Origin of the sequence: Streptomyces piniterrae (assembly GCF_005048155.1) — a bacterium.
Lineage (GTDB): Bacteria > Actinomycetota > Actinomycetes > Streptomycetales > Streptomycetaceae > Streptomyces > Streptomyces piniterrae.
This window is the reverse complement of sequence record NZ_SUMB01000011.1, coordinates 112741-228083: the sequence shown is the minus strand read 5'-3', so window position 1 is coordinate 228083 and position 115343 is coordinate 112741. Positions and strand designations below refer to the sequence as shown.

Here is a 115343-nt window from a genome sequence, read left to right as displayed (position 1 = left end):
GCGGCCGCCACCACGAACACCGCCAGCACCGCGATCTCCATCGCCAGCACCGCGAACCCCACCACCGCCGCGGTCCGCACGCCCCACAGGTTCAGCAGCGTCGTCACGATCACCGCGATCGCCGTCCACACCCACTGGTGCACCGACGGCACCAGGGCGTGCATGGCGATCCCGGAGAACAGATACGCCACCGCCGGGATCAGCAGATAGTCCAGCATCGCCAGCCATCCGGCGAGGAACCCCGCGCCGTCGCCCAGACCCACCCGGGCGTAGGTGTAGACCGAACCGGCCTGCGGCGCGACCCGCACCATCTGGGCGTACGAGCAGGCGGTGAAGCCCATCGCGAGGGTCGCGACCACGTAGACGGCGGTGATCGCGCCGTCCGACTTGGCCAGCAGTGTGCCGAAAATGCCGACCGGCGCCATCGGGGCGATGAACAGCAGCCCGTAGACGATCAGATCCCGCAGGGTCAGCGTCCGCCGCAGCGTCCCGGCACCCGTGCCCTGGTCGTCCCTCGCGCCGATCGTCTCCGGCATCCCGCCTCCCTCGTCCGCTCCTGCACAGTCTGGGCCCTGGGCGATCTTCGGGCGCGGGGGCGCGGCCTTACGATGGGACGCATGACTGCACTGCCCAGCCAGCAGCCCACCCGCAAGGTCCTGCTCGCCGCCCCCCGTGGCTACTGCGCGGGCGTGGACCGCGCCGTGATCGCCGTCGAGAAGGCCCTCGAGCAGTACGGCGCCCCCGTCTACGTGCGACACGAGATCGTCCACAACAAGTACGTCGTGAAAACCCTGGAGAAGAAGGGCGCGATCTTCGTCGACGAGACGGAAGAGGTGCCCGAGGGCAACATCGTCATCTTCTCGGCGCACGGCGTCGCCCCCGTGGTCCACGAAGAGGCAAAGCGCGGCAAGCTCGCCACCATCGACGCCACCTGCCCGCTGGTCACCAAGGTCCACAAGGAAGCGATCCGCTACGCCAAGGAGGACTACGACATCCTCCTGATCGGCCACGACGGCCACGAAGAGGTCATCGGCACCAGCGGCGAGGCGCCGGAGCACATCACCCTCGTCGACGGCCCCGAGGACGTCGCCAACGTCGAGGTCCGCGACCCCGACAAGGTCGTCTGGCTGTCCCAGACCACGCTGTCCGTCGACGAGACCATGGAGACCGTCGACGCGCTCAAGGGCCGCTACCCCAACCTCCTCTCGCCGCCGAGCGACGACATCTGCTACGCCACCCAGAACCGCCAGACCGCGGTGAAGCAGATGGGCGCCGAGGCCGACCTCGTCATCGTCGTCGGCTCCAAGAACTCCTCCAACTCGGTCCGTCTCGTCGAGGTCGCCCTGGGCGCCGGCGCGCGCGACGCCCACCTGGTCGACTACGCCGAGGAGATCGACGAGGCCTGGCTGGAGGGCGTCGGCACGGTCGGCGTCACCTCCGGAGCCTCCGTCCCCGAGGTCCTCGTCCACGGCGTCCTGGACTGGCTCGCCCAGCGCGGCTACGAGGACGTCGAGACCATCACGGCCGCCGAGGAGTCCATCCACTTCTCGCTGCCGAAGGAACTCCGCCGCGACCTGCGCGCCGAGGCGAAGTCGGCCGTCGAGGACTGAGACGGGCCACACCGGGGACCCGGACGGGCAGCGGCCAACGTGGGCATCCCGGGGGCGATCGGCCGGGTCCGCGCCTAGCCTTTTCCCCATGAGGGTCTTCGGTGTGGACATCGGCGGATCGGGCATCAAGGGTGCCCCGGTGGATCTGGAGCGCGGCGACCTCGCCGACGAGCGCTACAAGGTGCTGACCCCGAGACCGGCCACCCCGGACGCGGTCGCGGACTGCGTCAAAGAGGTCGTGGAACACTTCGGCTGGTCGGGCCCGGTCGGCGCGACCTTCCCCGGCGTGGTCACCGGCGGTACCACCCGCACCGCCGCCAATGTCGACAAGCGCTGGATCGGCACGGACGCCGGCGCGCTGCTCACCGGCCGGCTCGGCGGCGGCCCGTACGGCGGCCCGGTGACGGTGCTCAACGACGCGGACGCGGCCGGGCTGGCCGAGATGCGGTTCGGCGCGGGCCGCGGCCGCACCGGCACCGTCATCGTGCTCACCTTCGGCACCGGCATCGGCAGCGCCGTCTTCACCGGCGGCCGGCTGGTCCCCAACACCGAGCTCGGCCACCTGGAGCTGCACGGCCACGACGCCGAGAAACGCGCCTCCACCAAGGCCAAGGAGGACGGGGAACTGAGCTGGCAGCAGTGGGCGCACCGGGTCCGCAAATACCTCGCCCATGTGGAGATGCTGTTCTCGCCCGAGCTGTTCGTGATCGGCGGCGGGGTGAGCCGCAAGGCGGAGAAGTTCCTGCCGCTCATCGAGAACATCAGGGCCGAGATCGTGCCGGCGCAGCTTCAGAACAATGCGGGGATCGTGGGTGCCGCCATGGCTGCCCAGGCCGCTCGGGCAGGTGGTCCGCCGGGCGCCGACGGCTCCCCGCCGGCCGCCGCGACCGCCCGGGGCGCCCGCTCGGTGGTGGAGTCACCGGTTGGATGGCCCGACGCCGCGAGATGAGGACCGCTTTGCGGAACAGCGCGATCAGCGCGCAGGACAGGGTGCCGGCGTAGATCCACCCCGCGTTCAGCGCGAGGACCGTGAACACCCCCATCAGCACCCCGCTGAACCCGTCGGTGCCGCGCTGGATCGGCAGCGCCCCGATGGTGAACGCGATCGGCAGCGCGATCGGCGCGGTGATCAGGTCGTACGGCCGTACCCATGTCGCCGCGCACACGCTGACCAGCAGGAAGAACACGCCGTAGGGGGTCGGTGCGCGGCCGAGCAGCAGCCGGTCCAGGAACCCGAAGGCGAGCAGCGCGAGGGTGCCGAGCAGCCAGCAGCCGAGGCCGGTGAGCTTGGCCGCCGGCATCCGGCGCAGCAGCCGGGTCAGGCCGGCCGGCGCGGGCGGCAGCGGGCGCGGCCGTCTCCGTGCCCGGTACACGGTCGAGGTCTCCCGGCCGCCGGTGACCGGATACGGCCCGGACTGCCCCGACTGCTCGGACTGCCCTGACTGCCCGGTCCAGGAGGTCTGCTCGGCGCTGTACGGGCCGGCGGCCTCCGCGGGGCGGGGGAACCGTGCGTCCGGGCCCGCCGCCGGACCGCCGGACGGTTGCGGACTGTACTGAGGCGTGCGCGCTTCGTGTTGCTCCACTCGGCAACGGTAGGCCGCCAAGTGGGATTAACAGGTCACAGGACACGCGCTTTGGGTGAGCTTGCGGCTCCGTTCAGCCGAGGGGGTGGCGTGTCGCGCGCCGCGGCCCGGGGCGGCCGCCGTGTCCCGTCCCCGTAGACTGGTGGATCGGCCCCGCGGTCCTCTCCTGTTTCTGTTTCCTCCCGACAGGACGGACCGGAGGGAGCCACCCTCCGCCGTCCGCTATCTCGCTCCGGGAAGTCGCCACCGTGTCGCTCACGATCGGAATCGTCGGTCTGCCGAATGTCGGCAAGTCGACCCTGTTCAATGCCCTGACCAAGAACGACGTGCTGGCGGCCAACTACCCGTTCGCCACCATCGAGCCGAACGTCGGCGTCGTCGGCGTCCCCGACCCGCGGCTGGCCACCCTCGCCGGGATCTTCGACTCGCAGAAGATCCTCCCGGCGACCGTCGACTTCGTGGACATCGCGGGCATCGTCCGCGGCGCGTCCGAGGGCGAGGGCCTGGGCAACAAGTTCCTCGCGAACATCCGCGAGTCCGATGCGATCTGCCAGGTCATCCGCGCCTTCAAGGACGAGAACGTCGTCCACGTCGACGGCAAGGTCTCGCCCAAGGACGACATCGAGACCATCAACACCGAGCTGATCCTCGCCGACCTCCAGACCATCGAGAAGGTCCTGCCGCGCCTCCAGAAGGAGTCGCGCATCAAGAAGGACATCGCCCCGAAGGTGGCGGCGGTCGAGGCGGCCAAGGAGATCCTGGAGTCGGGCCAGACCCTGTTCGCGGCCGGCATCAAGCAGGACTCGGCGCAGGAGGACCTCCTCCACGACCTGCACCTGCTCACCGTCAAGCCGTTCCTCTACGTCTTCAACGTCGACGAGGACGAGCTGACCGACGAGGAGTTCAAGAACGAGCAGCGTGCCCTGGTCGCCCCCGCCGAGGCGATCTTCCTCAACGCCAAGCTGGAGGCGGACCTCGCCGAGCTCGACGACGACGAGGCCCTGGAACTGCTCCAGTCCGTCGGCCAGGAGGAGCCGGGCCTGGCGACCCTCGCCCACGTCGGCTTCAACACCCTCGGCCTGCAGACCTACCTGACGGCCGGCCCCAAGGAAACCCGCGCCTGGACCATCAAGAAGGGCGCCACCGCCCCCGAGGCCGCCGGCGTCATCCACACCGACTTCCAGAAGGGCTTCATCAAGGCCGAGGTCATCTCCTTCGCCGACCTCGTCGACACCGGCTCGGTGGCCGACGCGCGCGCCGCGGGCAAGGCGCGCATGGAGGGCAAGGAGTATGTGATGCAGGACGGGGATGTCGTGGAGTTCCGCTTCAACGTCTAGCAGTCGCTCGGGCGTCGGCACGCCGATCCGGTAAACGCCCAGGTCGAACGGGGCCGGCTCCTTCGGGGCCGGCCCCGTCGTCATGCCCGTCACCGGATCCGTGCCGGTAGTTCTGACGCCTCGTCACCTGTGGTCGTCCGGCCGGTGGTCAGGCGGGTCGGGCGGCGCGATCCAGCCGAGTGAGCGCTCGACCGCCCGCTTCCAGTTCTCGTACTCCGACTGCCGCCGCCGGGGGTCCATGTCCGGCAGCCACTGGGCGGCCCGGTGCCAGTTGCGGCGCAGCACCTCCAGATCGGGCCAGTAGCCGGCGGCGAGCCCGGCGGCGTAGGCGGCGCCCAGGGAGACCGTCTCGACGGCCATGGGGCGGACCACGGGCACGTCGAGGACGTCGGCCAGGATCTGCATGAGCAGGTTGTCGGACGTCATGCCGCCGTCCACCTTGAGCATCTTCAGGACGAGCGAGGAGTCGGCGTTCATGGCGTCGACCACCTCCCGGGTCTGCCAGCCGGTGGCCTCCAGCACCGCTCGGGCCAGGTGCCCCTTGGTGATGTAGGAGGTGAGGCCGACGATGACACCGCGGGCATCGCTGCGCCAGTGCGGCGCGTACAGGCCGGAGAACGCCGGGACGATGTAGCAGCCGCCGTTGTCCTCGACGCTGCGCGCGAGCGTCTCGATCTCGGGGGCGCTGCCGATCAGCCCCAGCCGGTCGCGGAACCACTGGACCAGCGCGCCGGTGACGGCGATCGGGCCTTCGAGGGCGTAGACCGCGGGCTGGCCCTCGATCTTGTAGGCGACGGTGGTGAGCAGCCCGTGCCGGGACCGTACGAGGTCGGTGCCGGTGTTGAGCAGCAGGAAGCTGCCGGTTCCGTAGGTGCACTTCGCCTCGCCGCGGGCGAAGCAGGTCTGTCCGAACAGCGCCGCCTGCTGGTCGCCGAGTGCCGCGGAGATACGGACGCCCGGGAGGACGGAACGGGCGGCTCCGTAGGTCTCGGCCGAGGAGTGGATCTCCGGGAGCATCGGGCGGGGGACCCCGAAGAACTCCAGCAGCTCCTCGTCCCAGTCGAGGGTGCTGATGTTCATGAGCATGGTGCGGCTGGCGTTGGTGACGTCGGTGATGTGCATGCCGCCGGTTCGCCCGCCGGTGAGGTTCCAGATCAGCCAGCTCTCCATCGTGCCGAACAGCACCTCGCCGTCCTCGGCGCGCTGCCGCAGCCCGTCGACGTGGTCGAACAGCCAGCTGATCCGGGGGGCGGAGAAGTACGTGGAAGGCGGCAGGCAGCAGCGCCGGAGGAAGAACTCGTCCCCGGGCCGGCGTCTGAGGTCCTCGACCAGCGGAGCCGTACGGGTGTCCTGCCAGACGATCGCCCTGCCCAGCGGGGTGCCCGTACGCCGGTCCCACAGCACGGTGGTCTCGCGCTGGTTGGCGATCCCGACGGCGGCGACCTCGTCGGGGCCGATGTCGGCGTCGGAGAGCGCCTGCGGCACCACCCGCTGCAGGGTGTGCCAGATCTCGACGGCGTCGTGCTCGACCCAGCCGGGCCGGGGGAAGTGCTGCTGATGCTCCCGCTGGGCGACCGACACCAGCCGCCCCTGGTGGTCGAACAGGATGCACCGGGTGGAGGTGGTGCCCTGGTCGATGGACATCACATACCGCTCAACCATGATCAGCCTTCCGTTGCGGCGCATGAGGGCCCGCGGGCGTGGGGTCTACCAGCGGGCGGCTCCCAGATCTCTGGAGATCGCACGGGCGGCGTGGCGGACCTGGGTCACCAGGGACGGCTGCGGGACCCCCTGGGAGTCGCAGATCCGCTCGACCGTGCCGGAGGCGCCGATGGCGCCCACCACGAGGCCGCCGTGGCCCCGGATCGGCGCGGCGATGCCGGCCTCGCCCATGATCATCTCCTGTACTTCGGCGGCCCACCCGAGCTCCCGGACCTCGGTGAGCGCCTGGGCGAGGTGCTCCGGGGCGACCAGGGTGTGCCGGGTGTACGACTCCAGCCCGGCCTCCACGGCCGAATCCAGGGGCACGCTCCCGAAGGCCATCAGCACCTTGCCGAGCGAGGAGGCGTGCAGCGGCAGCAGTGCGCCCACGTCCAGGGTCTGGAGGGTGTCGTCGGGGCGGAAGACGTGGTGGACGATCAGCACCTTGCCCTCCAGGGGTGCGCCCAGGCGGACTGCCTCCCCGCTGCGGGCGGCCAGGGCGTCGGCCCAGTTGATGGAGCGGGACCGCAGCTCGTTCACGTCGAGGTAGCTGGTGCCCAGGTGCAGCAGCGCGGCCCCGAGCTGGTACTTGCCGGTCGCCGGGTCCTGCTCGACGAAGTCGATGTTCTGCAGGGTGCGCAGAATGCCGTGGGTGGTGCCCTTCGCCAGCCCGAGCGACGCGGCCACCTCGCCCAGCCCGAGCCGACGGGGGCCGCTGGCGAGCAGACGCAGGATTGCCGCCGCCCGTTCGATCGACTGGACCGGGCCGGCCATGAGGCAATCGTAGTCCCGTGGTCGGCATAAGCCGGAAAATACTGACAATTCAAACCGAGCGTTCGACAATGCCGACCGCTGTTCATTGACCGCCTCCTCCGTTCGCCATAGCGTCCCCCTCAAGACCGGCGTCCAGCCGGTACGGGCCTCGAAGGAGGCGGCGGCATGACGGCACAACTCGACACGGTGGTTCGGGAGGATGCGGTGGCTCGGGAGGCGGTCGAACATGTCTGCCCGCTGCCGCACATCCCCGAGGCCGTCTCCGTCGTACGCCGACGGGCGCGTACGGTCCTGGCCGACTGGAATCTGGCCCCCGACCTCGCCGAGGACGCGCTCCTCGTGATCTCGGAGCTGATCACCAACGCGGTCGTCCACGCCGTGCCGCCGGCGGTGCTGCGGCTGTCGCGGGGCGTCGACGGACGCGACGCCCTGCGCGTAGAGGTCACCGACGCGGGAGCCGCGGCGGTGGACGGGCGGCCGTTCGTCGAGCCCCGCGCGGGCGAGCACGGCCGCGGGCTCGACATCGTCGACGCCCTGGCGGCCGAGTGCGGCACACGGGTCTGCCCGAGCGGTACCACCTGGTGGGCGGAGCTCCTCGCGGCGTGAGCCGGCGGGAGCCGGCCAGTGAGCCCGGCCCCTTCCGGATCCACGTGCCGCCTTGGTGCTGATCTTTCAGCCGCTCCGGGGCGGCGTGAGCTTGTCCAGGTCGAGATGGATCTCGAACGGCACCGGGCGGCGGAGCGATCCGCGAAAGATGCCCGCTGGCGCGTAGGCACGGGTCGGCTCGTCGAGTTCATAGACGTGCACGACAGGGGAGCCGGACTCGTCCTCGATGCACCAGTAGTGCGGGATGCCTGCCTCCGCGTATTTCCGGAGCTTCACTGTGCGGTCCCGGTGGGCGGACTCCGGGGACACGACCTCGACGACGAGGCGTACGGCGTCGGGTGGGTAGAACGTGCGGTCGGGATCGTAAGGGAGGGTTGTCAGGAGGAGACCCGGCTCGGGGCGGTTGCGGTCATCGAGACGGATGGTCATCTCGCGCTCGACCTCGAAGCCTTCGGGGGCCTGGGTCATGAGTGTGGTGGTCAGGGCGGTGACGACGCGGCCGTTCCAGGACCGCTGCGGCGACATCACGAAGACGAGCGCTCCATCGATCAACTCGGTGTGGCGAGGGGCCTCGGGAAGGCGGTCCAGGTCCTCCGCGAACCAGCCTTCCGCGCGTGGTGGGCGCGTCCAGTCGGGCAGTGCGGTCATGGCACCACCGTAGCGAGTAGCAGAAACCCGGACCATGAGATCGCCGACGCCGGCGGTCGCCGGGGGAGACCGCGGACGGACGGCGGTTTCTGCGGCCGGGGCGGCCGTATGCGCACGAGATGCAGGACGCCATGGCGGGCCTCGACCTCTTCGCGCTCTACCGGCGGATCTCCCGCCCGCTGCTGATCGCGCGGGCGCTGCGCCCCAATCCGCCGGTGCCCGGCATGCCGGACTGGTTCGACGAGCTGATGGCGGCGTATGTGGCGGGGCTCAGCCGGGATCTCGGGGAACTGGCGCGGACGCACCCGCAGGTGACCGTCGAGGGCGTGGACGGGACACACGCGATGGTGCTGGAGCGGCCGGCGGAGATCGCCGGGCTGGTGGGGGAGTTCGTGGCGGCGAGCGTGCCCGCCTGACGACTTCCCGTACCGGGCGGGGGGACCAACTTCCCCCTGCCCCAGACCAACGCCCCCCGTCAGGCTAACACCCCCTACCGCGGGAAGAGTTGGAAGAGCGTGGCCGGCTTCCCCCGGAAGCGTTCGCCGCCCGCCCGCAGCATCGGCTCGATGAAGGCGCGGGCGTAGGCGTGCGGGTCCTTCTCCGCGGCGCCCAGGCCCTTGATGTACGTCTTATGCGCGGCAAGGGAGGCGACCGCGCGCTCGATCCCCGGGCCGACCTCGGCGGCGTGCGTCGGGTACGGGGAGCCGGCCACGGCCACCCAGCGGACGCCGCCCCAGGGCTCCAGCCCCTGCTCGTCGGTGAGTTCGGGGAAGATCCAGCGGTTGCCCGCGTCGTCGGCCGCGTCCAGGACGGTGCGGCCGACCGCCCGGTGGTCGGGGCTGTTCCAGCGGACGCCGCCCCAGGTGTCGTGGTGGTTGAGGGTGATCAGCAGCTCGGGGCGGTGGCGGCGGATGGCCGCGGAAAGGTCGCGGCGCAGCGCCGGACCGGCCTCGATGACGCCGTCGTGGTGGTCGAGGAACTCGACGGTGCGGACGCCGACCAGCGCCGCGCCGGCGACCTGCTCGGCCTCGCGGATCGCGGCGCACTCGGCGGGCGCGAGCCCGTCGATACCGGCTTCGCCGCGGGTGACCAGCAGATAGCCGACCTCCCGCCCGGCCGCGGTCCATTCGGCGATGGCCGCCGCGGCGCCGTATTCGAGGTCGTCGGGGTGGGCGACGATGGCCAGGGCGCGCTGCCAGTCCTCGGGCATGGGGGCGAGCGGCGCCTCGGCGGCCGGCGTGCTGGATGCTTCGGGCATGTCTCGATCTTGGCATGCCGACGGACTGCGCACCGGGTGTGCCGCGAAGGCTGCGCACACGGGGGCGCACAAGGGCGTGCACAGGGCGCGTGGGGCGGCCGGAACGCGGATCGCGGGGCGTGCGAGGACGGGGCGGGTGGCGGTTCGCCCGTTCGGGCCTTGATCTGTATATCGGTTGAGCTGGGATTCGTAACTTCGGGTGAATCGCTGGCCGAAGGTTGCGGGCGACAACGGGCGGTTGCCACGCTGTTGCTGACTGTCAAGCTGTTGGGAGGGGCACGTGCCTTTCGGTGAGCAGCCCGCGTACCTCCGCGTCGCCGGTGACCTGCGCCAGAAGATCGTCGACGGGGTGCTCCAGCCGCATACCCGCCTACCCTCCCAGGCCCGCATCCGTGAGCAGTACGGCGTTTCGGACACCGTCGCCCTGGAAGCGCGCAAGGTCCTGATGGCCGAGGGCCTGGTCGAGGGCCGCTCGGGGTCCGGCACCTATGTACGGGCCCAGCCCGTGCCGCGCCGGATCGCCCGCGCCGGCTACCACTCGGGCGTCGCCTCCACCCCGTTCCGGCAGGAGCAGACGGACGAGCGGGTGAAGGGCACCTGGGAGTCCAGCAGCGGTCAGGAGGCGGCCAGTTCGGTGGTCGCGGCCCGGCTGCGGCTCACGGCCGGGGCCCGGGTGATGCGGACCCGCTACCTCTTCCGGGCCGAGGGCGAGCCGTCGATGCTCTCCACGTCCTGGGAGCCGCTGGAGGTGACCGGCCGGACGCCCGTGATGCTCCCCGAGGAGGGCCCGCTGGCCGGGCGCGGGGTGGTCGAGCGGATGGCGGCCATCGATGTCGTGGTGGACAACGTCATGGAGGAGGTCGGGGCGCGGCCCGGCCTCGCCGAGGAGGCCATGGCGCTGGGCGGGGTGCCGGGACACGCGGTGCTGGTCATCTCGCGTACGTACTTCGCGGGCGGCCGGCCGGTCGAGACGGCCGATGTCGTCACGCTCGCGGACCGCCACCGGGTGACGTACCACCTGCCGGTGAAGTAGCGGGGAACCCGGGTCCCGTCGGCGGGGAGGCCGCCCCCCGGCACCTTCCCTCCGACAGGACCCGGGTCCCCCTCTCCTCAACTCCCGCTCCCGGTAACCCCACCGCTGCCTACGGATCCCGTGGGCACCCCCACAACCTCACCCGTCTGTCCCATTTGCTCGCATTTATTGGCAAATGGCATGCGGATCTTGGTGTTGGAAACCTCACAGACCCTCAGCTGGGCGGGACTTTTGGCCACGTCTGGGAAAGCGATCTTCGGATTCGCTCTTACGATGGCGAAGTTTGTGCACGGCACGGGGATAACCAGGAGACCAGCACGTGAGCACGACGAAAACCCAGGGTGCGGAGCACGGTTCGCATTCGAATTACCGGCGGTCCCTCGGGACCATTGCCCTGACGGCCACGGGTCTCGGGTCCATCATCGGCTCGGGCTGGCTCTTCGGAGCCGAGCGGGCCGCCGCCATCGCCGGACCGGCCGCGATCCTCGCCTGGGTCATCGGCGCAGCGGTCGCCCTCACCATCGCGCTCACCTACACCGAGCTCGGCTCGATGTTCCCGAAGGCCGGCGGCATGGTCCGCTACGGCCAGTACTCGCACGGCTCGCTCGCCGGCTACCTCGCGGCCTGGGCCAACTGGATCGCGATCGTCTCCGTCATCCCGGGTGAGGCCACCGCCTCCGTCCAGTACATGAGCTCCTGGAAGTTCGGCTGGGCGCAGGCGCTGTACGACGGCAAGGAGCTGACCGGCACCGGTGTCGCGCTCGCCAGCGTCCTGCTGGTCTTCTACTTCTTCCTGAACTGGTTCGCGATCTCGCTGTTCGCGAAGACCAACACCGCGATCACGGTCTTCAAGGTCGTCGTCCCGGTGCTGACCGCCAGCGCGCTGATGCTGGCGCACTTCGACACCGACAACATCACCAGCCACGGCGGCTTCACCCCCAACGGCTGGAGCTCGGTCTTCACCGCCGTCGCCGTCTCCGGCATCGTCTGGGCCTACAACGGCTTCCAGTCCCCGCTGAACCTCGCCGCCGAGGCCCGCAACCCCGGCAAGTCGCTGCCCAAGGCCGTCATCTGGTCCATCGTGATCGCGCTGGTCATCTACGTCGGCCTCCAGGTCGCGTTCCTGATGGCGGTCCCCGGCGACAAGCTCGGCGGCGCCGGCTGGGCCGGGCTCGGCTACACCTCCCCGCTGGCCGACCTCGCGGTGGCCTGGGGCCTGAACTGGCTGGCCCTGCTGCTCTACGCGGACGCGTTCGTGTCCCCGTCCGGCACCGGCATGATCTACGCCGCCACCACCTCGCGCATGATCCACGGCGTGCAGGAGAACGGCCATCTGCCCGGCGTCTTCGGCCGCGTCGACAAGAAGACCGGTGTGCCCCGTCCGGCGCTGCTGCTCAACCTGGCGATCGCCTTCCTCTTCCTGGCGGTGTTCCGCGGCTGGGGCTCGCTCGCCGAGATCGTCTCCGTCGCCACGGTGATCTCCTACATCACAGGGCCGGTCGCCGTGATGTCGCTGCGGCGTATCTCGCCGGGCCTCAAGCGGCCGGTCAAGCTGCGCTCGATGCCGTTCGTCGCGCCGGTCGCGATGGTCTTCGGCTCGCTGGTCCTGTACTGGGGCCGCTGGCCGCTGACCGGCAAGGTCATCCTGATCATGGCCGTGGGGCTGCCGGTCTGGGCCTGGTACGAGATCGGCAAGCCGCTCACCCAGGGCCGCAAGCCGTGGGCCGAGCTGGCCCCGCACGTCAAGGCCGGCGCCTGGATGGTGGCGTATCTGCTGGTCATGGCCGCTGTCTCCTGGGCGGGCGGCAAGGAGTTCGGCGGCAAGGGCTATCTGCCGGAGGGCTGGGACATCCTCCTGGTCGCGGTGATCGGCCTGGCCTTCTACTACTGGGGCGTCCGCAGTTCCTGGCGCAACCCGTCGCTGGTCGCGGTCGAGGCCGAGATCGCCGCCGCCGAGGCGGCCGAGACGGCCGAGCGGACGGCGGAGGACCGCCGTACCGACGACGACAAGGCGCCCGTCGGCGCCTGACCCGTCGACAGCCGATCACTGGACTCGGCATGCGCTCAGAACCGGCCACTCGCGGGCCTCTCCCGGTATTTCGGGCCCGCGAGTGGCCGGTTCGGTACCTCTTTGTGTAAATCCATATCCGGTGCGTGAAGGTCGGGCGTACGCTCGGGCATATGCGGATTGCGATTTCGGCATCAGCACAGGAGGGGCGCGTAACGGCGCGCTGCGCAGCGGAGGGAGGGGCGCGATGACCGACAGTGGAGCCGTCCTGCCCTGGTTGGTCATCCGCCAGGATGAAGGCGGCAACCGCTATCGCGTCGGCCGTTATGCCACCCGGGCGGAGGCGGAACGGGTGGCCGACCGGCTCGATTCCCATAGCCACCAGCAGCTTTACGTGGTCGAGAAAGTCGGGCGGGCGGTGGGTTGAGGCAGCCGGGCGGTGGGTTGAGGCAGCCGGGCGGTGGGTTGAGCCTCCGGTCGGTGAGGCTGCCGGTCGGCGGGCTCGGGGCCGTCCGGGATACGGGCTGAGCGGCCCGGGGCGGGAAGCGGAAGGCCGTCGGGGGACGTAGGCTGCCGCGCATGACGACCCTGCGCGTAGTGGTGGGTGGAGCGGTGCTCGACCGGGGGCGGCTGCTGGCCGCACGGCGCAGCGCACCGCCTGCCCTGTCCGGCCGCTGGGAGCTGCCCGGCGGCAAGGTGGAGGACGGTGAGACGCCCGAGCAGGCGCTGGTGCGCGAGCTGCGTGAGGAACTGGGCGTGGAGACGGGGGCCCTGGAGCGGATTCCGGGGGAGTGGGTGCTGCGGCCCGGCTATGTGCTGCGGGTGTGGACGGCGCGGCTGGTGTCGGGTGTGCCGCGGCCCCTGCAGGATCATGACGAGCTGCGCTGGCTGCTGCCCGAGGAGGAGCAGCAGGTCGACTGGCTCGATCAGGACCGCCCGGCGGTCGCCGAGGTGATGCGGCGCCTGGTGGCGACGGCGGGGGCGGAGCGCGCGCGGTACTGACCCGCGTCCGCGGGTACCGCTCGTCGCGCGCGAATGCTCCATTTGTGTCACAGTGCTCGCTTGAGGGCGATACTCCGGCGTTGATATCGGGTATGTCCTGATTAGCCCCTTTCGAAGCGGTCCTGCGGCGCGGCCCTGCGGTGCGGTCGCTCGACGGGGGATCCCCTCGGGCTGGGAAGTGATCGGCGTGAGCGACAGCGCAGCGGCAGGGGTCCCGGAGCCTGCGGCAAAGTCCGCCTCCAGCGCAGTCCGCCGGCGCGGCAGGATCCCCGGGTCCCCCATCGCCGAATGGAGCTTTCCGGCCGATCCGGGCGCCGTACGCACCGCCCGCACCCGCGTGCGCCAGGTGCTGGACGACTGGGGCCTGGACGGCGCCGTCGATGTGGCGGTCCTGCTCGTCAGCGAACTCGTCACCAACTCCCTGCGCTACGCCAGCGGTCCGATCGGCGTCCGGATGGTGCTGCTCAGCACCGGCGGGCTGCTCGTCGAAGTGTCCGATCCACTGCCCGATCCGCCGCAGGAACGCAGCGCCACCCCCGACGACGAGGGCGGCCGCGGATTGCAGCTGGTGGCGTGCAGCGCGCGACGCTGGGGCACTCGTCGGGGAAAGACTGGCAAGACAGTGTGGTTCGAGCTGTCGGTGGCTGGTTAGGAGACAGGTGGAGTCCTGATCGTTGCCATTTCATCGACATTTCGTCGATGGACTGCGATCGAGACTGTGCTGTGATCGTGAAGACCGTGTTCCGGATAGCCGAGGTGCTGGATACTCGGCGTGTCCGGTCCGGGCACGATGAGCTGGAGGGGACGGGGCTCGTGAGCGAGATGTCATCTGGCGGGGCAGGACCCGCGCAGTCCGATGGTCAAGGTGGTGCCGACGGCCCTGGTGACCCAGGGCATGCCCACGGGCCGCACGCCCTGCCCCTCTGGCAGAGCAGCCGGCCCGGATCGATCTACGACTACATCCGCGTCGCCTCCTTCTCCCTCGGCCCCGACGGCCGCATCTGCCAATGGAGCGAACGGGCCGCCGAGATGCTCGGCATCCCGGCCCGGCACGCCATCGGCAAGGACCCCATCGAGGCGTTCGTCCCCCGCGAACTGCGCGAGACCGGCCGCCGCAAGGTGTCCGAGATCCTCGACGGCCGGGAGTGGACCGGCCTGGTCCCCTACCGCAGGGAACCCGGCGGCGCCGCCGACGGACTCGCCGAGATCTATGTGATGCCCTCCGAGACGGAGGACGGCGAACGGGCCGCCGTCTGCCTCGTCGTCGACGTCCGTGCACTGCGCGGTATCGAGACCGACCTCGCCGCCTCCCAGGCCGTCTTCGGCCAATCCCCCATGGGATTCACCCTGTTCGGCACCGACCTGAAACTGCTCCGGGTCAACGAACGGTTCGCCACCACCTTCGGCGGCCCCGCCGCCAAGTACCGCGGCGCCACCCCGCACGACTTCCTGCCCCGCCCCGAGGCCGAGCGGATGACCGCCGCACTCCGCCGGGTCCTGGACACCGGCGAACCGGTCACCGAAATGCAGGTCGTCGGCCTGGTGCCCGGCCAGGAGGAGGACCGCCGCCGCTGGTCCGTGTCGCTCTACCGGCTGCACGGCGCCAGCGGCCGCCCCATCGGCGTCGCCGCCCTCGCCTCCGACGTCACCGGCCGCCGCCGGGCCGAACGCGAAGCCGCCAACGCCCGCCGCAACCTGGCACTCCTCAACGAAGCCGGCGCCCGGATAGGCAACTCCCTCGACCTGGAGACCACCGCCCGCACCCTCCTGGACGTCGCCGTCCCGCAGTTCTGCGACCTGGCCTCCGTCGACCTCTACCAGGGGCTGCTGTCCGGCGACGAAGCCCCGCCCGGCATGACCGACGGCAGCGCGGAGCTGCGCCGGGTGGCCTTCGCCAGCGCCGTCTCCGACGCCCCGCTCGCCACCCCCACCTGCTGCGTCCCCGACGACGGCCCCGGCCCGGTCGCCGTCGGCGCCGTCCACCGCTACCCCTTCAACTCCCCCTGCGCCGGCGCCCTCCGCACCGCCCAGGCGCAGATCATCCCGGGCCGGGAGAGCGACGACGGACCGGAACTCGGCGCCGTCGTGCACTCCACCCTCGCCGTCCCGATGGTCGCCAGGGACACCGTCGTCGGCCTGGTGCAGTTCTCCCGCACCAAGGGCAGCGAACCCTTCGGCGAACGCGACACGGCCCTGGCCGTCGAACTCGCCGCACGCGCCGCGGTCTGCATCGACAACGCCCGCCTCTACCGCCGCGAACACGAACGCGCCCTGATCCTCCAGCGCAGCCTCCTCCCGCCCGGCGACCCGGAAGCCGCCGGCCTCGACATCGCCTGCCGCTACCTGCCCGGCACCACCGCCACCGAGGTCGGCGGCGACTGGTTCGACGTCATCGAGCTGCCCGGCCACCGCACCGCCCTCGTCGTCGGCGACGTCATGGGACGCGGCCTGCGCGCCGCCGTCGCCATGGGCGAACTCCGCACCGCCGTACGGACCCTGGCGCTGCTGGACCTGGAGCCCGCCGAAGTGCTCTCGGCACTGGACGAGATCGCCCGCGGCCTCGGCGGCACCGGCGAAGGCCGCAAGCCCCGAACCCCGCGCAGCCGCCCCGGCACCACCGCCCCCGTCCCCGAGCAGAGCCACCACGGGCGGACCGCCGACCTCTCCGAGGTCTACCTCGCCACCTGCGTCTACGCCGTCTACGACCCGGTCACCCGACGCTGCACGTTCGCCAACGCCGGGCACCTCCCGCCGGTCCTCGTCGAGGACGGCGAGGACGCGCTGCTGCTCGACGTACCGCCGGGAATGCCGCTGGGCGTCGGCGGCGAGCCCTTCGAGGAGATCGAGGTCGACCTGCCCGACGGCTCGCTGCTCGCGCTCTACACCGACGGCCTGGTGGAGTCCCGCGACCATCCCCTCGACGAGGGACTCCAGGCGTTCCGGCTGGCCCTCTCGGACGCCGACCGCCCGCTGGAGGACGCCTGCGACCACGTCCTCAGCGCCCTGGACACCTCGCACGGCGAGGACGACATCGCCCTGCTGATGGCCCGGGTACACGGCCTGCCCAAGGACGCGGTCGGCGACTGGAACCTGGTGTCCGAGCCCCGCTCGGTCTCCCGGGCCCGCGAACTGGCCCGTGAGCAGCTCACCGACTGGGGCCTGGAGGCCCTCGTCGACACCACGGAACTGCTGGTCAGCGAGCTGGTGACCAATGCGCTGCGGCACGGCCACGGAGAGATCCGGCTACGGCTGCTGCTGGACCGGACCCTGGTCTGCGAGGTATGGGACGCCGACCTCGCCCAGCCGCGCCGCCGCCGCGCCCGCGACACCGACGAGGGCGGCCGCGGCCTTCAGCTGGTCGGTCTGCTCAGCGCGGGCTGGGGCAGCCGCCGCACCCCGCGCGGCAAGACCGTATGGTTCGAACTCGCCCTGCCGGACGGCGAGTCGGAGCCGGTGGACCCGACGGAAGCGCTGCTGAGCATGTTCTGAACCGGGCGCCCGCCCGGCGTCCGGTCAGGCGGCGGCGCGCACATGCGCCGCCGCCCGTTCCGCCTCCCGCACCACCCGCCCGGTGTCCACATGCACCAGCTCACCGCGGGCCTTCCGGAGCCACCCGTCGACGAACACGTAACTCACGTTCGACGGCTGCCCGTTGAGCACGATCTGACTGGTCCAGTCGAACCGCGGCGCGAAGTTGAGGGCGCCCGGGTCGACGACGAGGACATCGGCGCGCTTGCCCGGCGTCAGCGAACCGACCCGGTCCGCCATCCCGATGCACTCCGCGCCGCCCAGCGTCGCCATCCGCAGCACCGCCGGGATCGTCGGATGGACCGCGGGGTCCTCGTGCCGGGCCCGCTGGAGCCCCACGGCCGCCTTCATCAGACCGAACATGTCCGAGGTGTCGTTCGTCCCCCCGTCATGGCCGAGCCCGGTCCGCACCCCACGCCGGTGCAGCGCGGGCAGCGGTGCGATGCCGGAGGCCAGCCGCATATTGCTGAGCGGACAGTGCGCCACCCGTACGCCCCGCGCACCGGCCAGCGCGATCTCGTCGTCGGTGAGATGCACCGCATGGTTCATCAGCAGACCGGGACCGAACGCGCCGACGGTGCGCAGCGCCCGGACCGGATCGTCCTTGCGGTCGTCGCGGTGCTCCAGGACATGCGAGTTGAGCATGACGCCGAGGTCGCGGGCGGTCTCGTTCAGCAGCCGCAGATGATCCACCGTGGACATCTCCGCGTGCGCCGCCACCTGGAAAGAGGCCAGCGGCAGCGGGTCGATGAGCTCCTTCTTGGCCAGGGTGAGCAGACCGCGGTCGGCGGAGCTCTGCGCCATCGCGTAGACGAACCGCAGCCCGGCGTCGTCCAGCGCGCGGACATAGCGCTCGGTGGTGTCGTACGGGACCGGGTGCACCCAGTCGACGACGGTGGTGACGCCCGCCTGGAGGGCGTCGAGGGCGGCGAGATGGACGAAGTGGTACATGTCCCGGGCGTCGATCTTCGGCAGCGTCGCCTGACTGCAGGCGGCCAGCCAGTGGTTGACGTCCATGGTCGAGCAGCCACCACGGATGCTCGACTGCCAGAGGTGGTTGTGCACGTCGACGAAGCCCGGCAGGACGAGCTTGCCGGCGACGTCCACCACCCTCGCGCCGGGCGGCGCCGCCAGCCCGCGCCCCACGGCGGCGATGGCGCCGTCCCGCATCAGGACATCGACGCCGCCCTCCAGAGAGCCCAGCTCCCCGGCGCCGACCTCGGGATCCATGGTGAGCACGAGATCCGCACCACGAAGCACCGTGCTGCGCCGCCGGCCCGGCGGCCGCTCCGGTCTCTCGTCCGGCTCATACGGATGGTGCGGCGGCTCGGGCCGTCCGCGCCGGCCGTGCCGGTCGTGCCCCGCGGCGGACGCGCCCGCCGCCAGGGGAACGCTCCCGATCCCCGCGAGCACCCTGCGCCGGCTGATCCTCGGAAAGTCCATTCCCTTTGTATACCGCGCCCCTCGGACAATTCCGGGGCCGTTCGGGGTCACTTCGTATTCCCGCGGGTAGGGAAATGGTTGGGGCGCTGTGGACCCTTAAGGGATATCCCCTAGGGGTCCACAGCGCCCCAACCAATTCCCTACCCATCAAATGACGCCGATGCACTCACCGCGCTCCGGCCACGGCGAAGTCCGCCGGCCGGCGCCACGGCGATCCGGCCACCGCGGGCACGCGCCACAGCGCCCCAGGCGCCGGCCCGGCGCCACAGCACCCAGTCACCGCACGCCGCCCACCGCGTCATCCGTCCCTCACTCGCGCCGCCGGATCTTGTTCCCCAGCCACACCAGCGGGTCGTACTTGCGGTCCGCGGCGCGTTCCTTCAGCGGGATCAGGGCATTGTCGGTGATCTTGATGTTCTCGGGGCAGACCTCGGTACAGCATTTGGTGATGTTGCAGTAGCCGAGACCGTGCTCGTCCTGGGCGGTGGCCTTACGGTCGAGGCCGGACGCCGGGGCCGCGTCCAGCGGATGCATATCGAGTTCGGCGATACGCATCAGAAAACGCGGGCCGGCGAAGGCGCCCTTGTTCTCCTCATGGTCGCGCACCACATGGCAGGTGTTCTGGCAGAGGAAACACTCGATGCACTTACGGAATTCCTGCGACCGGTTCACATCCTCCTGTCGCATCCGGTATTCACCCGGTGCCACCCCCGCGGGCGGCACGAACGACGGGACCTCGCGGGCCTTGGTGTAGTTGAACGACACATCCGTCACCAGGTCCCGTACGACGGGGAAGGCCCGCATCGGGGTGATGGTGATCGTCTCGTCCCGCCCGAAGACCGACATCCGGGTCATGCACATCAGCCGCGGCCGCCCGTTGATCTCCGCACTGCACGAACCGCACTTGCCCGCCTTGCAGTTCCAGCGGACCGCGAGATCGGGCGCCTGCGTCGCCTGGAGGCGGTGGATGATGTCGAGGACCACCTCGCCCTCGTTCACCTCGACCTTGAAATCCTCCAGGCCGCCGCCGTCCGGGTCGCCGCGCCACACCCTGAACTGCGCCAGGTAGGCCGCGGACTGCTTGACTTCCTGCTGCGCGCTCACCGGCTCAGCTCCTCGTCCGTCAGATACTTCAGCAGTTCGTCCTTCTCGAAGAGACCGAGCAGATCGGGGCGGATCGGCGGGGTCTCACGACGCGACAGCCGGATCTGGCCCAGCGCCGGGTCCGCGTCGGTCCGTTCGCCCTGCGGGTCAGCCAGCTCGCAGACCAGATTGATATTGCGCCAGTGCCGGTCCATCACCGGATGGTCGTCGCGGGTGTGCCCGCCCCGGCTCTCCTCCCGCTCCAGGGCCGCGCGCGCCACACACTCGCTGACCAGCAGCATGTTGCGCAGGTCGAGGGAGAGATGCCAGCCGGGGTTGTACTGCCGGTGCCCCTCGACGCCGGCCCGCCGGGCCCGCACCCGCAGCCCGGCCAGCCGATCCAGGGCCTCCCGCATCTCGCCCTCCTTGCGGATGATGCCGACCAGGTCGTTCATCGACTGCTGGAGCTCCTGGTGGAGGGTGTACGGATTCTCGGCCGGGCCGGGATCCCGGCTGGTCTGCCGGTGTTCGCCCTCGGCGCTGAAGGGGCGCAGCGCCTCCGCCTCCGCGGCGTCGATCTGCAGCGGATCGGCGGGTGTCCGGTCGGCGATCGACGCCGCGTACTCGGCCGCGTACAGTCCCGCACGCCGGCCGAAGACCAGCAGGTCGGAGAGGGAGTTGCCGCCCAGCCGGTTGGAGCCGTGCATCCCGCCGGCGACCTCGCCGGCCGCGAACAGGCCGGGTACGCCGGTCGCCGCCGCGGTGTCCGGGTCCACATCCACCCCGCCCATCACGTAATGGCAGGTCGGGCCGACCTCCATCGGCTCGGCGGTGATGTCCACATCCGCCAGCTCCTTGAACTGGTGGTGCATGGACGGCAGCCGCCGTTTGATGACCTCGGCCGGCATCCGCGTCGAGACATCCAGGAACACGCCGCCGTGCGGGGACCCGCGGCCCGCCTTGACCTCGGAGTTGATGGCGCGCGCGACCTCGTCGCGGGGCAGCAGCTCGGGCGGCCGGCGGTTGTTCTCCGGGTCGTCGTACCAGCGGTCGCCCTCCTCCTCGCTCTGTGCGTACTTCTCCTTGAAGACGTCCGGGATGTAGTCGAACATGAAGCGCTTGCCGTCGCTGTTGCGCAGCACCCCGCCGTCGCCGCGTACGGACTCGGTGACGAGGATGCCCTTCACCGACGGCGGCCAGACCATCCCGGTCGGGTGGAACTGGACGAACTCCATGTTGATGAGCGGGGCTCCGGCGAGCAGCGCCAGCGCGTGACCGTCGCCCGTGTACTCCCAGGAGTTCGACGTCACCTTGAAGGACTTGCCGATGCCGCCGGTGGCCAGCACCACCGCGGGGGCCTCCAGCACGAAGAAGCGCCCGGACTCGCGCTCGTAGCAGAAGGTGCCCGAGACCCGGCCGTCGGTCTTCAGCACCCGGGTGACGGTGCACTCCTGGAAGACCTTCAACCGGGCGTCGTACGCGCCGAACTCCCGCTCGTCCTCCTGCTGAAGCGAGACGATCTTCTGCTGGAGGGTGCGGATCAGCTCCAGGCCCGTACGGTCGCCGACGTGCGCGAGGCGCGGGTATTCATGGCCGCCGAAGTTGCGCTGCGAGATCCGGCCGTCCTTCGTACGGTCGAAGAGCGCGCCCCAGGTCTCCAACTCCCATACCCGGTCGGGGGCTTCGCGGGCGTGCAGCTCGGCCATCCGCCACTGGTTGAGGAACTTCCCGCCGCGCATGGTGTCGCGGAAGTGAACCTGCCAGTTGTCGCGTTCGTTGACGTTGCCCATGCTGGCCGCGATACCGCCCTCGGCCATCACCGTATGGGCCTTGCCGAACAGGGACTTGCAGATCACGGCCGTCCGCATCCCCGCCTCGCGGGCCTCGATGGCGGCCCGCAGGCCGGCGCCGCCCGCCCCGACCACGACCACGTCCCATGCCTGCCGGTCCACATGCGCCATCAGGAGGCACACCTTTCCTAGGAGAAGTTGTCGTCAGAAGAAGCGGGGGTCGTCGAAGGCCCCGGTGGCCAGGAGGAAGACATAGAAGTCGGCGAGGGCCACGCTGATCAGTGAGGACCAGGCGAGCAGCATGTGCCGCTCGTTGAGCTTCCCGACCCAGCCCCACAGCCGGTAGCGCACCGGATGCTTGGAGAAGTGCCGCAGCCGGCCGCCGACAACGTGCCGGCAGGAGTGGCAGGAGAGGGTGTACGCCCAGATCAGCGCGATGTTGACCAGGAAGACGACCGTGCCGAGGCCCATATGGCCCCAGTTGTAGTGCTCGTCGCGGAAGGCGAGCGCGGTGTCGTAGGTGAGGACGCCGGCGACCAGGATCGCGAAGTAGAAGAAGTAGCGGTGGATGTTCTGCAGGATCAGCGGGAAGCGGGTCTCGCCGGTGTACTTCTTGTGCGGTTCGGCGACCGCGCAGGCCGGCGGCGAGGCCCAGAAGCCGCGGTAGTAGGCCTTGCGGTAGTAGTAGCAGGTCAGCCGGAATCCCAGCGGGAAGATCAGGATCAGCAGCGCGGGGGACAGGCCCCACCAGCTGCCGAACAGCTCCCAGTTGGGGCCGCCGTGCATGGTCTCGCAGTTCTGCGCCAGACAGGGCGAGTAGAACGGCGAGACGTAGGGCGCGTGGTAGTAGTCGGCGTTCGCGAACGCCCGCCAGGTCGAGTAGACGATGAACGCGAGCAGCCCGGCGGCCGTGACGGCCGGCGCCAGCCACCAGCGGTCGGTCCGCAGATGCCGGGCGGGGATGGCGGCGCGCGAGGCGTCCTGCACGCCGGTCGCGCCCGCTTGCGGTGAGGGTTCGATGCCAGTGGCCAACGTCGGTCTCCGTGAACGGCGCTCCGCCGGGGGCCGGGCTCCGTCGGGGCGGGAACGGGGGGTCGGGGGAGGAGGGGGGATGGCTGTCGTGGGTGGCAGCCGGGGTCGGGTGTCGTGAACGGGGTGTCGTGGACGGGAACGGGGTAGGGGTCGAGTGGGGCGCACACGTCCCCTAGGGGAAATCCCCTAGGGAGCGCGCCGGCCTCTCGCGCCCAGGCCCTCCTCGTCGACGTCCGTCCACAGCTTGGAGTCGTACGGGGTGTCCGGGACCGGCACCATCGCCTCACCCCCGTTTCCGGGGGTCAGACGGCCTGGAGGCGCGGCCGCGACGCTCTCTTTCAGCAGGCCGAGGCTCTCGCGCAGGTGGTCCGTGTCGCTGCGCATCCGGCGGACCTCCAGCCCGGACCCGACCAGGTTCTCCAGTCGGCCCACCGACCGGACGAGATCGTCCAGGCTGCGTTCCACTGCCGTCACTGCGTCGTGCGGGGTCATGACGTGCGCTCACCTCCGGGGTTGGGTGGGCGATCTGATGCGCCCGAGAGTGTCGCGCGTCACAGTAGGGGTTGGGAAGGGGGCAGGCGCGATTACGACTCGAACCGGTGCGTTTCGGTGCGGAGGCGCGACGTCAGGGGGGCGAACGTCGTTGCCGCGCGGCCCTTCACAGGGTGTTGACGGGCCGTCGGACACCCCTGACGGCCGGTCGGGTGACGGGGTGTTGGGCCAGGTGGGTGGTGTTCTGGGCCGGGCGGGTGGCTTCGGCGCGGCAACCGCCGTGTCGGGACGGCTGAAGGCGACCGGTCGCCTTCAGTAGGGGAGCCATAGATGTGATGAGCCGGAAAGTCGGCCGAACGTGGTGCGCCAAGGAGGCCCAGGCAGCGGGTCGGCGCGGCGCGGGCGAGCCCGGAGGTAACCGTCATGACCGACCCCTTCAGCCCCGTCAGCTCCGACCGCCGCGCAGGCCGCACGGCCTGCCGAAGGCGCCGCTGCGCCGCGCTCGTCGCGGCGGGGGTGCTGCTCCCGCTGCCCGTCCTGACCGGATGCGGCGACGACGGCTCGGAGGCGTCCGCCGCCGCGTCCCAGGACATCGGCCCGGCCGCCCGCGACGGGCTGAAGTCCGGCGGCACGCTGCGCTGGGCGGTGGACGCGATGCCGGCCACCCTCAACGCCTTCCAGGCCGACGCCAACGCGACCACCGGGCGGATCACCGGGGCCGTGCTGCCCGCCCTGTTCACCGCCGACGACCGCGGCCGGCCGCAGCGCAACCCCGACTACCTCGACGCGGCCGACATCAGCGCCCGCGAGCCCAGGCAGGTCGTCACGTACAAGATCAACCCCAAGGCGCGGTGGAGCGACGGCCGGGCGGTCGGCGCGGCCGACTTCATCGCGCAGTGGAAGGCGCTGCGCGGCAAGGACAACGCCTACTGGACCGCCCGTAACGCCGGCTACGACCGGATCGCCAAGGTCAGGAAGGGCGCCGACGCGCGCGAGGTCAAGGTCACCTTCGCCAAGCCGTACGCGGACTGGCAGTCCCTGTTCACGCCGCTGTACCCGAAGAGCGTGATGGGCGACGCGAACGCCTTCAACGACGGCACGCGCAAGCAACTCCCGGTCGGCGCGGGCCCGTTCGCGGTCCGGAGGACGGACGCGGCGAGCGGCAGCGTCACCCTCGTACGCAACCCGGCGTGGTGGGGCGAGCGCGCCAGGCTCGACCAGCTGGTGCTGACCGCGCTGCCCCCGGAGAAGCGGGCCGCGGCGCTGGCCGCCGGGACCGTCGATGTCGCCGACGTCGACCGGGCCACCGCCAGGAAGATCGACAGGGCCGGTGCGAAAAAGACGGCGGGGAGCGGCGCGCTGCGTACGTACACGGTCCGCAAGGCGCTGGAGCCCGCCTACACCCAGCTCGCCCTCAACGGCGGCACCGGGCCGCTCGCCGACGAGCGGGTGCGGCGCGCGGTGGCCCGCGCCCTCGACCGGCAGTCGCTCGCCGACACCGTCCTCAAGCCGCTCGGGCTGCCCGCCCGGCCGCTCGGCAGTCATCTGCTGATGGCCGGGCAGCAGGGCTACGAGGACCACAGCGACGCGGTCGGCGGCCAGGACACCGAGGCGGCCAAGGGGCTGCTCGCCGAGGCCGGCTGGAAGCCGTCCGACCACCCCCAGCAGGTCATCCCGCCGCAGCCGGCCGGGCACCGGAGCCAGGCGCCGGCGTCCCGCGCGTCCGGGGCCGCCGGGTCCGCGCAGCCGGGCTCGGTCGCGCCGTCGAAGCCCGGCGCCGCGCCCTCGGGGGGCGTGGAGGCCGACGACGGCCGCAACCCGCAGGGGCCCGGCGGCGGCCGCGTCATCACCGACCGGAAGACCGGCGGGCACGAGTCCGGAGCCCGGCCCGCCGCCGCGGAGGCCCCGCTGTCCTTCGTCGGCGCGGTGGGCTCGGAGGTCCAGCAGGCCGCGCTGCTGCGGCAGAGCGCCTCGTTCTACAAGGAGGAGGCGGCGGCCCGTAAGGAGTCGGCCGGCGGCGACACCGCGTCCTCGGCGTATGCGGACTCCAGGCAGTACACCAAGCGGGCCGCGCAGGCGCTCGGCGCCGCCGAGCTGATCGAGACCGGTCAGGCCCCGGACCTGCCGGGGTCCGGCGGCAACGCGGTCGCCCACCCGGACGACGCCGCCGCGCCGGCCGCCGGCCGGCCCCGCGCCGCCCGGCCGGCCCAGGCGCAGGCCGCCCCCGTCCCCGCCGCCGAGCGGCCGGCCGGCGACAAGGCCGCCGCGGCGGGCCGTGACGGCACCGCCGTCGTCAGGAAGCACGGCAGGCCGCTGGCGCTGCGCTTCGTCCTGCCCGACAGCGCCGGCGCCGAGCAGCTGCGGGCCGTCGGCGGCCGGATCGCCGAGATGCTCGGCAGGATCGGCATCACCACCGCGATCCAGAAGGTCAGCGACGAAAGCTACTTCCGTGACCACATCGCCTCCGGTGACTACGACCTGGCGCTGTACTCCTGGCCCGGCACGCCCTACCCGGCCACCGACGGCCGGCCGATCTACGCCAAGCCGCAGCCCGCGGCGGACGGCTCGCTGACCGTCGAGCAGAACTACACGCGGGTCGGCACCGACCACATCGACCAGCTCTTCGAACAGGCCGCGGCCGAGCTGGACGAGGAGGCCTCGCGTGATCTCGTGGCGCAGGCGGACGCCCGGATCTGGGCCGCCGCGGGATCCATCCCGCTCTTCCAGCGCCCCGAGCTGGTGGCCACGAGGAAGTCGCTCGCCAACGTGGGCGCCTTCGGCTTCACCCCGCCCCGCTTCCAGGACATCGGCTACCGCAAGGACTGAAGGACTGGCGGTGCCGGCGGGGCGCGGACGGTGCGCCGGGCGGGGCTCGGTGAACATGGCCCGACGGGGGTGAACAGCAGCTCGACAGCAATGAACAACTGGTAAGAAACCGCAGGTCAGACGCCATGCGTATGGGCTGAGGCGGTCGTTTCGGCCGCACACCCGTACCATGGGGTGAGGCCGTGGCGTCTTCTGCCCGGCAGGCACGCGTACCGGACCGTACGCGCCGCCCACCACGATTCCGGGAGAAGCGCCGCCAGTATGCCCACGCGCCACGACATTCGTAACGTCGCCATCGTCGCCCACGTCGACCACGGCAAGACGACCATCGTCGACGCCATGCTCAAGCAGGCGGGCGCCTTCGCGGCGCACGCCGCCGAGAACCTTGACGACCGGATGATGGACTCGAACGACCTGGAGCGTGAGAAGGGCATCACGATCCTGGCCAAGAACACGGCGGTGAAGTACCACCCCAAGGACGGTGGGACGCCGATCACCATCAACATCATCGACACCCCCGGCCACGCCGACTTCGGTGGCGAGGTCGAGCGCGGCCTGTCGATGGTGGACGCGGTCGTGCTGCTGGTGGACGCCTCCGAGGGCCCGCTGCCGCAGACCCGCTTCGTGCTCCGCAAGGCCCTCCAGCAGCGCCTGCCGGTCATCCTGTGCATCAACAAGACCGACCGCCCGGACTCGCGCATCGACGAGGTCGTCAACGAGACCTACGACCTCTTCCTGGACCTGGACGCCGACGAGGACCAGATCGAGTTCCCGATCGTCTACGCCTGCGGCCGTGACGGCATCGCGTCGCTGACCAAGCCCGAGGACGGCACGGTCCCGGCCGACTCCACCAACCTGGAGCCGTTCTTCTCCACCATCCTGGAGCACGTCCCGGCCCCGACGTACGAGGAGGACGCGCCGCTTCAGGCCCACGTCACCAACCTCGACGCCGACAACTTCCTCGGCCGTATCGCGCTGCTCCGCGTCGAGCAGGGCGAGCTGGCCAAGGGCCAGACCGTCGCCTGGATCAAGCGTGACGGCTCGATCTCCAACGTCCGCATCACCGAGCTGATGATGACCGAGGCGCTCACCCGCAAGCCCGCCGAGAAGGCCGGCCCCGGCGACATCTGCGCCGTCGCGGGTATCCCCGACATCATGATCGGCGAGACCCTCGCCGACCCCGAGAACCCGGTCGCCCTCCCGCTGATCACGGTCGACGAGCCGGCGATCTCCATGACCATCGGCACGAACACCTCGCCGCTGGTCGGCCGCGGCGGCACCGGCAAGGGCGCGGACGCCAAGTCCGCGGTCAAGGACCGCAAGGTCACCGCCCGCCAGGTCAAGGACCGCCTGGAGCGCGAGCTGATCGGTAACGTCTCGCTGCGCGTCCTGGACACCGAGCGCCCCGACGCCTGGGAGGTGCAGGGCCGCGGTGAGCTGGCGCTGGCCATCCTGGTCGAGCAGATGCGCCGCGAGGGCTTCGAGATGACCATCGGCAAGCCGCAGGTGGTCACCAAGGACGTCGACGGCAAGACCTACGAGCCCGTCGAGCGCATCACCATCGACGTGCCCGAGGAGCACATGGGCGCCGTCACCCAGCTCATGGGCACCCGCAAGGGCCGGATGGACAACATGTCCAACCATGGCTCCGGCTGGGTCCGCATGGAGTTCGTCGTCCCCTCCCGCGGCCTGATCGGCTTCCGTACGGAGTTCCTGACCAACACCCGCGGCACCGGCATCGCGCACTCGATCCACGAGGGCCACGAGCCGTGGTTCGGTGAGCTCAAGACCCGCAACAACGGCTCGCTGGTCGCCGACCGCGCCGGTGCGGTCACCGCGTTCGCGATGACCAACCTCCAGGAGCGCGGTGTGCTCTTCACCGACCCGGGCACCGAGGTGTACGAGGGCATGATCGTCGGCGAGAACTCGCGCGCCGACGACATGGACGTCAACATCACCAAGGAGAAGAAGCTCACCAACATGCGCTCCTCCTCGGCCGACTCCTTCGAGGCGATCGTGCCGCCGCGCAAGCTGTCGCTGGAGCAGTCGCTGGAGTTCTGCCGCGACGACGAGTGCGTCGAGGTGACCCCGGAGGCCGTGCGCATCCGCAAGGTCGTCCTGGACCAGAAGGAGCGCGGCCGCACGGCTTCCCGCGCCAAGCGGTGACGCCCCACCGGGCCTGAACCGATGTGAGCGCCCCGCCGGACCTCGGGTCCGGCGGGGCGCTTTCGCGTACGGACGGTGGCCCCGCCGCCCCCTTCCCGGCCGTAAACCGACGCGTTCGCGCACGGGGGACGGGCATGCTTCGGCCGGCAGAGGCAGGGCACGCCGGCGCAGCGCGCGCCAACGGAAGGGGTTCCATGGAAATCCGTGACCTCACGGCATTCATCGGGTCCGAGATCGCCGGGGTGACGTACGAGGATCTACAGCGGCCGGAGATCTTCGGCCTGGTGCACGATGCCCTGAACCGGCGTGAGTTGATCGTGGTGCGGGGGCTCGACATCACCCCGGAGCAGCAGATCGCCCTCGCGCGCAAGATCGGCGAGCCGGTGCCGTTCCACAACCCCCGGTACCGGCACCCCAGGTACCCCGAGATTCTCGTTTCCTCCAACGTCGTCAAGGCCGACAAGCCCATCGGCCTTGCCCGCGTGGGGAACTACTGGCATCAGGACGGGTCCTTCCTGAAGGACCCCGAGGCCTACACCTTCCTGCACGGCGTCGATGTTCCGCAGACCAGCGGACACACCCTGTTCGCCAACGCCTGCGACGTCTACGACCGGCTGCCGGACAAGTGGAAATCCACCATCGACGGGCGGACCGCAGTACACACCAACGCAAAACGTGTCCGTGTCACGGAGAAACACGTGGGGCTGTCGGTTGCCGAACTGCGCGCCGTGGTCGAGGCCGATGCCCACTTCACCGAGCACCCTCTCGTACGGCGCGACGCTTTCACCGGGCGGTCGTATGTGTACGGCACGCCGGAGCGCCTGCACTCCGTGACCGGTCTCGACGCCCATGGCAAGGAGGCGTATTTCGCGCAGCTCGACGGGCTGATCCAGGACCCGGAGCACATCTACACCCACCGTTGGACGCCCCTGGATCTGGTGGTCTGGAAGTCGGCGACCACCTTTCACGCGGCCACCGCCGTCGAGCCCGGACATCACCGCACCGTGCATCGCGTCAGCATCGCCGCGCGGTAGCGTCGGTTTCCCGGTAATGCGGCGAGAAAATGCGGCCCGTGATGATGTCCGGTAATTCCCGGCGCCGTAATGATGGTCGGCGTTGTTTCGACCTATTCAGTGCCTGCTGCCCCAGTAATGCGCATTGTCGAATACCCGTTGCCCGTCACGCGCCGCCCCGGCCGCCGTCCGCGCCCCGGCTCCGTTGTCAGTGGGTCCTGCCACGATGGCCGTATGACAGAGACCACGCAGATCGAGGCCGGGTGTGACATCGCCACGCTGATCAATGTCTTCACCGTGGCGCCGGAGCGCCAGGCGGAGTTGGTGGCGATGCTGACCAGGGCGACCGAGGAGACGATGAAGGGGCGGCCGGGGTTCATCTCGGCGAATATCCATGCCGGCGCGGATGGCGAGCGGGTCGTCAATTACGCGCAGTGGGAGAGCGAGGAGCACTTCCGGGCGATGCTCGCCGACCCGGTGGCGCGCGAGCATATGACGCAGGCCGCCGGGATCGCGGAGAGCTTTGATCCGCGGCTGTTCTCGGTGGAGTCGGTGCACCACGTGTAGGGAGCCCGTGCGGCACGTCCGGGGCGGTTCGTGTGTCACGTCAGGGGGAGTCCATACGGGGGGTTTCTCGGGTTTACGGAGCAGCGGCGGACGCTGCCGGAGTGCGAGGCGTCCGCGTATGCGCTCTCATGTCGCCTAAGTGTGGCTAAAGACCTGAGGAGGCACCCCATGCGTGGAGCCACGTGCGCGAAGTGGGCCGTAGGCGCCGTCGCCATCGCCCTCGCCGCCACGGCCTGTGGAGGCGGCGGCGATGGTGACAGTGCCGGGGTGGTCAGTGCCTCCTGGGGGGATCCGCAGAATCCGCTGGAACCGGCGAACACCAATGAGGTCCAGGGCGGCAAGGTCCTCGAAATGCTGTTCCGGGGACTCAAGCGGTACAACCCGAAGACCGCCGCCGCGGAGAACGTCATCGCGGACAAGATCGAGACAAAGGACTCGCAGAACTACACCGTCACGCTGAAGGACGGCTGGACCTTCAGCAACGGGGAGAAGGTCACCTCGAAGTCGTTTGTGGACGCCTGGAATTACGGCGCGCTGCTGGACAACAAGCAGAAGAACGCGTCGTTCTTCCAGTACATCGACGGATTCGAAAAGGTGCACCCGGAGCAGGGCACACCGACCGCCAAGGCGATGTCCGGGCTGGTTGTGAAGGACGACAAGACCTTTACCGTCAAGCTGAACCAGAAATTCTCCAGCTGGCCCGACACGCTGGGCTACTCCGCCTTCATGCCGTTGCCGCAGGCGTTCTTCACCGACCATGCCGCATGGGTGGAGAAGCCGGTCGGGAACGGGCCGTACACCGTGGACACCTACGAAAAGGGCAACGTCCTGAAGATGCGGAAGTGGGACAAGTACCCGGGCGACGACGGAGCCAAGAACGGCGGTATCGACCTGCGGGTCTACACCGACAACAACACGGCGTACACCGACCTCCAGGCGGGCAATCTCGATCTCGTCGACGATGTGCCGGCGTCACAGCTGAAGAACGTGAAGGCGGACCTTGGCGACCGGTACATCAACCAGCCGGCCGGCATCATTCAGACCATCACCTTCCCCATGTACAACCCGAGATGGGGCACCGGCAAGGAAAAGGTGCGCCAGGGCATCTCCATGGCGATCAACCGCGACGAGATCACCAAGGAGATCTTCCAGAAGACGCGGACGCCGGCCACGGACTGGACCTCACCCGTCCTCAAGACGGACGGCGGATACAAGGAGGGGCTGTGCGGCGACGCGTGTGAATTCAATCCGGGCAAGGCCAAGCAGCTGATCAAGGAGGGCGGTGGTCTTCCCGGCGGAAAGATGACCATCGCCTACAACGCCGACACCGGCTCGCACAAGGACTGGATCGACGCGATCTGCAACAGCATCAACAACTCGCTCGGCAACGACAACGCGTGCGTCGGCGCCCCGGTCGGCACCTTCGCGGACTTCCGCAACAAGATCACGGCGAAACAGATGACCGGACCGTTCCGCGCCGGCTGGCAGATGGACTACCCGCTCATCCAGAACTTCCTGCAACCCCTCTACTACACCGGCGCCTCCTCCAACGACGGCAAGTTCAGCGACGCAAAATTCGACAAACTCGTCGACGAGGCGAACGCCGAAACGGACATCAGCAAGGCCGTCTCCACCTTCCAGGACGCGGAGAAGATCCTCGCCACCCAGATGCCCGCCATTCCGCTGTGGTACCAGAACGGCAGCGGCGGCTATTCCGACCGGATCAGCAATGTGACGCTGAACCCGTTCAGCGTGCCCGTCTACAACGAGATCACCGTCAGCTGAGCCGTCGTCCCACAGAACCCGGAGCCCCTCATGGGACGCTATGTGATCCGGCGGCTGCTCCAGATGATCCCGGTGTTCATCGGCAGCACGTTCCTGATCTTCTTCATGGTGTACGCACTGGGTGACCCGGTCGCCGCGCTGTTCGGCGACAAGGCACCCGACCCGGCCACCGTCCAGCGGATCCGCCGCGACCTCTATCTCGATCAGCCGCTGTGGAAGCAGTATCTGCACTACATGGGGCAGATCTTCCAGGGGAATTTCGGCACCGCCTTCAACGGCCAGCCGGTCACCGAACTGATGGCATCGGCCTTTCCCATCACGCTGCGGCTCACCCTCGTCGCCATCGTCATCGAAATGATCGTGGGCATCGTGCTCGGGGTGTTCAGCGGACTGCGCCGGGGCCGGAGCGTGGACACCTCGGTGCTCGTCTTCACCCTCGTCGTGGTGTCCATCCCGACGTTCGTCAGCGGCTATCTGCTGCAGTTCCTGTTCGGCGTGCAATGGAACTGGGTCAAGCCGAGCGTCTCCTCGGAGGCACCGCTCGACGAACTCCTGCTGCCGGGCGTCGCGTTGGCGCTGGTCTCCCTCGCCTATGTGACCCGGCTGACCAGGACCTCCATCGCCGAGAACGCCCGAGCCGACTACGTCCGTACGGCCATCGCGAAAGGCCTCCCGAGACATCGCGTCATCACCCGACATCTGCTGCGCAATTCCCTGATCCCCGTCGTCACCTTCATCGGCACCGATATCGGCGCACTGATGGGCGGCGCCATCGTCACCGAACGGATCTTCAATATCCACGGCGTCGGATTCCAGCTCTACCAGGGAATCCTCCGGCAGAACTCACCGACCGTGGTGGGCTTTGTGACGATCCTGGTCCTGATCTTCCTCGTCGCCAATCTCCTCGTCGACCTTCTCTACGCCGTCCTCGACCCGAGGATCCGCTATGCCTGAGTCGTACGTACCCAAAGAAGCCATCACCCACGGCGACGGCGGCACCGCCGCGCTGGCCATCGGCGAGGCCGAGTCGCTGGAACGCCCCCCGGGGGCCGGCCCGCCCAGCGCCCCACCCACCGGCAAACCACGCGGCCTGTGGAGCGACGCCTGGCACGATCTGCGCCGCAACCCGGTCTTCGTGATCTCCGGGCTGGTCATCATCTTCCTGGCCATCATCGCGATCTGGCCGCAGCTGATCGCCACCGGCAACCCCTACCGGGCGGACCTGGCCAAGGCACAGGCCGGCGCCGAGCCCGGCCACCCCTTCGGCTTCGACACCCAGGGCCGCGACGTCTACACCCGGGTCGTCTACGGCGCCCGCGCCTCCATCACCGTCGGCACCTGCGCGACCGCGGGCGCCGCCCTCCTGGGCAGCCTCCTCGGGGCGCTCGCCGGCTTCTACGGCGGCTGGGGGGACAACCTCCTCTCCCGCACCGCCGACATCTTCTTCGGCATCCCGGTGATCCTCGGCGGCCTGGTCTTCCTCTCCGTCATCACCAGCTCCACGGTCTGGCCGGTGGTCGGCTTCATCGTGCTGCTCGGCTGGCCGCAGGTCGCCCGTATCGCACGCGGCTCCGTCGTCACCGCCAAACAGAACGACTACGTACAGGCGGCGCGGGCGCTGGGCGCCGGCAACCGGCGGATGCTGCTGCGGCATATCGCACCGAACGCCATCGCGCCCGTCATCGTCGTCGCCACCATCGCACTGGGCACCTACATCGCGCTGGAGGCGACGCTCTCCTACCTCGGCGCCGGTCTCAAGCCGCCCACCGTCTCCTGGGGCATCGACATCTCCGCGGCGTCCACCTACATCCGCAACGCCCCGCACATGCTGCTGTGGCCCGCGGGAGCGCTGAGCATCACGGTGCTGGCGTTCATCATGCTCGGCGACGCGGTGCGCGACGCCCTCGATCCCAAATTGCGCTGAGGAGCGGGGAGATGACGCAGAACGACCACCAGCCGCGGACCGACGAGGCAGCACCGCCCACCGCCGGCCGGCCCGGTCTCCTCGACGTACGCGACCTACGGGTCGAGTTCCGCACCCGGGACGGCATCGCCCAGGCCGTCAACGGCGTCGACCTCGCCGTGACCGCCGGCCAGACGCTGGCGGTGCTGGGGGAGTCCGGCTCCGGCAAGTCCGTCACCGCCCAGGCCGTCATGGGCATCCTCGACTCGCCGCCGGGCTTCGTCACCGGCGGCGAAATCCTCTTCCAGGGGCGCGATCTGCTCAAACTCGGCAAAGAGGAACGCCGCAAGGTCCGCGGCGCCAAGATGGCGATGATCTTCCAGGACGCGCTGTCCTCGCTGAACCCGGTGCTCAGCGTCGGCGCACAGCTCGGCGAGATGTACACCGTCCACGAGGGCCTGTCACGCAAGGCCGCCCGCGGCAAGGCGGTGGAGCTGATGCAGCGGGTCGGCATCCCCGCCGCCGAAGCGCGGGTGAGCGACTATCCGCACCAGTTCTCCGGCGGCATGCGCCAGCGCATCATGATCGCGATGGCGCTGGCCCTGGAGCCCGACCTGATCATCGCGGACGAGCCGACCACCGCCCTCGACGTCACCGTCCAGGCCCAGGTCATGGACCTCCTCGCGGAACTCCAGCGGGAGTTCACCATGGGACTGATCCTGATCACCCACGACCTGGGGGTGGTCGCCGACGTCGCCGACACCATCGCCGTGATGTACGCCGGCCGGATCGTCGAGACCTCCCCCGTCCACCAGCTCTACAAGGCGCCCGCCCACCCGTACACCCGCGGACTGCTCGACTCCATCCCCCGGGTGGACCTCAAGGGCCAGCAGCTGTACGCGATCAAGGGCCTGCCGCCCAACCTGACCGCCATTCCGCCCGGCTGCCCCTTCAACCCGCGCTGCCCGCTGGCCCGCGACATCTGCCGCACCGACCTCCCACCGCTCTACGAGGTGGCACCCGGCCGGGCCAGCGCATGCCACTTCTGGAAGGAGACGCTCGATGGAGCGCGGTGAGGGCGCAGCACGCAAGGCCGGCGAGCCGATCCTGGAGATCCGTGACCTCGTCAAGCACTACCCGCTCACCCAGGGCATCGTCTTCCGCAAGCAGATCGGCGCGGTCAAGGCCGTCGACGGGGTCTCCTTCGACCTGCACAAGGGCGAAACGCTCGGCATCGTCGGCGAATCGGGCTGCGGGAAGTCGACGGTCGCGAAGATGCTGGTCGGCCTGGAACAGCCGACGTCCGGTCAGATCCTCTACCAGGGCGAGGACATCACCAGGCTGTCAGGCCGCGCCCTGAAAGCCGTACGCCGCAACATCCAGATGGTGTTCCAGGACCCCTACACCTCCCTGAACCCGCGGATGACGGTCGGCGACATCGTCGGCGAGCCGTATGAGATCCACCCCGAGGTGGCCCCCAAGGGAGAGCGCCGGAAGAAGGTGCAGGATCTCCTGGACGTCGTAGGGCTCAACCCCGAGTACATCAACCGCTACCCGCACCAGTTCTCCGGCGGCCAGCGCCAGCGCATCGGCATCGCCCGCGGCCTCGCACTGCGCCCGGAGATCATCGTCGCGGACGAGCCGGTCTCCGCGCTCGACGTCTCCGTCCAGGCGCAGGTCGTCAATCTGCTGGAGCAGCTCCAGGACGAGTTCGACCTGTCGTACGTCTTCATCGCGCACGATCTGTCCGTCGTACGCCATATCTCCGACCGGGTCGCGGTGATGTACCTCGGGCGGCTCGCCGAGATCGGCACCGATGCGCAGATCTACGAGCACCCCACCCACCCGTACACGCAGGCGCTGTTGTCCGCCGTGCCGGTGCCCGATCCGGAGGCCCGTGACCGGCGCGGACGCATCCTGCTGGCCGGTGACGTCCCCTCGCCCGCCGATCCGCCGTCCGGCTGCCGCTTCCGTACGCGCTGCTGGAAGGCGCAGGCGTTGTGCGCGGAGGTGGTCCCGCCGCTGGAGGTGCCGGAGAGGTTCCGCGACAGCGAGGGCCCGGAGAGGCACGATTCGGCCTGCCATTTCGCGGCGGAGCGGGACGCGGTGGGGAGTGAGCAGGATGAGCGAGGGGGGTGTCCGGCCTGACGGGCCGGACACCCCCCTCGCTACCCCTAGGGGTTGTTCGAACAGATCCCCTAGGGGATGCGAGGCCCCCCTGCGGGGCCACAACGCGGGGGCACCGGGCGGTATTCCCGGTGCCCCGGTACTCGCCGTGTCCCGGTGACGGGCACTCACAGCGACTTGCCGCCTACACGCGTCAGAGCTTCTTGCCGTCCTCGGACGCCGCTTCGCCGCCCTCCGCCGCCGCCAGTGCCGGGTCGAGGACGATGTCCTCGCTCCGGGCCGCGGTCGTCGGCTCCTCCGGGAAGTGGCAGGCGGTGAGGTGGCCCGCCCTGTTGCCGGTGACCTGGACGAGCGGCGGCTCCTCCGTCGCGCACTTCTCCTGCGCCTTCCAGCAGCGGGTACGGAACCGGCAGCCGGACGGCGGGTTGACGGGGGAGGGGACGTCACCGGCGAGGCGGATCCGCTCGCGCCCCTCCTCGTCGGACTCCACCAGCCGGGCCTCGGGCACCGCCGACAGCAGCGCGTGGGTGTACGGGTGGCGCGGCCGGCCGTAGATGTCGTCGCGCTCGCCCACCTCGACGATCTTGCCGAGGTACATCACCGCGACGCGCTGGCTGAAGTGCCGCACGATCGCCAGGTCGTGCGCGATGAACAGGAACGCGATGCCCAGCTCCCGCTGGAGCTCCTGGAGCAGATTGACGACCTGGGCCTGGATGGAGACGTCGAGCGCCGAGACCGGCTCGTCCGCGACGATCAGCTTCGGCTCCAGGGCGAGCGCGCGGGCCACCCCGATGCGCTGCCGCTGGCCGCCGGAGAACTCGTGCGGAAAGCGGTTGTAGTGCTCCGGGGTGAGGCCCACCGTCTCCAGCAGCTCGCGGACCCGCTTCTCGCGGCCACCGGGCGGGTTGATCCCGTTGATCTCCATCGGGCCGCCGATGATCGTGCCGACCGTCTGCCGCGGGTTCAGCGACGAGTACGGGTCCTGGAAGATCATCTGGATCTCGGAGCGCACCGGCGCGAGCTGCTTGCGGTTCGCGTGGGTGATGTCCTGGCCCTGGTACGTGATGGTGCCGGAGGTCGGGTCCATCAGCCGGGTCAGCAGCCGTCCGGTCGTGGACTTGCCGCAGCCCGACTCGCCGACCAGACCGAAGGTCTCGCCGGCGTGCACGGTCAGATCGATGCCGTCGACCGCCTGCACCGCGCCGACCTTCCGCTTGATCGGAAAGCCCGCGTGGATGGGGAAGTGCTTGGTCAGCTTCTCGGCGACCAGCAGCGGTTCGCCGGGCGTGGCCCCCTTGCCTGCGGGGGCGGCGTCGCGGGGCTGGGGGAGAGTGACGTTGTCCGTTGCGTTCATGAGGTCTGTCGCTCCCTAGCCCAGCCGCGGCTTGATCTGCTCGGTGAAGAAGGTCTGCTTCTGCTCGGCGCTCAGATGGCAGGCGGAGCCGCGCCCGGCGGGCAGCGGCGGCCGCTCGTCCTGGCAGCGGGTACCGCCGACCTCGCTCACAAAGGCGCAGCGGGCGTGGAACGGGCAGCCGGACGGCGGGTCGAGCAGGCTCGGCGGGGAGCCGGGGATCGGCACCAGCGGCTCGTCGACGCTCGCCGAAAGACGCGGCATCGAGCCCAACAGGCCCCAGGCGTAGGGGTGTTGGGGCTGGGTGAGGATGTCCTTGACGGAGCCGCGCTCGACGGCCCGGCCGGCGTACATCACCAGCAGTTCGTCGGCGGTGTTGGCGACCACACCGAGGTCGTGCGTGATCAGGATGATCGCGGAGCCGAACTCCTGCTGGAGGTCCTTGAGCAGGTCCAGGATCTGCGCCTGGACGGTGACGTCGAGGGCGGTGGTCGGCTCGTCGGCGATCAGCAGCTCGGGGTTGCAGATCAGCGCCATCGCGATCATCGCGCGCTGGCGCATACCGCCGGAGAACTGGTGCGGGTAGTCGTCCACCCGCAGGTTGGGCTGCGGGATGCCGACCTTGGTCAGCATCTCGATCGCGCGCAGCCGGCCCTCGCGCTTGCTGGCGCCGGTGTGCTTGATGAACGGCTCGGCGATCTGGCGGCCCACGGTGTAGTACGGCGACAGGGCCGTCAGCGGGTCCTGGAAGATCATCGCCATCTTGTTGCCGCGGAGCTTCTCCAGGGTCCGCTCCTTGGCCCCGGTCAACTCCTGGCCGTCCAGCTGGATTTCGCCGCTGATGGAGGTGGACTTGGGGTTGTGCAGACCCAGGACGGCGAGGTTGGTCACGGACTTGCCGGAGCCCGACTCGCCGACGATGCCGAGCGTCCGGCCGCGCTCCAGGTCGAAGGAGAGGCCGTCCACCGCCTTGACGATGCCGTCCTCGGTGGAGAACCGCACATGCAGGTCGCGAACGGAGAGAAAGGCGTCCGAGCCGGTCGGGGCCGGCGCACCCTCGGGTTTGGTGAGTGTGGTCACTGGTGGCTCCCTAGGACAGACGCACGCGCGGGTCGATGAACGCGTAGCAGGCGTCCACAAGGATGTTGAAGAGGATGATGAAGGCCGCCGCGAAGAGCATCACGCCCATGACCGTCGGCAGGTCGGTGTTGAGCACCGACTGCATTGACAGGGTGCCCAGGCCCGGTAGCGCGAACGTCACCTCGGTGATCATGGCGCCGCCGAAGAGCGTGCCCAGGTCGATACCGAAGATGGTGACGATGGGAATCAGCGAGCCGCGCCAGGCGTAGCGGAAGAAGACCGTACGGGCCGACATGCCCTTGGCTCGTGCCGTACGGACGTGTTCCTCCTGGAGCTGCTCGATCATCGCGGAGCGCGCCATACGGGTGTACTGCGCGGTGAAGATGATGGACAGCACACACCAGGGGATCAGCAGGCCCATGAACCAGCCCGCCGGATCTTCCGTGATGGGCACGTATTTCGGCTGCCCCAGCAGATTGGTGTTGTAGACGAGCAGCGCCAGAACGATCGGGCCGACGAAATAGATCTGCATGGAACTCAGCACCAGCGAGGCGGAGCTGAAGATCTTGTCGATGAGCGTGCCCTGCTTCCAGGCGGCGACCATTCCGGTGGCCAGACCGACCAGCAGGAACACCGCGGCGCCGCCGATGGTCAGCGACAGGGTGATCGGGAAGCGGTCGACGATGGTGTTCCAGACGGCGTCGCCGGTGGCGAAGGAATAGCCGAAGCAGGGTGCCGGGCAGGGCCCTTGCGCGAAATCACGACCGGTGAGGATGCCGGACATGAAGTTCCAGTACTGGACCGGAACGGGTTCGTCCAGGCCCAGGTTCTTGTGAATGATCGCGAGGGCGTCGGGGCCGCAGTTCCTTCCGCAGGCCAGCAGCGCGGGGTCCCTTGGGGCGGCGAAGAAGAGGAAGAACGTGAATGCGCTGATGAGCAGCAGAATCACGATCGCGCCGAGAGACCGGCGGAAGAGGAATCGAAGCATGGCAGATCGCAGCTCTCGTGGGGCAGCGGAATTGTGGGGGAATTGACCGGCGCCGGTGTGCCCGTCCTATGGGGCGGGCACACCGAGCGCCTGGGTAACCGGTAAGGGTGCGCGGTTACTTCTTGACGTACAGCTTGGTCGGGTCGACGGAGCTGATGATGTCGTTGTTCACGACGCCACCGACCTTCGAACCGTGCAGCTGGATCTGCTTGTAGTAGAAGGTCGGGATCTGCGGCAGGTCCTCCTTGAGGATCTTCTCACCGAGCTTGAACCACTCGTCCGCGGCCTTCTTCTGGTCCGTCAGCTGCTCGATCCGGTCGATTTCCTTGTTGGTCTCCGGGTTGTTGTACAGCGAGTAGTTCGTGCCGCCGTCCTGGATCTGGCGGCCGTCGTACACCGGCGGGAGGACCGTCAGCGAGCTGGGCCAGTCCGCACCCCACGCAGAGGGGTAGATGTCGAACTTGTTGTCCGTCTTGCCGATGATGTCGTAGTAGGTGTCCGGCGGCAGTTCCTTGCTCTGGACGTCGAAGCCGGCCTTCTTGAGGTTGTCCACCACCGCGACCGAGTACTTCGAGGGCTCGGGCGCCGTGTTGTGGGCGTAGGTCAGCTTCATGCCGGTCTTGCCGGCTTCCTTCAGCAGCTTCTTGGCCTTGTCTATGTCGCCCAGCGGCTTCTTGAGCTTGCCGTAGGGGTCGATCTCCTTGAAGCCGGTCAGCGTCGGGCTGATGTAGCTGCCCGCCAGCTCACCGCCGCCCGGGGTGCCGTAGGCGTCGAGCACGGCCTGCGTCGGCAGCGCGTAGGCGATGGCCTCGCGGACCTTCTTGTCCTTCAGGCGGCGCATGTTGAAGTTCATCACGCCGACGTAGGGCTGGTAACCGGACGTCGAACGCTTCTTGACCTTCGGGTCGTTGGCGACCCCCGCCATGCTGGGCGCGTCGACCTGGTTGTTGAAGCTGATCGCCGTCTGGTTGTCCTCGTTGTCGGCCATCAGACGCTGGGTGGAGTCCGGGAACGACACGCTGAACTGGATGTCGAACTTGTCGACGTACTGGTGCCGCGAGATGTCGGTCTTCGGGTCCCAGTTGGTGTTCTTGACCAGCGTGATGCCCTTGCCGTTCTTGAACGAGCCGGGCTGGATCTTGTACGGGCCCGAGGAGACCGGGGCCTTGTCGTACTTCTCCTTGGTGTCCTTGCTCTTCTCGACCGCGCCGTAGCCCGCCATGGCGAGCGCGTACGGCAGGTCGGCGACCGGCTTCTTGAAGTGGAAGACGATGGTCTTGTCGTCCGGCGTGTCCAGGACGTCCTTGGGCAGGTGCTTCCCGCCGTACGGGCCGCCCTTGAGGAGCTTGCGGTAGTCCGTCGAGTCGGCCAGCCAGCGCTGGAGGTACGTCGGGCCGCTGGAGATGAAGTCGGCGAAGGTCCGCTCGACGGTGTGCCGGATGTCGTCCGAGGTGATCGGCTTGCCGTCCTCGAACTTGATGCCGTCCTTGAGCTTGTACGTCCACGTCTTGCCGCCGTCGGACTTCTGGCCGCTGTCCGTGGCGAGGTCACCGACGACGGTGTACTTGCCGTCGTTGTCCAGGTGGTACGAGGTCAGCCGGCGGAACAGCAGCGTCGAGACGGTGCCCTGGTCGGACACGTAGATCTGCGCCGGGTCCAGGTGGGCGTAGGTGTCGCGCTGGTAGACCTTGATGGTGCCGCCGGTGGTGGCACCGGGCACCGCCTCGGCCGGGCCCTTGGAGGCCGCCGCGTCACCGAAGGTGATCTGCGCGCGTTGCTTCTCGGCGTTCTTGCGGGCGTCGTCGTCGGACGCGCCCTGGCTCGCGCCGCTGCTGCACCCGGTGAGGGCGAGCGCCCCCGCCGTGAGGGCCACTATCGCGACATGCGCTCTGCGTTTACGGACATTGCTCATGGTTGTGGAAGCACCTGCCTGTCGTTGATCCGATGCTGCTGCCTGACTGATGCGGTGCTGGGGTGGCAGCACCCCCCGGTGGAACGGCGTCATCGAGCCCGCTTCGGGTCGAAGGCGTCCCGGACCGAATCCCCCAGCAGGTTGAAGGCGACGATGAAGAGCACCATCGCGACGCCGGGGAAGAACAAGTACGTGATGTCGTTCCGGTAGTAGTCGGCCGCGTTGGCGAACATCCGGCCCCAGTCCGGGGTGGGTTCGACCAGGCCGACGCCCAGGAAGGAGAGACCCGCGATGGAGGTCACGAAGTTCGGCAGCATGTAGGTCGTCTGGACCAGGATCGGCGTCATCACGTTCGGCACCAGTTCGCGCCGGATGATCCGCCACGGGGACGCCCCGCTGACCTTCGCCGCCTCGACGAACTCCCGCTCGCGCAGCGACAGCACCTGGCCGCGCAGCAGACGGGCCAGGCTCATCCAGCCCAGGAACCACATCACGAGGATGATGATCACGGCGCGCAGCCAGGGCGGCATCTCGTCCTCGGGCGCGACGAGAATGGCGGCCACGACCGGCACGAACGCCACGTAGAAGAGCTGATTGGGGAAAGCCATCAGCAGGTCGATGAAACGGCCGACGAAGTAGTCGATACGGCCGCCGAAATAGCCCGCAGCTACGCCCAGCACGATCGCGGTGAGTACCGAAACGATGGTGATGGCGACGGCCAGGCCGAGCGTATTGCGGATGCCGTAGAGCAGCTGCATGAACACATCGCGGCCCAGGCCCGGCTCGATTCCGAACCAGAAGTCGCTGGAAATGCCGCCGTTGGGCTGTGCCGGGTACTGGTTGATCAGCAGGCCCGGGGTGTTCTGCCCGTAACGGGTGTAGGGATCCTTGCCGTAGATCTTGGAGATGACCGGCGCGAACAGTCCGATCGCGAAGAAGAACAGCACGACGCAGGCACTGATGACGCCGGTGCGGTCGCGCTTGAAACGCGCCCACATGAGCTGGCCGGGCGAACGGCCGGTAAGAGCGCTGGTCTTGCGCTTTTTCTTCGAGTTCAGACCATCGGGGACAAGACCTGGGGTGTCGGTCTCAGTCACCGCGGCCTGGGATGGACTAGTCATCGCGAAGTGCCCCCGCGCCGAGTTCTCTTGGAACATGAAGCGGCGCCGGTCTGCACCGCTGGATGAGCGGACTTTCGCAAGTGATTTACGGCCGAGTCAAGGGGATCGGGAGAGCCGGTGTGCAGGTCGTCCGCTTCTTGAGCGAAGATTGCGCAGATTGACGCATGGGCGTGCTTGACATGGACGCGAGATGTACGGCATGGGGGACATATCGCTACCAACTTCTTTAACATGAAGGCAACTTCAGTGTCGCAACTCCGATATACGGACGCGCCATGCTTCAGAACGTACGGCCGTGCGGGTGCCGTAGACCGGCCGGGGACGCCTCGCGGCGCCCCGGCCGGTCGCTGTTTTGTCTCGTTTGCCCCGTCCGCTGCGCTTCGCCCGCGCCGGCCTCGCGCCCGACGGCCCCGCGCGACGGCAACATCCGGCAATCGCGACAAACCCCCACGGCGGGACCAGGGCCTGTCCGATGGGTCAGGGTCGGAAAGGCCCTAGTCGCGAACCGTGGGGGCCGAGTCGGCTCAGGTCGAGCGCAGCGCCCGCTTGAGGAAGTCGACCTGGAGCAGCAGCAGGTTCTCGGCCACCTGCTCCTGCGGCGTCATATGGGTCACCCCGGACAGCGGCAGCACCTCGTGCGGACGGCCCGCCGCGAGGAGCGCCGACGACAGCCGCAGCGCATGCGCCACCACCACGTTGTCATCGGCCAGACCGTGCACGATCAGCATCGGACGGTGCTGTTCCGCCGCCCCCGACAGCCCTTCGTCCGTGATCAGCGAGTTGGCGGCGTAGACCTCCGGCTCCTCGTCCGGATGGCCGAGATACCGCTCCTGGTAATGGGTGTCGTACAGCCGCAGATCGGTGACCGGGGCGCCCACCACGGCCGCGTGGAAGACATCCGGCCGGCGCAGCGCCGCCAGCCCCGCGAGGTAGCCGCCGAAGGACCAGCCGCGGATGGCCACCCGCTCCAGGTCCAGCGGGAAGGAACCGGCCAGCGCCTGGAGGGCGTGCACCTGGTCCGCCAGGACGACCTCCGCCAGCTGCCGGGACACCGCCTTCTCCCACCCGGGGGAGCGGCCCGGGGTGCCCCGGCCGTCCGCCACGATCACCGCGAAGCCCTGGTCGGCGAACCACTGCGAGGTGAGGTGGGCGTTGTGCGCGGCGACCACCCGCTGGCCGTGCGGCCCGCCGTACGGATCCATCAGCACCGGCAGCGGACCGTCCCCCTCCGCATAGCCGGCGGGCAGCAGCACCGCACAAGGGATCTCCCGCTCGCCCGCGAGCACCAGCCGCGGCCGGGCCGTGAGCACCGGCTCCTCGGCGTACGAACCGATCGCCGCGAGGGTCTTCTCGCCGCCGTCCGCACCCAGCCGCACCACCTCCACCTGCGCACCGGGCCGCTCCAGCGACGCCTGGGAGAGCACGACCAGATCTCCGCCGCGCACCGCGGAGGACACCGTCGGGTACGGGCGGTCGCCCACCCGCTCCCAGCCGCCCTGGTCGCCGCTGCCGCGGAACCAGGCGCGGTAGACGCCGACGTCGTGCATCTCGGTGCCGCTCGCGGAGAACAGGACATCGTCCTCGCCGATGTCCAGCACCGCCCGTACGTGCAGCGGCGCCGCGGTCAGCGGCCGGTCGCCGACGAACAGCTTGCGCGCCCCGCCCTCGTCCGCGATCCGCACCAGCCGGCCGTCCGGCGTCCAGGCCGGCACCCCGGGGAACGGCTCGACCCAGGCCTCGTCCTCCTCCTCGTGCACCGTACGGGTCGTGCCGGTCCGGACGTCGACCGTCAGATAGCGCTGGTCGCGCTGGTCGCGGGACTGGACGAGAAGCAGCGGCGGACCGGCCGCCGACCAGTGGACACGGGCGAGATAGGGATAGCGCCCGGTGTCCCAGGTGACGTCGGTCCGCGACCCGTCCAGGCCGAACAGGGCAAGCGTGACACCGGCGTTGGGGGTGCCGGCCGCCGGATAGCGGATCTGGGCGGGCTCGCGGTCCGGATGGGCGGGGTCGGAGATCCACCAACGCCGCACCGGCGACTCGTCGACCCGCGCGGCCAGCACCCGGTCACTGTCCGGCGACCACCAGAAGCCCCGGTAACGGCCCATCTCCTCGGCCGCGATGAACTCCGCGAGGCCCCAGGTGACATCGGGGCCCTCGGGCTCCGCGAGCACCCGGTCCGCGCCCCCGCCCGCGGTGCCGTCGCCCGCGGCGTCCGCCGTGTTGGTGCCGTCCACCGGGACCACCCGCAGCCGGCCCTGCGCCACAAAGGCGATATGCCGGCCGTCGGGGGACGGCCGCGGGTCCACCACCGGCCCCTGGACGGGCAGTTCACGTGTGGTGCCGGCCCGCAGCTCGGAGACGAACAGTCGGCCGGAGAGGGTGAAAGCCGCCAACTCGATGGCGGTGTCCACCGCGTAGCCGACGATGCCGGCCGAGCCCTCACGGGTACGCTCGCGGCGGGCCCGCTCCTCGGGCGGAAGCTCTTCGTCCGCGCCCGCGAGCAGGGCCCGCGGATCGGCGGCCGCGAACTCCCGTCCCTCGGCGAGGTCGAGGACCCACAACTGCTGGGTGCGATCGGTCCCCGTGAGGGAGCGGAGGAAGACGACGCGCGCGCCGTCCGGGGAAATGGCGTAGCCGCGCGGAGCGCCCAGCGTGAAGCGCTGTGTACGGGCGTGTTGCCGGGGAAAGGGAAGCTGTCCGGTCATATGGCCGAGACTACGGGTGCAGAGGCTCACGTGGTCGCGCTCGCGAACGGCGCGTGCGCCCCCACTCTGCTCCCGTGCACCGACATATGCGCGCGGACGGAAAGTTATGATCCCTTGCGCGTCGTGAGTACGGGGTAAAGAGCCCTTGGCATACGCCGGTGCGCAGTCCCTCCCGTAGGACGACGCACCGTCAACTCTGTCCGGTCCGTGTGTACTTGGAGGTGAGCCGCCGTGGCACTCTCAATTTCGGCGGTGGTGCTGCTGGCGATCATCGTCTTCTTGCTCGTCAAGAAGTCCGGGCTGAAGGCAGCGCATGCACTTGTCTGCATGCTGCTGGGCTTCTACCTGGCCAGCTCGACCATCGCGCCGACCGTCAAGACACTGACGACGAACGTCGCCAGCATGATCGGGGGCATCAAGTTCTGACCCGCCGGCCCGCCGAGCCGTCCGTTCTCTCGCGTCACTCCCGTCGCGTCCAGGCCGCCGCTCCCCGGTCCCCCGATCGGGCGTGTGCGCGGCCACCGGGATCGCCTGCTGAAGACCGGGCGGGCGGCTCGTAGGCTGTTCGCATGACCCTGCTTCCCGCCCGCCGTCTGCTGCTGGTGCACGCGCACCCGGACGACGAGTCGATCAACAACGGCGTCACCATGGCCAGGTACGCGGCCGAGGGCGCCCTGGTCACCCTGGTGACCTGCACGCTCGGCGAGGAGGGCGAAGTCATCCCGGCCGACCTCGCCCATCTCGCCCCGGACCGCGACGACACCCTGGGCCCGCACCGGGTCGGCGAGCTGGCCGCCGCGATGCGGGCGCTGGGCGTCACCGACCACCGCTTCCTCGGCGGAGCCGGCCGCTACCGGGACTCCGGGATGATGGGCGCCCCCCAGAACGACCGGCCGAACGCCTTCTGGCAGGCCGACCTCGACGAGGCCGCCGCCCATCTCGTGGCCGTCATCAGAGAGGTCAGGCCGCAGGTTCTGGTCACCTATGACCCGAACGGCGGATACGGCCACCCCGATCACATCCAGGCGCACCGCGTCGCCATGCGGGCCGCTGAGCTCGCCGCGCAGGCCGGATTCCGGCCGGATCTGGGCCCCGCGTACGCGATCGGGAAGATCTACTGGAACTGCAACCCCCGCTCCGACGTCGAGGACGGCCTGGCGCGGCTGCACGCGGCCGGCCACGCCTTCCCCGGGATCGCCTCGGCCGACGACGTACCGGGCGTGGTGCCGGACGCCGACGTCACGGCGACGATCACCGGGAGCGAGGCGTACACGGCCGCCAAGACCGAGGCGATGCGCGCCCACTACACCCAGATCGTCGTCGACGGGCCGTTCTTCGCGCTCTCCAACGACTTGGGCCAGCCGCTGTTCCGTACCGAGCACTATCAACTGGTGCACGGCTTCTCGGGCGCCGCGGAAGGGGCCCGGGAGGACGATCTCTTCGCGGGGGTCGACGGAACGGCGACCCGGGAGCACGGCGCCCGGATCGAGGAGGTGGCGGAATGAGTGCGGCAAAGGGCGGCTCCGGCGGCGGCCGGCGGTCGCGGGCGGGCTCCGGCGGGGCGTCCGGCGCGCGGCCGGGAGTCGGCGGCGCGGCCGCGGCGGCCGGCCCCGCCTCGGGCCTGAGCGCGCCGTTGACGCTCGGCCGCATCGGCATGTACGTGCTGCTGCTGGTCGCGGGCGTGCTGGTCGCACTCGCCGGGACGCTCGTCCAAGGGGCCTGGTCCCCGGGCGGGTTGCTGCTCGCACTGGCCGGAACCGGCGGCCTCTTCTACGGCGGAGTCACCGCGACCCGCACCGCGGCCGGCGTCCTGGTACCCGGCGCGGCCTGGCTGGTGACCGTGTTTCTACTGGTCAGCGATGCCCGGCCGGAAGGCGACTTCCTCTTCCCCGCGGCTCTCGGCTCGTACCTCTTCCTGTGCGGCGGCATCGTGGTAGGTGTGATCTGCGCCACCGTCGCCCAGATGCGTGCTACGGGCGCGACGCGCGGCCGAGTTGGCGGATGACATGGTTCATACCAGGACGGATGCCGCACGGAAACCGCAGTCCAGGGGGTTCGCCCGTGCCAGCGGTGTTCGTACGCTCTTCAGGTGCCCGTCGGCGGCGGACAGTATGGTGGTGCGCGCCGCCGCGCCGCCCTGGGGGCACCTCACGGGCTGAGGCCCGGGATCATCTCTGACGAGCGGCGGAGCCAACCGGGAGAACCTGCTTTGAGTCGTGAATCTGACAGTTCGTCCTCCGGCCTTCAGGGCCGTGGCGGTGCCGCGTACCCGTCGGGGACGCAGCCGTACGGCTCGCCCAGGGGAGACGGCGACGAGGCGCTGGCCTCCGGTGCGAAGCCGGAGGAGCAGAAGACCGAGACCACGCTGACCACACGGATCAAGATCAACATTCCGGGGTCGCGACCCATCCCGCCGGTCGTCGTGCGCAAGCCCGTCGGTGAGGAGTCCGGCATGAACGCATCGGCCGCATCCGCCGGTTCCGCCGGTTCCCGGGGCACCCCCCGCACCACCCGGGGAGCCGAGCGGAACGCGGAGCGCACCGGCAACACCCCGCGGCCCGACGCGGCGCCGGACGACGCGACGTCCGGCGGGCCGGGCGAGAAGGCCAGCGACTGGTTCGCACCCCGCAAGCCGCAGGCCGGCCCCGCCGGCCCGTCGTCGTCGACCACCGGCTCCCACGCCGCACCGCCCGCCCCCGGCGGGCCGTCCCCGGCGCCCCGCGGCCCCTCCGGCGCCAAGCCCCCACAGCGCCCCGACCTGCCGTACTTCTCGGACACCCCGGCCCCGCAGAGCGGCGGCTCCCCGTACGACAGCGGCACGCCACAGGACGGCGGCGCCCGCCCGGGCGGCGGCGCAGGCTCGCCCTACGAGGGCGGCGACCCGCTGGGCGACCCCCTGAGCGACCCACTGACCGGCCCGCTGGGCGCCTCCCCCTTCGAGACGTCTCCGGGCGGCTCACCGTTCGACACCCCCCGCGGCGGCTCGCCCTTCGACGGGCCCACCCGTGAGCCCAGCCCCTTCGACGCACCCCGGGCCGGGGGCGGCACGGGCGGCCCCAGCGGCCCCACCACCGGCCCCGCACGCGGCGACAGCGCACTCAACCTCCCGCCCGGCTTCAGCGACCCAGGACCCGGCACCGGCGGCACACCCCAGCTGCCCGACGACACCGCAGAGCTCACCCCGCAGCCGCCCGCGCCCCCGCTGGCGGGCCCGGGCAGCGGCCTCGGCGTCACCGGCGGCATCTCCGGCGGACTGCCCGGCAGCATGGCGAACGGCCCCAAGAGCCCCGCGGCCGGCGCCCCCGGTGAGCGCGGCGGCACACCCGACGGGGTGAGCGGCGCGCCCCGCGGGTCCGGTTCCCGCGGCCGGGTCTCCGGCGACACCCTGGTCAGCGGCATCCCGACGACCCCCGGGGCGGACGGCCCCTCCACCCCCTCCCCGTTCCCGCCCGGCAAGCCCGCCGGCGGCGACAGCGCCACCCCGCCCCGCCCTAAGATCCCCGAGCCGATCAACCCGCCCAAGAAGGGCCGCAACAAGATCGTCCTCGTGGGCGTCGGACTCGTCGCGGTGGCCGGCCTCGCCTACGGCGCCGGCCTGGTGCTCGACCACGCCGACGTGCCCAACGGCACCACCGCACTCGGCGTGGACATCGGCGGCACCAGCAAGGAAGAGGCCGTCGACAAGCTGGAGACGGCCCTCAAGGACCGTCGTACGGCGCCGCTCAAGCTCACCGTCGACGGCAAATCCGTGACCCTCCAGCCCGCCAAGGCCGGCCTGGACGTCGACGTCCAGGCCACCGTCCGCGACGCGGCCGGCCGGGACTACAACCCGGTCTCCGTCATCGGCTCCCTGTTCGGCGGAACCCGCACCGCCGAACCGAAGATGATCACCGACAACGAGAAGCTGGGGGCCGCACTGCAGAACCTGGCGGGACCCGCGGCCGCGGCCAAGGACGGCGGAATCACCTTCGCGAACGGCAAAGCCGTGCCGCACTACGGCACGCCGTACAAGTCGATCGACGTCCAGGCATCCAAGGCCAAGGTCCACCAGGCCTACCTCGACCGGGCCACCACCGGGACCGACAACCCCGTCGTGCTGGCCGCCAGCACCCAGCAGCCGAAGGTCAGCAAGGCCGCGGTGGACAAGGCGCTCAAGCAGTACGCGCGACCCGCGATGTCCGGCCTGGTGACGGTCCGTACGGACGCCGGGCACACGGTCTCCTTCAGCCCGCAGAAGTCCATCCCCAAGTTCCTGTCCTTCACCATCAAGAACGGTGAACTCGTGCCGTTCTACGACCTGCCGGCCCTGGAACAGCTCTACGGCGACACCTTCAACGGCGTCACCCTCACCAAGGGCGACGGCTCCAAGAAGCCGGTCAGCGTCAAGGAGGTGGCGAGCGCGGTGGGCAAGGCACTGCTCGGCCGCTCGCCCGCCGAGCGGATCCAGACCATCGGCGCGGACGGCTGACGGCTGACGGCCGCACAACCGCAACACCGCAGGCACCGGCAAAACCGCAGGTAGAGGCCCCCTGGGCGATTCCTCAGGGAATCCCCCTAGGGGGCCTCACCCATGACATCTGTCACCGCAGGTTGCGTACAGCTGACACTGCCGGGCAGCCCGCGGAACCGTGAAGCTGAACGCATGACGACGACAGCCACCACCACAACCACCGCCGCACACCGCGCCGGCCCGGCACCCGTGGTCAGCTTCCAGCGGGTCAGCAAGAGTTACGGCGCGGTGCGCGCGGTGGCCGAGCTGCACCTGGAGCTGTATCCGGGCGAAACCGTCGCCCTCCTCGGGCCGAACGGCGCCGGCAAGTCCTCCACCCTCGACCTGCTCCTCGGACTGCGCCACCCCGACGCCGGCGCCGTGACCCTCTTCGGCACCACCCCGCAGCGCGCCATAGCGCAGGGCAAGGTCGGCGCGATGCTGCAGAGCGGCGGCCTGATGGAAGGCGTCAAGGTCAGAGAGCTCGTCAAACTCGCCCGCGATCTTCACCCCCGCGGCTACCCCCTCGACCAGATCCTGGCCACCGCCGGCATCACCGACCTCGCCGAGCGCATGGTCGACAAACTCTCCGGCGGCCAGGAACAACGCGTCCGGTTCGCCCTCGCCACCGCCGGCGCCAACGATCTGATCGTCCTCGACGAGCCGACCACCGGCATGGACGTCTCGTCCCGGCAGACCTTCTGGGGCGCGATGCGCAAGCAGGCACAGCAGGGCCGTACCGTCCTGTTCGCCACGCACTACCTCGAAGAGGCCGACGAGATCGCCGACCGCGTGATCGTGCTGCACCGCGGCCGGGTGCTCGCCGACGGCACCGCCGCCGAAATCAAGGCCAGAGCCGGAGCCCGCCGGGTCACCTTCGACCTCGACGAGCCGATGGACCGCACCGCGCTGAGCGGCCTGCCGTTTCTGACCTCCCTGACCGTGTCCGACAACGGCTCCGCCGCGGGCTCCGGCCGCCGTACGGTCCGCATCCAGACCCAGGACGCCGACGCCACGGTGCACGCCCTCTACGGCCTCGGCTGCTACCCGCACAACCTCGAAGTCTCCGGCCTCGGCCTGGAGGCAGCCTTCATCGCCCTCACCACCGCGTCCGACACGACCCCCGCCACCGCCCAGGAGACGGCCCGATGACCACCCTGATCAAGCTGGAGATCATCCGCGCGCTGCGCAACAAGAAGTTCATGTTCTTCTCGGTGATCTATCCGCCGGTCCTCTATCTGCTCATCGCGGGCGGCGCGGACCGCAAGCCCATCCCCGGCATGCGGCTCGACATGGGCCTCTACTTCATGGTCACCATGGCAGCATTCGGTGCCATGACCGCCGTCCTGCTGGGCAACAGCGAGCGCATAGCCAAAGAGCGCGAGAAGGGCTGGGTACGGCAGCTGCGGCTGACCGCCCTGCCCGGCCGGGGCTATGTCGCCGCCAAGATCGCCGCCGCCGCGACCGTCAGCCTCCCGTCGATCCTGCTGGTCATGATCGTCGCCGCGGCCGTCAAGGACGTCCGACTGGAAGCCTGGCAATGGATCGCCATAGCCGCCGGCACCTGGCTCGGCAGCTTCACCTTCGCCGCCCTGGGCGTCGCCATCGGCTACCTGGCCACCGGCGACGCGGTCCGCCCGATCTCCATGCTCGTCTACTTCGGCCTGGCGTTCCTCGGCGGCCTGTGGATGCCCATGACGATCCTGCCCCAGTGGGTGCAGAACATCGCGGAATGGCTGCCGACACACGCCTACGCGGCCCTCGGCACCGCCGTCGAGGCCGGCGGCGCGCCGCACGCCAAGGACATCGCGATCCTGGCCGGCTACCTGCTGCTGTTCGCCGGCGCCGCGGCCTGGCTGTACCGCAAGGACACCCGGAAGGCGTGAGGCCGGTGGGGACGAAGTGCGAGCCGCCGGACATCAACCCGGTGATGATGGGGCAGGCGCCACGCAGCCGCCGCCAGGCCCTCGGCAAGACGACGTGGGTGGCGATCTGGCTGATCTACCTGGCCGGGCCGATCGGGGACATGGCGCAAGCCGGCGTCTCCACCGCCGAACGCCTCTGGGGCGGCCTGGGGCTCTCGCTCTTCGTCCTCGCGTACCTGCTGCTGATCTACCGGCACATGTGGCGGGTGCTGAACCGCACCCTGATGCGCAGCGCCCTGGCCGTGATGCTGACGCTGTCCATCGTTCTCTCCACGACGCTCGGCTTCGAGTGGCTGGTCCTGTTCACCTTCACGTCCGTGGCATCCGCCGTCGTGCTGACGTGGCGGTGGTCCCGCTGGAGCATCCCGCTGATCACCCTGCTGCTGCTCGGCATCGGCGCCCGCTATCCGGAAATCCGGGGCTACTACCTCTTCGCCTACGGTCTGCCGTCCCTGGGCAGCGGCTACATGATGGTCGGCGTCCAGCATCTGATCCATACGACCGCCGAACTGCGCGCCGCCCGCGAGGAGGTCGCCCGCCTCGCCGCCAACGAGGAGCGCCTGCGCCTGGCCCGCGACCTCCACGACCTCCTGGGCCATTCCCTCTCCCTCATCACCCTCAAGAGCGAACTGGCCGGCCGCATGCTGCCAAGCCGGCCGGACGAGGCCGCCAAACAGGTCGCCGACATCGAGCAGGTCAGCCGGCAGGCGCTGGTCGACGTCCGGGAGGCCGTCACCGGCTACCGCCGCCCCCGGCTCGCCGTCGAACTGGCCGGGGTTCGGGCCGCGCTGAGCACCGCCGGCGTCAAAATCACCGTCGACCCGGCACTGGAGGGCGAGCACCCCCCGCTCGCGGCCGACGAGGAGGGCGCACTGGCCTGGGCGCTGCGCGAGGCCACCACCAACGTCATACGGCACAGCGGCGCCCGCCACTGCGAACTCCTCCTCGCCCAGGAATGGGAGCCCGACGAACGCCGCTACCTGTGCCTCACGGTCCTCGACGACGGCGCCGGTCCACCCCGCACCCAGCACGACGGCAACGGCCTCAGCGGCCTCCGCGAACGCCTTGCCCTGACCGACGGCCGCCTGGAAACCGGCCCGGCCCCCCGAGGCCGCGGCTTCGCCCTCCGCGCCTACGTCCCCCTGCCCGCCACCCCACCCACCCCAGCCTCCTCACCCACCCCAATCTCACAGAAAGTAACGATCCCAGGAATTAATCACACTCCGTAATTGTTGCCGGAGTATAAGGAGGCGGCGCAGGCAAAACCGCAAGGCAAGAACCCGCAACCCGCACCGGAACCAGAGAGGGCCCCGCCCCACAAGGACCCCGCCCCGAGCCACAGGTCCACGCCCCGCCCTGAACCCCAGATCCACCGCCTCCCTGAACACAGGCCCGGCCACAGGCCAGCTCCCTGAGCACAGGCCCACGGCCCAGATGCCGCACGTCATAAGCTGGCCCGCATGATCAGAGTGCTGCTGACCGAGGACCAGTCGATGGTCCGTGAAGCGCTGGCCGCCCTGTTGTCGCTGGAGCCGGACCTGGAGGTCGTCGCCCAGGCGGCGCGCGGCGACGAGGTGCTCCCGGCGGCGCGGGCGCACGACGTGGACGTGGCGCTGCTGGACATCGAGATGCCCGGCATCAGCGGGCTGGACGCCGCGGCAGTCCTGCGCGACGAGCTCCCGGGCGTGAAGATCGTCATCCTCACCACCTTCGGCCGCCCCGGCTATCTGCGTCGTGCCATGGAGTCGGGAGCCGACGCCTTCCTGGTCAAGGACGCCCCCGCGGCCCGGCTCGCGGATGCCGTACGCCGGGTGCTGCGCGGCGAGCGGGTCATCGATCCCGTGCTCGCCGCGGCCGCGCTCGCCGACGGGGCCAGCCCGCTCACCGATCGCGAGCGGGATGTGCTGAGGGTGGCCGGCGACGGCGCCACCAACGCCGAGATCGCCCACGCCCTGCGACTGTCCCAAGGGACGGTCCGCAACTACCTCTCCATCGCCATCCAGAAGACGGGCGCCCGCAACCGCACCGAGGCGGCCCGCACCGCCAGGGACAAGGGTTGGCTGTAGCCCCACTGGCCTGGCGCCTCTGGCAGGAGCGGGGGCCCGGCCCCTGTGCGTTGTGGCGCGACGTCCCGCAGGCTTGAAGTGTTATGCCTGCCAACCGCGCTCCGGACAGCGGCCTTCTCCCCGCCGCGGTGCTGATCCTGGCCGTTCTGGTCGTCACGGTGCTGGACGCGACGACCGGCCCTGAGCTGCATATCTCGTCCTTCCTGGGCGTTGCCCCGCTGGTCGCCGCGCTGCGCTGTACGTACCGGCCCACCTTCGTCGTCGCCGTCGTCTACGTCGTCTGCCTCACCTACGTCGACATCCTCACGGTGCCGGACTGGGCTCCGGCCAGCCGGGTCGTCGGCATCTTCGGGGCGTTCCTGGTGGCGTTCTTCTCCCTGGTGCTGTGCCGCACCCGGCTGCAGCGCGAGGCGCTGCACGCCCGTACGAGCCTGGTTGCCGACACCGTGCAGCGGGCCATGCTGCGCGAACTGCCGCTGCGGGCGGGGCCGGTCGAGGCGTTCGGCTTCTATGTCTCCGCGCAGGAGGGCGCCCGGGTCGGCGGTGACATCTACGAGGCCGTCGAGACCCCGCACGGGCTGCGCCTGATGATCGGCGACGTCCAGGGGAAGGGCATGCCGGCGATCGAGGCGGGCCTCGAGGTCCTGGCGTCGTTCCGGGAGGCCGCCTACTACCAGGAGTCGCTGGAGTCGGTGGCCGAACGCATGGAACAGGCGCTGACCCGCTACAACACCCGCTCCGTCGAGCAGGGCACCGACGAGCGCTTCGTGACCGCGCTGCTGATGGAGGTGCGGGGGCTGCACGAGGGGCGGGTGCTGTCCTGCGGACACATCCCGTACTACCTGGTGCGCGGCGGCCGGGTCTACGAGCGCACCGACGGGCAGGGCGGGCTGCCGCTGGGCCTCGGCACGCTGAGTGGTGAACCGCGGCGGAGCGCACGTGTCCGCCCCGCCGCGGAGGACTGGGTCGTGCTGTGTACGGACGGGGTGACCGAGGCGCGTGGCACGGACGGGGAGTTCTACCCGCTGCGCGACCGGCTGGCGGGCTGGACGGACCTGGAGCCCGCCGAACTGGCCCGTACGCTCCGCGCCGACCTGGCACGTTTCACCGGCGGCGACCTCAAGGACGACGCGACCGCACTGATCATCCGCCGCGCTCCCGCCCCCGGGGAGACCCGGCTGGCCGGCGGCGCGGTGGGCAGCGGCGCGAAGTCGTCGACCGATCTGCACGCGGGCCGGTCCGGGACACCGCCCGCAGATAGTTCCCAGGGGGGCGCGCGCAACCCCTAGGGGGCGCTCGAACGGATCCCCTAAGGGTTGCGAGGGCCCCCTGCGGGTCCACAACGCGGGCGCGGCGGGCGGTATTCCAAAGCCCGCGATTCAAAGCTCACGAGCCCGCTTCCAAAGCCCGCGAGCCCGCGCTTCCAAAGCCCGCGAGCCCGCGATTCCAAAGACCGCGCTTCGGTTGAGCAACGCGAGCCCGCGATTCCAAAGACCGCGCTTCGGTTGAGCAGCGCGAGCTCGTGCTTCAGTTGAGCAGCGCGCGTGCCGCTGCCGCCTGGCGGCGGATTGTGGTGGCGGTGGCTGGTTCGACGGCTTCCACCACTCGGGCGTACTCCTCCAGCTCGGCCGCTCCGGTCATGAACTCGCCGCGCTGGACGAGGAGTTGGGCCCGTTCGTGCCGTAGTCGCGCGGGGTGGCTGGGCAGCAGCAGGGACAGTTCCACCGCCCACAGCTGCACCGCGCTCTGTTCCGGGCGTGCCTGCGCCCAGGCCCGGATGTTGTTGAGGATGCGCAGCACGATGTCGAGCGGGTCGGCGGGCGCCAGCATCCGCGCGCTGAGTTCCGCTCCGGTCGCGCCCGCGACGAGCAGCGCCGCGTCGTCGTCGCCGAGCGGCCGGCCGCCGGCGAACGGATCGGCCAGGGTGTGCTCCCCGTAGGGGTCTCCGAAGCCGACGATGAAGTGGCCCGGCAGCGCCACCCCGTACACGGGTGCGCCGGCCCGCCGCGCGACCTCCATCCACAGCACCGACAGCAGGATCGGCAGGCCGCGGCGGCGTCGCAGCACCTCGTGCAGCAGGGACGACTCCAGTCGCCGGTAGGCGGCGGGCGAGCCGGCGAAGCCGTGCCGGGCACCGAGCAGCTCGGCGAGGTTGCGTGCCCAGGCGCCCGGGCCGCCGACCGGGGCGTACGGCAGCAGCCCGGCCAGCCGGTCCAGCTCGATCTGTACGGCGTCGATGCCCGCCTCGTCCAGCGCGGGGTCCGCCTCGGCGGCTATCAGCAGGCACAGCAGCGCCAGGTCGGGCCGCTCGTCGCGCGCGGCCTCGGCGAACTGCCGCCGCCGCTCGGTGCGGGCGCCGTCCGGCTTCGGCTCGGGTTCCTGGTGCATACGACAGGGATACCCGTTCAGCGCACGCCGTCGCCCGGGAGGGCGCGCCGGTAGTGATAGCCGTGGTGTTCGGTGAATCCGAGCCGGTCGTAGAGCTCGCGCGCGCCCCCGTTGTCGTCCTCGACCTGGAGGTACGCGGCCGAGGCGCCCTCCTGGAGGGCCCGCTCGGCGAGTGCCGCCATCACCAGGGTGGCCAGCCCCCGGCGCCGCTGTGCCGGGTCCACCTCGATGGCCGAGAAGCCCGCCCAGCGGCCGTCGACGACCACGCGCCCGATGGCCGCAGGCCGTCCGGTGTGCGGGCCGGTGGACGGGACCGTGGCGAACCACACCGAGGGCCCGCCGGTCAGCACCTTGAGCGCGTCCGGCGTGGGTGCGCCGGTCCGGTTGTACATGCCGAGCCAGTCGGTGTCCGGCGCCCGGGACAGGGTGACCGCCGTGGTGTCCGCCTCGGTGTCGGCGAGCGGTGCCAGTGCCGCGATGCGGACCGAGGTGTGCCGCTCGGCGCTCCACCCGCGTGCGTCGAGTTCCGCCGCCAGCTGTTCGCCGGTGTCGGCGCGCCCGGTGGCGACCGTGATGAGTGCCGGCAGCCCGCGCTCGCCGTACCACCGGGTGATCCGCTCCAGCGCCGCGTCCAGGGGGACGCCGGGGTCGCCGAGCGGCAGTACGGAGTTCGCGCGGCGGGTGAAGCCTCCGGAGGCGCGCAGCGTCCAGTCCCCGAGATGTTCTGTCTCAAGAGCCGGCCAGCCGCGGGCCGCGACCTCCTGGAGCTCGCGTGCGTCGGCCGCCGGTCCCCTCCTGCGGGCCGGTTCGGCCGGCACGGTCTTGGCCGCCACCAGCGACGATTCGTCGATCCGGATGCACTCTCCGTTGCGACGTGTGATGCTCAGCACACCCTCGTTCCAGGATGTGAGAACGCCGACCGCGTCGGTGAAGGCCGCCTCCCCCGGGCCGCCGCCCGTCCGGCGCCGGACCGATACCCTTTTGCCCACGTCAGCAGGGGTGATACGGACTTCCGCGCGACCACCGGTCATGAATTCCATCGCTCTATCCGCCCCTCTTGTTCGTCTCGCGCCCGGGAACGGAGATACTAGGTGGCGGGCATCGACGACGCCGCGCTCCCGCGCGCCCTGCGGCGGTACTGCCAATCGGTCCGCCGGCCCTACCGAGGAGGAACGACAGCGTGACCTACGTCATCGCGCAGCCTTGTGTCGACGTCAAGGACAAGGCCTGCATCGAGGAGTGCCCCGTCGATTGCATCTACGAGGGCTCCCGGTCCTTGTACATCCACCCGGACGAATGTGTCGACTGTGGTGCTTGTGAGCCGGTCTGCCCCGTCGAGGCGATCTTCTACGAGGATGACACTCCGGAAGAGTGGAAGGACTACTACAAGGCGAATGTCGAGTTCTTCGACGAGCTCGGTTCGCCCGGTGGCGCCAGCAAGCTCGGCCTGATCGAGCGCGACCACCCCTTCATCGCAGAGCTGCCGCCACAGAACCAGTAACGATCCGGGGATCGAGAGGGAGCAGGTGCTCCCTCTTCCCCTATGAGATCGCTGGGGGCACCTCCCAGCACCAGCTGAGGGAGGTCGCGCGGCGCCGCCCGGTCCCGTACGGCCTCCGCTGTACGGGGCCGAGGCGTTTGCGCCGACGCCCGGCGCCGCCCCGCACGGGAGGCGTCACCGCCGTCCAAGAAAGAGAGCACCGTGGGTCCAGTCTCATCTCGTCTCCCCGTTTTTCCCTGGGACCGGCTGGAGCCGTACAAGACCACCGCCGCGGCGCACGCCGACGGCATCGTGGACCTGTCCGTCGGCACCCCCGTCGACCCGGTGCCCGCGGTGATCCGGCAGGCCCTGACCGCCGCGGCCGACAGCCACGGCTATCCGACGGTGTGGGGGACGCCCGCTCTGCGTGACGCGCTGACCGGCTGGGCCGCCGACCGCCTGGGCGCCCGCGGTCTTGCGCACACCAACGTGCTGCCGATCGTCGGCTCCAAGGAGCTGGTCGCCTGGCTGCCCACCCAACTGGGCCTCGGCGACGGCGACAAGGTGGCCTATCCGCGGCTGGCCTACCCGACGTACGAGGTCGGCGCCCGGCTGGCCGGCGCCGAGCCGGTCGTCTACGACGATCCGTGGGAGCTCGACCCCAGCGGCGTCAGGCTGCTGTGGCTCAACTCGCCGTCCAACCCCACCGGCCGGGTGCTGAGCGCCGACGAGCTGCGCCGTACGGTCGCCTGGGCCCGCGAGCACGACATCCTGGTCTTCAGCGACGAGTGCTACCTCGAACTGGGCTGGGAGGCCGAACCGGTCTCGGTGCTGCACCCGGACGTCTGCGGCGGTTCCCTGGACGGCATCGTCGCCGTCCACTCGCTCTCCAAGCGCTCCAACCTGGCCGGATACCGCGCCGCTTTCCTGGTGGGCGACGCCGCCGTCCTCGCCGAGCTGCTGCTGATCCGCAAGCACGGCGGAATGATGGTCGCGGCGCCCGTCCAGGCCGCCACGGTCGCCGCGCTCGGCGACTTCGCGCACGTCGCCGAGCAGCGCGAGCGCTATGCCCGCCGCCGCGCCGCCCTGCGTGCCGCCTTCGAGGCCGCCGGCTTCCGCATCGAGCACAGCGAGGCGTCGCTCTACCTCTGGGCGACCCGCGACGAGCCCTGCTGGGACACCGTCGGAGATCTCGCCAAGCGCGGCATCCTTGTCGCGCCCGGCGAGTTCTACGGTGTGGCGGGGGAGCGGTTCGTGCGGATCGCCTTCACCGCCACCGACGAGCGGGTGGACGCGGCGGTGCGCCGGCTGGCGCAGTGAGCCGCTGACCGTGCGCCGCTGAGCACACGCGAACGCACAGGGCCCGGGGAAGGAGGATTCCCCGGGCCCTGTGCGTGGTGCGGCGAGTCGAGCGTCAGCGGACGGGGCCGCCGGCCTGTCCGTTGCCGAGCAGGCCGCCGGCGGTGACCACCTTGCTGAGCAGGCCGGGGGCGGCCGGCGAACCCTTGTGCACGGTGGGCTTGGCGTGCTTGGCGGCCGTCTTGGCCGCGTTCTTGGCGACGTTCTTGGCGAAGGTCCCCGTGTCAGCGCCCTGCTGCGCGGCCGGGTGCAGCTTCTGCACCGTCGGGCCGGCGGTCTTGGCGGCGGTCTTGAGGGTTGCCGGAACGATGTCCTTGACGGTCCCCTTGGCGAGTTCGTTGGTCGCCCCGGCGGTGACCTGGGCGGCGTCGGCGACGGCCTTGTCCTGGTTGCTCAGTCCGGGCGCCTTGGCCGGCAGGGGCAGGGCATTCGCGGAGCCGGCCGCACCGACCACAGGAGCCGTGCCTGCTGCGATGAGCAGAACGGCTCGGGCGATCCGACGCGTAACGGGGAGGGACATGGTGCTCCTTGTACGGAGAAGGACTCATAACTTCTGACAGATGTGCCATGTCCGCCGGGCGGACGCTCTGAATATCGCGCCAACTCCCCGAAAGTTGCGGTGAACTCAGGTAAAGAATTGGTAATGCGGATCACATAATCAGTCCTGGATAAAGAACGGAAATATGTGCATCGGGTGAGGGTGTGCGAGAAATTCGCGGCCCTTCAGCGGCCGGGAAATCGGGGAAAATGCCTGGTCACCGCGGAGTCGCCGCGTCGTGAACTCTCCGGCGGGCAAAGGGAATTGCCGCTGGTTCGCCGGTTGCCTTTTCGAGGGGCGGGGTGGGCTATTGCGCGGCGATGATATGAACTTCGTCCGCGGAACGCCTGCCGGTCGCGTCGGAGCCGGCCGCTTTTTTCTGCCAGCCCTTCCCCGAATCCGCCGCCGTCCACGTCCGGCCGGCGTAGGAGACCTGTTCGATGCGGAGCTCGGCGGAGTGCGCCACCGCCCAGGCCGCCAGCTCCCAGCCGCGCTGCGCGGCGGTCCCGTCGGCGCCCGACGCGGTCGGCCGCACCGGCACCGTCACGTTCCGCTCGTCACCCGCGCCCCGCCCGCCGGCGCCGGCCGCCCCCCGCGGCAGTACCTCGGGCCCGAACTCCCGGACCAGCCTCTCGCGCACCTTCGCGCCGCCGCCCGCCTGCTCGTCCACCGGGCGGCTCTGGGTACAGGTCAGCGCCGCCGGATCACGGCCGGTGAGCGCCCCGGTCAGCCGCGCGGCATTCGCCTCGTGCTTCGCGTACGCCTGCGGATAGCCGCTGCGCTGCACCTTCTGCGCGGCGACGGTCAGCGGCAGCCGGGAATAGCCGGGCACCTTCGCCAGATGCCGGTAGAACTCCCCGGCCGAATAGACCGGATCCATGATCTGCTTCACGGTGCCCCAGTCCTGGGACGGCCGCTGCTGGAAGAGACCGACCGAATCCCGGTCGCCGAAGTCGATGTTGCGCAGCCCCGACTCCTGCATCGCGGTCGCCAGGGCGATCGTCACCGCCCGCTCCGGCAGCCCCCGCGAGGACGCCACGGCCGAGATCGTCGCGGCGTTCGCGGCCTGCTCGGGCGTCAGCTCGTACTCCGCGGTGTCGCCCTCGGCACCCTCGGCGCGCACCGTACAGCGAGGCGCCCCCGGGCCACCGGTGACGTACTGCACGACCAGATAGACCGCCAGCCCGATGAGCACGGCGAAGGCCGCGCTGATACGCCAGAGGCGTCTGCGGCGGGCGGGAGCGGGGGACTGGGCGGACACGGGCCCCACCGTACTGGAGTGCTGCCGATAGGGTCGGATCCATGGAGCGCTCCACACACCACCCCGTCCTCGACCTCTCGCTGGACGCCGCGAAGCTCACCGCGCAGCTCGTCGACATCCCCTCCGTCAGCGGTGAGGAAAAAGACCTGGCCGACGCCGTCGAGCACGCCCTGCGAGCGCTGCCGCACCTGACCGTCGACCGGTACGGCAACAACGTCGTGGCGCGTACGCACCTGGGGCGCGCGGAGCGGGTGGTGCTCGCCGGGCACCTCGACACCGTGCCCATCGCCGACAGCCCCCCTAACGTCCCTTCCCGCCTCGACGACCAGGGCGTCCTGTGGGGCTGCGGCACCTGCGACATGAAGTCCGGGGTGGCCGTCCAGCTGCGGATGGCCGCCACCGTCCCCGCGCCCAACCGCGACCTGACCTTCGTCTTCTACGACCAGGAGGAGGTCGCCGCGCACCTCAACGGGCTCGGCAAGGTCGCCGACGCCCACCCCGACTGGCTCGCCGGCGACTTCGCCGTCCTCCTGGAGCCCTCCGACGGCCAGGTCGAGGGCGGCTGCCAGGGCACCCTGCGGGTGCTGCTGCGCACCAGCGGCGAGCGTGCCCACTCCGCGCGCAGCTGGATGGGCGCCAACGCGATCCACGGCGCCGCCCCGATCCTGGCGAAGCTCGCGGCCTACGAGCCGCGCCGCCCGGTGATCGACGGCCTCGAATACCGCGAGGGCCTCAACGCCGTACGCATCGAGGGCGGCGTCGCCAACAACGTGATCCCGGACGCCTGCACGGTCACCGTCAACTTCCGCTACGCGCCGGACCGCACCCCCGACGAGGCGATCGCGCACGTCCGCAAGGTCTTCGCGGACTGCCCGGTGGACGAGTTCATCGTCGACGACCACTCCCCGGGCGCGCTGCCCGGACTCTCCCACCCGGCGGCCAAGGCGTTCATGGAGTCCGTCGGCGGCATCGCGATGCCCAAGTTCGGCTGGACCGACGTCTCCCGTTTCAGCGCCCTCGGCGTCCCGGCCGTCAACTACGGTCCCGGCTATTCGCTGCTCGCGCACAAGAAGGACGAGCGGGTCGAGGTCGACCGCATCCTGCACTGCGAGGAGCGGCTGCGCGCCTGGCTGACGGCCTGACCTCGCTGGGGACCGGCCGCCGACCGATCGCATACGACGCGAATTCTCCTGCGCGTCACATCCGCCGTCCTACGCTGAACCGGCAAGCGATCTGCCAGCGGAGGGAGCACGTCATGGTCAGTCCCGAGGGTGAGCCGCCCCTGGAGGAGCAGCGGCTGGGTCCCGTGCTGCGCCGTCACGACCAGGTGCAGCCCGGCACCACCGATCAGCGGCTGCTGGACACCGAAGGCCCCTCCGAGTGGGTGCACACCGACCCCTGGCGCGTGATGCGCATCCAGGCGGAGTTCGTCGAGGGCTTCGGCGCGCTCGCCGAGCTGGGCCCGGCCGTCAGCGTCTTCGGGTCGGCCCGTACGCCCCGGGGGTCCAAGGAGTACGACACCGGGGTGCGGCTCGGGCGGGCCCTGGTGGACGCCGGCTTCGCGGTGATCACCGGTGGCGGCCCCGGCGCCATGGAGGCCGCCAACAAGGGCGCGAGCGAGGCCGGCGGGGTCTCCGTCGGACTCGGCATCGAGCTGCCCTTCGAGCAGGGCATCAACGAGTATGTGAACCTCGGCGTCGACTTCCGCTACTTCTTCGTACGCAAGACCTGCTTCGTGAAGTACGCCCGCGGGTTCGTCGTCCTGCCCGGCGGGCTCGGCACCCTCGACGAGCTCTTCGAGGCGCTCACCCTCGTCCAGACCCGCAAGGTCACCCGCTTCCCGATCGTGCTGTTCGGCACGTCCTACTGGGCCGGACTGGTCGACTGGCTGCGCAACACCCTCATCGCCGAGGGCAAGGCGTCGGCGCACGACCTGGAACTCTTCCACCTCAGTGACGACGTCGAGGAGGCGGTCACGTTGGTGACCAAGGAGACCGGGTTGTAGCCGCAGGGGCCCCGGGGGGCGTGTCCCGCGCCGCCTAGGCCAGTCCCCGGCGGGCGACCGCCGGGGGCCGGTGGCCGGCGATGGCGGCGACCATGTCGAGCACCTGGCGGGTCTCGGCGACCTCGTGGACGCGGTAGACCTGGGCGCCCAGCCAGGCCGACACGGCGGTGGTCGCGAGGGTGCCCAGCACCCGCTCCTTGACCGGCTTGTCGAGGGTCTCGCCGACGAAGTCCTTGTTGGACAGCGACACCAGCACCGGCCAGCCGGTCGCCGTCATCTCACCGAGCCGGCGGGTCGCCTCCAGGCTGTGCCGGGTGTTCTTCCCGAAGTCGTGCCCCGGATCGATCAGGATCCCGTCGCGGCGGACGCCCAACTCCACCGCCCGCTCCGCCAGCCCGAGCGTCACCCGCAGGATGTCGGCCATCACGTCCTCGTACGTCACCCGGTGCGGGCGGGTACGCGGCTCGGAGCCGCCCGCGTGGGTGCACACCAGGCCGACGCCGTACCGCGCCGCCACCTCGGCCAGCCGCGGATCGACACCGCCCCAGGCGTCGTTGAGCAGGTCGGCGCCGGCCTCGCAGACGGCCTCGCCGACCTCGTGCCGCCAGGTGTCGACGCTGATCACCACCTCGGGGTGGCGCCGGCGCACCTCGGCCACGAACCCGACCGTGCGGCGCGCCTCCTCCTCCGCGTCGACCTCCTCGCCGGGACCTGCCTTGACCCCGCCGACGTCGATGATCGCGGCGCCCTCGGCCACCGCCTGCTCGACGCGGGCGAGCGCGGGTTCGTCGCGGAACGTGGCGCCCTGGTCGTAGAAGGAGTCCGGGGTCCGGTTGACGATCGCCATGATCACCGGCTCGTGTGGACCGAACTCGCGATTCCCCAGCCGCAGCATTCCTTGACTCCCTCTCCGTGTTCCGCCAGCGACCCTAACTGTCACACCCTCATGGCACGATCAGTGCAGGCGCTGAGTTCGGGGAGTTGGTCGTGTTCTGGTTCTTGCTGATCGCGATGGTCGTGGTGGTGGCCGCGGTCACGCTCGTGGTCGTCGGCGGTGGCGACGTCGACGGCGGCGGGCTGCGGGATTCCCCACCGGACCGGCTGCACGACCCGCTGCCCGGCGACCGCCCGCTGGTCCGCGCCGATGTGGACGCCGTCCGCTTCCCGCTGGGCGTCCGCGGCTATCGGATGGTCGAGGTCGACGACGTGCTGGACCGGCTGGGTGCCGAGCTCGCCGAGCGGGACTCCCGGATCGCGGAGCTGGAAGCCGCGCTGGCCGGGGCGCATGCGGCGGCCATGGGCGCCCCCGGGCTGATCCAGGACACCCGGCCGGGGCCCGCCCCGGTGGCGGACGGCCGGATAGCGACTTCGGGGGAGCCGGAGTCCGGTCCGTCGGGCGGCACCTGGGCCGCGCCCGGTCCCGTGGACGACGTGCGGCCCCACGCCCCGGGAGGCCCGGAGGCCACCGACCGCCCCGAAAGCGAGGGATCGGCATGAGCGGCGTGATCACGGCTCCCGACGGCGTCCCGCGCTGCCCCTGGGGGATGGAGTCGGAGCAGATGGCCGACTACCGGGCGTACCACGACACCGAATGGGGCCTGCCGGTCCACGGCGACGACGCCCTCTTCGAGCGGATGAGCCTGGAGGCGTTCCAGTCCGGGCTGTCCTGGATCACGATCCTGCGCCGCCGCCCCGGCTTCCGCGCCGCGTTCGCCGGGTTCCGCATCCCGGCGGTGGCCCGGTTCACGGACGCGGACGCCGAACGGCTGCTCGCCGACCCCGGCATCATCCGCAACCGCGCCAAGATCGCCGCGACGATCAACAACGCCAGGATCGCCGCCGCGCTGGCCCCCGGCGAGCTCGACGAACTGATCTGGTCCTACGCACCCGACCGGGCCGCCCGTGCGGCGCCGCGCACCCTCGGCGATCTCCAGCCGGTCACCCCGGAGTCGGCGGCGCTCGCCAAGGACCTCAAGAAGCGCGGCTTCCGCTTCGTCGGCCCGACCACGGCGTACGCCATGATGCAGGCATGCGGCCTGGTCAACGACCATCTCGCGGACTGCCATGTGCGCGCCGCGGTGGAGGCCGCGGCGACCGCGGCGACGGAGGCGACAGCACAGGGGTGACGGCGCCGGCGGCCGGGGACGACCCGCCGCACGCCGGGGCTCAGCGCCCGAGGAAGACCGGCTTCTCCTTCTTCACGAACGCCTCGACCGCGATCCGGTGATCCTCCGACGCCCCGGCCCGCACCTGCAGTTCGTCCTCCTTGCCGAGGGTCTCGGCGAGCGAGTGCCCGGCGCCGTAGGACAGCGACTCCTTGATCGCGGCGTAGGCGGCGGTCGGGCCCTGCGCCAGCTTGCGTGCGACGGCCGCCGCGGTCTCCGCCAGCTCGTCCGCCGGGACGACCTTGTTCGCGATGCCGAGGTCGTGCGCCTCCTGCGCGCTGATATTGCGCGGGAAGAGCAGCAGATCGGCGGCCCGGCTCTGGCCGATCAGCCGGGGCAGGGTCCAGGACATCCCGGAGTCGGCGGTCAGCGCGACCCCGGCGAACGAGGTGTTGAAGGACGCGGAGTCGGCGACGACCCGGTAGTCGGCGGCCATGGCGAAGCCCGCGCCGGCGCCCGCGGCGACCCCGTTGACGCCCGCGACCACCGGCTTGGGCATCTCGGTCAGCGCCGTGACGATGGGGTTGTAGTGCTCGCGGACGGTGGTCATCGTGCTGCCCGAGCCGTTCGCCCGGTCCTCCATCAGCAGGCCGATGTGCTCCTTGAGGTCCTGCCCGACGCAGAAGGCGCGCCCCGTGGCGGTCAGCAGTACGGCACGGACGGCAGGGTCGGCGGCCTCCTGCAGGGCGTCCCGCAGCGCCACCTTCGCCTCGATGTTCAACGCGTTCATCGCGTCCGGGCGGTTCAGGGTGATCGTCGCGAGCCCGTCGGTCAGGTCGTAGAGCACGGTGTCGGCCATGGTGAGGGTCCCCTCCGTAGTGGCTCCGACTGCCCGGTAATGGCAGCCAGCGCTCAGGATGCCGGAGATCATCAGCGGTCGGCATGTGACGTACATCAAAGAATGCGGGCGGGGCGGGTGTGTACGAGTGGCGAAGTATCGCAGCCCGCTCCCCGAATTGAGTGGTTTTGGGGGAGCGCGTTGCCGAAGGGATGCTGACCGATGTTGGTCATCGGGTCGTTCGATGCGGGATAATGGCTGGGAAGCAATGTGTTCGATGCCGGTGACACGGTGCCTGTCATGGGGCCGCCGGCTGCGATGAGCTGGTTTCAGGAAGGGGAACGAGCATGGCGGCCATGAAGCCGCGGACGGGCGACGGCCCGCTCGAGGTGACCAAGGAGGGGCGGGGCATCGTCATGCGCGTTCCGCTCGAAGGCGGCGGGCGACTGGTCGTCGAGCTGACGCCCGACGAAGCCAAGGCCCTGGGTGAGGCCCTGGAGAAGGTCACCGTCTGACGAGGGCGGAACAACCGCTGCGGTTTCCCGGGGCTGACCCCGGTACCCCCCAGCCGAGTACCCCCGGCCCCGGCAGGCGGCGCGCAGCACATGCGCGCCGTGTGCCGGGGCCGTTTCGTTTGCGGGCCGCGGGCCCACCGGGCGGTCAGGCGCGTTTGACCGCGCAGAGCAGCCCGTCGCCGACCGGCAGGAGGGCCGGCACCAGTGCGGTGCTCTCCCGTATGGCCCGCAGCAGTTCCCGCAGCCGCAGCACCTCCGCCGGCTGCACCGCCGAGTCGACCGTGCGGCCGTCCGCGAAGACGCCCTCGAAGCACACCAGGCCGCCGGGGCGCAGCAGACGCAACGATTCAGCGAGGTACTCCAGGCACTCCATCAGGTCCCCGTCACAGAAGACGAGGTCATAACCGCCGTCCGCGAGGCGCGGGAGGACGTCCAGCGCGCGGCCGGGGATGAAGCGGGCGCGGTTGCCGGCGAAGCCCGCCGCCCGGAACGCCTGCTTGGCGAACGCCTGCCGCTCCGGTTCGAGATCGACGGTGGTCAGCACTCCGTCCGGCCGCATTCCGTGCAGGAGGTAGATGCCCGACACGCCCGTGCCGGTGCCGATCTCGGCGACCGCCTTGGCGTCGGCGGTGGCGGCGAGCAGGCGCAGTGCCGCGCCGGTGCCGCTCGACACCGCACGGATCCCGGCCTCCCGGGCGCGGTCGCGGGACCAGCGCAGGGCGACGTCGGTGGTGCCGTCGATGGGCCCGGCGCCGTACGCCTCGGCGAATGCCAAGCTCGTCTGCCGGTTGCCGGTAATGGCCCTCTCCTGTCCCCGTAGTTGACGCAACCGTGACTGTATCCGCTGCGTGCGGGAACCCGCAGATGGGACCGGGCGTTAAGAAGGGGTAGGGGGAAGGGCAGGGGGGATGCACCGGTGAAGACCCCGCGAGACGTGCGGCAAGACAAGAAGCAGCACCAAATGCAGGTCAAAACTGCTTATCCGGAGCTAACGGGCGAGGTGGATATGGTAGGGGCTCTACTGGACACCACCAGAGCCACCAGGGGAGGTGCGGCTGCGGCAGGTGACCGAAGAGTGCGCAGGCGCTTGAGAAGGTCGTCCGCCGAGCCGAAATCCGTGACCAACACCGCTGACAGTCTCCGCACCGTCGACTCCGCAACGACCGCGACCTTCGCCTCCGACGCGGACGCGCAGGCGTGGACTCCGCCCAGCTGGGAGGAGATCGTCAGCACCCACAGCGCACGGGTCTACCGCCTCGCCTACCGCCTCGCCGGCAACCAGCACGACGCCGAGGACATCACCCAGGAAGTCTTCGTCCGCGTCTTCCGCTCGCTGTCCAGGTACCAGCCCGGCACCTTCGAGGGCTGGCTGCACCGCATCACGACCAACCTCTTCCTGGACATGGTCCGGCGCCGCAGCCGCATCCGCTTCGACGCGCTCGCCGACGACGCGGCCGAGAAGCTCCCCGGCAACGAACCGGAGCCGCAGGAGCACTTCGACGACGCCCACTTCGACGCCGACGTGCAGCAGGCGCTGGACACCCTCGCGCCCGAATTCCGCGCCGCCGTCGTCCTCTGCGACATCGAGGGCCTGTCCTACGAAGAGATCGCCGCCACTCTCGGCGTCAAGCTCGGCACGGTCCGCAGCCGGATCCACCGCGGCCGCTCCCACCTGCGCAAGGCGCTCCAGCACCGCTCCCCGGCGGCGCGTGCCGAGGAGCGCGAGCAGCAGCGGTCGCTGGCCGTGGTGTCCACCGGGGAGGTCGGGATCGCGTGAGCGGTATGGGCGGTGCGTCCCCCGCCGAGCAGCATCTCGGCGACCGCCTCGCGGCCCTGGTCGACGGCGAGTTGGGACATGACGCGCGCGAGCGGGTGCTCGCGCATCTCGCGACGTGCGGAAAGTGCAAGGCGGAGGCCGACGCTCAGCGCCGGCTGAAGAGCGTGTTCGCCGAAACGGCTCCCCCCGGTCCCTCCGAGGGGCTGCTGGCGCGGCTCCAGGGGCTGCCCGGCGGCGATCCGGACGGACCCGGCAGCCGGCTCGGCAGCGGTGGCTTCGGGCCCGGCGACTACGTCCGGGGCGGCGGCCCGTTCGGCTATGTGCCCCCCGGCGACCAGGGCGGCCATGCCGGCTCCGCTATGGCCGGCGTCCCCGTGCAGCCGCGCCCGCGTGGCTTCCGGGTCCACGAGGCCGAGCGGCCCGGGGCGCAGCGGCGCCGGCTGGCGTTCGCGGCGGCCGGCGCGGTCTCCCTCGCGGCTTTCGCGCTCAGCGGCGCGCTGCCGCTGGAGGCCGTCGTCGATACGCCCGGCGGGCGCGGCGAAGGCACCGGCACCGCCGTCACCCCGCTCACCGCCAGCCCGGCGGCCGGCGACGGCTCGAAGGTCTACGTCAACGACTTCCTGGCGTCCTCGGGCGCTCGGACCGGGCCACTGGCCGGCGGGCCGGCCGCGACCCCGCAGGTGATGGGGCCGTACGCACCCGGAGCGGCGGTGCCGCCGCGCTCCGCGCCCGCGGTGCTGAACCCGCCGGCGGGGCGGTTCGGCCTGTCTCCCCTGATAGCCGCGACCGGTCCGGCGCCGGGGTATCGCTTCGCGCCGGTGGCCGCCGAGGCCGGCCAGAACCCCACCGGCCAGCACCTTCCGGCGCTCCCCCCGCTGGAGCCCAAGCGGCCGCTGGCCGGCTCCGCGGCCCCGTCCGGCCAGGGCGCCGCCCCGGCTCCGCACTGACCGGCCCCTGCGCAGGCCCGCGCCGAACTGATTGAATCGCGGTGGCGGCGCACCCCTGTGCGGGGGCGCCGCGAGGTGGCGGTGCCCGCGCGAGGTGCGGGCGAAATAGGGGAGAGCATGGACGACGGTAAGGCCGGCGGGCCGAAGCTGAAGTGGTGGAGCCGCCCGGGGCGTACGCCGGGCACCGAACTCTCCGCCGAGGCCGGCCCGCATACGCCGGCGCCCTCCGCCGACGCCACGGCAGTCACCCCGGCGCCCGGAACGTCGGGCACGCCCGGTGAGGCCGGGGTGGGCGGTGCGGCCGGCGTGAACGGTTCCTCCGGGACGAGCCTTCCCACTGGGCCGGGCGGGCCGGACAGGCTGGACGGGCCGGATGAATCGGGCGACTGGACGGTTCGCCCGCCGGAGCCGCGGGCGGACACGGGCATGCGCGCGGGGGCGGGGTCCTCCGGCGCGGCCGAGGCGCCCGCACCGACCGATGCCGCCGCCGCGACCGGAACCCGCACAGCCCCCGGCTCGGCCCCCGACGCCACCACCACTCTCCGGTCAACTGCCCCCGCCGACCGCCTCGTTGAGCCGCAGGCCGGCATGCCGGGCGGCGCGCCGGGCGGCTCGTCGGAGGCGGCCGGCCCGGACGGGGCGGCCGAGGTGGGTGCCGGCCGGGCCGCGGCTTCGACCGTGACGCTCGGTCAGGTGGCCGTCGGTCCGCGGGACGAGGCGATGGCCGGTCAGGTGGCCGAAGGGACGGGCGGGGTGCAGCGGCCGCAGCCGCTGCACGCCGAGGACCCGTACGGCACGCCGCCGTACGGCGGCCCCGGCCCCTGGGCGCCCGCGCCCCCCGTACAGCGGCCGGTGCCGACGCCGTCCCCCGAGTTCTCGACTTCGCTCGAACAGGGAGGTGCCCCCATCGGCACCCGGCTTCCCCCGGCGGCCGGGCCGATGCCCGCCTACGGCGTTCCCGCTCAGCCCGCGCCGGGCACGATGGGCCCGCAGACGCCGATGCCGGTCGCAACCCCCGCGCAGCCGCCCGCCGGCCCCGCGCTGCCGGCCGACGAACGCCCCACCGGCCCGCTCGGCAACGAGCAGCACCACCCGTCACATCCGTCACACCCATCGGACCCGACCCCCACATCCGGTACGGCGGTCGAGCCGACCGGCTCCTACCGGCCGGAACTGCGGAAGCCGGGCGACGCACCGGCCACCGCCCAGGACGCGGCGCCCCCGCATGACGGCACGGACGGCGCGTTCGTCCCGCACCCGGGCGACGGCGGCCCCCGAGCCGCCGGCACCCGCACCCAGCCGTTCCCCGCACAGCCACAGCCACAGCCACAGCCACAGCCCCACGGCGCATGGCAGCAGTACGACCCCTGGAGCGCGCCCCAGCACGGCGGCCCGGTGGCGCCGCCGGCCGGCAGGCGGGGTGGCCGGCGCGCTCCGCTGGTGGTCGGCGCGGTGGTGCTCGCGCTGCTCGCGGGCGGCGTCGGCGGCGGGATCGGCGCGTACATCGAGCGCTACGGCGGCCTCAGCGACATCAAGTTGCCGCAGGCCGAGGACGAACAGGGCAGCCGCAACCCCGACAGCGTCGCCGGCATCGCGCAGGCCGCGCTGCCCGGTGTGGTGACCATCCACGTCCGCGGCAGCGCCGAGCAGGGCACCGGCACCGGCTTCGTCCTCGACCGGCAGGGCCACATCCTCACCAACAACCACGTCGTCGAACCGGCCGGCGAAGACGGCGAGATCTCGGTGACCTTCAGCGGCGGCCAGATGGCCAAGGCGAAGGTCGTCGGCCGGGACGGCGGCTACGACCTGGCGGTCATCCAGGTCGAGGGCGTCACGGGCCTGCGGCCGCTGACCCTCGGCAACTCCGACTCGGTACGGGTCGGCGACCCCGTCGTGGCGATCGGCGCGCCGTACGACCTCGCCAACACCGTCACCGCCGGCATCATCAGCGCCAAGCAGCGCCCGATCACCGCGGGCGGTCAGAAGGGCGACGGCAGCGATGTGTCGTACGTGGACGCGCTGCAGACCGACGCGCCCATCAACCCCGGCAACTCCGGCGGTCCCCTGGTGGACGGCAGGGCGCGGGTGATCGGCATCAACAGCGCCATCCGGGCGGCCGACAGCGGCAGCGGACTCGACGAGGGCAGCGGCCAGGGCGGCAGCATAGGGCTGGGCTTCGCCATACCGATCAACCAGGCCAGGCGGGTCGCCGAGGAGCTGATCAACACCGGCCGGGCCACCCACCCGGTGATAGGCGTCAGCCTGGAGATGGAGTACGCCGGTGACGGCGCGCGGGTCAGCGAGCGGAGCAAGGACGGCGCTTCGCCGGTCGCGCCCGGCGGCGCCGCGGCGAAGGCCGGGATCAAGGCCGGCGACGTGATCACCAAGGTGGACGGTGTGCCGGTGCACAGCGGCGAGGAGCTGATAGTGAAGATCCGCAGCCACCGGCCGGGTGACAGCCTTCAGGTGACCCTGCGGCGGGACGGCAAGGAGCGCACCCTCCGGCTCACGCTCGGCTCGTCCAGCACCGGCTGATCGTTTGCACGGTGTTGGCGCGGGTGACTCCCACCCGGCGTATCGGGCCAGGTACCGTGATAGTCGGCCTGGCCCGTTTAGTCACCAGGACCTGACAGGACCTGACCCGGCCGCGGATACCCAAGGAGCTGCAAGGTGTTCTTCGACATAGGACCCCTCGAGCTGGTCGCGCTCGTGATCCTTGCCGTGCTCATCTTCGGTCCGGACAAGCTGCCCAAGGTCATCCAGGACGTCATGGGCTTCGTCCGCAAGGTCCGGGCGTTCTCGGACAGCGCCAAGGAAGACATCCGCAGTGAGCTGGGCCCGGACTTCAAGGACTTCGAGTTCGAGGACCTCAAGCCCAAGAACTTCGTGCGCAAGCACGTCCTGGAGAAGGACGAGTACGGACTCAAGGACCTCCAGGAGATCCGTAACGGCTTCGATCTGAAGAAGGAGATGGCCGAGGTCACGGACGCCGTGCACGGCCGCGACAGCGCCGCGTCCGCCGCGGGCCCCGCGCTGAGCCTCTCCAAGGAAGCCCCCGCCTCCGCCGGCGGCCCCGACCTGGTCAAGAAGACCGGCGACGCGGCGCCCGCCGAGCGTCCGCCCTTCGACGCCGACGCCACCTGATATTCCTATATGCCCGGCTGTATTGACCCCTAGGGCTATGCTCCCGGTGTCCGGGGTGAGGTCGCCCGAGGGGGGCGGGCCGCCCACGACGCAGGGCAACGAGGAGGCTCCGCGCACATGGAGACGACGAGTCCGACAGTGGAACGAGGTGTGTCCGCCGACGTCGGCCGGAAGGTCGACGGCTATCTGCTGGCGGCGTTCCCGTGGTACGGCCTCGATGAGGCGTTCACCGGATCACGCTGGCTGATGCAGGTCGGCACGGCCGCCGATGGCACCGTCGAGCACGGTGCCACGGGGCACGGCGAGGAGCCCACGATAAAGGTCGAGACGGACCGGAGCGCCGACCGCTTCGCGGTCGTGGTGACGGTCGCCAGCCGCCCGGTACGGCGCAGCGCCGACGGCACAGGAGTCCTGGAGGCCACTTCGGTCTCCACGGCCGCCTGGCTGGCCGGGGCCGGGCTGCTCTCGCAGACCTGGCCCTCCCAGATGGACAGGTCGCTCCGTCAGGACTGGCTGGACCAGCAGACCATGCTGGCCTGGGAGCTGGCGGACGATCTCGACGGCGAGAGCTGGAGCGAGCTGACGCTGCCGGTGGACGGCGTCCCGATGCCGTTCCGCTACCGGGAGTCCGAGTACGGCTGGGTGCTGGCGGGCTCGGCGAGCGAGGGCCCCGACGCGGTCCACATCGGCGCGTACGGGCGCGGGATGAGCGCCTACGGCCTGGGCTTCGCTGTCGTCAAGGACATCACGGCGTACGAGACCTGACCGGCGCTGACGGCCGGTGCCGGGGGTCAGGGCGCCGGCAGCGCGCACAGGCCTGGGCTTCGCTGTCGTCAAGGACATCACGGCGTACGGGAACTGACCGGCGCCGGCGGCCGGTGCCGGTGTCGGGGCGCGGGCCCGGCAGTGGTCGAGGACCGCTCGCCGTACGAGGGCCGGGCGGCGCGGAAGCGCAGGTGAGCTGCGCCATTCGCGTACCGGGCGGCACTGCCGTTCGCGTATAAAGCGGCTGGAAAAACGCCGAGGGCGGACCCGGGAAGGGCCCGCCCGTGCGGCGTCGGCGAGGGAGCGCGGCTCCCCGTCCTCAGAACTTGTTGCGCGGGGTGATCCCCAGCGACATCCCCGACAGACCGCGCTGGCGGCCCCCCAGCTTGCCAGCGATGGCGCGGATCGCCGAGCCGGCGGGGGAGTCCGGGTCGGTCAGCACGACCGGCTTGCCCTCGTCGCCGCCCTCGCGCAGGCGGACGTCGATCGGGATGGCGCCGAGCACCGGGACCTGTGTGCCGGTCGTCTTCGTCAGGCCCTCGGCGACCCGCTCGCCGCCGCCGGTGCCGAACACGTCGACCATCTCGTCGCAGTGCGGGCAGGGCAGCCCGGACATGTTCTCCACCACACCGACGATCTTCTGGTGGGTCTGCACGGCGATCGAACCGGCCCGCTCGGCGACCTCGGCCGCGGCCTGCTGCGGGGTGGTCACGACCAGGATCTCGGCGTTCGGCACCAGCTGGGCCACGGAGATCGCGATGTCGCCGGTGCCCGGGGGCAGGTCCATCAGGAGGACGTCCAGGTCGCCCCAGTAGACGTCGGCGAGGAACTGCTGGAGCGCGCGGTGCAGCATCGGGCCGCGCCAGACGACGGGCGCGTTGCCGGGGGTGAACATGCCGATCGAGATGACCTTCACACCGTTCGCCGACGGCGGCATGATCATGTTCTCGACCTGGGTGGGCTTGCCGTAGGCGCCCAGCATCCGGGGCACGGAGTGGCCGTAGATGTCGGCGTCGACGACACCGACCTTCAGGCCGTCCGCCGCCATCGCCGCGGCGAGGTTGACGGTCACCGACGACTTGCCGACGCCGCCCTTGCCGGACGCGACGGCGTAGACCCGGGTCAGCGAGCCGGGCTGGGCGAACGGCACCTCGCGCTCGGCGGTGCCGCCGCGCAGCGACGTCGCCAGCTCCTTGCGCTGTGCGTCGCTCATCACCTCGAGGTCGACCTTGACGGTCGTCACGCCCTCGACCCGCTCGACGGCCTCGCGCACGTTGTTGGTGATCGTCTCGCGCATCGGACAGCCGGAGACGGTGAGGTAGACCACGACCGCCACCGCGCCGTCCGCCGCGATGTCCACCGATTTGACCATGCCCAGGTCGGTGATGGGGCGGTGGATCTCGGGGTCGTTCACCGTCGCGAGCGCGGCGCGGACCGCGTCCTCGCTCGGCGTGGAGCCTGTGGGCGTGTCAGTAGCCATGCCCTGATGGTACGGCGATGGAGCGGGCCTCCGGAAAGGTCGTCAGCGGTCGCGTTCGTCACTCTCCGCGTCGACCATCCGCCGCAGCTCCAGGTCCCGCATCAGGTCCTCCAGCTCGGAGCGGATCCAGTCGCGGGTGGCGACCTCGCCCAGGCCCATCCGCAGCGCCGCGATCTCCCGGGTCAGATACTCGGTGTCCGCGATGGAGCGCTCGTTCTGCTTGCGGTCCTGCTCCTGGGTGACCCGGTCGCGGTCGGCCTGCCGGTTCTGCGCCAGCAGGATCAGCGGCGCCGCGTACGACGCCTGGAGCGACAGGGCCAGCGTCAGGAAGATGAACGGGTACTCGTCGAAGCGCAGCAGGCCGGGCGCGAAGATGTTCCAGCTCAGCCACAGGATGATGGTGAAGGTCATCCAGACGATGAACCGGCCGGTCCCGAGGAAGCGGGCGATCTTCTCCGACAGCCGCCCGAACGCCTCCGGGTCGTACTCCGGCCAGAACGTGCGGCGCGGCGCGCGCGGCTGGTCGAGGCGCACCCGGGGCCGCTCGGCGGCCCCGCGGTGCAGCGCCGTGGAGCCGTGGGCCCGCCCCCGCTCGCGGGCGCTCTCCCGTTCGTCAGGGGCCATCCGCGGCCTCCCCGAAGCGCCCGGCGCCGGGCACGTCGACCGCCGAGCCGTGCATCTCGGTCTCGCGCCAGTCGTCCGGCAGCAGATGGTCCAGCACGTCGTCGACGGTGACCGCGCCGAGCAGCGACCCGCTCTCGTCCACGACGGGCGCGGAGACCATGTTGTACGTCGCCAGATAGCTGGTCAGCTCGGGCAGCGGGGTGTCCGGCGGCAGGGCCGGCAGGTCGGTGTCGGCGATCGAGCTGACGAGGGTGAACGGCGGATCGCGCAGCAGCCGTTGGAAGTGCACCAGGCCGAGGTACTTGCCGGTGGGGGTCTCGTCGGGCGGCCGGCAGACATAGACCTGGGCGGCGAGCGAGGGGGACAGGTCCGGGTCCCGTACCCGGGCCAGCGCGTCCGCGACCGTGGCGTCCGGGCGCAGCACGATCGGCTCGGTGGTCATCAGACCGCCCGCCGTGCGCTCCTCGTAGGCCATCAGCCGCCGGACGTCCGCGGCCTCCTCCGGGCGCATCAGGGCCAGCAGCCGTTCCTTCTCCTCCTCCGGCAGCTCGGAGAGCAGGTCGGCGGCGTCGTCCGGGTCCATCTCCTCCAGGACGTCGGCGGCGCGCTCCTCCTTGAGCTTGCCGATGATCTCGATCTGGTCGTCCTCCGGCAGCTCCTCCAGGACGTCCGCGAGCCGGTCGTCGGTGAGCGCGGCGGCGACCTCGGCGCGCCGCTTGGGGGAGAGGTGGTGCAGTACGCCCGCGAGGTCGGCGGGCCGCAGCTGCTCGAAGGTGGCCAGCAGGCTCTCCGCGCCCTGGCCGTGCTCCTCCAGCGAGAAGCCGGTCACCGCCGACCACTCGACGGTCAGTGCCTCCCCCTTGCGGCGCAGCGCCCCGCCCTTGCCCTTGCGGACGAAGACCTTGTCGATCTCCCAGTCGCGGCGGGCCGGCAGCTGGATGATGCCGATGTCGAGGACGGTGACCTCCTCGCCGGTCTCCACCAGCCGCACTCGCCGGTCCAGCAGCTCACCGAGCACCAGGGTCTCCGACGCCCGCTGCTCGAAGCGCCGCATGTTGATCACGCCGGTGGTGATGACCTGGCCGGACTCCACGCCGGTCACCCGGGTCATGGGCAGGAAGATCCGCCGTCTGCTGACCACCTCGACGACGAGGCCGAGCAGCCGTGGCGGGCGGGCGCCGATCCGGAGCATCGCGACGAGGTCCCGGACGCGGCCGACCTGGTCGCCGTTGGGGTCGAAGACGGCGATGCCGGAGAGGTGGGAGACGAACACCCGGGGGGTCAGCACTGCCATGCGGAGCGCCTCCCTCGGTCCCGTTCCACTCATCCCGTTCCGCCCTGAACAGGGCATTGATCCGGGTTCAGGCTAACGCGCCCGGGTCGGCGCCGCCCCGGGGAGATTCGGCCGTATGGCTGCCGCCACCCGCCCCGCCGGAATCCGCGCACGCGCCCGGGTACGCTGCGGTCTGCTGTCCAGGTCAACCGCATCAGGAGGCAGAGCCGACGTGACTGCAATCCCCTCGGGGACGAGTCCCCGACCCCTGCCCGTACCCCGCCGCACCGGGCGGGCCGCGCTCGCGGGGGCGGTGTGCGCGGGACTGGCCCTGGCTCTGGCGGGCTGCGGTGCCGACGAGGACCCGGACGCCGGCACCAACGGCGTGGGAAAGCTGCCGGCCGCGAAGATCGAGGCCAAGGCGATGGCGGCGGCCAAGAGTGCGGAAACGGTCCGGCTCTCCGGCAACGTCGTCAGCCAGGGCCGCACCTACAAGCTGGACATGCGGCTCGCGAAGGAAGGCGCCAGGGGCGACCTGACCACGAAGGCTGCCGGGTTCCAGCTGCTGCGGGTCGGCGACGAGCTCTATCTGAAGGCGGACGCGGCGTTCTGGGCCGGTGAGAAGGGCGGCAAGTCCGACGCGGCCGCCGCGCAGAAACTCGGCGGCAAGTACGTCAAGGTGCCCTCCGCCGACCCCGTCTACAAGCGCTTCAGCGGCTTCACGGACAAGGACGTGCTGCTCGGCAGCCTGCTGGCGCTGCACGGCAAGCTGACGGCCGGCGACCGTGACGAGATCGACGGGGTCCGCACCATCCGGCTCTCCGCGGGCGCGGGCTCCGGCGGCACCCTGGACGTCTCCCTGGAGGGCACGCCCTATCCGCTGCGGTTGCAGCGAGCGGGCGGCGCCGGTGTGGTCCGGCTCGACGACTGGGGCAAGTCCGTGGACCTCAAGGCCCCGGCCAAGGACCAGGTCGTCGACTACGGCAAGAAGATCTCGGGCGACGGCTGATCGGCGGCCGCGCGAGCGCGCGCTGCACGGCGGTGGCCGGTGTCTGCCGAGGCCGGCCGGTACGCGCCGGCCGGATCAGCCTTTACGGCCCCGGCGCAGCAGCTTCGGCAGCGCGGCCGGGGCGGGCCGCCGGGTGATGGCGGGCGACGGCAGCGGCGGGGCGGCGTGTGAGTCCTCGGGCATGGCACCGGGGCGCTGCTCGGCGGCGCCGGTCGGCTCCAGCCGCAGCACCCGGCACTCGCGGGCCCAGCGCTCGGTGAGGGTGTCCGCGTCCGGCGCGTTCAGCCGCTTGCCCTTCAGCTCCTCGACCGCGGCCCGCCAGGGCTCGCTGTCCGGTGCCAGCTCGGCGACCCGGGCCTGCCAGGCGATCAGCCGGCCGCCCTTGTCCTTGCTGCGCACGGTGACCGTCGCCGGGCCGCCGTCGGTGAGCCCGAGGTCGGCCAGCGGCTGCTCCCCGGCACCGTCCCCGACGACGCAGGCGGCACCGTCATGCCACAGATGCCACAGCGCACGCGCCGGGCCCGAAGCGCCCCGGACCCAGATGAGGCCGGACTTCTTCGTGGCCTCTTCGATGAGCGCCCGATCCTGCAGGGCCTGCGACACGGTCTCCGTCATAAGGCTCAGCCTAATGGGCGCGGCCGGCGCGACCCGGGGCGGTGCGCCGGCCCAGCGGTGGAGGGAACGCGCGAATCCGGCGATGTTCCGCGGACCGGCCCGTGTCTGACGGCGGTACCGGCGGCTGTACCAACCTCCGGATGGAGGGTGGAGGTCCGGGTCGTCGTCCGGGCCGTCACAGCCACCCGTTGCGCTTGAACCCCCGGTGGATCCCGAAGCAGATGGCCGCCGTCACCAGCAGTACCGCCGGATAGCCGAACTTCCACTTGAGCTCCGGCATGTAGTCGAAGTTCATGCCGTAGATCCCGGCGATCATCGTCGGCACGGCGAAGATCGCCGCCCATGCCGTGATCTTGCGCATGTCCTCGTTCTGCGCCACGGTCGCCTGCGCCAGATTGGCCTGGAGGATGGAGTTGAGCAGGTCGTCGAAGGACAGCACCTGCTCGTTGACCCGCGCCAGGTGGTCGGCGACGTCCCGGAAGTACTTCTGGATGTCGGAGTCGACCAGCCGCATCGGGCGCTCGCTGAGCAGCTGCATCGGCCGCAGCAGCGGCGACACCGCGCGCTTGAACTCCAGCACCTCGCGCTTGAGTTGGTAGATCCGGCCGGCGTCGCCGCCCTTCGAGGAGCCCTTGCCGTTGCTGCCCGAGCTGAAGACGTCGATCTCCACCTCGTCGATGTCGTCCTGGACCGCGCCGGCGACCGCGATATAGCCGTCGACGACCTGGTCGGCGATGGCGTGCAGCACCGCGGACGGGCCCTTGGCCAGCAGCTCCGGGTCGTCCTGCAGCCGGTGCCGCAGGGCGCGCAGCGAGCCCTGGCCGCCGTGCCGCACGGTCACGATGAAGTCCCGCCCGGTGAAGCACATCACCTCACCGGTCTCCACGACCTCACTGGTCGCGGTCAGCTCGGCGTGCTCCACGTAGTGGACCGTCTTGAAGACGGTGAAGAGGGTGTCGTCGTAGCGCTCCAGCTTGGGCCGCTGGTGGGCGTGGACGGCGTCCTCGACGGCCAGCGGGTGCAGCCCGAACTCCTGGGCGATGCCGGCGAATTCGGCCTCGGTCGGCTCGTGCAGCCCGATCCAGGCGAAGCCGCCCTCGGCCCGCACGCTGGCCATCGCCTCGGCCGGGCTGAGGTGCTCGCGCACCCGGCGGCCCTCGCGGTAGACCCCGCAGTCGACGATGGCGCTGTTGGGGCAGGCGGTGGCGGGGTTTTCGTAGCGGTACGGGGAGACGTCGCGGCGCCGGGACGGGCGGACGGCGGCGCGCAGGTCGCGGATCATCGACATGGCAGGCTCCTTCACGGGCCGGCCGTCAGCCTACGGGCGCGGGGCGCAGCGCTGCCCGGAACGTGGACGTACGAGGCTTCGTCGGCCGTACGTCCGCAAAGCGGGCGGCGCTCCGTGCGGTGACACTGACGGCAGTTCGCAGAGAACACGGAACAAAGAGTCGAAGGCGCTCTTCCGTCATCTACATCCGGCGCAAAGGAACTTCACGGGTTTCGCCGCTCAGCGGCGGGGTACGGAAGCTCTCGGATCAGGAGATTCGCTGCGCGAGGGGGATGACAGGAGAACTATCGGTACTGCACGGTCGACTCGGATCCACCGCAGCCCCACCTCCTCCGGCCGGTCCCCGTTGGGGGACGACGTCATTCCCTGACCAGACGGCAAGGCTATCAGCCGCTTGACGCCTTACCGCGCCGTTTTGCCGTCTCGATACCCGTCCTATGCTCGCGGCATGTCTGACGTTCTTGAGCTGGTTGAAGCACGGTTGCGCAGCGCGCTGGGCGAGCCGGACGCGCGCGCCGCCGTCACATTCCTCGGGACCGACCGTATCGAGGTGCTCCGCTTCGTGGACAACGGGGTCATCCGCTATGCCACGCTCGGGATGTCCGCCCAGCCGATGGCCGACCCCACCGCCGTACTGGCCGACCCCCTCAAGGGTCCGCGTGCCGAACTCCTGCTGTCGGTGCGCGGTGGCCGCGCGGACACCGACAAGGTGCTGCGGCCGCTCGCCGTGCTCGCCGCGTCCCCGCAGGTCGAAGGGGTGGTCGTGGCGCCCGGTGCCTCGCTGGACGTGGGTGATCCGCTGTGGCCGGGGGCGCCCTTCACCTCGGTGCTGGTCGCCGAGTCCGGTGGTCTCGTCGAGGACCTGGAGCTGGACGAGCCCATGGACCCGGTGCGTTTTCTACCGCTGCTGCCGATGACGCCCAACGAGGCCGCGTGGAAGCGGGTGCACGGGGCGGAGGCGCTGCAGGAGCGCTGGCTCCGGAACGGTACGGATCTCCGTGACCCGCTGCGTTCGGGCGTACCGCTCGATGACTGAGCGGGGTCGGGGTCGTCCCGATGGCTGAGCGCTGTCATTGCTGATGGTGCGTCAGGCCGGGAAGGGGGGGGCGGGCGCCGCTCTGTGCGGCCCGCTGCCGGACGCCCCGGCCGCCTCCAATGGGTGAGTCGGGCCAAATATTGCTGTCGCCACCAGGGGCGGTGGGGGAATAGGGGTGAGAGGTGGCCGAGGGCGCGCGCGGGGGCGTGTTGTGGGGCACACCGGACGGGTGATCGTCCTTGACGCGACGGCAGCCCTGGAGGACCGTTGGTCCTTATGAGGGGCGAACCCAGTTGCCCGAAGTGCGGTGGCCGGGTGCGGGCGCCCGGTCTCTTCTCCGACTCCTGGCAGTGCGCCGTGCATGGGACCGTGCACCCACTCCAGCCAGTCGTCCCGCCGAGCGTCGAGGCGCTCGGCGTCGTCGTGCACCGTGCGCAGGTGCCCGTGTGGATGCCCTGGCCGCTGCCCGTCGGCTGGCTGTTCACGGGTGTGGCCTGCGCCGGTGACGACCGCAGCGGGGGCCGCGCGACCGCGGTGGCCTGCTCGGGCCCCGGGCCGCTCGGCGGCCCCGGCGAGCTGCTGCTGATCGCCGAGGAGCTGGGCGTCGGACTCGGCGCCCGCTATGCCGGTATCGACGGGCCCGACCCCGGCCCGCACCTGTGCATGGAGAAGGCGGCGCACGCCAAGGTGCTGGCCGCGGGGCGTCCGACCCCGATGTGGCATGTCCAGGGCTCGCCGGAGGACCGCGCGGTCTTCGCGGGTGAGGCCCGCGGCCTGTGGCTGTGGGCGATCGCCTGGCCCGAGCAGGCGGGCATGCTGCTGTACGACGAGATGGTGCTGACCGATCTCCGCGAGGCGGGTGCCGAGGTGGATCTGCTGCCGTGCGGCGCGCTCTCGCCGCGCATTCTGAGCGGCGGGGAAGGGCAGCGGCCCGGCTGACGGCGGGGACGGCCGGCGCCCGAGGGCCTGCCGGCCGACCGGCCGACCGGCTGACGGGGGCATGTCCGCCCGGCCGGTATCCTTCTGAGGACCCCCTTACGGCCCCGTGCCCGGCCGTATGCCCCCGTCCCGTCCGTCCCGCCGCAGTCTGGAGTCAGCGTCGTGCGCATCGATCTGCACACCCACTCCACCGCGTCCGACGGCACGGACACCCCCGCCGAGCTGGTGCGGAACGCCGCGGCCGCCGGTCTTGACGTCGTCGCGCTGACCGACCACGACACCGTCGGCGGCCATGCCGAGGCGCGCGCCGCGCTGCCCGAGGGGCTGACGCTGGTCACCGGTACCGAGTTCTCGTGCCGGATCGACGGGGTGAGCCTGCACATGCTCGGCTACCTCTTCGACCCCGAGGAGCCGGCGCTCGCCCGCGAGCGGGAGCTGGTCAGGGACGACCGGGTGCCGCGGGCCCGGGCGATGGTCGGGAAGCTCCGCGAGCTCGGGGTGCCGGTCACCTGGGAGCAGGTGGCGCGGATCGCCGGGGACGGCGCCGTGGGGCGCCCGCATATCGCCACCGCCCTCGTCGACCTGGGCGTGGTCGCGTCCGTCTCCGACGCCTTCACCTCACAGTGGCTGGCCAACGACGGCCGGGCGTACGTGGAGAAGCACGAGCTCGACCCGTTCGACGCGATCCGGCTGATCAAGGCCGCGGGCGGGGTCACCGTCTTCGCGCATCCGCTGGCCGTCAAGCGGGGCAGCTGCGTACCGGAGAGCGCGATAGCCGAGCTGGCCGCGGCCGGCCTCGACGGCATCGAGGTCGACCACATGGAGCACGACGAGCCGACCCGCGCCCGGCTGCGCTCGCTCGCCGCCGACCTCGGGCTGCTGACCACCGGCTCCAGCGACTACCACGGCAGCCGCAAGTCCTGCCGCCTCGGTGACTGCACCACCGACCCCGAGATCTACGGCGAGATCGTGCGCCGCGCGACCGGCGCCTTCCCCGTTCCCGGCACGGGCGGCTGAGCCCGCCCCGTCGGACCGCCGCGGCCGTTTCGCGGCCCCGCCGTGCCCAAGGCGTGCCCAGACCGGGACGCCGTGTCGATTTCCGCACCCCCTGACGGGCCCTCGCTGCCGCGCGCCCGTGTTCCGTTCGTCCGTACCACCTCCTGCAAGGCCATCACCGTGTTCGACATCGCCGTTTTCAGTACTCTCTTCGTCACCCTTTTCGTGATCATGGACCCGCCGGGGATCACGCCGATCTTCCTGGCCCTGACCTCCGGTCGGCCGGCCAAGGTGCAGCGCCGGATGGCCTGGCAGGCCGCCACCGTCGCCTTCTGCGTCATCGCCGTCTTCGGTCTCTTCGGCGAGCAGATCCTGGGGCGGCTGCACATCTCGACGCCGGCCCTGATGATCGCGGGTGGTCTGCTGCTCCTGCTGGTCGCGCTGGATCTGCTGACCGGCAAGTCGGAGGAGCCGACCCAGACCAAGGACGTCAATGTGGCGCTGGTGCCGCTGGGGATGCCGCTGCTGGCCGGGCCCGGCGCGATCGTGTCGGTGATTCTGGCGGTGCAGCACGCGAACGGTCTCAGCGCTCAGGTGTCCGTCTGGGCGGCGATCGTCGCGATCCATGTGGTGCTGTACGTGGTGATGCGGTTCTCGCTGGTGATCATCCGCGTCATCAAGGACGGCGGTGTGGTGCTGGTGACGCGGCTGGCGGGCATGATGCTCTCCGCGCTGGCCGTGCAGCAGATCATCAACGGTGTCACGCAGGTGATCCAGGGATCCTGACGCCCCGGGCCGGCCCCGGATACGCGAAGCGCCCCCGTACACCTCGTGTGTACGGGGGCGCCGGCGCGTCATGTCGCGGCCGGGTCGTCAGGCCGCGGGCGGCCGTTAGCGGGCGATGGTGTCGGCCGGGCGGATGTAGATGCGCTGGCCTATGGCGGCGGCCTGCTGCACGATCCGGTTGACGGAGGCGGCGTCCACGACGGTGGTGTCCACGGCGGCGCCGTCGACGTCGTCCAGGCGCATGATCTCGAAGCGCATAAAGGCTTCTCCCTTCGTCTGATCCTCCTGAGGAGAACTGTTTGGTACGGCTTGCCGGGCTTCGTTGCCGGGCGTTCCGTATGGGCACAACGGCATGCCCAACACAATTATTCCCTACGCTAAAGAAATTTTTCGAGGACCTAAGTACTCGCTGGTAGGAGAGCGGTTGTGCCCAGAGAGTGACCGCCCGGACAATGGACCCGGTATGAGCAACATCCCGCCCACGGGCCCCACCGACCTCGCCGCGCTGGCCGCCGGTATCGAGCGCACCAACGAGCTGCTCACCCGCGTGCTCGCCGAGGTCGCCACCACGCCCTCCACCCACGCGGCGTTCGTCGACGCGGGCTATGTGTACGCCGCGACCGGGCGGCTGGTCGCCGGCACGGAGGACCGCAGGGCGTTCGACCTGGACGCCGAGGGGATCATCGAGGCGTTCATCGACAAGGCCCGGACGATCTTCCCGGACAGCCGGCTGCTGCGCGTCTACTGGTACGACGGCGCCCGCCGCCGTATCCACACCCAGGAGCAGCAGCGCATCGCCGAGCTCCCCGACGTCAAGGTCAGACTCGGCAACCTCAACGCCAACAACCAGCAGAAGGGCGTCGACTCTCTCATCCGGTCGGACCTGGAGTCGCTGGCCCGGCACCGCGCGATCAGCGACGCGGTCCTCATCGGCGGGGACGAGGACCTGGTCTCCGCGGTGGAGGCGGCACAGGGCTACGGCGCGCGCGTCCACCTGTGGGGCATCGAGGCCGCCGGCGGCCGCAACCAGGCCGAGCCGCTGCTGTGGGAGGTCGACAGCCAGCGCACCTTCGACCTGGAATTCTGCAAGCCGTACGTCACCCGGCGGCCGGGCGCCGAGTTCGCCGACCCCATGGCGGGCGAGGGGCCGGCGCCGACCCGCGACGAGGTCCGCTTCGTCGGCGCGCGGGTGGCCGCCCAGTGGCTGGCCGAACGCGGCCGCGAGTGGGTGGCCGAGCTGCTGCCCGGCCACCCGTACCTGCCGGGAACCGTCGACCAGGAGCTGCTGACCACCGCGGAGGCGATGCTCCAGCACTCCCTGCGCAACCATGCCGACCTGCGACGGGTGCTGCGGGACGGCTTCTGGGAGCACGTCCAGGGGCAGTACTAGGCGCGCTTGGTCCGGGTGAGCGGGTTCGGTCGGGCTACCCCTGCCCCGCCGCCTCCCAGAACCCGGCCAGCGCCGCGGCGGTGGTCGCCGGCTGTTCGGCGTTGGGGGAGTGCTCCGCGCCCTCGACGACCGTGCGGCGGGCGGACAGCCGCTCGGCCATCGCGTCCATCAGGGGCACCGGCCAGGCATAGTCGACCACGCCGGAGATCACATGCTTGGGCAGCGGTACGGCCGCCAGCTCCGCGACCCGGTCCGGCTCGGTGAGCATCTGCCGGCCGGTGGCGATCAGCTGCTCGGGAACGGTGTTCATCCACCGGCGGTACAGAAACGCGCCGATCTCCGGCGGCGTCGCCGCGTTCGCCGCCTCCGGCGGATCCAGCTCCCGCATCTTCTGCCAGACCGTCTCCCTGTCCAGCACGCCGAGCGCCTCGATCAGCATCCGCACCCTGGCCTGCTGGGACGCGGCGATGGCCGCCGGGCCGGAGCTGAGCACGGTCAGCGAACGGAACGGGGCCGGATCGCGCAGCACCGCGGCACGGGTGACCAGACCGCCCAGGGAGTGCCCCAGGAGATGCACAGGCCCGCCGTCGGCGTCCCGTACGGCCCTCGCCTGGGCCAGCACATCCAGCGCCAACTCGCCCTGTGCGTAAGCGACTTCGTCGCGCGGGCCGGGGGACTCGTGCTGCCCGCGGCCGTCCACCGCGACCGCCCGGAACCCGGCGGCGGCGAGCGGCGCGAGCAGCGCGATGAAGTCCTCCTTGCTGCCGGTGAATCCGGGCACCAGCAGGGCGGTGCCGATCGGGGCGCCGTCGGGCCGGGCGTCGTGCACGGCGAACGCGCCGCGCTCGGTGCCGAGTCGGTACGCGCGGGCGCAGGGGGGGAGCGTGAGAGTGGGCGGCCTGCTCATGGCACGAGGCTATCGGGGCGCGGGCGGTGCGCGGTCACGGCGGCGCCCGGGAACGCCGAAGGCCCGGCCCCCGCGTGGTGCGGGTGCCGGGCCTTCTGATCGCCGGATCAGCTCTCGGGCGTCGCCTCGGCGGCCGGGGCGGCGGCCTTGGCGCGGGTACGGCGCCGGACCGGCTTGGCCTCGGCGGCCTCGGCCGGAGCGGCCGCCTCCGCCGTCTCCGGCTTGGCCGCGGCCTTACGGGTCCGGGTCCGCTTCGGCTTGGCCGGCGCGTCCTCGGCGGCGGCCTCGACGACCTCCGCCTTCGCGGCGGTCTTACGGGTGCGGGTGCGCTTCGGCTTGGCCTCCGCGCCCTCAGCCGTGTCCACGGCGGCCTCGGCCGGAGCGGCTGCCGCCGTCGCCTCCGCCGTCTCCGGCTTGGCGGCGGCCTTACGGGTCCGCGTCCGCTTCGGCTTCGCCGGCGCCTCGGTGGCTTCGGCGGTCGCCACCGGCTCGGTGACCACCACCGACTCGACGGACTGCGCCGTGTCCACCGCGGCCTTGGCGGCGCTGCGGGTGCGGCGCCGGCGCGGCTTGGCGGGTGCCTCGGCGGCGTCGGCTGCCTCATTCGACGTCGCCGCCTCGGCGACCGGCGCGGCGCTCTCGGAGACCGCTACCGCCTCCACGGCCTCGGGGGCCGCGACGGCGGCCGGCGCGCTCTGGGCCGCGCCGCGGGTACGGCGACGGCGCCGCGGCTGACGCGGCTCGGCCGCGCCCTCCGCGCCCTCGGCGGTGTCCGCCGGGGCGGCACCCTGGGCGTCCGCGGAGCCGCCGTCCAGCGGCGTACCGCCCCGCGTCCGCCGCCGCTGCCGCGGCGTACGGGTCCGCTTGGGACGCTCCTCCTCGGCCACCGCGGCCGCCGACCGGCGCGGACCGCGCCCGCGGCCGCCGGTCTCGCCGAGGTCCTCGACCTCTTCGGCGGCCAGCCCGGCCCGGGTGCGCTCCGCACGCGGCAGTACGCCCTTGGTGCCCTCGGGGATGTCGAGCAGCTCGTAGAGGTGCGGCGAGGTGGAGTACGTCTCCTCCGGCTCGTCGAACGGCAGGTCCAGCGCCTTGTTGATCAGCTTCCAGCGCGGGATGTCGTCCCAGTCGACGAGGGTGACCGCGGTGCCCTTGGCGCCCGCGCGGCCGGTGCGGCCGATGCGGTGCAGATAGGTTTTCTCGTCCTCGGGCGACTGGTAGTTGATGACATGTGTCACACCCTCGACGTCGATACCGCGGGCGGCGACGTCGGTGCAGACCAGGACATCGACCTTGCCGTTGCGGAAGGCGCGCAGCGCCTGCTCGCGGGCGCCCTGGCCGAGGTCGCCGTGCACCGCGCCGGACGCGAAGCCGCGCCGGGAGAGCTGGTCGGCGATGTCCGCGGCGGTCCGCTTGGTGCGGCAGAAGACCATGGCCAGGCCGCGGCCGTCGGCCTGGAGGATGCGCGCGACCATCTCCGGCTTGTCCATGGAGTGCGCGCGGAAGACGTGCTGGGCGATGTTGGCGACGGTCTTGCCCTCGTCGTCCGGCGAGGTGGCGCGGATGTGCGTGGGCTGCGACATGTAGCGGCGGGCCAGCGAGATGACCTGGCCCGGCATGGTCGCCGAGAACAGCATCGTCTGGCGCTTGGCCGGCAGCAGCTGGATGATCTTCTCGACGTCGGGCAGGAAGCCCAGGTCGAGCATCTCGTCGGCCTCGTCCAGGACCAGGCTCCTGACCTGGGAGAGGTCGAGCTTCTTCTGGCCCGCGAGGTCGAGCAGCCGGCCGGGGGTGCCGACGACGACGTCGACGCCCTTCTTCAGCGCCTCGACCTGCGGCTCGTAGGCACGGCCGCCGTAGATCGCCAGGACCCGGACGTTGCGCACCTTGCCGGCGGTGAGCAGGTCGTTGGTGACCTGCTGGCACAGCTCGCGGGTGGGCACGACGACGAGGGCCTGCGGGGCCTCGGTCAGCTGCTCGGGCTTGGAGCGGCCCACCTCGACGTCGACGGGGACGGTGACCCGCTCCAGGAGCGGCAGGCCGAAGCCCAGGGTCTTGCCGGTGCCGGTCTTGGCCTGGCCGATGACGTCGTTGCCGGAGAGGGCGACGGGGAGGGTCATCTCCTGGATGGGGAAGGGGGAAACGATGCCGACGGCCTCAAGGGCCTCGGCGGTCTCGGGGAAAATCCCGAGCTCTCGGAACGTAGACAGAATCTTGCCTCTTCTGTGAGACGCGGCGTAAGGCGGCGAAGGGGGTCGTACCGTGCCGTCGTACGGGTTCGTACGGGGGCCGACCTGAAAGAGCCGGATGGCGCGGGACCACTGCCAACGCTCAGGCACTCGTGCCGCGAGCGGTGTCCCTCCTGCTGTGCGTACGTCTCGTACGCGCCGCGGGGGAGGGCGGTCGGTTTGGAGCCGATCGGGCCACCGACCGGGCATCCGCATTCGTGGAACGACCCACCGAAACTCGGCAGGTCTCATAGCACTGTACCCCGGATGCGTCCCGGCATCCGAAGACTTGTATGGGTGAGGAATTCGTCACTGCCCGGCGGGACGCGGGCACGGCGGTTCGGCCGGCCGTTCGCACGGGTGCACCCGGAGTGGCTGGCCAGGGCCTTCCCAGGGCCGCCGGGCGGGCTATTGTGCCGGTCATGGGAACGCCTGACAACGCCGCTGCTGACGCGCAAGAACACACCGGGATCGCTGCCCAGGACTGGGCGCAGGCATCCGCCGAACCGCACTACCGGGCGGCCGTGATCGATCTGCTCGGCGCGCTCGCATACGGCGAGCTGTCCGCCTTCGAGCGGCTGGCCGAGGACGCCAAGCTCGCACCGACGATGGACGACAAGGCAGAACTGGCCAAAATGGCCTCGGCCGAATTCCACCACTTCGAGCGGCTGCGGGAGCGGCTCGCGCAGATCGAGGCGGAGCCGAACGAGGCGATGGAGCCGTTCGCCGCCGCACTGGACGAGTTCCACCGCCAGACCGCGCCCTCGGACTGGCTGGAGGGCCTGGTCAAGGCGTATGTCGGCGACTCGATCGCCAGTGACTTCTACCGCGAGGTGGCCGCCCGGCTGGACTCCGACACCCGCGATCTGGTGCTGGCCGTCCTGGACGACACCGGGCACGCGTCGTTCGCCGTGGAGAAGGTACGGGCCGCGATCGAGGCCGATCCCCGGGTCGGCGGCCGGCTGGCCCTGTGGGCGCGGCGCCTGATGGGCGAGGCGCTCTCGCAGGCGCAGCGGGTGGTCGCGGAGCGTGACTCGCTCTCCACGATGCTGGTGGGCGGCGTGGCCGACGGCTTCGACCTGGCCGAGGTCGGCCGGATGTTCTCCCGGATCACCGAGGCGCACACCAAGCGGATGGCGGCGCTGGGGCTGGCGGCGTAAAGCCCCGGCGACACCGCGCGGCAACGCCACCGCGCAGCCACGAAGGGACCGGCACCCCGCCGAGGGGTCCGGTCCCTTGTGACGTTTCCGACGTTCCGGCGTTCCGGGGGTGCGCGGTCACGGTGCCGCGTCGGGCGGCCTCAGGCCGTCCGGTGGCCCTTCAGAGGGGCCGTCGGGCGGCGCAGCCGGTGGTGCGGGGATCGCGGAGGGCGGATCAGCACCGAGAGCAGTGCCACGCCCACGGCGAGCGCGGCGAGCAGCACCTCCACGGGATGTCCCGGGCCGAGGATCGAACGGGTCAGCAGCGCGCCGAACAGCGCGGCGACGGGGCCGGTGGCCAGCGTCAGGGTGCGCGAGGCGAAGCGTCCCGGCAGCCACCGGGTGGCGGCCAGGGCGATGGCGAGCCCGATGAGCACGGAGCCCAGCGCTTCCCAGATGAGCATGCTGTTCCCTCCCGCATGGCAAGGCCGATAGGACGAACAAATCGGTCGTAGGCGGTCGTACCCAGGGGCCGTCGCCAGCAACCCTCCCGCCGCCGACCGCCTGCCTGATCAGCGCAGCCGGAACGACACGAACGGCGGGCAGCCCGGTGGGCGTGTGGGGAACGGAAAGGGCGGCGGCCCGGAGGGAAGTCCTCCGGGCCGCCGCCCTTGTGCCGGGACGCGGGGCGCGTCCGCGGCGATGCTCAGAGCGTGCCGAAGCCGACCTTGCGGGCGGTCGGCTCGCCGATCTCCACGTAGGCCAGCCGGTCCGACGGGACCAGGACCTTGCGACCGTGGTCGTCCACGAGGCTCAGCAGGGTTGACTTGCCGCCCAGCGCGTCAGCCACCGCGCGCTCGACATCCTCGGCAGACTGCCCGCTCTCAAGAATGATCTCGCGGGGCGCGTGCTGCACGCCGATCTTGACCTCCACGGCTTTGTCCCTCCGACGGTCAGTTGGATACGCGGCGATCCGCGCCGTACGCAGCACACATTAGCCCGGTACGAGGGCGGGCACGTCTCCGTCGGGCATTCATGGGCAACGCCCGCAGCGAACAAGGTCAGTGCTGTTGGGGCGCCTCGGTGCCGTGCAGCGGGAAACCGGCGATGCCCCTCCAGGCGAGCGACGTCAGCAGCTGCACCGCTCCGTCGCGCGGCACCGTGCTCTCCGAGGAGAGCCAGTAGCGGGCCACCACCTGGGAGACCCCGCCCAGGCCCACGGCCAGCAGCATCGACTCGTCCCTGGACAGGCCGGTGTCCTCGGCGATCACCGCACTGATCGCCTCGGCGCACTCCAGCGAGACCTTGTCCACCCGCTCGCGGACGGCCGGCTCGTTGGTGAGGTCCGACTCGAAGACCAGCCGGAAGGCACCGCCCGGGTCCTCGACATAGGCGAAGTAGGCGTCCATGGTCGCCGCGACCCGCTGCTTGTTGTCGGTCGTCGACTCCAGCGCGGTACGTACCGACTGGAGCAGCGACTCGCAGTGCTGGTCCAGCAGCGCCAGGTAGAGCTCCAGCTTGCCGGGGAAGTGCTGGTAGAGCACCGGCTTGCTGACGCCCGCGCGCTCGGCGATGTCGTCCATGGCGGCCGAGTGGTAACCCTGCGCGACGAAAACTTCCTGCGCAGCGCCCAGAAGCTGGTTGCGCCTGGCGCGGCGTGGCAGGCGTGTGCCCCGCGGGCGCGCCGCCTCGGTCTGCTCGATGGCGCTCACGCTGCCTCCCAGAATTCGTTCCTTACGCGGACCGCACAAGATGGTGCACCGCGCCCGCCATCGTACTTTTGGGTAACCCGGCTGTGCGCGGTCGGAGCCGAGAATTTCTGGCCGGGACCGCTGCCGGAAGGCGACATAACAGTCCAGGTCATCGGTATTCGTCTTCGTTGATTTCTATGACGCGGGCCTGTTCGGCGAGATCCGCCAGGTTCGCGGAGTCGGCATCGTCACCTGTCAGTTCGTCGTCGCGCTGCGGGGCGAGGTCGGCGTGCTGTTCCTCGGCGTCCGCTTCCGGCGCCTCCACGTCGTACTCGGTCGTGCTGTCGTCTTCCTCGAAGGTCTCCGGGTCGGATGGGTCGACGCGCATGGTGGCTCCCTCTCTCGCGGGACGGCCGGTGCCTGGGCAGGAAGCAGGGGCCGGGCGGTCGCTGTGGAGCGGCGGCCCTAGATACGAGCCTAGGAGAGCGGCCGCGGCAGCGCGATGCGGTGTGTGACGGCGAACACACAATTCGGGGCGTGATCGTCTCGTAACATCGACCCCATGTCTTCGACCGAGTCGCCGGACACCAGCACCGCCGCCGCCCTCCCGGTGCCGCCAGCCGGCCCCGGCGCCCGGACGGGAGGGGTGGAGGCGGTGCGCTCCGTGCCCCTGCCGGGCCTGACGCTGACGGTGCGGGCGTCCGCCGGGACGCCGGGGGAGCGGGACGGGGCGGAGCCGGACGGCGGCCGGGCCCGCGAGCGCGCGCTCTACGTCCACGGCCTCGGCGGCTCCTCGCAGAACTGGTCGGCCCTGATGCCGCTGCTCGCGGACCGGGTGGACGGCGAGGCCCTGGACCTGCCCGGCTTCGGCACCTCACCGCCGCCGGACGACGGCAACTACTCCGTCTCCGCGCAGGCGCGCGCGGTCATCCGCTATCTCGACGCGTCCGGGCGCGGCCCGGTCCACCTTTTCGGCAACTCGCTCGGCGGCGCCGTCTCGACCAGGGTGGCGGCGGTCCGCCCGGATCTCGTCCGCACCCTGACACTGATCTCTCCCGCGCTGCCCGAACTGCGGCCGCAGCTGACGGCGATGCCCACGGCGCTGCTCGCGGTCCCCGGCATCACCCGGCTCTTCGGCCGGCTCACCCAGGACTGGACGCCCGAGCAGCGCACCCGCGAAGTACTGGCGCTCTGCTACGGCGATCCCGGCCGTATCACCCCCGAGGGTTTCAACTCCGCGGTCGACGAATTCGCGCGGCGCCTCGAACTCCCTTATTTCTGGGAGGTGATGGAGCGCTCGACGCGCGGTCTGGTGAACGCGTACACGCTCGGCGGGCAGCACAATTTGTGGCGTCAGGCAGAGCGGGTCCTGGCGCCGACGCTTCTCGTCTACGGTGGACGCGACCGCCTGGTCTCCTATCGGATGGCGCGGCGGGCGGCCGCGGCGTTCCGCGGTTCGCGGCTGCTGACACTGCCGGAGGCGGGGCACGTGGCGATGATGGAGTATCCGGAGACGGTGGCGCGGGCCTTCCGCGAGCTGCTCGACAGCCGGCCGGCCGGACCGACCGGGATAACCGCCGACGCGGGCAGGAGCTGAACAGGCCAGTGGGACGCCATAGCCGCCGGCCGGCGCCGGACACCGCAGCCGACGGTCCGCAGAACACAGTTCCGTCCCCCGCGCCCGCCGGGCCCGGCGGGGCGGCGCCCACACCGGGGCAGGGGCGTCGACGGCGCGCACCGGACGGGCCGCAGGGCGGCGGGGTGCGCGGCGGCCACCCCGAGCAGCGCGAACCGGGCGGCGGCTGGGGCGCGCCCCCGGCTCCGACGCCCGCCCATGGCACACCGAGGGTGCCCCGTCCGCGTGCGGCGGGCGCGGCCGGGGTGAGCGGATTCGGGCAGCCGGGGGGCACGGCCCGCGGGACCGTCGGCGGCCCGGTGGGATTCGGTACGCCCCTGGGTACACCGCACACCCCGCCCCCGGGCGGCCCACGCCGGGAATACCTGGACGCCTTCTCGGACGACGACGTGTTCCTGGCCGGTGCTCCCGGGGCGCGCGGCGGGGACGGGCTGCCGCCCGGCGGCCGGTTCACCGGGCGGTCGGTGGTCTTCGACCGGGACGAGATCGACGAGCTGGACCGGCGCGACGGACTCGGCGCGGACGGCGCGGGGCCGCACGGTCCGGCGGATCCGTCGTACGAGGACGCCGACACCTACGGGGACGCGTACGCGGACGGGGCGGAGCCGGACGACACGAAGGGCGCCAAGGGTCGTACGTTCACCGGCGCCGCGGCCGCCGCGGTCACCACCGTGCTCGCCGTGGTCATCGCGGGCCAGGTCGCCGACCAGCACAACGAGGGTGAGGCGGCACAGGCCCGGAGCGGCCCGGACCGCGCGGACGGGACCGACGACCAGGCGTCCAGGTCGCACCCCCGGCCGACGCCGGACGCCAAGCCCGCCACGTACGACCAGAAGATGGCGCAGGTCTTCCCGCTGGACGCGAAGCTGACCGGCAGCGGCCGCTTCAAGGCGACCGGCGGGGACGCCAGGGCGCCCGGCCGGGGCAAGGTGCTGCGCTATCGCGTCGACGTCGAGGAGGGGCTGCCGCTGGACGGAACGCTCTTCGCCGACGCGGTGCACAAGACCCTGAACGACGACCGCAGTTGGGCGCACGGCGGGGTGCGGACGTTCCAGCGGGTGGGGTCGGGCGACGCCGACTTCGTGATCACGCTGGCCAGCCCGGGGACCACCGCGAAGTGGTGTGCGAAGTCCGGTCTGGACACCACCGAGGACAACGTCTCCTGCGATTCGGCGGCGACCGAGCGCGTCATGATCAACGCGTACCGGTGGGCGCAGGGCGCGAAGACCTACGGCGACGACAAGATGCACGCCTACCGCCAGATGCTGATCAACCACGAGGTCGGCCACCGGCTCGGACACGACCACGAGGCGTGCTCCCGGCCGGGCGCACTGGCACCCGTGATGATGCAGCAGACGAAATTCCTGACGACGGACGGCGCGACCTGCCGGCCCAACTCGTGGCCGTTCCCGACCGAGCGGTGAGCCGGGGCCGGTGGGCGGCCGGCCGCGCACTACGAACTGTCGCGTAGCGATCACATAGCGCGCTGGAACGTCCCCCGGGGCGGAAAGTCACGCCCGTTCACCCCTTCCGGTGGCGCGATGGACAACCGTCCATCGGGCCACCGGACCCTTTGCGTAGCTTCTTCCTGCAGGTGACGGGGAGACCGTCGCGCCAGGGACACCGACAGGAAGGGCGGGGGTGCACTCGTGCGCGTGGGGCTGCTGACCGAGGGTGGTTATCCGTATGCGTCGGGTGAGTCGTGGGGGTGGTGCGACCGGCTCGTACGCGGGCTCCCCGGCCATGACTTCGAGATCTACGCCCTGACCACCGGCGCCCGCCAGGAGGCGCGGGGCTGGGAACGGGTGCCGGAACACGTCCGCCTGGTGCGCACCGCGCCGCTGTGGGGCGAGTTCCCCGAGGAACACCGGCGGCACGTCGAGGAGCGCAGGGGCCGCACGGCCGCACGCCGCGACCGCCGCCGCTTCGCCGAGCACTTCGGCGACCTCGCGGCGGCCTTCGGCAGCCAGCCCCCCGAAGGCCCGTCCGCCGCTGCCGGCGGCGGCCCCGGCGAGCCCGCCGCCGGACAGGCGGACCGTTTCGCCGCCGGACTCTACGGGCTCGCCGAACTCGCCCGCGAACACGGCGGACTGCCCGCACTCCTGCGTTCCGAGGACGCCGTACGCATCCTGGAGGGCGCCTGCCGGGGCCACCGGGCGCTGCGCGCCGCCCAGGGCGCACAGCTCCAGGACTTCCTGGCCGTCACCGAACACCTCGAACTCGCGCTGCGCCCGCTGTCGCTGGACTGGTACGGCGACAGCTTCGACCCCGGGCTCGGCGGCGTGGACCTCTGCCATGCCACGTCCGGCGGCGCGGCGGCCCTCCCCGGGCTGTTGGCCAAACGCTTCTTCGGCACTCCGCTGCTGGTCACCGAGTACGGCGTCCGGCTGCGCGAGCACTACCTCGCACGCGCGGCGGCGCCCCTGAGCGCTGCCGTACGCGCACTGCTCGCCGCCTTCCAGGGAGCCCTCGTCGCGGAGACCTACGCACAGGCCGCGCTGATCACCCCCGGCAACACCCACGCCCGGCGCTGGCAGCAGCGCTGCGGCGCCGACACGGCCCGGCTGCGCACCGTCTACCCGGGCATGGACGCCGCCCGTTTCGCCTCCGTCGCCGACGCCCAGCCGGACGACTCCAAGACACTGGTCTGGGTCGGGGCGATCGAGCCCGCCAAGGACCTGGTCGCCCTGCTGCACGCCTTCGCGGAGATCCGCAGGGCCGAGCCGGAGGCCACTCTGCGGATCGTCGGCGGGGTCGGCCGCGCCCCCCAGGCCGCCGGCTACCTGGCGCACTGCCGGTCGCTGGCCGCCCAGCTCTTCCCCGACGAGGCGGCCGACGCCCGCACCATCGGCGAGAACCCGGTCACCTTCGAGGAGATCGGCGGCCCGGACCTGCCGTCGCTGGAGGACGCGTACGCCTCCGCCGCCGTCGTGGTCCTCTCCAGCGTCATCGAGGGCTTTCCGCGCTCCCTGGTGGAGGCGATGTTCTGCGGCCGCGCCACGGTGTCGACCGATGCCGGCGCGGTCTGCGAAGTCATCGGCGGCACCGGGCTGGTGGTCCCGCCGCGCAACCCCCGCGCTCTCGCCGACGCGGTCGGCGCCCTGCTCGGCGACCCGGAGCGCCGGGCGCGGCTGGGCGCGGCGGCCCGTGCGCGGGCGCTCGAACTGTTCACCGCCGAGCAGAACATCACGGCATTTCGTGGCATCTACCTGGAGCTGATCTCGCGCGCCCCGGCCCGTCCGGCCGCCTGCCCGGCGGTGGACGCGCAGGGCGTACCGCGGCCGTTCGCCCGCCCCGCCGAGTCGCATGTCCCGGGCCGCTGGGCCGGGCCCGCCGCCACCCCTGCCGCCGATCCGGCGGGGCGTACGCCCAGCTGGGCCAAGGCAGCGCGGGCGGAGCCGGTCGGGGCGTACCCCGGGGAGGAGGCCGCCGGGCCGTCGAATGCGGACGGCGGTGCCACGGGGCGGGCCGACGGGCCGGCCGGGAGACCCGGTCGGACGACCGCTGTGCCGGTCGGCGCCGGCGCACTCCGGAGGCTCGGGGGCGGTGCGCATGCGTGACGCCGGGGAGGGAAGCGCGGCACGGGACGGCGACGAGGTGGACGTGGTGGACGTGGTGGACGTGGTGAGCGTGCTGGAGAGGACGGTGGCGACGGACATGACGGTGGCGGCGGGTGTGGCGAAAGCGGCGAGGGCGGCGGGCGTCCGGCAGGCGGCGGGCGCGGCGTACGCCGGCAACCCGGGGCAGGCCCGGGGGACAGGGGCCGGGGCATGACCGCGTCGGAGACGGAGCGCACGGCGCCCGGTGGCCCGTCCGCCCGGAAAGACATCGGGAACATCGGGAACGCCGCGAACATCGAGGGCGCCGAGGCCGCCGAGAACACCGGGGACGCGAAGGGCTCCACGGTTCCGGTGGGGACACCGCGCCCCGCGCGCCGTGGCCCCGCCGACCCCGTGCGCGCCCTGATGCACCGGCACCGCAAGCTCTGCGAACACGCCGTCGACGCGCTGGAGATCGCCGCCGGGCTGGAGGCGCACGGCGTGACCGACCGTACGGCCGCCCGGTTCCGGCACCGTGATGTCTTCTCGCTGGCCGAGGAGCTCTACGCCCGGGTGCCGCGCGCCGAGTCCGACGACACCCCGGCGCCCCGGGCCGAGCCCTCCGGGCGCTCCCGCAGCGTGCGCTGGACGCTGCATCTGCTGCCCGGCGCGGTCTGCGTCGCGGCGGTCGCCGCCGTCGACGCGGCGGACGCGCCAACTCCCCTGGTGCGCCCGGCGGTTGCCGTCACCGGCATCGTGCTGGTCGTCCTCGCGGTGCGACTGGGCGTACGGTCAGGGCCGCTGCGGGTGCGCCACCAGGCCGGACCCCGGACCGCGGCCTTGTGGACCTGCTGGACGGCGGGGTACGCCGTCTACGGCGACTGGCTGCTGGCCCGGCTGACGGCCGGCGGAAGCCTCCGCAGCCTCATCGACGGTCTCCCGTACGTGCACCCCAGGGCGGACCTCGCCACCGCCGTGGCGCTGGCCTTCGGCATCGCCCCCGCCGCCTGGTGCGCCCACCGGTTCGCGGTACGCGGACGGCGCTTCCTCGCCGCCAGCCGCTGCCTCACCGAACTCGCCGCCCGGACCCGGCCGTTGCTGGTCGGCGTCACCCTGCTCTTCCTGGGCGCGCAGGTGGCGCTGCTGGCCGGCGCGGGACTGCTCTTCGGGGGCGCGGGCAGCACCCTCCGGGGGATGCTGCCCGCGACCGCGGCGGCCGCCCTGGGGCTGCTGCTCTTCCTCGCCCGGCTGCTCGCCCTGCACGGCTTCCCGCGGGCGGCAGCGGCCGGCGTGGCCTTCGCCGCCGCCCTGGAAGCCCTCGCGCTGGCCACGGTGCTGATCGCCCGGATCCCCGGCCTGGCCTTGGCCGGCCGCCCGGTGGAGGCACTGACCACCCTCGCCGGACCGGCCGCCGTACCCGCCGCGGCCTGCGCGGCCGCCGCACTCGGCCTGCTGGTCCACGGCCTGCGGGTGCTGACCGGCGCCCGCGCGCACTCGCCCGCCGCCGCCCTGCCGCTGGAGGCGGACCGGCCGTGACCCTCCCGACCACCCCCGGTGCACACCGCGCCACCCCCTCGGCACCCCCACCACGCACCACCCCCGGAGCGGCACCCCGACACGGCCGTTCCGGGACCTTCGGCGCGGGCACCTCCCCCCACACGGCCCCGCCCCCGAGGCGGACGCCGAACCCGCCGGCCGTCCTCGGCCCCCCGCTGAAGTTTTCCTCCTTCCCGCAACCCGCCTTAGGAGCACGACACATGAACGTCCACCCCACCACTGGCCACGGGCACCGGGGGGTCGCACGATGAGGGTCCTGCTCATCGGTGCCAACGGGTACCTCGGCCGCTATGTCGCCGACCGCCTGCTCGCCGACCCCGCCGTCCAGCTCACCGCGCTCGGCCGGGGCGACGACGCGGACGTCCGCTTCGACCTGGCCACCGGCAGCCCCGGCGCACTCACCCGCTTCCTCGACGCCGTCCACCCCGGGGTCGTCGTCAACTGCGCGGGCGCCACCCGGGGCGGCGCCCGCGAGCTGACCCGGCACAACACCGTCGCGGTCGCCACCATCTGCGAATCGCTGCGGCGCAGCGGCTGCGGCGCCCGGCTGGTGCAGCTGGGCTGCGCCTCCGAGTACGGCCCCTCCCAGCCCGGCTCGTCCACCGCCGAGGACGCGGTGCCGCGCCCCGGCGGGCCGTACGGCGTGAGCAAGCTCGCCGCCACCGAACTGGTCCTGGGCTCCGGGCTCGACGCCGTGGTGCTGCGGGTCTTCTCGCCGGTCGGCCCCGGCACCCCGGCCGGCTCGCCGCTCGGCCGGCTCGCCGAGGCGATGCGCCGCGCGATGCAGTCCGGCGACAGCGAACTCAAACTCGGCGGGCTCGGCGTCCAACGGGACTTCGTCGACGTCCGCGACATCGCGCGGGCGGTGCACGCCGCCTCGCTCTCCGCCGCGCAGGGCGTCGTCAACATCGGCACCGGACGCGCCGTACGGCTGCGCGAGGCCGCTTCCGTGCTCGCCCGGGTCGCCGGCTTCGGGGGCTCGCTGCACGAACTCGACTCGCCGCCCGCCCGGCTGGTGATCCCGGCCCCGGCGACCGAGCACACCGTGGGTTCGCCGCCCGCCACCTACCCGTATCCGGACGGCTGCGGCGCCTGGCAGCAGGCCGACGTCCGCACCGCACGCGACCGCCTCGGCTGGCGCCCCCGGATCGGCCTGGAGGAATCGCTGGCCGACATCTGGATGGAGGCCGCATGTCGTATCTGACCACCCCCACCGACCTCACCCGCGCGGCCACCGGCGCCGGGCCGCTGGGCATCGGCGTACCCGGCTTCGCCCATCCGCTGCTCGCGCCCACCGAATGGGCGGAGCTCCTGCGCTGCACCCGGGGGGCGGGGCACGGCCGTGGCCCCGTGGCGCCGGTGAGCTGGGCGGTGCTCAACGTGTCCAACGGGCCGGGGGCCCGCCCCGACCCGCACTGCCTCCCGGCCGCGGCCCGGCTGCGCGCGGCCGGCATCCGCCTGATCGGCCATCTGGACCTGGGGAACGGCGCGCGCCCCTTCGGCGAGCTGATCTCCGACGCGCACCGCTACCTGGAGTGGTACAAGGTGGACGGCTTCTGGATGGACCGCTGTCCCACGGACCGGACACGGCTTCCCGAAACCCGGCGGATCGCCACCACCCTGCGGGCCCTGCTCGACGACGCCTATCTCGTCTTCGGGCACGGCACCCACCCCTGTCCCGGCTACGCCGAGCACGCGGACCAGCTGGTGACCTTCGCCGGCCCGTGGACCGACTACCGCTGGTCGCAGGTGGCCGAGTGGACCGCCGATCTTCCGCCCGAGCGGTTCTGCCACCTCGTCCACGGAGTGCCGCGGACACATCTGGACGAAGCGCTGCGGATCGCCCGCTGGCAGGGGGCCGGCACGGTGTACTTCACCGATCATCGTGACCGGGGCGGTGATGCCTGGGAGTCGCTGCCCGGCTACTGGGACGAATTTGTCTCGCGCATCGGACCGGGTGTCTCGGAATGAAGAAGGGCGTGGCAGTGTTACGGAGAACGTCCGTACTGAATTACCAGTCAACACCCATGTTGAGGTCTTCGTGTCGCTGCCACCCCTGGTCGAGCCCGCTTCCGAGCTCACCGTCGACGAGGTCCGCAGGTACTCCCGCCACCTGATCATTCCCGATGTGGGGATGGACGGGCAGAAGCGGCTGAAGAACGCCAAGGTGCTGTGTGTCGGCGCCGGCGGCCTGGGCTCGCCCGCGCTGATGTACCTGGCCGCGGCCGGCGTCGGCACTCTCGGCATCGTGGAGTTCGACGAGGTCGACGAGTCCAACCTCCAGCGCCAGATCATCCACAGCCAGTCGGACATCGGCCGCTCCAAGGCCGCGTCCGCCAAGGACTCGGTGCTGGGCATCAACCCGTACGTCACGGTCAACCTGCACGAAGAGCGCCTGGACTCCACGAACGTCATGGAGATCTTCGCGGAGTACGACCTGATCGTGGACGGCACGGACAACTTCGCCACCCGCTATCTGGTCAACGACGCCTGCGTGCTGCTGAACAAGCCGTACGTGTGGGGTTCGATCTACCGCTTCGACGGCCAGGCGTCGGTGTTCTGGAGCGAGCACGGCCCCTGCTACCGCTGCCTGTACCCCGAGCCCCCGCCGCCCGGCATGGTCCCCTCCTGCGCCGAGGGCGGCGTCCTGGGCGTGCTCTGCGCGTCCATCGGCTCCATCCAGGTCACCGAGGCGATCAAGGTCCTCACCGGCACCGGCGACCCGCTCGTCGGCCGCCTGATGATCTACGACGCGCTGGAGATGACCTACCGCCAGGTCAAGGTCCGCAAGGACCCCGACTGCGCGGTCTGCGGCGACAACCCGACCGTCACCGAGCTCATCGACTACGAGGCCTTCTGCGGCGTCGTGTCCGAGGAGGCCCAGCAGGCGGCGGCCGGCTCGACGATCACTCCCAAGCAGCTCAAGGAGTGGATCGACGCCGACGAGAAGATCGAGATCATCGACGTCCGCGAGCCGAACGAGTACGAGATCGTCTCGATCCCCGGCGCCCGGCTGGTCCCGAAGAACGAGTTCCTGATGGGCACCGCCCTCCAGGACCTGCCGCAGGACAAGAAGATCGTCCTGCACTGCAAGACGGGCGTCCGCTCCGCCGAGGTCCTCGCCGTCCTGAAGTCCGCCGGCTTCGCCGACGCGGTGCATGTCGGCGGCGGCGTCATCGGCTGGGTCAACACGATCGAGCCGGACAAGCCGATCTACTGATCCCGCGCCGCACACGAAAGGCGCCGGTCCGCATCGTCCGCGGACCGGCGCCTTCGTGGTGCCGGCGAGGCCGGCCGGCTCAGATCTCGCCCTTGCGGGTCAGATACGTGAAGGCCAGCCACCCCGGCAGCACCGGCAGCCAGAACACCATCAGCCGGAACAGCAGCACCGCGGGGAACGCCGTATCGGCGGCCAGCCCGGAGAACGTCAGCGCGGTCATCAGCGCACCCTCGACGGCACCCAGACCGCCCGGCGTCGGCGCCGCCGACCCCAGCGCGTTGCCCGCGAGGAAGGCGACCGCGATGGCCGCGTAACTGATCTGGTCGCCGCCGCCGAACGCCCGGATCGAGGCGTCCAGACACATCACGTTCGCCGCCGTCAGCAGCAGCATGCCGCCGATGCCGGTGATCAGCTTCCGCGGCCGCTGGAGGATGTCCAGCATCCGCGGGACCACGCCCGCGAACAGCGACCGCACCCGCGTCGAGACGAACTTCCGCAGCGCCGGCACCGCGGTGACGATCAGCACCAGCACCGCCACCGTCAGCAGACCCGCGATGACCGTACGGGACGGCGAGATCTGCGGGGTGTCGTGTGTGCCGGTCAGATAGCCGAAGATCAGCAGCAGCAGGATGTGACTGCCCAGACCGAACAGCTGGGACGCGCCGACGCTCGCCACCGCCAGACCCGGCCGGACCCCCGCGCGCTGCAGGAACCGCGCGTTGAGCGCCACACCGCCGATCGCCGCGGGCGCCACCAGCTTCACGAAGTTGCCCGCGATCTGCGCGATCACCGTCCGTACGAACGACACCTTCTCGGTGACGAACCCCAGCAGGCTCATCGCCGCCGCGATGTACGTCAGCGCCGAGAAGAACATCGCGACCAGCACCCACACCCACTGGGCCTCGCTGATCACATCGCCGAGGTTGAAGTTGGCGAGCTGCGACAGCAGCAGATACACCGCGACCGCACCGGCGATCCAGCTGATCAGGATGCGCGGGCTCAGCCGCTCCAGCTTCGCCGGCTCGATCGCCGCCGTCGGGCGGATCAGCAGCACCTGCCGGCGGATCTGGGCGAGCAGATCCTCCTCGCGGGCCTCCTCCGACGCCTCTTCCAGTGCCCGCTTCTGGGCGGCCTTCTCCGCGCTCCGCTCGGCCCGCAGCGTCTTGCGGTCCTTCGGGCCCTCCGCCGCCCGCGCCTCCCGCGCCTCCTTCGCCGCCTCCGAGGCCGCCAGCACCGCCTCCCGCTCCCGCTTGGAGCGCTCACGGGCCAGCTGGCGCAGCGTCGCCCGGGTGGTGCGGCTCAGCGCGATCGGCTGGAGCAGCGGAAGACTGTCGGCGACCGCGTCCGGGCCCAGCACCTCGACGGCCGCGGCGACCGCGCGCTCGGCGCCGACCCGCAGCCCGCAGGTGGTCAGCAGCTGCGCGATGTCCATCCGCAGCACCAGGTCACCGGCCGCGATCTCGCCGCCGCGCAGCTCGGTCAGGACGATATTGCCGGAACGATCCACCAGCAGGGCGTCACCGACCAGCCGCCGGTGCGCGATCCGCCGCGACTGCAACGCCTCGACCTGCCGCCAGGCGCTGTGCATCAGCGCGTCGGTGATCTCCTCGTCGGCCAGCGAGTCCAGGGTGCGGCCACCGATGTGCTCGTAGACGAGCATCACCGCGTCCGGGCCGAGCTCGGACGTGGCGATCAGCTTGGGGGCGCTGGCACCCGCCGCGATCGCCGCGTACGCCAGCAGCGCCTCCTGCTCCAGCGCCTGGCGCAGCGACTGGAGGCTGCGGCGCTGGTTGATGCCGCGCAGCGACAGCCGCCGCCACACGCGGTAGAAGAAGCCCTGCGCCTGCTGCTCGCGGTCCACGACGGTGACGTCGATGGGCGGGCCGTCCTCCAGGGTGACGATGTAGCGGCGGCCGCGCTCCGACAGCTCCGCGTGCTCGTGCGGGTCCGCGGCCTTCTCGGCGTTCTCGGCGGTCTCCGCCCGCATCGCGCTGACCGGCCGGAAGCCGACCCGGCGCAGCCCCGCGAGAAGGTTCTGTCCGGTGGGGCGGACGTTGGGGGAGCCGACGGTGTAGAGGGTCCCGTAGGCGACGGTCCAGCCGATCAGCAGGGTCGTGGCGATGGCGAACGGTGTGGTGTACCGGCCGACCAGCACCGCCACCACGTCCAGCAGCACCACGCCCCACATCGCGACCCGCCAGCGCGGCCGCCGGGACATCCCCACCGCCGTCATGTAGGCGATGACGGGCGCGAGATAGCTGTGCACCGGCGGCGTGAGGCCACCGCTCTCCAGCGGCTGGGTCAGCGCGTCCCGGATGGAGGCCGGGGCGGCCTCGGCCACCCACAGGTCCGTCGCCAGCGACACACCGTGCGCGAGGACGGCGGCGAGCACACCGTCCGCGATCCGCAGCCCGTCCCGCTTGATCAGCCGCTCCACGGCGAACGCCACCGGCACGATCAGGACCGCGACGCTGGAGGTCAGGCCCGCCAGGTTGATCAGCAGCTGGGGCGCCGCCTTCGCGCCGGTGCCGATGTCCGTCTCCAGGCCCTGGGTGGTGCCATGGGCGAACGCGGCCAGCGCGAGGACCACCGTGATCCCGACGATGCCCAGCAGCAGCCGCAGCAGATCGGCGGGGCGGTGCACACGGGCGGGCAGCAGCGGCTCGTCCCCGGAGACCCGGTCGACGTGGAACTCGCCGTACTCGTCCGGGGACAGGTCGGAGCGGTGCGAACCCGTACGGGGCGTGCCGCGGGCCGGCTCGGCGGGCCGGTCCTCGCCCTGCTCGTGCCCCGTGTGCCGGTCCCGCTGGTCCCGACGGTCCTGCGCCTCCTGCTCGCCCCGCTTCTCCTTCTGCCGCTTGCGTGGTGTGGGCTTCTCGGGCCCTTCCGGCCTCTCGGACGCCCCTGGTCGTTCGGCCTTCTTGATCGTGCTCGCCTTTTCGGTAGCGGAAGCCGTGTCCGGCCCCCGTTGGTGCTTCCCCTGTCGTGCCGCCCGCCGCCGTCCCGGCCGCGTGGTCCGTGCGGCCGCTCCCGGGGCGGCTACGGCGGCGTCGACGGCCAGCGCGTCAGGGGCGCCCGCCTCCCGTGGAGGCGCCGCACCCTGCTGCTCGGCCGTCTCTTCTTGATCTCGTATCACCAGTCACCGTCCGGAAGATGGTGGCACGGCCCGGCTTCGACAGGGGGCATCAGGGGTGCATTTCGGTGGTGCGGGAAGCGGAACGCCCTCCACCGCCCGCGCGTCACGGGACTCCGCAGCGAGCCCCGCAAGGGGCGCCGCGCCGGGTGCCCACGGCCATTGTCGGTGGCGTGCGGCAGGATGGAGCGAATGAGTGGGACCGGAGACACCGCGGCCTCCCGCGCCGCCGCCGACAAAGCCGGAAAGCGCGCCGCCACACCCGGCGCGGACGCCGGTGAGCTGCCCGAATACGCGGAGCGGGTGCTCGCCGTCGCCGAGCTGATCCCGGCCGGCCGGGTGCTGACCTACGGCGATGTCGCGGAGTGGCTGGAGGAGGGAGGGCCCCGTCAGGTGGGCCGCGTGATGGCGCTCTACGGGGGCGCGGTGCCCTGGTGGCGGGTGGTGCGCGCGGACGGCGTGCTGCTGCCGGGCAGCGAACTGCGCGCACTGGCGCACTACCGGGACGAGGGCACCCCACTGCGCGGGGCGTCGCGAACCGCCGAGAGCCACATACCGCGGCTCGACATGCGGCGGGCCCGGTGGGACGGCCGGTCGGACGACGGCCGGCCGGACGATGGCCCGCACATAGCCGGCTGACCGCACGCCCGCCGGTCGGCGGGCCGGCCCGCCGGGTCCCGGCAGGGGACGCGCTGCGGCTCGCGCACCGCCTGGCGTACCGTCGGGCACTGCCGTCACCGCGGACCCGCCCCCGGCGCGCCCCGCACCACGTCCACGCCCCCAGGGGCGCGACGCGGCGGCACGCCCCGCACAACGAACCGCACCACCTCTCGCATTACGACCAGCACCTCCACCAGGACCGGCGATCCACGTGAGTTCCCCTTTCCCGGCGTCTCCGGCGTCCCCGGCGTTCCCGGCCATGCCGCCGACGCGGCAGCACCGGGCGGCGCGCCGCGCTGCCGCCGGCGCGTACCGGCTGGTGCGCACCCCGCCGGGGACGACCGACCCTCCTGCCTTGGACGCAGCCCAGCGCGCCGTGGTTGACCACCGGCACGGCCCGCTGCTCGTCCTGGCCGGGCCCGGCACGGGGAAGACCACGACGCTCGTGGAGTCGGTCGCGCGCCGGGTACGCGACGGCGGCGACCCCGAACGGATCCTCGTCCTCACCTTCAGCCGCAAGGCCGCCGTCGAACTCCGCGACCGGCTCGCCGCCAGGCTGGGCGGCAGCTTCGTCCCCCAGGCCACCACCTTCCACTCCTTTTGCTACGCCCTGGTCCGCGCCCACCAAGACGCGGAACTCTTCGCCGACCCGCTGCGGCTGCTGTCCGGACCCGAGCAGGACCTCGTCGTCCGTGAACTCCTCGAAGGCCAGGCGGAACTGGCCGGCGACGGGCGCGCACAGGTCAACTGGCCGGACGAGCTGCGCGCCTGCCTGACCACCCGCGGCTTCGCCGACGAGGTCCGCGCGGTGCTCGCCCGCAGCCGCGAACTGGGCCTGGGGCCGGACGCGCTGGGCGCCTTCGCGCGGCGCACCGGACGGCCCGACTGGAGCGCCGCCGCCGCCTTCCTCGCCGAATACCTCGACGTCCTGGACGCCCAGGGCGTGCTGGACTACGCCGAACTGGTGCACCGCGCGGTGCTGCTCGCCGAGCAGACCGACGTCGCGGCCCGGCTGGCGGCCGCCTACGACGCGGTCTACGTCGACGAGTACCAGGACACGGACGTCGCGCAGGTACGGCTGCTGCGCGCGCTCGCCGGCAACCACGGAGCCACGGCCGAACCGGGCTCCCCGGGCCGCACCCTCGTCGCCTTCGGCGATCCCGACCAGTCGATCTACGCCTTCCGGGGCGCCGACGTCAACGGCATCCTCGACTTCCCGCAGACCTTCCGGCGCGCCGACGGCACCCACGCGCCGGTGGCGGTGCTGCGCACCTCCCGCCGCTCCGGCGCCGCCCTGCTGACCGCCACCCGCCAGCTGGCCCGCCGGATGCCGCTGACCCGCCTCCCGGCGCAGAAGGTCCGCGCGCACCGCGAACCGGTGCCCGTACGGGACGGCGGCCGCGTCGAGGCGTACACGTACCCGACCTCGGGCGCCGAACTGGACAACATCGCGGACATCCTGCGCCGCGCCCACCTGGAGGACGGCGTGCCCTGGCGCGAGATGGCCGTCCTCGTCCGCGCCGGCGGGCGCTCGATACCCGCCGTACGCCGTGCGCTCACCGCCGCCGGAGTGCCGCTCGACATCGACGGCGACGACCTGCCGCTCCGCCACGAACCGGCGGTCGCGCCGCTCCTGGGCGCGCTCCGGGCGGCGGCACGGGCGACACTGGCCGTGCCTGCGCCGACTCACGGCGTGCCCGCCGCGCCGGCTGGTGAAGCCCCCGCCTCCGACCCACCGGGCCCCGAGGCCGAACCGGGCCTGGACGCAGAACCGGGCCCCGACGCCGAGCCGGCCCCCGACGGCGAACCGGGCTCCTCGGCCGAACCGGCCCCCGAGGCCGACACCGCCCCTTCCTGGATCGACGCCGAGACCGCCATAGAGCTGCTGACCTCGCCGCTCGGCGGCATGGACGCGGCGGACCTGCGGCGGCTGGGGCGCGCACTCCGCGAGGAGGAACGGGCCGCCGGACACGCCCTGCCACGGCCCTCCGACGAACTGATCGCACGGGCCCTCGCCGAACCGCAGCGCCTGGTGGCACACGATCCGGCGTACGCCCGCGGCGCCCAGCGGCTCGGCCTGCTGCTGCGCAAGGCCCGCGAACTCCTGGCCGGCGGCGGCACCGCCGAACAGGCCCTGTGGGAACTGTGGGACGGCACCCCCTGGCCGCAGCGCCTGGAGCGGGCGGCCCGGCGCGGCGGCGCCGCGGGCCGCAACGCCGACCGGGACCTGGACGCCGTCGTCGCGCTCTTCGAGACCGCGGCCCGCGCCGAGGAACGCACCGGCGGCCGCGGCGCGCTCAACTTCCTGGAGGAACTGGACGCACAGGACATCGCCGCGGACACCCTCACCCGCCGCACCGTCCGCCCCGACGCGGTACGGCTGATGACCGCACACCGCTCCAAAGGCCTGGAATGGCGGCTCGTGGTCGTCGCCGGCGTCCAGGAAGGGCTCTGGCCCGACCTGCGCCGCCGCGGCTCGCTCCTGGAGGCGGACCGGATCGGCCGGGACGGCCTCGCCGAACCGCTCACACCGGGCGCGCTGCTCGCCGAGGAACGCCGGCTGTTCTACGTGGCCGCCACCCGCGCCCGCGAGCGGCTGATCGTCACCGCGGTGAAGGCCGCCGCCGACGACGGCGACCAGCCGTCCCGCTTCCTGACCGAGCTCGGCATCACCCCCCAGGACGTCACCGGCCGCCCCCGCCGCCCCCTCTCCGTCGCCGCGCTGGTCGCCGAACTGCGCGCCACCACCGTCGACCCGGACGCCACCCCGGCGCTGCGCGAAGCCGCCGCGCAGCGGCTGGCGAAACTGGCCGCGCTGACCGACGACGACGGCCACCCCCTGGTGCCGGCCGCCCACCCGGACAACTGGTGGGGCCTGTACGAACCGACCCACAGCACCGTCCCGTTGCGCGACCGCGACCGGCCCGTGGTCCTCTCCGGAAGCGCCCTCGACCAGCTCGCCAACACCTGCTCCCTCCAGTGGTTCCTGGGACGCGAGGTGAAGGCCGATCCCCCGTCCACCGCGGCCCAGGGCTTCGGCAACGTGGTCCACGTCCTGGCCGACGAGGTCGCCTCGGGCCGTGCCCCCGCCGACCTCACCGTCCTCATGGAGCGACTGGACTCCGTATGGGACGCGCTGGCCTTCGACGCCCCCTGGAAGTCACGCCAGGAGAAGGACAACGCCCGCGCCGCCCTGGAGCGCTTCCTGCGCTGGCATGTGCGGGAACAGGAGACCCTCGGCCGGGACACCGTCGCCACCGAGCACGGCTTCGACGTCACCCTCGAAGCCGGCGCCTACGAGGTCCGCATCCGCGGCAGCATGGACCGCGTCGCCCGCGACACCCAGGGACGCGCCTACGTAGTCGACTTCAAGACCGGCAAACAGAAACCGACCGGGCCCGAGGTCGCCCGCCACCCCCAGCTCGCCGTCTACCAGCTCGCGGTCCGCGAGGGCGCCGTCGACGAGGCCTTCGGCGGGAGCACACCGGAAGCGGGCGGCGCCGAACTGGTCCACCTGCGGCTGGGCGCACCCCAGAAGGACGGCGGCGACGCCCTGCCCGCCGTCCAGGCGCAGCCGCCCTTGGAACAGCCGCCCTCGGAAGGAGGCCAGCCGGGCGACTGGGTCGGCGACCTGCTCGCCACCGCGGCCGGCCGGGTCCTGGATGAGCGCTTCACACCCACCACCGGGACACACTGCAACCACTGCGCCTTCCGCGCCTCCTGCAGCGCACGGCCGGAGGGCAAGCACATCGTCGAGTGAACCGGCCGGGGCAAGAAGCCGGACCGCGGGCCCGCATCGATGCCGCAACAGCCTCCTGACCTGCGGCGGAGCGGGATTGTCAGTGGGGCCGGATACGGTTTCCGACATGTCAGCCCGCCTCACCGACCCCGAGCAGCTCAAAGCGCTCCTCGGCATCCCGTTCACCCCGGAGCAGACGGCGTGCATCACCGCTCCGCCCGCCCCGCAGGTCATCGTGGCCGGGGCCGGCTCGGGCAAGACGACGGTGATGGCCGCACGCGTGGTCTGGCTGGTCGGCACCGGCCAGGTCGCCCCCGAGCAGGTCCTCGGGCTGACGTTCACCAACAAGGCGGCCGGTGAGCTCGCCGAGCGGGTCCGCGCCGCGCTCCTCGCCGCCGGCGTCACCGACCCCGAAAAACTCCCCCGGGAAGGGCCCGGCGCCGACCAGCCCCCCGGAGAACCCCGCATCTCCACCTACCACGCCTTCGCCGGCCAGCTCCTCAAGGACCACGGCCTGCGCATCGGCCTCGAACCGACCGCCCGCCTGCTCGCCGACGCCACCCGCTTCCAGCTCGCCGCCCGGGTCCTGCGCGCCGCCCCCGGCCCCTACCCGGCGCTCACCAAATCCCTGCCCACCCTCGTGGAGGACCTCCTCGCCCTGGACGGCGAGCTCGCCGAGCACCTGGTGGATCCGGCCCGGCTGCGCACCTACGACACCGAGCTGCTCGCCACCCTCGACGGCGTCCGGCTCACCAACGCCGACCTGCGCAAAGTCCCCGAGACCGCGCGCGGCCGCCGGGAGCTCCTCGACCTCGTCGGCGCCTACCGCAGCGAGAAACGCCGCCGCGACCTGCTCGACTTCGGCGACCAGATCGCCCTCTCCGCGACCCTCGCCACCACCCGCCCCGAAGTCGGCGAGATCCTGCGCGACGAATTCCGCGTCGTCCTGCTCGACGAATACCAGGACACCTCCGTCGCCCAACGACTGCTGCTCTCCGGCCTCTTCGGCACCGGGGCCGGCACCCCCACCGGGCACGCCACCGGGCACGCCGTCACCGCCGTCGGCGACCCCTGCCAGGCCATCTACGGATGGCGCGGCGCCTCCGTCGCCAACCTCGACGACTTCCCCGACCACTTCCCCTTCCAGGACGGCACCCCCGCCCGCCGCTTCGCGCTCAGCGAGAACCGCCGCAGCGGCGGCCGCCTCCTCGACCTCGCCAACGACCTCGCCGCACCCCTGCGGCAGATGCACGCCGGCGTCGAAGCGCTCCGCCCCGCCCCCGGCGCCGAACGCGACGGCATGGTGCGCTGCGCCCTGCTGCCCACCCACGCCGAGGAACTCGCCTGGATCGCCGACTCCCTCGCCCACCTCGTCCGTACCGGCACCCCGCCCGGCGAGATCGCGGTGCTCTGCCGCACCGCCGGCGATTTCGCCCGCATCCAGGGCGAACTGGTCGCCCGTGACATCCCCGTCGAAGTCGTCGGCCTCTCCGGGCTGCTGCATCTGCCCGAGATCGCCGACCTCGTCGCCGTCTGCGAAGTCCTCCAGGACCCCACCGCCAACGCAGCCCTCGTCCGCCTGCTGATCGGCCCGCGCTGGCGCATCGGCCCCCGCGACCTGGCCCTCCTCGGCCGCCGCGCCCGCACCCTCGTCCACCACGGCAGCCCCTCCGACGACCCCGGACAGCGGCTCGCGGAAGCCGTGGAAGGCGTCGACCCCGCCGAGACCGTCTCCCTCGCCGACGCCCTCGACACCTTCCTCGAAGCCGACGGCCCCGACGACGGCCTGCCGTTCTCGCCCGAAGCACGGATCCGCTTCGCCTATCTCGCCACCGAGCTCCGCGACCTGCGGCGCTCCCTGAGCGACCCGCTGATGGACGTACTCCACCGGGTGCTGGCCACCACCGGCCTGGAAGTCGAACTGTCCGCATCGCCGCACGCCCTCGCCGCCCGCCGACGCGAAACCCTCGGCACCTTCCTCGACATCGCGGCCGGCTTCGCCGCCAAACAGGGCGGCGCCGCCCTGGACGGCGAGGCCACCCTGCTCGCCTTCCTCGGCTTCCTGCGCACCGCCGTCCAGCACGAAAAGGGCCTCGACAGCTCCCTCCCCGGCGGCGACAACACCGTCAAGGTGCTCACCGCGCACAAGTCGAAGGGCCTGGAATGGGACGTCGTCGCCGTCCCCGGCCTGGTCGCCAAGCAGTTCCCCAGCGAGCAGGCCCGCGAGTCCTGGATCACCCAGCCCAAGGTCCTGCCGCACGCCCTCCGCGGCGACGCCACCACCCTCCCCGACGTCGAGGAATGGGCCGGCCGCGGCCTCAAGAACTTCAAGGAGGCGATGAAGCACCACCAGCAGACCGAGGAACTCCGCCTGGGCTACGTCACCTTCACCCGCCCCCGCTCCCTGCTGCTCGGCTCCGGCCACTGGTGGGGCCCCGACCAGAAGCGCCCCCGCGGCCCGTCCGCCTTCCTGGAGGCACTGCGCGAGCACTGCGAGGCGGGGCACGGCGAGATCGAGGCATGGGCAGAGCCCCCCGAGGACGGAGCCGAGAACCCCGCCCTCGCCGAAGCCGCCACGGACCAGGCCTGGCCGCTGCCCCTCGACCCCACCGCCACCGCCCGCCGCCGCACCGCCGCGGCCACCGTCCGCGCCCACCTGGCCCGCCACGCGGAGGCGGCACCCACCCCTGCCACCGCCCCGGCGCCGCTCCCCGCGTACGACCCGGAGTGGCCCCCGCCACCGCCCGAGGACGAGTGGGAGCCGACCGACCCGTACGACCTGCCGGAAGCCGACCCGTACGACCACACCCCCGAAGCCGACCCGTACGACGTCCCCGAAGCCGACCCGTTCGCCGACACCCCGCCCCACGACGCCGCCCCGCCCTACGACGTCCCCGAGACCGACCCGTACGACGTCCCGGAGGCGGACCCCCACCGCGACGCCCCGCCCCACGACACCCCCGGCGCCGAACCCACTCCGCCCCGGCCCCGCATCGTCGCCCAGCGCTCCGCCCAGCCCGCCCCCGATGCCCCCACCGCACCCACGGCCGCCGACACCACCCCCCGCAGCCTCCTCCCCGAGGAACGCCGCACCGTCGGCTCCTGGGACCGCGATCTGGACGCCCTCGCCGACGAACTGCGCCGCTCCCGCGCCACCGTCCGCGACGTCCCGCTCCCCGCCACCCTCAGCGCCACCCAGCTGCTCCGCCTCGCCGCCGACCCCGACGGCTTCGCCCGCGAGCTGGCCCGCCCCATGCCCCGCCCCCCACAACCCGGCGCCCGCCGCGGCACCCGCTTCCACGCCTGGGTCGAATCCCGCTTCGAGGAACTCACGCTGCCCCTGCTCGGCCCGGACGAACTGCCCGGCGCCGAAGAAACGGAGATCGTCGACGAACGCGACCTGGAAGCCCTCAAGGAAGCCTTCGCCCGCTCCCCGTACGCCCACCGCACCCCGTACCGCATCGAGGCACCCTTCCAGCTGACCCTCGCCGGACGCGTCATCCGCGGCCGCATCGACGCCGTCTACAAGCAACCGGGCCCCGACGGCGACCGCTTCGAGATCGTCGACTGGAAAACCGGCCCGGCCGGCACCGCCGACCCCCTCCAGCTGGCCGTCTACCGCCTCGCCTGGGCCGAGCGCCACGGCCTGCCGCCCGCCGCCGTCGACGCCGCCTTCCTGTACGTCCGCACCGGCGAGATCGTCCGGCCCGCACGGCTGCCGGGCAGGGCCGGACTGGAACGCATCCTGCTCGGTGAGACCGCCGACCGGTCACCCCCGGAAGGCCGATAGGCTCGGCCGTATGAGCACCACCCCGGACAGCGCCGTCCGCGCGTACCTCACCAGCCACCGCGACACCTTCCTCGACGACCTCGCCGAGTGGCTGCGCATCCCCTCCGTATCGGCCGACCCCGAGCGCGCCGCCGACGTCCGCCGCAGCGCCCAGTGGCTCGCCGCCAAGCTCGCCGACACCGGCTTCCCGACCACCGAGATCTGGGAGACCGACGGCCTGCCCGCGGTCTTCGCCGAGTGGCCCTCCGGAGACCCGTCCGCGCCGACCGTGCTCGTCTACGGCCACCACGACGTGCAGCCCGCCGCCCGCGAGGACGGCTGGCACACCGACCCCTTCGAGCCGCAGACCATCGACGGCAAGCTCTACGCCCGCGGCGCCGCCGACGACAAGGGCCAGGTGTTCTTCCACACCCTGGGAGTCCGCGCACACCTCGCCGCCACCGGCCGCACCACCCCCGCCGTCAACCTCAAGCTCCTCATCGAGGGCGAGGAGGAGTCCGGCTCACCGAACTTCCCGGCGCTGATCGAGAAGCACGCCGACCGCCTCGCCTGCGACACGGTGATCGTCTCCGACACCGGCATGTGGTCCAAGGACACCCCGACCGTCTGCACCGGCATGCGCGGCCTGACGGACTGCCAGATCGACCTCCACGGACCCGACCAGGACATCCACTCCGGCTCCTTCGGCGGCGCGGTCCCCAACCCCGCCACCGAGGCCGCCCGCCTCGCCGCCGCACTCCACGACACCGACCGCCGCGTCGCCATCCCCGGCTTCTACGACGGCATCATCGAACTCACCGACCGCGAACGCGAACTCTTCGCCGAACTGCCCTTCGACGAAGCCGAGTGGCTGCGCACGGCCCACTCCCACGCCACCCTCGGCGAGACCGGCAGCACCACCCTGGAGCGCATCTGGGCCCGCCCCACCGCCGAGGTCAACGGCATCGGCGGCGGCTACCAGGGCCCCGGCGGCAAGACCATCGTGCCGTCCACCGCCCAGCTCAAACTCTCCTTCCGCCTCGTCGCAGGACAGGACGCCGACACCGTCCAGCAGTCCGTACGCGACTGGGTCGCGGCGAGCCTCCCCGCCGGCATCCGCCACGACATCACCTTCTGGGGCGCCACCCGCCCCTGCCTGACCCCGCTCGACCACCCCGCGCTCCAGTCCGTCGTCCGCGCCATGGGACGGGCCTTCGGCCAGAAGATCCGCTTCACCCGCGAGGGCGGCTCGGGACCCGCCGCCGACCTCCAGGACGTCCTCGGCGTCCCGGTCCTCTTCCTCGGCATCTCCATCCCCTCCGACGGCTGGCACGCACCGAACGAAAAGGTCGAGCTCGACCTGCTGATGAAGGGCGTCGAGACCGCCGCCCACCTCTGGGGCGACCTGGCGGACACCTGGCGCACCGCTTGACCGGCGCCTGTGCCCCAGTACCGCTCCGCTTCCGTACGCAGCAATCGCCCACGCCATAGGGGGAGTTGGAACCACCAGTGACCACCTGGACCGACCACAGCGCCGACCGGCCGCTCACCTTCAGCGCACCGAGCGGAATCGACCGCTCCGCCCACCACCGCCTCGACGAGGCATGGCTCGCGGCGGCCTGGAGCCACCCGACCACGCGCGTCTTCGTGGTGTCCGGCGGCCAGGCCCTGATCGACGACACCCCCGACGGCCGCACCGAGCTGATCATGACGCCGTCCTTCGAGGCGCCGCTGACCGAGGCACACCGCTACTACCTCGGCACCGACGGGGACGGCGTCAGCTACTTCGCCCTCCAGAAGGACGCGCTGCCCGGCCGCATGGACCAGTCCGCCCGGCCCGCCGGACTCCGCGAGGCCGGCCTGCTGCTGTCCCCGCGCGACGCCGGCCTCCTCGTGCACGCCGTGGCCCTGGAGAACTGGCAGCGCCTGCACCGCTTCTGCTCGCGCTGCGGCGAACGCACCGTCATCGCCGCCGCCGGGCACATCCGCCGCTGCCCCGCCTGCGGCGCCGAGCACTACCCGCGCACCGACCCCGCCGTGATCATGCTCGTCACCGACGAGGACGACCGGGCCCTCCTGGGCCGCCAGGTCCACTGGCCCGAAGGCCGCTTCTCCACCCTCGCGGGCTTCGTCGAGCCTGGGGAGTCCATCGAACAGTCGGTGGCACGGGAAGTCTTCGAAGAAGCAGGTGTCGTCATCGGCGACGTCGAATACATCGCCAGCCAGCCCTGGCCCTTCCCCTCCAGCCTGATGCTCGGCTTCATGGCGCGCGCCACCTCGTCCGAGATCCAGGTGGACGGCGAGGAGATCGAAGAGGCCCGCTGGTTCTCCCGCGAGGACCTGCGCGCCGCCTTCGAGTCCGGCGAGGTCCTCCCCCCGTACGGGATCTCCATCGCGGCCCGCCTGATCGAGCTCTGGTACGGAAAGCCGCTGCCCAAGCCGTAGCCGGGCGGGCGGCCCGCGCGCGGGCCCCGCTGAGCACACAGGGCCGCCGGCCGGTCCGTACGACGGATCCGTCCGGCGGCCCTGTGAAACCGCTCACTTCGCAACGGCGGGGTGCCGACCGTGCGCCGGTCGGGCCCCGGCCGTCCGGCCTCGCGCCGGTCAGGCCCCGATCTTCTGCTTGACCTGTGCCAGAGACGGGTTGGTCAGCGTCGACCCATCGGCGAAGCGCACGGTCGGCACCGTCTGGTTGCCGCCGTTCGCCTCGGCCACGAACGCGGCGGACTTCGGGTCCTCCTCGATGTTGATCTCGGTGTACGCGATCCCCTCGCGGTCCATCTGGCTCTTCAGCCGACGGCAGTAACCGCACCAGGTCGTGCTGTACATCGTCACAGTGCCCGCCATGCGTCACGTGCTCCTTCGGTAAGTCATCGTTCGGTAAGCCATCGTCCGGTGGGTCATCATCCGCAGGTCGGCGTTCGGCAGGTCCTCGGTTCAGTACCGTCCGACGCCGTACCCGGCGTGGCGCTCCGGCGGCGCCGAGGGGGAGAACGCTCGGGGGGCCGCAGTCATTCCCGACGCTCCCGGCACCCTCGCCCCGGGGCCCCTCCCCCCGCCCCCGCCCCGCCCCCACCCCCTCCGGCCTCCGGCGCCGCGGCCTCCCCAGCCTCCCCGGCCTCCCGCCCGGACCACCCCACCCGGGCCACAGACCCCAACCGCGCCACCCACCCCAACCTCGCCTCTCGCCCCTCGCCCTCGCCTCCGCCCCCCGGTGTCCTGGCCGCTGGTTCATCACAGCAGAATCCGGCGGTGCGGGTCGGGGCCCGTCCACAGTGGGCGGGATCGGTACGACCGGGGTGGGGCGTCTGTGGACGGCTTTCCCGGGAGTCCCGGGGGACCTGGCAGCATGGCGGGGTGACAGCAGCAACCGGCTCCTCTCTCTTCCCGCAGGTCCCTGACTCTGCAGACGCGGTGCTCGACGGGCTCGACCCCGAGCAGCGCGAGGTCGCGATGGCTCTGCACGGTCCGGTGTGTGTGCTGGCCGGCGCGGGTACGGGCAAGACCCGCGCGATCACCCACCGGATCGCGTACGGCGTGCGGGCCGGGATCCTGCAGCCCGCGAGTGTGCTCGCGGTCACTTTCACCGCGCGTGCGGCGGGCGAGATGCGCGGGCGGTTGCGGCAGCTCGGCGCGGGCGGGGTGCAGGCGCGGACGTTTCACTCGGCGGCCCTGCGGCAGCTGCAGTTCTTCTGGCCCAAGGCCGTCGGCGGCGAGGTGCCGCGGCTGCTGGAGCGCAAGATCCAACTCGTCGCGGAGGCCGCGGCCCGCTGCCGCATCCGGCTGGACCGCAACGAGCTGCGCGATGCCACGGGTGAGATCGAATGGTCCAAGGTCACCCAGACCGTGCCCGCCGACTACCCGGCCGCGGTCGTGAAGGCCGGGCGTGAGGCGCCCCGTGACCCGGCGGAGATCGGGCAGATCTATGCCACGTACGAGCAGCTGAAGCGGGACCGCGGCGCCATCGACTTCGAGGACGTGCTGCTGCTCACCGTCGGCGTCCTCCAGGACCGGCACGACATCGCCGAGCAGGTCCGCTCGCAGTATCAGCACTTCGTCGTCGACGAGTACCAGGACGTCAGCCCGCTCCAGCAGCGGCTGCTCGACCTGTGGCTGGGGGACCGCGACAGTCTCTGTGTGGTCGGCGACGCCAGCCAGACGATCTACAGCTTCACCGGCGCCACCCCCGAACACCTGCTGAACTTCCGTACCCGCCATCCGCAGGCGACCGTCGTCAAGCTCGTCCGCGACTACCGCTCCACGCCCCAGGTCGTGCATCTCGCCAATGGGCTGCTGTCCCAGGCCAGGGGCCGCGCCGCGGAGCACCGTCTGGAGTTGGTCTCGCAGCGCGAGGCCGGTCCCGAGCCGGTGTTCGTGGAGTACGCCGACGAGCCGGCCGAGGCCGAGGGCACCGCCCGCCGGGTCCGTGATCTCATCGCGTCGGGCGTCCCGGCCAGCGAGATAGCGGTGCTCTTCCGTATCAACGCGCAGTCCGAGGTCTACGAACAGGCGCTGGCCGATGTCGGTGTGCCCTACCAGTTGCGGGGTGCCGAGCGGTTCTTCGAGCGGCCCGAGGTGCGCGAGGCCGGCATCAAGCTGCGCGGAGCGGCCCGCT

Annotated in this window: 99 protein-coding genes and 1 pseudogene (2 of these 100 only partly in view); 62 read left to right on the top strand and 38 right to left on the bottom strand. The window is 71.6% G+C overall.

Annotation, left to right across the window (positions count from 1 at the left end):
• Window positions 1-536: the 5' portion of an APC family permease gene (locus FCH28_RS28650; RefSeq protein WP_136743058.1), read on the bottom strand. 871 nt of this gene lie to the left of the window's left edge; 536 of the gene's 1407 nt are visible here — the first part of the coding sequence; the start codon lies at window positions 534-536; its stop codon lies beyond the left edge, outside the window.
• 81 nt (window positions 537-617) lie between these two features.
• Between FCH28_RS28650 and FCH28_RS28645 the strand changes: the two genes are divergently transcribed.
• Together FCH28_RS28645 and ppgK are read left to right on the top strand one after the other, a co-directional pair.
• Window positions 618-1610 (top strand): 4-hydroxy-3-methylbut-2-enyl diphosphate reductase, encoded by a 993-nt coding sequence (locus FCH28_RS28645; protein ID WP_136743057.1) that lies wholly within the window; start codon window positions 618-620, stop codon window positions 1608-1610.
• 88 nt (window positions 1611-1698) lie between these two features.
• Window positions 1699-2559, top strand: a complete 861-nt coding sequence (ppgK, locus tag FCH28_RS28640) for a polyphosphate--glucose phosphotransferase (RefSeq protein WP_136743056.1) — start codon at window positions 1699-1701, stop codon at window positions 2557-2559.
• Window positions 2560-2620: 61 nt separating this feature from the next.
• Here ppgK and FCH28_RS39945 read toward each other — a convergent pair.
• Window positions 2621-2911: pseudogene (locus FCH28_RS39945) on the bottom strand (DUF6542 domain-containing protein); the annotation flags it as partial.
• Between the two features lie 530 nt (window positions 2912-3441).
• Here FCH28_RS39945 and ychF point away from each other — a divergent pair.
• Entirely contained in the window at window positions 3442-4530 is a 1089-nt protein-coding gene (gene ychF / locus FCH28_RS28630; protein WP_136743055.1) for a redox-regulated ATPase YchF, read from the top strand.
• 123 nt (window positions 4531-4653) lie between these two features.
• Here ychF and glpK read toward each other — a convergent pair whose 3' ends face one another.
• Together glpK and FCH28_RS28620 are read right to left on the bottom strand one after the other, a co-directional pair.
• A complete protein-coding gene (glpK, locus tag FCH28_RS28625; RefSeq protein ID WP_136743054.1) occupies window positions 4654-6192 on the bottom strand; it encodes a glycerol kinase GlpK in 1539 nt (512 codons plus the stop codon).
• A 45-nt stretch (window positions 6193-6237) separates the two neighbouring features.
• On the bottom strand, window positions 6238-7005 hold the full coding sequence (locus FCH28_RS28620) for an IclR family transcriptional regulator (RefSeq protein ID WP_136743053.1): 768 nt from the start codon (window positions 7003-7005) through the stop codon (window positions 6238-6240).
• A 165-nt stretch (window positions 7006-7170) separates the two neighbouring features.
• Between FCH28_RS28620 and FCH28_RS28615 the strand changes: the two genes are divergently transcribed.
• Complete coding sequence (locus FCH28_RS28615; protein ID WP_136743052.1) at window positions 7171-7611, top strand: ATP-binding protein; 441 nt, start codon at window positions 7171-7173, stop codon at window positions 7609-7611.
• A 66-nt stretch (window positions 7612-7677) separates the two neighbouring features.
• On the opposite strand, the gene FCH28_RS28610 is transcribed toward FCH28_RS28615, so the two are convergent.
• The gene (locus tag FCH28_RS28610) at window positions 7678-8259 is read right to left on the bottom strand and encodes a Uma2 family endonuclease (protein ID WP_136743051.1); all 582 of its coding nucleotides are present in this window, start codon (window positions 8257-8259) and stop codon (window positions 7678-7680) included.
• Window positions 8260-8378: 119 nt separating this feature from the next.
• Between FCH28_RS28610 and FCH28_RS28605 the strand changes: the two genes are divergently transcribed.
• The gene (locus FCH28_RS28605; protein ID WP_246103297.1) at window positions 8379-8675 is read left to right on the top strand and encodes a hypothetical protein; all 297 of its coding nucleotides are present in this window, start codon (window positions 8379-8381) and stop codon (window positions 8673-8675) included.
• Between the two features lie 74 nt (window positions 8676-8749).
• Here the strand turns inward: FCH28_RS28605 and FCH28_RS28600 are convergent, their stop codons facing one another.
• Window positions 8750-9517, bottom strand: a complete 768-nt coding sequence (locus FCH28_RS28600; RefSeq protein WP_136743050.1) for a PIG-L deacetylase family protein — start codon at window positions 9515-9517, stop codon at window positions 8750-8752.
• 280 nt (window positions 9518-9797) lie between these two features.
• On the opposite strand from FCH28_RS28600, the gene FCH28_RS28595 reads away from it, so the two are divergent.
• The 6 genes from FCH28_RS28595 (at window position 9798) to FCH28_RS28570 (ending at window position 17049) form a co-directional block, all read left to right on the top strand.
• Window positions 9798-10550, top strand: a complete 753-nt coding sequence (locus FCH28_RS28595; RefSeq protein ID WP_136743049.1) for a GntR family transcriptional regulator — start codon at window positions 9798-9800, stop codon at window positions 10548-10550.
• Between the two features lie 319 nt (window positions 10551-10869).
• Complete coding sequence (locus FCH28_RS28590; protein WP_136743048.1) at window positions 10870-12579, top strand: APC family permease; 1710 nt, start codon at window positions 10870-10872, stop codon at window positions 12577-12579.
• Window positions 12580-12805: 226 nt separating this feature from the next.
• Window positions 12806-12985 carry an SPOR domain-containing protein gene (locus tag FCH28_RS28585; protein WP_136743047.1) on the top strand — a complete coding sequence of 60 codons (180 nt, stop codon included), beginning with the start codon at window positions 12806-12808 and terminating at the stop codon, window positions 12983-12985.
• Window positions 12986-13137: 152 nt separating this feature from the next.
• Window positions 13138-13560, top strand: a complete 423-nt coding sequence (locus FCH28_RS28580) for a (deoxy)nucleoside triphosphate pyrophosphohydrolase (RefSeq protein WP_187363948.1) — start codon at window positions 13138-13140, stop codon at window positions 13558-13560.
• Window positions 13561-13825: 265 nt separating this feature from the next.
• Window positions 13826-14212, top strand: coding sequence for an ATP-binding protein (locus tag FCH28_RS28575; RefSeq protein WP_246103327.1), 387 nt, complete (start codon window positions 13826-13828; stop codon window positions 14210-14212).
• A gap of 170 nt (window positions 14213-14382) precedes the next feature.
• Window positions 14383-17049 (top strand): SpoIIE family protein phosphatase, encoded by a 2667-nt coding sequence (locus FCH28_RS28570; RefSeq protein ID WP_425472019.1) that lies wholly within the window; start codon window positions 14383-14385, stop codon window positions 17047-17049.
• Window positions 17050-17073: 24 nt separating this feature from the next.
• On the opposite strand, the gene FCH28_RS28565 is transcribed toward FCH28_RS28570, so the two are convergent.
• From FCH28_RS28565 to FCH28_RS28545, 5 genes are all read right to left on the bottom strand, one after another.
• On the bottom strand, window positions 17074-18531 hold the full coding sequence (locus FCH28_RS28565; RefSeq protein WP_136743045.1) for an amidohydrolase family protein: 1458 nt from the start codon (window positions 18529-18531) through the stop codon (window positions 17074-17076).
• Window positions 18532-18840: 309 nt separating this feature from the next.
• On the bottom strand, window positions 18841-19635 hold the full coding sequence (locus FCH28_RS28560) for a succinate dehydrogenase/fumarate reductase iron-sulfur subunit (RefSeq protein ID WP_136743044.1): 795 nt from the start codon (window positions 19633-19635) through the stop codon (window positions 18841-18843).
• Window positions 19632-21575, bottom strand: coding sequence for a fumarate reductase/succinate dehydrogenase flavoprotein subunit (locus FCH28_RS28555; RefSeq protein WP_136743043.1), 1944 nt, complete (start codon window positions 21573-21575; stop codon window positions 19632-19634). Before FCH28_RS28555 ends, FCH28_RS28560 begins: the two co-directional genes overlap by 4 nt.
• Before the next feature lie 33 nt (window positions 21576-21608).
• On the bottom strand, window positions 21609-22436 hold the full coding sequence (locus tag FCH28_RS28550; RefSeq protein WP_136743042.1) for a hypothetical protein: 828 nt from the start codon (window positions 22434-22436) through the stop codon (window positions 21609-21611).
• Between the two features lie 186 nt (window positions 22437-22622).
• The gene (locus tag FCH28_RS28545) at window positions 22623-22928 is read right to left on the bottom strand and encodes a hypothetical protein (protein ID WP_136743041.1); all 306 of its coding nucleotides are present in this window, start codon (window positions 22926-22928) and stop codon (window positions 22623-22625) included.
• A 423-nt stretch (window positions 22929-23351) separates the two neighbouring features.
• Here FCH28_RS28545 and FCH28_RS28540 point away from each other — a divergent pair, with 423 nt between their 5' ends.
• From FCH28_RS28540 to FCH28_RS28500, 9 genes are all read left to right on the top strand, one after another.
• Window positions 23352-25754 carry an ABC transporter family substrate-binding protein gene (locus tag FCH28_RS28540; RefSeq protein WP_136743040.1) on the top strand — a complete coding sequence of 801 codons (2403 nt, stop codon included), beginning with the start codon at window positions 23352-23354 and terminating at the stop codon, window positions 25752-25754.
• A gap of 261 nt (window positions 25755-26015) precedes the next feature.
• Complete coding sequence (typA, locus tag FCH28_RS28535) at window positions 26016-27920, top strand: translational GTPase TypA (RefSeq protein WP_136743039.1); 1905 nt, start codon at window positions 26016-26018, stop codon at window positions 27918-27920.
• Window positions 27921-28114: 194 nt separating this feature from the next.
• Window positions 28115-28954, top strand: coding sequence for a TauD/TfdA dioxygenase family protein (locus FCH28_RS28530; RefSeq protein ID WP_136743038.1), 840 nt, complete (start codon window positions 28115-28117; stop codon window positions 28952-28954).
• A gap of 213 nt (window positions 28955-29167) precedes the next feature.
• Window positions 29168-29500 carry an antibiotic biosynthesis monooxygenase family protein gene (locus tag FCH28_RS28525; protein WP_136743037.1) on the top strand — a complete coding sequence of 111 codons (333 nt, stop codon included), beginning with the start codon at window positions 29168-29170 and terminating at the stop codon, window positions 29498-29500.
• A gap of 168 nt (window positions 29501-29668) precedes the next feature.
• Window positions 29669-31285 (top strand): peptide ABC transporter substrate-binding protein, encoded by a 1617-nt coding sequence (locus tag FCH28_RS28520; RefSeq protein ID WP_136743036.1) that lies wholly within the window; start codon window positions 29669-29671, stop codon window positions 31283-31285.
• A 30-nt stretch (window positions 31286-31315) separates the two neighbouring features.
• Window positions 31316-32239 (top strand): ABC transporter permease, encoded by a 924-nt coding sequence (locus tag FCH28_RS28515; RefSeq protein WP_136743035.1) that lies wholly within the window; start codon window positions 31316-31318, stop codon window positions 32237-32239.
• Window positions 32232-33209, top strand: coding sequence for an ABC transporter permease (locus tag FCH28_RS28510; RefSeq protein WP_136743034.1), 978 nt, complete (start codon window positions 32232-32234; stop codon window positions 33207-33209). The genes FCH28_RS28515 and FCH28_RS28510 overlap by 8 nt, the downstream gene beginning before the upstream one ends.
• Window positions 33210-33220: 11 nt before the next feature.
• Window positions 33221-34264 carry an ABC transporter ATP-binding protein gene (locus tag FCH28_RS28505; protein WP_136743033.1) on the top strand — a complete coding sequence of 348 codons (1044 nt, stop codon included), beginning with the start codon at window positions 33221-33223 and terminating at the stop codon, window positions 34262-34264.
• Window positions 34251-35336: an ABC transporter ATP-binding protein gene (locus FCH28_RS28500; protein ID WP_136743032.1), complete on the top strand. Its 1086-nt coding sequence runs from the start codon at window positions 34251-34253 to the stop codon at window positions 35334-35336. Before FCH28_RS28505 ends, FCH28_RS28500 begins: the two co-directional genes overlap by 14 nt.
• Before the next feature lie 172 nt (window positions 35337-35508).
• Here the strand turns inward: FCH28_RS28500 and FCH28_RS28495 are convergent, their stop codons facing one another.
• From FCH28_RS28495 to FCH28_RS28470, 6 genes are all read right to left on the bottom strand, one after another.
• Complete coding sequence (locus FCH28_RS28495) at window positions 35509-36669, bottom strand: ABC transporter ATP-binding protein (RefSeq protein ID WP_136743031.1); 1161 nt, start codon at window positions 36667-36669, stop codon at window positions 35509-35511.
• A gap of 15 nt (window positions 36670-36684) precedes the next feature.
• Entirely contained in the window at window positions 36685-37746 is a 1062-nt protein-coding gene (locus FCH28_RS28490) for an ABC transporter ATP-binding protein (RefSeq protein ID WP_136743030.1), read from the bottom strand.
• Between the two features lie 10 nt (window positions 37747-37756).
• A complete protein-coding gene (locus FCH28_RS28485) occupies window positions 37757-38734 on the bottom strand; it encodes an ABC transporter permease (RefSeq protein WP_136743029.1) in 978 nt (325 codons plus the stop codon).
• A 115-nt stretch (window positions 38735-38849) separates the two neighbouring features.
• Window positions 38850-40646, bottom strand: a complete 1797-nt coding sequence (locus FCH28_RS28480) for an ABC transporter substrate-binding protein (RefSeq protein ID WP_136743028.1) — start codon at window positions 40644-40646, stop codon at window positions 38850-38852.
• A gap of 89 nt (window positions 40647-40735) precedes the next feature.
• Window positions 40736-41767: an ABC transporter permease gene (locus FCH28_RS28475; RefSeq protein ID WP_136743166.1), complete on the bottom strand. Its 1032-nt coding sequence runs from the start codon at window positions 41765-41767 to the stop codon at window positions 40736-40738.
• Between the two features lie 524 nt (window positions 41768-42291).
• Window positions 42292-44475: a S9 family peptidase gene (locus tag FCH28_RS28470; protein ID WP_136743027.1), complete on the bottom strand. Its 2184-nt coding sequence runs from the start codon at window positions 44473-44475 to the stop codon at window positions 42292-42294.
• Window positions 44476-44706: 231 nt separating this feature from the next.
• On the opposite strand from FCH28_RS28470, the gene FCH28_RS28465 reads away from it, so the two are divergent.
• The 9 genes from FCH28_RS28465 (at window position 44707) to FCH28_RS28420 (ending at window position 54244) form a co-directional block, all read left to right on the top strand.
• On the top strand, window positions 44707-44901 hold the full coding sequence (locus FCH28_RS28465) for a hypothetical protein (RefSeq protein WP_136743026.1): 195 nt from the start codon (window positions 44707-44709) through the stop codon (window positions 44899-44901).
• A gap of 143 nt (window positions 44902-45044) precedes the next feature.
• Window positions 45045-45980: an N-acetyl-1-D-myo-inositol-2-amino-2-deoxy-alpha-D-glucopyranoside deacetylase gene (gene mshB, locus FCH28_RS28460; RefSeq protein ID WP_136743025.1), complete on the top strand. Its 936-nt coding sequence runs from the start codon at window positions 45045-45047 to the stop codon at window positions 45978-45980.
• The gene (locus FCH28_RS28455) at window positions 45977-46480 is read left to right on the top strand and encodes a DUF6113 family protein (RefSeq protein WP_136743024.1); all 504 of its coding nucleotides are present in this window, start codon (window positions 45977-45979) and stop codon (window positions 46478-46480) included. Before mshB ends, FCH28_RS28455 begins: the two co-directional genes overlap by 4 nt.
• A gap of 204 nt (window positions 46481-46684) precedes the next feature.
• Window positions 46685-48943 (top strand): hypothetical protein, encoded by a 2259-nt coding sequence (locus tag FCH28_RS28445; RefSeq protein WP_246103295.1) that lies wholly within the window; start codon window positions 46685-46687, stop codon window positions 48941-48943.
• Window positions 48944-49117: 174 nt separating this feature from the next.
• The gene (locus FCH28_RS28440) at window positions 49118-50116 is read left to right on the top strand and encodes an ABC transporter ATP-binding protein (protein WP_136743021.1); all 999 of its coding nucleotides are present in this window, start codon (window positions 49118-49120) and stop codon (window positions 50114-50116) included.
• On the top strand, window positions 50113-50850 hold the full coding sequence (locus FCH28_RS28435; RefSeq protein WP_136743020.1) for an ABC transporter permease: 738 nt from the start codon (window positions 50113-50115) through the stop codon (window positions 50848-50850). Before FCH28_RS28440 ends, FCH28_RS28435 begins: the two co-directional genes overlap by 4 nt.
• Window positions 50851-50855: 5 nt before the next feature.
• Window positions 50856-52118, top strand: coding sequence for a sensor histidine kinase (locus FCH28_RS28430; protein ID WP_342781674.1), 1263 nt, complete (start codon window positions 50856-50858; stop codon window positions 52116-52118).
• A 231-nt stretch (window positions 52119-52349) separates the two neighbouring features.
• Window positions 52350-52955, top strand: coding sequence for a response regulator transcription factor (locus FCH28_RS28425; protein WP_169314270.1), 606 nt, complete (start codon window positions 52350-52352; stop codon window positions 52953-52955).
• Window positions 52956-53038: 83 nt separating this feature from the next.
• Complete coding sequence (locus tag FCH28_RS28420; RefSeq protein WP_136743018.1) at window positions 53039-54244, top strand: PP2C family protein-serine/threonine phosphatase; 1206 nt, start codon at window positions 53039-53041, stop codon at window positions 54242-54244.
• Between the two features lie 238 nt (window positions 54245-54482).
• On the opposite strand, the gene FCH28_RS28415 is transcribed toward FCH28_RS28420, so the two are convergent.
• Together FCH28_RS28415 and FCH28_RS28410 are read right to left on the bottom strand one after the other, a co-directional pair.
• The gene (locus FCH28_RS28415; RefSeq protein WP_136743017.1) at window positions 54483-55343 is read right to left on the bottom strand and encodes a transglutaminase-like and tetratricopeptide repeat-containing protein; all 861 of its coding nucleotides are present in this window, start codon (window positions 55341-55343) and stop codon (window positions 54483-54485) included.
• 17 nt (window positions 55344-55360) lie between these two features.
• Window positions 55361-56383 (bottom strand): GNAT family N-acetyltransferase, encoded by a 1023-nt coding sequence (locus FCH28_RS28410; RefSeq protein WP_136743016.1) that lies wholly within the window; start codon window positions 56381-56383, stop codon window positions 55361-55363.
• Window positions 56384-56523: 140 nt separating this feature from the next.
• Here FCH28_RS28410 and fdxA point away from each other — a divergent pair, with 140 nt between their 5' ends.
• Window positions 56524-56844: a ferredoxin gene (gene fdxA / locus FCH28_RS28405; protein ID WP_033319951.1), complete on the top strand. Its 321-nt coding sequence runs from the start codon at window positions 56524-56526 to the stop codon at window positions 56842-56844.
• A 201-nt stretch (window positions 56845-57045) separates the two neighbouring features.
• Entirely contained in the window at window positions 57046-58143 is a 1098-nt protein-coding gene (dapC, locus tag FCH28_RS28400; protein WP_136743015.1) for a succinyldiaminopimelate transaminase, read from the top strand.
• Window positions 58144-58237: 94 nt separating this feature from the next.
• On the opposite strand, the gene FCH28_RS28395 is transcribed toward dapC, so the two are convergent.
• A complete protein-coding gene (locus FCH28_RS28395) occupies window positions 58238-58702 on the bottom strand; it encodes an ATP-binding protein (RefSeq protein WP_136743014.1) in 465 nt (154 codons plus the stop codon).
• Between the two features lie 325 nt (window positions 58703-59027).
• Window positions 59028-59981 (bottom strand): VldE C-terminal domain-containing protein, encoded by a 954-nt coding sequence (locus FCH28_RS28390; protein WP_187363947.1) that lies wholly within the window; start codon window positions 59979-59981, stop codon window positions 59028-59030.
• A gap of 41 nt (window positions 59982-60022) precedes the next feature.
• On the opposite strand from FCH28_RS28390, the gene dapE reads away from it, so the two are divergent.
• Both dapE and FCH28_RS28380 read left to right on the top strand, forming a co-directional pair.
• Window positions 60023-61123, top strand: a complete 1101-nt coding sequence (gene dapE / locus FCH28_RS28385; RefSeq protein ID WP_136743012.1) for a succinyl-diaminopimelate desuccinylase — start codon at window positions 60023-60025, stop codon at window positions 61121-61123.
• A gap of 113 nt (window positions 61124-61236) precedes the next feature.
• A complete protein-coding gene (locus FCH28_RS28380; protein WP_136743011.1) occupies window positions 61237-61986 on the top strand; it encodes an LOG family protein in 750 nt (249 codons plus the stop codon).
• Window positions 61987-62020: 34 nt separating this feature from the next.
• Here FCH28_RS28380 and folP read toward each other — a convergent pair whose 3' ends face one another.
• On the bottom strand, window positions 62021-62881 hold the full coding sequence (gene folP, locus FCH28_RS28375) for a dihydropteroate synthase (protein WP_136743010.1): 861 nt from the start codon (window positions 62879-62881) through the stop codon (window positions 62021-62023).
• A gap of 92 nt (window positions 62882-62973) precedes the next feature.
• Between folP and FCH28_RS28370 the strand changes: the two genes are divergently transcribed.
• Complete coding sequence (locus FCH28_RS28370; protein WP_136743009.1) at window positions 62974-63483, top strand: DivIVA domain-containing protein; 510 nt, start codon at window positions 62974-62976, stop codon at window positions 63481-63483.
• Window positions 63480-64112, top strand: a complete 633-nt coding sequence (locus FCH28_RS28365) for a DNA-3-methyladenine glycosylase I (RefSeq protein ID WP_136743008.1) — start codon at window positions 63480-63482, stop codon at window positions 64110-64112. The genes FCH28_RS28370 and FCH28_RS28365 overlap by 4 nt, the downstream gene beginning before the upstream one ends.
• A 40-nt stretch (window positions 64113-64152) precedes the next feature.
• Here FCH28_RS28365 and chcB read toward each other — a convergent pair whose 3' ends face one another.
• Complete coding sequence (gene chcB, locus FCH28_RS28360) at window positions 64153-64950, bottom strand: 2-cyclohexenylcarbonyl CoA isomerase (RefSeq protein WP_136743007.1); 798 nt, start codon at window positions 64948-64950, stop codon at window positions 64153-64155.
• 326 nt (window positions 64951-65276) lie between these two features.
• Here chcB and FCH28_RS28355 point away from each other — a divergent pair, with 326 nt between their 5' ends.
• Window positions 65277-65444 (top strand): DUF3117 domain-containing protein, encoded by a 168-nt coding sequence (locus tag FCH28_RS28355; protein ID WP_003985072.1) that lies wholly within the window; start codon window positions 65277-65279, stop codon window positions 65442-65444.
• A 145-nt stretch (window positions 65445-65589) separates the two neighbouring features.
• Here FCH28_RS28355 and FCH28_RS28350 read toward each other — a convergent pair whose 3' ends face one another.
• Window positions 65590-66273: an O-methyltransferase gene (locus tag FCH28_RS28350; protein ID WP_136743006.1), complete on the bottom strand. Its 684-nt coding sequence runs from the start codon at window positions 66271-66273 to the stop codon at window positions 65590-65592.
• Window positions 66274-66450: 177 nt separating this feature from the next.
• Here FCH28_RS28350 and sigE point away from each other — a divergent pair, with 177 nt between their 5' ends.
• The 5 genes from sigE (at window position 66451) to FCH28_RS28325 (ending at window position 72077) form a co-directional block, all read left to right on the top strand.
• The gene (sigE, locus tag FCH28_RS28345; protein WP_136743005.1) at window positions 66451-67221 is read left to right on the top strand and encodes an RNA polymerase sigma factor SigE; all 771 of its coding nucleotides are present in this window, start codon (window positions 66451-66453) and stop codon (window positions 67219-67221) included.
• On the top strand, window positions 67218-68168 hold the full coding sequence (locus FCH28_RS28340) for a zf-HC2 domain-containing protein (RefSeq protein ID WP_136743004.1): 951 nt from the start codon (window positions 67218-67220) through the stop codon (window positions 68166-68168). The genes sigE and FCH28_RS28340 overlap by 4 nt, the downstream gene beginning before the upstream one ends.
• A 720-nt stretch (window positions 68169-68888) precedes the next feature.
• On the top strand, window positions 68889-70703 hold the full coding sequence (locus tag FCH28_RS28335; RefSeq protein WP_246103324.1) for a S1C family serine protease: 1815 nt from the start codon (window positions 68889-68891) through the stop codon (window positions 70701-70703).
• A gap of 135 nt (window positions 70704-70838) precedes the next feature.
• On the top strand, window positions 70839-71312 hold the full coding sequence (locus tag FCH28_RS28330; protein WP_136743002.1) for a sec-independent translocase: 474 nt from the start codon (window positions 70839-70841) through the stop codon (window positions 71310-71312).
• 117 nt (window positions 71313-71429) lie between these two features.
• Window positions 71430-72077: a hypothetical protein gene (locus FCH28_RS28325; RefSeq protein ID WP_136743001.1), complete on the top strand. Its 648-nt coding sequence runs from the start codon at window positions 71430-71432 to the stop codon at window positions 72075-72077.
• Window positions 72078-72396: 319 nt separating this feature from the next.
• Here FCH28_RS28325 and FCH28_RS28320 read toward each other — a convergent pair whose 3' ends face one another.
• The 3 genes from FCH28_RS28320 to FCH28_RS28310 are packed head-to-tail and all read right to left on the bottom strand — an operon-like array spanning window position 72397 to window position 75475.
• Window positions 72397-73557 (bottom strand): Mrp/NBP35 family ATP-binding protein, encoded by a 1161-nt coding sequence (locus FCH28_RS28320; RefSeq protein WP_136743000.1) that lies wholly within the window; start codon window positions 73555-73557, stop codon window positions 72397-72399.
• Between the two features lie 42 nt (window positions 73558-73599).
• Window positions 73600-74181 (bottom strand): DUF1003 domain-containing protein, encoded by a 582-nt coding sequence (locus FCH28_RS28315; protein WP_136742999.1) that lies wholly within the window; start codon window positions 74179-74181, stop codon window positions 73600-73602.
• Window positions 74171-75475 carry a magnesium transporter MgtE N-terminal domain-containing protein gene (locus tag FCH28_RS28310; protein WP_136742998.1) on the bottom strand — a complete coding sequence of 435 codons (1305 nt, stop codon included), beginning with the start codon at window positions 75473-75475 and terminating at the stop codon, window positions 74171-74173. The genes FCH28_RS28315 and FCH28_RS28310 overlap by 11 nt, the downstream gene beginning before the upstream one ends.
• Before the next feature lie 211 nt (window positions 75476-75686).
• Between FCH28_RS28310 and FCH28_RS28305 the strand changes: the two genes are divergently transcribed.
• Window positions 75687-76463 carry a hypothetical protein gene (locus FCH28_RS28305; protein WP_425472012.1) on the top strand — a complete coding sequence of 259 codons (777 nt, stop codon included), beginning with the start codon at window positions 75687-75689 and terminating at the stop codon, window positions 76461-76463.
• Between the two features lie 75 nt (window positions 76464-76538).
• On the opposite strand, the gene FCH28_RS28300 is transcribed toward FCH28_RS28305, so the two are convergent.
• Together FCH28_RS28300 and FCH28_RS28295 are read right to left on the bottom strand one after the other, a co-directional pair.
• Window positions 76539-77078, bottom strand: coding sequence for a hypothetical protein (locus FCH28_RS28300; RefSeq protein WP_136742997.1), 540 nt, complete (start codon window positions 77076-77078; stop codon window positions 76539-76541).
• A 175-nt stretch (window positions 77079-77253) separates the two neighbouring features.
• Window positions 77254-78366 (bottom strand): magnesium and cobalt transport protein CorA, encoded by a 1113-nt coding sequence (locus FCH28_RS28295; RefSeq protein ID WP_136742996.1) that lies wholly within the window; start codon window positions 78364-78366, stop codon window positions 77254-77256.
• A gap of 448 nt (window positions 78367-78814) precedes the next feature.
• Between FCH28_RS28295 and FCH28_RS28290 the strand changes: the two genes are divergently transcribed.
• The 4 genes from FCH28_RS28290 (at window position 78815) to FCH28_RS28275 (ending at window position 82123) form a co-directional block, all read left to right on the top strand.
• Window positions 78815-79402: a suppressor of fused domain protein gene (locus tag FCH28_RS28290; protein WP_136742995.1), complete on the top strand. Its 588-nt coding sequence runs from the start codon at window positions 78815-78817 to the stop codon at window positions 79400-79402.
• A 276-nt stretch (window positions 79403-79678) separates the two neighbouring features.
• Window positions 79679-80341 carry a DUF6758 family protein gene (locus FCH28_RS28285; RefSeq protein ID WP_136742994.1) on the top strand — a complete coding sequence of 221 codons (663 nt, stop codon included), beginning with the start codon at window positions 79679-79681 and terminating at the stop codon, window positions 80339-80341.
• Window positions 80342-80503: 162 nt separating this feature from the next.
• Entirely contained in the window at window positions 80504-81358 is an 855-nt protein-coding gene (locus FCH28_RS28280) for a PHP domain-containing protein (RefSeq protein WP_136742993.1), read from the top strand.
• A gap of 159 nt (window positions 81359-81517) precedes the next feature.
• The gene (locus FCH28_RS28275; RefSeq protein ID WP_136743163.1) at window positions 81518-82123 is read left to right on the top strand and encodes a MarC family protein; all 606 of its coding nucleotides are present in this window, start codon (window positions 81518-81520) and stop codon (window positions 82121-82123) included.
• A gap of 105 nt (window positions 82124-82228) precedes the next feature.
• Here the strand turns inward: FCH28_RS28275 and FCH28_RS38300 are convergent, their stop codons facing one another.
• Window positions 82229-82381 carry a hypothetical protein gene (locus FCH28_RS38300; RefSeq protein WP_169314269.1) on the bottom strand — a complete coding sequence of 51 codons (153 nt, stop codon included), beginning with the start codon at window positions 82379-82381 and terminating at the stop codon, window positions 82229-82231.
• Between the two features lie 205 nt (window positions 82382-82586).
• On the opposite strand from FCH28_RS38300, the gene FCH28_RS28270 reads away from it, so the two are divergent.
• Window positions 82587-83513, top strand: coding sequence for an NYN domain-containing protein (locus FCH28_RS28270; RefSeq protein WP_136742992.1), 927 nt, complete (start codon window positions 82587-82589; stop codon window positions 83511-83513).
• Between the two features lie 34 nt (window positions 83514-83547).
• Here FCH28_RS28270 and FCH28_RS28265 read toward each other — a convergent pair whose 3' ends face one another.
• Complete coding sequence (locus tag FCH28_RS28265) at window positions 83548-84420, bottom strand: alpha/beta fold hydrolase (protein WP_136742991.1); 873 nt, start codon at window positions 84418-84420, stop codon at window positions 83548-83550.
• A gap of 107 nt (window positions 84421-84527) precedes the next feature.
• Entirely contained in the window at window positions 84528-86537 is a 2010-nt protein-coding gene (locus FCH28_RS28260) for a DEAD/DEAH box helicase (RefSeq protein ID WP_246103292.1), read from the bottom strand.
• Between the two features lie 530 nt (window positions 86538-87067).
• Here FCH28_RS28260 and FCH28_RS28255 point away from each other — a divergent pair.
• Window positions 87068-87805 carry a ferritin-like fold-containing protein gene (locus FCH28_RS28255; RefSeq protein ID WP_136742990.1) on the top strand — a complete coding sequence of 246 codons (738 nt, stop codon included), beginning with the start codon at window positions 87068-87070 and terminating at the stop codon, window positions 87803-87805.
• A gap of 140 nt (window positions 87806-87945) precedes the next feature.
• Here FCH28_RS28255 and FCH28_RS28250 read toward each other — a convergent pair whose 3' ends face one another.
• The 4 genes from FCH28_RS28250 to FCH28_RS28235 form a co-directional block, all read right to left on the bottom strand.
• Window positions 87946-88248 carry a hypothetical protein gene (locus FCH28_RS28250; protein ID WP_136742989.1) on the bottom strand — a complete coding sequence of 101 codons (303 nt, stop codon included), beginning with the start codon at window positions 88246-88248 and terminating at the stop codon, window positions 87946-87948.
• A gap of 242 nt (window positions 88249-88490) precedes the next feature.
• The gene (locus FCH28_RS28245; protein ID WP_187363945.1) at window positions 88491-88718 is read right to left on the bottom strand and encodes a DUF3107 domain-containing protein; all 228 of its coding nucleotides are present in this window, start codon (window positions 88716-88718) and stop codon (window positions 88491-88493) included.
• A 127-nt stretch (window positions 88719-88845) separates the two neighbouring features.
• Window positions 88846-89496, bottom strand: a complete 651-nt coding sequence (locus tag FCH28_RS28240; protein WP_136742987.1) for a TetR/AcrR family transcriptional regulator — start codon at window positions 89494-89496, stop codon at window positions 88846-88848.
• Between the two features lie 148 nt (window positions 89497-89644).
• On the bottom strand, window positions 89645-89863 hold the full coding sequence (locus FCH28_RS28235) for a hypothetical protein (RefSeq protein WP_136742986.1): 219 nt from the start codon (window positions 89861-89863) through the stop codon (window positions 89645-89647).
• Between the two features lie 174 nt (window positions 89864-90037).
• On the opposite strand from FCH28_RS28235, the gene FCH28_RS28230 reads away from it, so the two are divergent.
• The 8 genes from FCH28_RS28230 (at window position 90038) to moeZ (ending at window position 99427) form a co-directional block, all read left to right on the top strand.
• Window positions 90038-91072 carry an alpha/beta fold hydrolase gene (locus FCH28_RS28230; protein ID WP_136742985.1) on the top strand — a complete coding sequence of 345 codons (1035 nt, stop codon included), beginning with the start codon at window positions 90038-90040 and terminating at the stop codon, window positions 91070-91072.
• Window positions 91073-91236: 164 nt separating this feature from the next.
• Window positions 91237-92535: a DUF3152 domain-containing protein gene (locus tag FCH28_RS28225; protein WP_136743161.1), complete on the top strand. Its 1299-nt coding sequence runs from the start codon at window positions 91237-91239 to the stop codon at window positions 92533-92535.
• A gap of 225 nt (window positions 92536-92760) precedes the next feature.
• Window positions 92761-94671, top strand: coding sequence for a DUF3492 domain-containing protein (locus FCH28_RS28220; RefSeq protein WP_136742984.1), 1911 nt, complete (start codon window positions 92761-92763; stop codon window positions 94669-94671).
• Window positions 94664-94885 (top strand): hypothetical protein, encoded by a 222-nt coding sequence (locus FCH28_RS28215; protein ID WP_136742983.1) that lies wholly within the window; start codon window positions 94664-94666, stop codon window positions 94883-94885. Before FCH28_RS28220 ends, FCH28_RS28215 begins: the two co-directional genes overlap by 8 nt.
• Window positions 94882-96186 (top strand): hypothetical protein, encoded by a 1305-nt coding sequence (locus FCH28_RS28210; protein ID WP_246103291.1) that lies wholly within the window; start codon window positions 94882-94884, stop codon window positions 96184-96186. Before FCH28_RS28215 ends, FCH28_RS28210 begins: the two co-directional genes overlap by 4 nt.
• Before the next feature lie 268 nt (window positions 96187-96454).
• A complete protein-coding gene (locus tag FCH28_RS28205; RefSeq protein WP_136742982.1) occupies window positions 96455-97411 on the top strand; it encodes an NAD-dependent epimerase/dehydratase family protein in 957 nt (318 codons plus the stop codon).
• The gene (locus tag FCH28_RS28200) at window positions 97399-98178 is read left to right on the top strand and encodes a spherulation-specific family 4 protein (RefSeq protein ID WP_136742981.1); all 780 of its coding nucleotides are present in this window, start codon (window positions 97399-97401) and stop codon (window positions 98176-98178) included. The genes FCH28_RS28205 and FCH28_RS28200 overlap by 13 nt, the downstream gene beginning before the upstream one ends.
• 70 nt (window positions 98179-98248) lie before the next feature.
• The gene (moeZ, locus tag FCH28_RS28195; protein ID WP_136742980.1) at window positions 98249-99427 is read left to right on the top strand and encodes an adenylyltransferase/sulfurtransferase MoeZ; all 1179 of its coding nucleotides are present in this window, start codon (window positions 98249-98251) and stop codon (window positions 99425-99427) included.
• Between the two features lie 79 nt (window positions 99428-99506).
• Here the strand turns inward: moeZ and FCH28_RS28190 are convergent, their stop codons facing one another.
• The gene (locus tag FCH28_RS28190) at window positions 99507-102563 is read right to left on the bottom strand and encodes a lysylphosphatidylglycerol synthase transmembrane domain-containing protein (protein WP_136742979.1); all 3057 of its coding nucleotides are present in this window, start codon (window positions 102561-102563) and stop codon (window positions 99507-99509) included.
• A gap of 189 nt (window positions 102564-102752) precedes the next feature.
• Between FCH28_RS28190 and FCH28_RS28185 the strand changes: the two genes are divergently transcribed.
• The 5 genes from FCH28_RS28185 (at window position 102753) to nudC (ending at window position 113173) form a co-directional block, all read left to right on the top strand.
• A complete protein-coding gene (locus FCH28_RS28185; RefSeq protein ID WP_281289770.1) occupies window positions 102753-103199 on the top strand; it encodes an MGMT family protein in 447 nt (148 codons plus the stop codon).
• Between the two features lie 280 nt (window positions 103200-103479).
• Window positions 103480-106980, top strand: a complete 3501-nt coding sequence (locus FCH28_RS28180) for an ATP-dependent DNA helicase (protein WP_136743159.1) — start codon at window positions 103480-103482, stop codon at window positions 106978-106980.
• Window positions 106981-107086: 106 nt separating this feature from the next.
• Window positions 107087-110749: a UvrD-helicase domain-containing protein gene (locus tag FCH28_RS28175; RefSeq protein ID WP_136742977.1), complete on the top strand. Its 3663-nt coding sequence runs from the start codon at window positions 107087-107089 to the stop codon at window positions 110747-110749.
• Between the two features lie 10 nt (window positions 110750-110759).
• Window positions 110760-112160, top strand: a complete 1401-nt coding sequence (locus FCH28_RS28170; protein WP_136742976.1) for a dipeptidase — start codon at window positions 110760-110762, stop codon at window positions 112158-112160.
• Window positions 112161-112237: 77 nt separating this feature from the next.
• Window positions 112238-113173, top strand: coding sequence for an NAD(+) diphosphatase (gene nudC / locus FCH28_RS28165; protein WP_136742975.1), 936 nt, complete (start codon window positions 112238-112240; stop codon window positions 113171-113173).
• 159 nt (window positions 113174-113332) lie between these two features.
• Here nudC and FCH28_RS28160 read toward each other — a convergent pair whose 3' ends face one another.
• A complete protein-coding gene (locus tag FCH28_RS28160; protein ID WP_136742974.1) occupies window positions 113333-113575 on the bottom strand; it encodes a mycoredoxin in 243 nt (80 codons plus the stop codon).
• A gap of 510 nt (window positions 113576-114085) precedes the next feature.
• Between FCH28_RS28160 and FCH28_RS28155 the strand changes: the two genes are divergently transcribed.
• Window positions 114086-115343, top strand: partial view of an ATP-dependent DNA helicase UvrD2 gene (locus FCH28_RS28155; protein ID WP_136742973.1) — the 5' portion only. 968 nt of this gene lie beyond the right edge of the window; the window shows 1258 of its 2226 coding nt (coding positions 1-1258); its start codon is at window positions 114086-114088; its stop codon lies beyond the right edge, outside the window.

Excerpts from the sequence above, each read along its gene's own strand:
- FCH28_RS28475 (WP_136743166.1), bottom strand. The coding sequence starts at position 41,767 with ATGACTAGTCCATCCCAGGCCGCGGTGACTGAGACCGACACCCCAGGT.
- FCH28_RS28505 (WP_136743033.1), top strand. The coding sequence starts at position 33,221 with ATGACGCAGAACGACCACCAGCCGCGGACCGACGAGGCAGCACCGCCC.
- FCH28_RS28365 (WP_136743008.1), top strand. The coding sequence starts at position 63,480 with ATGAGCGGCGTGATCACGGCTCCCGACGGCGTCCCGCGCTGCCCCTGG.
- FCH28_RS28615 (WP_136743052.1), top strand. The coding sequence starts at position 7,171 with ATGACGGCACAACTCGACACGGTGGTTCGGGAGGATGCGGTGGCTCGG.
- FCH28_RS28410 (WP_136743016.1), bottom strand. The coding sequence starts at position 56,383 with ATGGAATTCATGACCGGTGGTCGCGCGGAAGTCCGTATCACCCCTGCT.
- FCH28_RS28355 (WP_003985072.1), top strand. The coding sequence starts at position 65,277 with ATGGCGGCCATGAAGCCGCGGACGGGCGACGGCCCGCTCGAGGTGACC.
- FCH28_RS28170 (WP_136742976.1), top strand. The coding sequence starts at position 110,760 with ATGAGCACCACCCCGGACAGCGCCGTCCGCGCGTACCTCACCAGCCAC.
- FCH28_RS38300 (WP_169314269.1), bottom strand. The coding sequence starts at position 82,381 with ATGCGCTTCGAGATCATGCGCCTGGACGACGTCGACGGCGCCGCCGTG.
- FCH28_RS28565 (WP_136743045.1), bottom strand. The coding sequence starts at position 18,531 with ATGGACTTTCCGAGGATCAGCCGGCGCAGGGTGCTCGCGGGGATCGGG.
- FCH28_RS28440 (WP_136743021.1), top strand. The coding sequence starts at position 49,118 with ATGACGACGACAGCCACCACCACAACCACCGCCGCACACCGCGCCGGC.
- FCH28_RS28415 (WP_136743017.1), bottom strand. The coding sequence starts at position 55,343 with ATGCACCAGGAACCCGAGCCGAAGCCGGACGGCGCCCGCACCGAGCGG.
- FCH28_RS28205 (WP_136742982.1), top strand. The coding sequence starts at position 96,455 with ATGAGGGTCCTGCTCATCGGTGCCAACGGGTACCTCGGCCGCTATGTC.
- FCH28_RS28215 (WP_136742983.1), top strand. The coding sequence starts at position 94,664 with ATGCGTGACGCCGGGGAGGGAAGCGCGGCACGGGACGGCGACGAGGTG.
- FCH28_RS28520 (WP_136743036.1), top strand. The coding sequence starts at position 29,669 with ATGCGTGGAGCCACGTGCGCGAAGTGGGCCGTAGGCGCCGTCGCCATC.
- FCH28_RS28600 (WP_136743050.1), bottom strand. The coding sequence starts at position 9,517 with ATGCCCGAAGCATCCAGCACGCCGGCCGCCGAGGCGCCGCTCGCCCCC.
- sigE (WP_136743005.1), top strand. The coding sequence starts at position 66,451 with ATGGTAGGGGCTCTACTGGACACCACCAGAGCCACCAGGGGAGGTGCG.
- FCH28_RS28235 (WP_136742986.1), bottom strand. The coding sequence starts at position 89,863 with ATGCGCGTCGACCCATCCGACCCGGAGACCTTCGAGGAAGACGACAGC.
- FCH28_RS28260 (WP_246103292.1), bottom strand. The coding sequence starts at position 86,537 with ATGACCCTCCCCGTCGCCCTCTCCGGCAACGACGTCATCGGCCAGGCC.
- FCH28_RS28265 (WP_136742991.1), bottom strand. The coding sequence starts at position 84,420 with ATGAGCAGGCCGCCCACTCTCACGCTCCCCCCCTGCGCCCGCGCGTAC.
- mshB (WP_136743025.1), top strand. The coding sequence starts at position 45,045 with ATGACCCTGCTTCCCGCCCGCCGTCTGCTGCTGGTGCACGCGCACCCG.
- FCH28_RS28290 (WP_136742995.1), top strand. The coding sequence starts at position 78,815 with ATGTCTGACGTTCTTGAGCTGGTTGAAGCACGGTTGCGCAGCGCGCTG.
- dapE (WP_136743012.1), top strand. The coding sequence starts at position 60,023 with ATGGAGCGCTCCACACACCACCCCGTCCTCGACCTCTCGCTGGACGCC.
- FCH28_RS28285 (WP_136742994.1), top strand. The coding sequence starts at position 79,679 with ATGAGGGGCGAACCCAGTTGCCCGAAGTGCGGTGGCCGGGTGCGGGCG.
- FCH28_RS28160 (WP_136742974.1), bottom strand. The coding sequence starts at position 113,575 with ATGGCGGGCACTGTGACGATGTACAGCACGACCTGGTGCGGTTACTGC.
- FCH28_RS28210 (WP_246103291.1), top strand. The coding sequence starts at position 94,882 with ATGACCGCGTCGGAGACGGAGCGCACGGCGCCCGGTGGCCCGTCCGCC.
- FCH28_RS28180 (WP_136743159.1), top strand. The coding sequence starts at position 103,480 with ATGCCGCCGACGCGGCAGCACCGGGCGGCGCGCCGCGCTGCCGCCGGC.
- glpK (WP_136743054.1), bottom strand. The coding sequence starts at position 6,192 with ATGGTTGAGCGGTATGTGATGTCCATCGACCAGGGCACCACCTCCACC.
- FCH28_RS28545 (WP_136743041.1), bottom strand. The coding sequence starts at position 22,928 with ATGACCCCGCACGACGCAGTGACGGCAGTGGAACGCAGCCTGGACGAT.
- FCH28_RS28420 (WP_136743018.1), top strand. The coding sequence starts at position 53,039 with ATGCCTGCCAACCGCGCTCCGGACAGCGGCCTTCTCCCCGCCGCGGTG.
- FCH28_RS28175 (WP_136742977.1), top strand. The coding sequence starts at position 107,087 with ATGTCAGCCCGCCTCACCGACCCCGAGCAGCTCAAAGCGCTCCTCGGC.
- FCH28_RS28540 (WP_136743040.1), top strand. The coding sequence starts at position 23,352 with ATGACCGACCCCTTCAGCCCCGTCAGCTCCGACCGCCGCGCAGGCCGC.
- FCH28_RS28230 (WP_136742985.1), top strand. The coding sequence starts at position 90,038 with ATGTCTTCGACCGAGTCGCCGGACACCAGCACCGCCGCCGCCCTCCCG.
- folP (WP_136743010.1), bottom strand. The coding sequence starts at position 62,881 with ATGCTGCGGCTGGGGAATCGCGAGTTCGGTCCACACGAGCCGGTGATC.
- FCH28_RS28395 (WP_136743014.1), bottom strand. The coding sequence starts at position 58,702 with ATGTCCCTCCCCGTTACGCGTCGGATCGCCCGAGCCGTTCTGCTCATC.
- FCH28_RS28515 (WP_136743035.1), top strand. The coding sequence starts at position 31,316 with ATGGGACGCTATGTGATCCGGCGGCTGCTCCAGATGATCCCGGTGTTC.
- FCH28_RS28425 (WP_169314270.1), top strand. The coding sequence starts at position 52,350 with ATGATCAGAGTGCTGCTGACCGAGGACCAGTCGATGGTCCGTGAAGCG.
- FCH28_RS28185 (WP_281289770.1), top strand. The coding sequence starts at position 102,753 with ATGAGTGGGACCGGAGACACCGCGGCCTCCCGCGCCGCCGCCGACAAA.
- FCH28_RS28295 (WP_136742996.1), bottom strand. The coding sequence starts at position 78,366 with ATGTCGATGATCCGCGACCTGCGCGCCGCCGTCCGCCCGTCCCGGCGC.
- FCH28_RS28200 (WP_136742981.1), top strand. The coding sequence starts at position 97,399 with ATGTCGTATCTGACCACCCCCACCGACCTCACCCGCGCGGCCACCGGC.
- ppgK (WP_136743056.1), top strand. The coding sequence starts at position 1,699 with ATGAGGGTCTTCGGTGTGGACATCGGCGGATCGGGCATCAAGGGTGCC.
- FCH28_RS28270 (WP_136742992.1), top strand. The coding sequence starts at position 82,587 with ATGAGCAACATCCCGCCCACGGGCCCCACCGACCTCGCCGCGCTGGCC.
- FCH28_RS28500 (WP_136743032.1), top strand. The coding sequence starts at position 34,251 with ATGGAGCGCGGTGAGGGCGCAGCACGCAAGGCCGGCGAGCCGATCCTG.
- FCH28_RS28530 (WP_136743038.1), top strand. The coding sequence starts at position 28,115 with ATGGAAATCCGTGACCTCACGGCATTCATCGGGTCCGAGATCGCCGGG.
- FCH28_RS28435 (WP_136743020.1), top strand. The coding sequence starts at position 50,113 with ATGACCACCCTGATCAAGCTGGAGATCATCCGCGCGCTGCGCAACAAG.
- FCH28_RS28510 (WP_136743034.1), top strand. The coding sequence starts at position 32,232 with ATGCCTGAGTCGTACGTACCCAAAGAAGCCATCACCCACGGCGACGGC.
- FCH28_RS28455 (WP_136743024.1), top strand. The coding sequence starts at position 45,977 with ATGAGTGCGGCAAAGGGCGGCTCCGGCGGCGGCCGGCGGTCGCGGGCG.
- FCH28_RS28620 (WP_136743053.1), bottom strand. The coding sequence starts at position 7,005 with ATGGCCGGCCCGGTCCAGTCGATCGAACGGGCGGCGGCAATCCTGCGT.
- FCH28_RS28310 (WP_136742998.1), bottom strand. The coding sequence starts at position 75,475 with ATGGCAGTGCTGACCCCCCGGGTGTTCGTCTCCCACCTCTCCGGCATC.
- FCH28_RS28495 (WP_136743031.1), bottom strand. The coding sequence starts at position 36,669 with ATGAACGCAACGGACAACGTCACTCTCCCCCAGCCCCGCGACGCCGCC.
- FCH28_RS28605 (WP_246103297.1), top strand. The coding sequence starts at position 8,379 with ATGCAGGACGCCATGGCGGGCCTCGACCTCTTCGCGCTCTACCGGCGG.
- FCH28_RS28335 (WP_246103324.1), top strand. The coding sequence starts at position 68,889 with ATGGCCGGTCAGGTGGCCGAAGGGACGGGCGGGGTGCAGCGGCCGCAG.
- FCH28_RS28585 (WP_136743047.1), top strand. The coding sequence starts at position 12,806 with ATGACCGACAGTGGAGCCGTCCTGCCCTGGTTGGTCATCCGCCAGGAT.
- typA (WP_136743039.1), top strand. The coding sequence starts at position 26,016 with ATGCCCACGCGCCACGACATTCGTAACGTCGCCATCGTCGCCCACGTC.
- FCH28_RS28250 (WP_136742989.1), bottom strand. The coding sequence starts at position 88,248 with ATGCTCATCTGGGAAGCGCTGGGCTCCGTGCTCATCGGGCTCGCCATC.
- FCH28_RS28485 (WP_136743029.1), bottom strand. The coding sequence starts at position 38,734 with ATGCTTCGATTCCTCTTCCGCCGGTCTCTCGGCGCGATCGTGATTCTG.
- FCH28_RS28255 (WP_136742990.1), top strand. The coding sequence starts at position 87,068 with ATGGGAACGCCTGACAACGCCGCTGCTGACGCGCAAGAACACACCGGG.
- FCH28_RS28315 (WP_136742999.1), bottom strand. The coding sequence starts at position 74,181 with ATGGCCCCTGACGAACGGGAGAGCGCCCGCGAGCGGGGGCGGGCCCAC.
- FCH28_RS28525 (WP_136743037.1), top strand. The coding sequence starts at position 29,168 with ATGACAGAGACCACGCAGATCGAGGCCGGGTGTGACATCGCCACGCTG.
- FCH28_RS28480 (WP_136743028.1), bottom strand. The coding sequence starts at position 40,646 with ATGAGCAATGTCCGTAAACGCAGAGCGCATGTCGCGATAGTGGCCCTC.
- FCH28_RS28380 (WP_136743011.1), top strand. The coding sequence starts at position 61,237 with ATGGTCAGTCCCGAGGGTGAGCCGCCCCTGGAGGAGCAGCGGCTGGGT.
- FCH28_RS28645 (WP_136743057.1), top strand. The coding sequence starts at position 618 with ATGACTGCACTGCCCAGCCAGCAGCCCACCCGCAAGGTCCTGCTCGCC.
- FCH28_RS28555 (WP_136743043.1), bottom strand. The coding sequence starts at position 21,575 with ATGGCGCATGTGGACCGGCAGGCATGGGACGTGGTCGTGGTCGGGGCG.
- FCH28_RS28470 (WP_136743027.1), bottom strand. The coding sequence starts at position 44,475 with ATGACCGGACAGCTTCCCTTTCCCCGGCAACACGCCCGTACACAGCGC.
- FCH28_RS28570 (WP_425472019.1), top strand. The coding sequence starts at position 14,383 with ATGTCATCTGGCGGGGCAGGACCCGCGCAGTCCGATGGTCAAGGTGGT.
- FCH28_RS28580 (WP_187363948.1), top strand. The coding sequence starts at position 13,138 with ATGACGACCCTGCGCGTAGTGGTGGGTGGAGCGGTGCTCGACCGGGGG.
- FCH28_RS28325 (WP_136743001.1), top strand. The coding sequence starts at position 71,430 with ATGGAGACGACGAGTCCGACAGTGGAACGAGGTGTGTCCGCCGACGTC.
- FCH28_RS28300 (WP_136742997.1), bottom strand. The coding sequence starts at position 77,078 with ATGACGGAGACCGTGTCGCAGGCCCTGCAGGATCGGGCGCTCATCGAA.
- FCH28_RS28610 (WP_136743051.1), bottom strand. The coding sequence starts at position 8,259 with ATGACCGCACTGCCCGACTGGACGCGCCCACCACGCGCGGAAGGCTGG.
- chcB (WP_136743007.1), bottom strand. The coding sequence starts at position 64,950 with ATGGCCGACACCGTGCTCTACGACCTGACCGACGGGCTCGCGACGATC.
- FCH28_RS28320 (WP_136743000.1), bottom strand. The coding sequence starts at position 73,557 with ATGGCTACTGACACGCCCACAGGCTCCACGCCGAGCGAGGACGCGGTC.